Genomic DNA, 115,343 nt, shown 5'->3' with positions numbered 1-115,343 from the left:
AACGTAATTACTATACTGTCTGCAAAAAAGAGCATGAATTCTGCTACTGCTACCATCGTTGCAAAGGAAAATAAGATTGTCGTCGTGCGCCATTTTTTAGAAATATACTTCACGGCAAATGTTCCGACCATGAATGCTACCCCTTCAAATGTATAAATAAGTCCTTTAATCGATGCAGAATCCTGGATTTCACTAATATTAATGACAATTAGATTGAATGATCCGATGAAAAGCAATGGAATAAGCGTCATAATGAGTGTCATGCCGACAGCAGGATATGCTTTCAACACAGGAAAAACTTCCATGAATCCACCCTTGTTACCCACCGATTTCACTTTGGCCTCTCTTCCCTCTCCCTCATCGATGCGCAACATCATTGTAAATAGTAGTAGGGCCCCGTAAGCAATCATAGATATCCAGTAGAGCGACATAAGCGACCAGTAGACGAGCATAATGCCCGCTAAGGCCGTGCCAAGCACACGTGAGATCGTAGCAACGTTCATATGCCACCCATTCATCGTCAGCAAATCATCATCTTTGACGACAAGCGGAATGGTTGCCTGCAGTGCAGGGAAGTAAAAGGTAGCAGATAGTTGAATGCTAACCATGAATGCAACCATCCACCAAACAGATCCGGTTGATATAGCAATCAGCATAAAGATAACACTGAGCATACGCCCTGCGCCTGATATAAGAAGTACGGTTTTTTTCTTTGATTGGTCTATGATTTTCCCTGCTAGCGGTCCCGCAATAATTCCCGCAAGAAGTCCTGCTGACATTATTAGTGCTTTAACGAAATCGGAAGGGATTTTTTCTTGCATAAACTCGAGATTTCCGATTATTCCCGTCCATAATCCTAAGCCTGCAATCATTTCCCCCGTTAATATTATCCAAATGTTTCTATTTTTCCACATACCCTATCCCCGTTCTATTATTAATAATTACTCAAAAAGTTCACACTTTTATAGGGTGTGCCATATTCTATATAGGTTGAAGAATTGAATGCGGTATATAAACTAGCGTAGGCGCCTGACAGTGGTAGCCGAAGCGTAATTCAATGAAATCAATCATTCAACCTATCTAGTACAAGTTCTCTTTTTGAACGTGCAATTTGTTTCGCTTATCGAACTATTATACGTTAGAAAAAATTAAAAGTCATGGGAAGATACTCCCATGACTTTTAAAGTTATTTATTCAATTTCAGCTTTTGGATCCTTGTAGATATGTGTTATGCTGCCATCTTTTTTCTCATCGACTAAACTACTACCGTTTGAATAGCGGTCAACTGGTCGCAATGATCCTGCTAAGATAGGGATTTTACTTCCCTTTTCCGTCGCTAAAACAATAATTTCATCATTTTTCACCATTAACGCCCCGCTAACACGATACGGATTTGACTTCAGTTCCTTCAGAACAACATTACCTCTTTGCGCTCTGGAAGCACTTTCGAGCTCTTTTAAGCCCATTCTTTTCACGCTGCCTCGCTGTGTCGCGATTAAGACGGAAGCCCCGTCATCTGAATTAATCTCCATAGCAACAAGCAGGTCATCATCCTTAAGGTTAATGCCGCGTACACCGGCAGTCCTAATACCTGTTACTGATAACTCAGTAAGCGCGAAGCGTAGCGCATAGGCTTGCTGTGTGAAGAGGATAACATCTTCGTCCCCCCTAACGAGCCTTGCGTCAATCATTACATCATCCTTTTTCACGCCCATCGCTTTAAACAACCTTGAATAGCGCTGGACTTTAAAATCGGCAAGTTTTGATTGTTTGATTAGCCCATTTTGCGATGCTGTGACGATTAACGCTTCTTCATCGAAGTTTTCAAGGCCAATCGCTGCAACAATCGTTTCATTTTGCCCGAGTGGGATGATACTTGAGATATGTTGCCCAAGATCTTTCCATCTAATATCTGGCAACTCATGAATAGGCTGATAGAGATAGTTCCCTGCAGAAGTGAACAGCAAGAGATGATGCTGCGTGTTCATTGGCGCTTCTAATAGCGTATAATCGGATTCCTTCATTTCCTGTCCCGTGCCGTTTGAAGCGCTGTAAGAGCGGACGCTAGTGCGTTTCACATAGCCGTCTTTTGTGACGGATACAATAACTTCTTCACTTGGAACAAGGATATCAAGATCGACTTTAATTTCTTCGATTTTTTCCTCGATAACAGAGCGTCTTGGTTCTGCAAATTGTTTACGGATGTCAAGGAGCTCTTTTTTGATGACTGCAGAAAGTTTTTTATCACTTTTCAAAATTGCATCAAGCTGTTCAATCAGTTTTCGGAGTTCAGCATCTTCCTGCTGAAGTTCAGTAATATCCGTGTTCGTCAGTCTATAAAGCTGTAGCGAAACGATTGCTTCAGCTTGTATTTCAGAGAATTCGAATTTCGAGATGATATTATTTTTAGCATCACGTTTGTCTTTTGATGCGCGAATCGCTTTGATTACTTCATCCAAAATCGATAAAGCTTTCATAAGCCCTTCGACGATATGGAGTCGGTCTTGCGCTTTTTGGATATCATATTGGGATCTACGTGTGACAACTTCTTTTTGATGGCCAATATAGGCATCAAGCAACATCGGCAGTGACATTAATGTCGGTCTGCGCCCAGAGATGGCAATCATGTTGAAGTTATACGTCACTTGCAGGTCTGTATTTTTAAGAAGATATTGCAAGATCGCATTACCGTCGACGTCTTTTTTTAGCTCTATGACAACACGGAGGCCAGTCCGGTCCGATTCGTCCCTGACATCTGCGATACCATCTAGTTTTCGATCATGACGAAGCTCATCCATCTTCCTCACCATATTTGCCTTGTTAACGTCATATGGGATTTCCGTCACAACGATTTGCGATTTACCGCCTTTTAAGGGTTCGATGAACGACTTCGATCTGATGATAAAGCGTCCTTTTCCGGTCTCGTAGGCTGTTTTAATACCGTTTGTTCCTTGGATAGTACCGCCAGTTGGAAAATCAGGTCCTTTGATAACTGTCATCAATTCATCGACCGTAACATCCGGTTTGTCCATCCGCATAAGGACCGCATCAAGTACTTCATGAAGCGCATGTGGCGGGATATCCGTCGCATATCCTGCAGAAATACCTGTTGAACCGTTGACGAGCAAGTTTGGATATCTTGCGGGTAAAACAGTTGGTTCAGGTTCAGTATCATCGAAGTTTGGTATGAAATCGACAGTATTTTTACCCAGGTCACGTAGCATTTGCCCTGCTATTGTGGAAAGGCGTGCTTCTGTATACCGCATTGCAGCAGCCGAATCTCCATCGACTGAACCGTTATTTCCTTGCATTTCCACTAACATATGACGCAGTTTCCAATCTTGGCTCATCCGTACCATTGCTTCGTAGACGGATGTGTCACCGTGTGGATGATAGTTCCCGATGACATTCCCGACTGTTTTTGCGGATTTCCGGAATGCTTTCTCATGTGTATTACCTTCGTGGAACATCGCATACAAAATACGCCGCTGAACGGGTTTTAAGCCATCGCGTGCGTCAGGCAATGCCCGGTCCTGGATGATGTACTTACTATATCGTCCAAACCGGTCACCGATCACTTCTTCCAGGGGAAGGTCTTGGTAGCTTTCTGATGGTGTCATTCAAAATCCCCCTCAACGTGCAAAAATTCGTTGTCTAAAATATTGTGCTCTTCCTGTGTACCGAAATCGACGTTCTCTTCAATCCAGCGTCGTCTTGGCTCTACTTTATCGCCCATTAGTGTCGTTACTCGACGTTCAACTGTAGCGCTGTCTTCAATCGTTACACGGATCAATGTACGTGTTTCAGGATCCATAGTCGTTTCCCATAACTGATCGGCATTCATTTCCCCAAGACCTTTGTAGCGTTGGAGCATATATCCTTTGCCGACTTTCTCTATCGCTTTATTAAGTTCTGTGCCTTCAGTCCATGCATATGCAAATTTTTCGCTCTTCCCTGTCCCTTTGAAAACTTTGTAAAGAGGAGGCAATGCAATATATACTTTTCCTGCTTCAATTAGCGGTTTCATGTAACGGTAGAAGAACGTCAACAACAGCACTTGAATATGTGCACCGTCCGTATCCGCATCCGTCATTATGATTACTTTATCATAAGCGATGTCTGCGACTTGGAAGTCTGATCCTACGCCGCCCCCGATTGCATGGATAATCATATTGATTTCTTCGTTTTTCATGATATCCTCGAGTTTTGCTTTTTCAGTATTAAGTACTTTCCCTCGTAATGGAAGGATTGCCTGGAATACACGGTCCCGTCCTTGTTTTGCAGAGCCGCCGGCAGAGTCACCTTCGACCAGGTAGAGTTCGTTTTTCGCAGCATTCCTGGATTGCGCAGGTGTTAATTTACCCGATAGTAGTGTATCTGATCTTTTTCTCTTTTTACCTGAACGCGCATCTTCGCGCGCTTTTCGCGCCGCCTCACGTGCTTGATGCGCCCGAATTGCTTTACGTACGAGGGACGCACTTAAATCTGCATTCTCTTCAAGGAAATACAGAAGTTTTTGCGAAACGATTGAATCGGTTACGCCTCTTGCTTCACTTGTCCCGAGTTTGCCTTTCGTCTGTCCCTCAAACTGCAAAATTTCTTCCGGTATACGGACTGATACGATTGCCGCAATACCTTCACGGATATCCGCACCTTCAAGGTTTTTGTCTTTTTCTTTTAATAAACCCGCTTTTCTTGCATATTCATTAAATACACGTGTCATACCGGTTTTGGCACCGGTTTCATGTGTTCCACCGTCTTTTGTTCGAACGTTATTCACAAATGATAAAATCGTTTCTGAGTAACCATCACTAAATTGGAACGCAAATTCGACCTCTATGCCTTCTGATTCGCCTTCCAAGTAAGCTACCTCATGCAAAACGTCCTTCTCTTCATTCAGATAAGAGATGAAAGCTTCAATGCCAGTTTCGTATTGAAAGATTTCATGCTTGTCCGTTCCTTCTTCTTTTAGCTCGATTTTCAAGCCTTTTAACAGGAATGCAGACTCCCGTAAGCGTTCACTAATCGTTTCATAATGATATTTTAACGTAGAGAAGATCGTCGCATCCGGTTTGAAATGAATGAGCGTCCCTTTTTCACGTGTTGTTCCAATTTGTTCAAGTGTAGTGGCTGGCTTACCACCTTTTTCGAAGCGTTGACAGAACTTTTTGCCGTCACGAAAAATCGTGACTTCGAGTTTTTCTGACAATGCGTTTACGACTGATGCGCCAACGCCATGAAGTCCACCGCTTGTTTTGTATCCGCCTTGTCCGAACTTGCCGCCTGCGTGGAGAACGGTCAGGATTACCTCTGTCGTTGGTTTACCCGACTGGTGAATTCCTGTTGGCATCCCCCGCCCGTAGTCCCGCACACTGACGCTTCCGTCTTTATGAAGTGTAACGTCTACCTCATTACCAAATCCCGCTAGCGCCTCATCTACCGCATTATCTACAATCTCATAGACAAGGTGGTGAAGTCCACGGGAATCAGTTGACCCAATGTACATACCTGGTCTTTTTCGTACTGCATCGAGGCCTTCAAGTATTTGTATCGAATCATCATCATACGTATAATTATCTACGTTTTTCGTCAAAGTGCAACCTCCATCAAACAAATGTTCTCTATTATATAATCGTACTGCTTCCTTTAAAGCTTGTCAAATCAACGTTTTCGGAAGCTTGCTCAATTAATTGTATAGAAGATAGACTTTTATTGCAACGAAGACAGGAAATTGTTCGTCTCTCAAATCAGCTGTTAGGGGTACAAAAATCAGAAATCAGGCTATAACTGCTTAACTTGGTTCGCTCATTCTTCACATGAAGCCCATTGTCGCAACTTCACGGTTCTGCTAAACTAGGTCTATACATAGACAAACTAAAAAAGGAGTACGTCAATGGAACTTATCATACTTTTACTACTTGCTTATTTAATTGGCTCAATTCCTTCTGCACTCTGGGTTGGGAAACTTTTTTACAAGACCGACATCCGACAACATGGTAGCGGCAACCTAGGTGGTACGAATACCTTCCGTGTACTCGGCAAAACAGCGGGACTTACCGTAACTATTCTGGATATTTTAAAAGGTACTGCAGCTGCATTATTGCCGCTCTTGCCTATTTTCGACAGTGTTAGCGTCCACCCTCTTATTCCAGGACTTCTTGCAGTCGTCGGACATATGTATCCCGTCTTCGCCCATTTCAAAGGTGGCAAAGCTGTAGCGACATCCGGCGGTGTGTTGCTTGCCTATGAATGGCCTGTTTTCATCATTGTGCTCGCAACATTTTTCATCGCTTTAAAAGTAACGAAAATGGTGAGCTTATCATCAATGATCGTATCTGTCGTTGGATTTGTATACAGTATCTATTTTTACCTCCGAACAGGCGATATTTATTTGATGGTGATGATTGGTCTTTTCGGTGCCTTTATCTTCTATCGTCACCGGGAGAATATCGGTCGGATCAAAGCAGGAACCGAGCCAAAAGTGAAGTGGTTATAATACAATGGATGTAGCAACGGAAAGGCTGGTGTTTCCAATGAAGATTATTTTGTCGAAAGAAGCGCTTTTGTGGTTTAAAGAGGAGATGGAAGCTGAACCTGGTGATGCTATCCGCTTTTTTGCAAGATACGGTGGATCCAGTTCGATTCAGGCAGGCTTTTCACTTGGTGTAACGAAAGAGCAACCGGATGAAGTAGCCATTGAAACAGAGCATAATAGTGTTCGTTATTATATCGAAAGCCGAGACAAATGGTATTTCCTTGGTCATGACCTACATGTCAATGTGGATCCTAAACTGCATGAACTTATTTATTCATACGAAAAAGCGTGATGGCCATATGCCTCACGCTTTTCTTCATTTATTTATGAGTAGGTAAGGCTTTGCTGACAATAGACAATTATTAACTCCAAAAAACTTGAAACTGTTATACTACACACTCATTAAAGTAGATTGAACCGTTTTAATTGATTATGGAGTCCTTCTTTAAGTAAAATGTCTCGTTCGTGTTTACCAAACAAATCAAAATGAGGATAATCTTCCCTCATATCGATCCACTCCCGCTTCAATCCATATTGCTTGCCCCATTCGACAAGTTTGCTGATATCTGCGCAACCTGCTTTGGTTACTGTATTGTATCCTGGAAAGCGTTCATCAAGCCAGTAATGAGTTAAAAATGCCATTTCCCCTTCACTAACTGCTTTTTTCCAAGCTCGCAGTTCTACACGCTGTATCCCAAATGCCATTAGTCTTTACATCGCTTCACTTCTGTATATTTAGCATCCCAATCTGGCGCGATTTTCTTTAGGGAAACGGGACGAAATGAGCCTTTTCTCACGACGACATGTTCCGATTTTGCTGTTGCTGAAATTGTGCCGTCCTCATGGAGGATTTCATAGCCATAAGTTGTACGTAGCCTTCCGTGTGACTCTACCCACGTCCGTACAGTCGCTTTCTGTCCGTATTTCATCGCTGCCTTATATTGAATAGATAAGTCCGTCACCGGCGACAAGAAGCCATCTGCCTCCAGTTGCGCGTATGTATAGCCTAAGTCCTCAATCAACTTCGTACGTCCGATCTCCATCCATACTAAATAATTCGCGTGATAGACGATTCCCATCTGATCTGTCTCTGCATATCTGATTTCAATTTCTTTTTCACTGATAAACACTACCATCACCTCACTACCCATTATACAAAAGCCATGCTGAAAAAGCTGAACTGAAGTCTAAGCAGAAAAAAGGTGCCCGATTAAATCGGACACCTCTACCTATTAAAATTAGTTCGTTTTCATTTTATCACGAAGAACCATTTGCAGGATTCCGCCGTGACGGTAGTAGTCAACTTCAACTTCTGAGTCAAAGCGTGCTAGTACGTCGAATTCTTTGACAGAACCGTTTTTCGCAGTTGCTGTTACTTTCAGAATGTCGCGTGGTTTAACGCCTTCTGCGATATTAACGTTGATTTCTTCTTCACCAGTAAGGCCAAGTGTTTCAGCACTATCGCCTTTCATGAATTGAAGTGGAAGTACGCCCATCATAACAAGGTTTGAACGGTGAATACGCTCGTAGCTTTCAGCGATAACTGTTCTGATACCGAGAAGTGATGTACCTTTCGCAGCCCAGTCACGTGAAGAACCCATTCCGTAGTCTTTACCAGTGATGATTGCAAGACCCGTGCCTTCTTCTTGATACTTCATAGCAGCATCATAAATTGGCATAATCTCTTTTGTTGGCCAGTAAGTCGTGAATCCGCCTTCTGTGCCTTTCGCAATTTGGTTACGAATACGGATATTAGCGAATGTACCGCGCATCATTACTTCATGGTTACCACGGCGTGAACCGTACGAGTTGAAGAAACGAGGGCTTACGCCATTGTCGATCAAGTATTTACCAGCCGGTGTATCTTTACCGATTGCGCCTGCAGGTGAAATATGGTCCGTTGTGATTGAATCGCCAAATTTACCAATGACACGAAGCCCTGAAAGTGCTTGAATGTCAGCCGGTTCTTTTGCAAGTCCTTCGAAGAATGGTGGGTTTTGAATATACGTTGAGTTTTCATCGAAATCATACAATGAATCGTCTGTAGTTTCAATTGCATTCCATGCTTCGTTCTCAGTGAATACCCGTGCATATTCTTTACGGAATAACTCAGGAGTAACTGTTGATTTAACAACTGCTTGAATTTCTTCCGTAGTAGGCCAAATATCTTTGAAGAAGACATCAAAGCCTTCTTTGTCTTTACCAATTGGATCTTTTTCGAAGTCGATATCGACTGTTCCAGCAAGTGCATAAGCAACAACAAGTGGCGGTGAAGCCAAGTAGTTTGCTTTCACAAGTGGGTGAATACGTCCTTCAAAGTTACGGTTACCAGAAAGAACTGAAGACATTAGCATATCGTTGCCCATGATTGCTTTTTCAATTTCAGGAAGTAGCGGTCCAGAGTTACCGATACATGTAGTACAGCCGTATCCAACTGTGTTGAATCCGATTTGATCCAAGAACACATTAAGTCCTGAATCTTCCAGGTACCCTGTAACGACTTTTGAACCTGGTGCAAGTGATGTTTTCACGTAAGCTGGTGGTGTAAGTCCTTTTTCAACCGCTTTTTTCGCAACAAGTCCAGCACCCAACATAACATATGGGTTAGATGTGTTTGTACATGAAGTGATTGCAGCGATTGCAAGGTCACCTGTTTTAATTTCGACAGAACGTCCGTCTTCGAATTCGATTGTAGCTTTTTTCGTTAGCTCTTTAGGAGAGAATCCGAAACCTTGGTTCCCTTCAGGTGCAACAACTGCTTCGTTGAATGAGCTTTGCATTTCTGTAAGAGGAATCAAATCTTGTGGACGTTTCGGTCCAGCAAGGTTCGCTACAATACCAGTAAGGTCGATTTCGACAACATCAGTGTATGTTGGTTCTTCGTTTTCTACAGTGAAGAACATATCGTTCTCAACTAGGTATTGTTTAACTACTGCAATATCGCTATCTTCACGGCCAGTTAAACGCATGTAATCAAGTGCTTCTTCATCTACTGGGAAGAATCCGCATGTTGCACCGTATTCAGGCGCCATGTTCGCAATTGTTGCACGGTCTGCAAGTGGTAAGTGTGCAACACCTGGTCCGAAGAACTCAACGAATTTACCAACAACGCCATGTGCACGAAGTGTTTGTGTCACTTTCAGCGCTAGGTCAGTTGCTGTCGTTCCGTTTGGAAGCTGACCAACAAGTTTTACACCGATAACTTCTGGAATCGGGAAGTATGAAGGTTGTCCGAGCATGCCCGCTTCAGCTTCAATACCACCAACACCCCATCCAAGAACACCGATACCGTTGATCATCGTCGTGTGGGAGTCAGTTCCTACAAGTGTATCCGGGTATGTTTCGAATGTGCCATCTTCGTTTTCAACTGCATGGACAACATTTGCCAAGTACTCAAGGTTAACTTGGTGAACGATTCCTGTTGCAGGTGGTACTGCACGGTAGTTGTCATAAGCTTTTTGTGCCCAGCTTAGGAATTGGTAACGTTCTGCGTTACGCTCGAACTCAAGTTCCATGTTCAGGTTAAGCGCTTCTGCCGAACCATAACGGTCAACTTGTACAGAGTGGTCAATAACAAGATCAACTGGAATTTCAGGATTGATTTTATTAGGGTCGCCGCCCATTGCTGCCATTGCTGAACGAAGTGATGCAAGGTCAACAACAACAGGTACACCCGTGAAGTCTTGAAGGATAACGCGTGACGGTTTGAATGGTACTTCTGCATCCGCGTCCGCATCTTTCCCCCATTTCGCCAAGTTTTCGACATGATTGTCTTTGATGACATAGCCGTCGTGTTGACGTAGGACGGATTCAAGTAGCACTTTAATCGAGTAAGGTAGATTGGAAACTTTAGCGATACCGGCTTCTTCGAGTGCGGCAAGACGATAATAGTTATATGTCTTACCGTTCAGATCGAATGACGTACGGCTGTTGTGCAAATTGCTTTTTGCCATTATTGAATTCCTCCTTCTATCTGCTGAAAACTACTGAAAAGGCTATAAATAAGCGTCTTTTCTCTACTTCATCATATAATATCAACCCACATAAGTAAAATACATTAACTTTATAGTCTATCATAAGTTAATGTTATGACTCCCCTCCCTCTTAAGAACTCTTCATAATACGTAAGATAGTTTGCAAGTAATTTGTCATAAAAACGCGACAAGGATCATATTGCTGTCGGATATGTTCATGAACCATTTGAGATTTGGTGACAGTTTCCGCATTTGTTCATTCTTCAAATCGTTCACTTTTTCGAAATGTGGCCGCCCGTTGTATATCTCGATTAGCATGTATACCCATTAAATTTAGAGGCAAGCGTCCAATTCTTTGTACATAAGAAACGCGATGAACTCCGTTTCCTCTTCTTGCGTGGGACTGAGAAGAACATCATCATCAGTAGCGACTATGCATTCAATTGGGGGATGAACGCAAAATGGATGTGCATGCATGAAGTCATGAATTTCTTCGATGCAAGCTTCAAAAGTACGCTAGGGAATCGCATATTTCGTCTCTGTGAATTTGACGAGCTGCGGTGAAGGGAGCACTTAATAATACATACCCCTTTTTGGAGCGTTTGGAACACTTTTAGCAGAAATTAATGAAGTAGTCACTAAATTATGGCATGATGGAATGAAAAGGGGTGTTATAAAGTGAAGAAAGCGTTGTTAGTTATTGATTATACAATGGATTTCGTGGCTGAAGATGGTGCACTTACATGCGGAGAACCAGGAATTCACTTGGAAAAATATATCACCGAGTTAACGGGGAAATTTTTAGACGACAATCATTTCGTTGTGATGCCAGTTGATGTGCATGATTTAGACGATTTGTACCATCCTGAAACAAAACAATTTCCTCCACATAATATACGTGGGACTACCGGCAGGAATCTGTATGGTTCCCTTCAACAATTGTATGATGAGCGCAAAGAAGAAATCCATTGGATGGACAAAACACGTTTCAGTGCATTTGCGGGCACAGATTTGGAGTTGCTTCTTCGAGCACGCAGAATTACCGAATTGCATCTGGTTGGTGTCTGTACGGATATTTGCATCCTTCATACAGCTGTCGATGCATACAACCGCGGATTTGATATTGTCGTCCACGAAAAAGGTGTTGCGAGCTTCGATCCTGCAGGTCATGCATGGGCACTTCGTCATTTTGAAAATACGCTAGGTGTTACTGTTGTCCGCTAACACTCTTGAAGTTTCGGTAATTTTTTCCTTCAAGATGTTTAAAGGCATGTAATAAAGGTTATTGCAAAGACTATAGAGGAAATTTTAAATTACTAAAAAGGAGATGGACAGTATGAGTTTCATTTGGTTTTTGATTATTGGCGGGATTATCGGTTGGCTTGCAGGAATGATTTTGGGAAGAGATATCCCAGGTGGAATTATTGGTAACATTATCGCTGGTATTATTGGTGCATGGATTGGTGGAATGCTACTTGGGCAATGGGGTCCGAAAATTTCTGACTTCTATATTTTCCCTGCTTTCATTGGAGCGATTATCCTCGTGTTCATTGTGAGCTTTATTATGAAATCAATGCGTAAAGCTTCATAATTCCAATTAATAACGAAGTACAAAAGCGGAAACGCCTGCCACGTCTAGACGTGAAATATCGCCTTTCATAGGTGATCCCTAGGCCAAGAATTTTATAATTTACAAAGCAATAAAAAGATGGACCCCAATATACTGGCGGTCCATCTTTTTAATTTTATTTATTGGCTGCTTCCATGTCAACTCGTTGGACTTCGAATTCATTGAAAAATCGCAATACGTCCTGTACGTACTTTTCACTGCGGTTATAATTGAAAATAGCCTTTTCCAAGTCTCCATCTGCTGCGCCACTTTTTGAAAGATAGTTGGCGGCACTAAAAATTGCGTCTTCGATATCATATGGATCGGCTATGCCGTCACCATTCCCATCGACACCGTATCCGCCGTATTCTTTGATGATAGCGGGATTTGTCTTGTCTTTTTCAGGAATTTCGCCTTTTCCAAGACCGCTACATCCCGGGTAAGTCCAGCCGACAAATGTGCAAGGCATGAACTGCATATGTCCTTCTGCACCCACGGGTGAAAGAAGCGGATCCATCGTTGAAAACCGCGTTTCAATGCGGTGATGTGCTGCAAGGAGTGTCCACGGGATACCATAAACCTCCGCCGCCTCTTTATAGATAGGAATGTACTCTTCCGGAATTGACGTTGCAGTGTGACGTTCCCCTATGTCGAGCAATGCACTTGCAGATTTCCGAATTAGTTCTGGATTGTTCAAACCTGTCCAAATAATAGCTGTTAATATGAAGATAGTAACAGTAATCGGGATAAGCAGGATGATAAGCATTGCTTTCATTTTTATAGATAAGCCTTTACGTTTTTGTTTTTTCATCTTTCCACCCCGTTAGATCCAGTATTGCTTTTGTTTAGTTACGCACCTTCTTTACTAAGTGCTTTCATATCCTTGACGATTTCATCAAATGGTACATCTGTCATACCGTCATAGGTTTTGACGACTTCCCCTTTTTGATTGACAAGAGAAAAGTAAGTTGCGTGCATTACCTGATCCGAATCAGGTATATCAGCAACAAGCGTCTTGAAGGACTTCGCAGCGAAGTCAGTAATTTTCTCTTGTGTATACCCAGTCAGCATTTCCCATCTGCTTTGATCCAGGACGTCATACAAGTCAAGGTAATCTTGCATCGCTTCCGGTGTATCCACATCGGGATCAATACTGAATGATACGATTTTGTAATCTTCAATGCCTTCATCAATAAGTTTTTTGTCAAGGTCTGCCATGTTCATCATCATCGGCGGACATGCACTTGTACAAACAGTGAAAACAAATTGTGCCAGCCATACTTTCCCTTTCATATCATCCAATGAAACCTTTTCATTGTGCTGGTTTGTAAATTCAAACGGTTCAATTTTATAATTATGCTCCGCTTTGAACCCACCAGCAGAACACGCACTTAAAATAAGCACTACAAGTAATACATAAGGTAGTAAAAGTTTTTTTCTCATTTGTCTTCCTCCACTATCAATTGATACGTTCATCATATCGGAAGTAATGGCTTCAAACAAGCGAGGAGCTGATTGCTTCCATGACGAATCCGTGACTTATTTGTGAAGTTCACTTCATCTTTAAGGAAAAGAGTACATAGTATATATCGACAAGTTTCGTTTCGATTCGGTGCAAGAGATAAAGTTAATCTTCAATCAGAGGGGGGGCTTCATCCCCCACTTATTCTTCTTGTGTCCTTGAAGACTTGAAATGGGGGTCTTACTGCCCTTTAATGCGGGATAAAATGAAAAAAAGTGGAGAGTCATTTACCTCGAAAGCATCAGAATAAATTCCTCCAACCGCATTCTTAAATTTGCGGGTTGCCATGACTATCACCTTCTTTGTGTCCTTATATAGTCTGAAATTAAAGAAAGGAATACATTGTCCGTGTGTTTTTTTACAAAAGCTCTTATAATGGTGAATAGAATGGAAGAGGTGAAGACTGTTGCAGCAAGATCTATTTATGTGGTTCATCATTTTCTGGTGCGTTGTCCTCATAGGGCTATTCGGCATCGGCGGCTTTTTCATGTTCCGGAAATTTTTGAAAGTGTTCCCAAAAGCGGACGGAAAATCTACACTTGACTGGGAAGAGCATTATGTGGAGAGCTCTCTGCACCTTTGGAATGACGAGGCGAAACTTTTGTTGAATGAGCTAGTTGTCCCAGTACCGGAATTATTCCGCCCCGTAGCGAAGCAAAAAATCGCGGGTAAGATTGGCGAGATAGCACTTGAGGAAAATGCGAAGAAAATTGATTCCGATCTTATTGTCCGCGGATATATACAAGCAACGCCAAAACGGGACCATAAATTTTTGCGCAAGAAAATGGCCGAAATGAAGATTGATCTAACACCATATGAACATTTATTTTGATTGAACAAAAGTGGCTCAAAGGGCTTCTAAAATCTTTGAGTTTTAAATTATTCCCTGTGCGAGATTTCATTATTTTCTAAGGAACAAGTAAAAGGTGTCCGCATTTAATTGCGGACACCTTTTACTTGTTTACCTTCTTTTATTTTATTGTACTTGATAAGCATACCAATCCGCCAAGGGATAATCATGCCAAATGCAAGAATCCAGAACATGCCGCCCAGTTCCCCTACATCTATTGTATTACTTAGAAGCAGTTTCCCGACGAGCCGAACAATAAGAAGCCCAAGTAGAATAAATAGGAATGCTTTTGACCGTTTCATATAGATATCGTCATCTTTACGTTCGAAATTTGTCGTTTTTATCAAGATAATTGAGAACAGTATCCCAACAAGGAGGGCTTCTAGCACCTGGGACAGCGGCACCCGAAATTCTTCGAATATGAACATCAGCGCACCCGTCGACATAAAGAGGGGCGGCAAGATGATCTTCAGTGGGGTAACAGGTCTCTTCGCCGCTTTCGTCCTAACAATCAGCGCAATCAATCCCATAACTAGCGCAAGTACGGTTGAACCGATAATGAGGTAAACCGGGGGCACCTTTGTGAAAACTGTTTCAATTAGTTCGTTCATATTATTTCCCCCAAGCGATACTTCAATTCTTCTATTCGAATAAAACGTGCAAATCGCGCATACTCTTTCCCTTCATTGAACAGGAGGACAACTGGCGCTGTAAATAACGAAAGTTGTCCCGCTATTTCTGGCACTTCTGCCACATTCACTGTATAAAATGGAATTGGAAAGTCTACTTTAAGTGCTTTCACTTGTGGGTATAGTCCTTCACAGACTGAACAGTTATCGGTTTTCACGAAAAGGAGTAACGCGCTTTCTCTTTCAACGTATTCCATCCATTCACCGAATGATCCGATTTGCTTCATCGGAATCCCTCCCATTCAACTCAAAAACCTTGGAAATCTCCGAAAATTGGGCTGAGCAAACTTGTTAAATACGTCAATCCATCGAAGAACAGCAAAATTCCGAATGCAATCATGACGGCGCCCCCAATTTTCATTATCAAGCCACTATTTTTCCGAATCCAACCGAGACGCGTTATAAAGAACGACAGAACAAAGAATGGAATCGCAAAACCGAAGACATACATCAGCATATAGATAACTCCTGATCCTGGGTTTGTCGCAGAGAGTCCCATGATTACCCCGATTATCGGTCCTGAGCACGGTGTCCAACCTGCGGCGAATGCAAGCCCAATTAATACACTCCCAAAATAACCAGAAGGACGGTTTTTAAACTGTAGTTTCTTTTCGCCCATAAGAAACTTAGGTGTGTATACACCTGCAATCATAAGGCCAAATAACACCATAAAGACTGCCCCGAGTTGTCTTAGTATTTCTTGATTTTCTACAAAAAATGTCCCTACCAACGACGTAGCGAAACCAAGTACGACAAAAATAATTGAAAATCCGATTAAAAAGAACAGTGTATGTAGTGTACCGCTTCTGCTCATGCGTTTCGAATCCGATTTTAGATCATCCAGTGACATGCCCGTAATATACGAAATGAATGCTGGGTACAGCGGCAATGTACACGGAGAGATGAAACTTAAGAAACCGGCACCGAAAGCGAGAAATAGATTTAAGTCTGTTGCCATTATTCTCTCCCCTTCAATTTTTCTTCCTCAATCGTATCAAAAGAAGCGTCAAATTACGTCTAATATGTCTGTGAACAGTTTATGACAATTCCGCGGAACATAGTCACAGGTCTCTGTCTCTCGCTGCAATGACTGCTTAAAACCTATATACTGTCGGCTTAAAAACCGCCTACCCAATATGGGCAGGCGGTTTTAGTTCGTGACAATATGAAGGCAATCTAAATTCGCCACGTGCTACGGGTGCATAGAAGGAGGTAGTTCAACCCTTCCTCATTGCATGGGCCACCCACTGCAGCTCAAGTCATTTATCAGATAACATCTTCCAAAATATTGTTTTGAAGGAGATACATCTTATGGTAGAGCCCTTTTTTCAGTAATAATTCCTGGTGTGTTCCACGTTCGACGATTTCGCCTTTGTGCAGGACGAGAATTAGTTCTGCGTCTTGAATTGTGCTGAGCCTATGAGCAATTGCGATTGTTGTGCGCCCTTTTCTCATTTTTTCAAGGCTCGATTGAATTGCCACTTCTGTTTCTGTATCGATATTGGCAGTTGCTTCATCGAGAACGAGAATTTTAGGATTCGTCGCGATTGTACGTGCAAATGCAACTAGCTGGCGCTGCCCACTTGAGAATGTGGAGCCACGTTCTGTTACTTTTTGAGCATATTTGTCTGGTAGTTTTTCGATGAATTCATTTGCTTGGACGAACTCAGCTGCTGCTCTTACTTCCCCAGACGTCATTTCCTTATCATGTAAACGAATGTTGCTTTCGATGTCCCCGTAGAATAGAAACGGGTCTTGCAAGACAAGTCCTGTCTTCTTCCGCAATTCTTCTTTCGGGTATTCTTTCAGCGAAACATCATCGATATAAATACCACCACGCTCATATTCATAGAAACGCATTAGCAAGTTGATGATGGAGCTTTTACCGCTACCGGTATGACCGACGAGGGCAACAGTCTCACCTGCATTCGCGGTGAATGAAATATTTTTCAGTACGTCGGCTTGTCCGTCATAGGAAAACGATACATCACGGAATTCGATTTTACCATTTTGAATTTCGGCTTGTTTATTATCTTGTTGCTCCGGTTCCATATCAGGATCATCCATTAACTTAAAGACTCGCGATGCTGCAACCATCGCTTGTTGGAAAATAGATAATCGTTGCATTACTTGTTGAACAGGTTGGAATAAACGGCCAATCAAAGTTGTAAATACATAGAGTATCCCCACTTCCACAGGACTGGCAAGAGATAAAAATCCGAAGTATCCGAGTACAAAAATGATTGCTCCAGCGTACAGTAAATCGATTGCTGGACCCAGCAGGACACTGTCAAATTTGATGTTACGCATTCCCGCACGGAAATGTTTTTCATTAATATCATCAAATTCTGCCTCTAACCGATCTTCCTGTCTAAAGGCTTGAATCATCCCCATTCCGGATAATGATTCAGCTATTTTAGCGTTGAGCTGACTTAATCGCTCACGAATATCTTGATAAAAATCAGCACTATAGCGTCTGTAGACGACAATAACGGCTAAAAACAAAGGCAATAATAACAAGGAAATAAACGCCAACTTTGCATTAAGTGAAAATAATGCAATATAAACGCCAATAATTACAAATATAGCTTGTAAAAACGTGACAATGACACTGACGAACATTTCTTTGATTGCTTCCGTATCATTCGTCACACGTGACACGATACTTCCAGCAGGTGTTTTATCAAAATAACGCATGCCGAGCCCTTGTACCTTTGAAAACACGTCGATGCGCATTTGCTGAATGATTTTCAGTGCAATATCTTGGAAACGTATCAACTGAAAATAAGAGACGATAACCATGAATATCTGAATAGCTATATAGACAATTGCGATATTCGTGATGAGACTCCTTTGAAAACTCATGGTAGCTAGATGGTTATCAATGAATTGTTGAATAATTAAGGGTCCTACGATACTGCCCGCGACCGTCAAAACAAGCAGGACAAGCGCAATAATTACGCTCTTTTTATGAGGGATGATATAACGCAACAATCTTATTAAGACAACCCATTGATCTTTCGCTGTTAATTTTGGTTGTTTTTCTGCTGACATTATTCCTCGCCTCCTTGTTCGACAAGCACTTCGAGTTGCTGCAGGTCATACATTTCTTTATATCTTCCATTCATTTCGAGTAGTTCTTCATGCGTTCCAGTTTCGACAATCGTACCTTCATGCAGAATGATGATTTTATGTGCATGTTGGAGGGCACTTAATCGGTGAGAGGTAATAATTGTCGTCTCGCCTGTACGTGTTTGTTTGAGTGATTGTAAAATCGCTTCTTCCGTTTTGGCGTCGACAGCCGATAAGGAATCATCCAAAAGCAGTAATTCGGGTTCCATAATTAATGCACGGGCAATGGAAATTCGCTGTTTCTGACCACCAGATAACGATACACCACGTTCTCCAACAATAGTGCCATATCCTTCCGTAAATCCTAAAATGTCTTCATGGATATGCGCAAGCCGTGCAGCTTCATGAATTTTCTCTGTTCCAATTCTAGGGTTTGTAAAGGCTATATTTTCAGCAAGTGTCGTTGAAAATAGGAAGTGATCTTGTGGTACATAACCGATCGACTCTCTTAAACGTTGCTGCTTATATTGATTGATAGGTTTGTCTCCATAGACGATACTTCCTTTGTATCCTTCAAACTCTCTAAGCAATAGTTTTAAAATCGCTGTTTTACCTGATCCTGTTTTACCCACAACGCCCATTGTTTCTCCTCGTTTTAACGTGAAGTGAACATTGTGCAATGCAGCGCGTTCATCACCTGGGAATTTAAACTCGTCTATATCGAAGTGTAAATCGCCTTCTGGTCTTCTATCAATCGCACCCGTTACGTCTTTAATTTCTGGTGCAACGGACAACAATTCTGTAATCCGGCTGTAAGATGCATTTCCACGCTCTACAATATTAAATAGGAAGCCGAATGCAAGCATTGGCCAGACAAGAAGTCCAAGGTATGTACTGAACGCTACCATGTCTCCAATTGACATGTCGCCTGCAATAATAAACTTCGTTCCAAAATAGAAAGACAAAATGTATGAAATTGCAAATATCCCTGTAATCGTCGGATCAAATAATGCATCTACTTTGGCGACACGCATATTTTTACCAACGACATCTGTAGACAGGCTTGTAAAATCTTCAATATCTTCGTTTTTCTGACCGAATGTTTTGATGACCTTAATGCCAGATATACTTTCCTGCGTTTTGTCATTCAAATTCGAGAATGCTTCTTGGGCAAACCGGAATCGCTTGCGCAATAGTTTTCCATAATAGCTTGTCAGGAAAATCATGAATGGCAGTGGAATAAGTGCTATTAATGTCAATTTCCAATTGATGGTGATGGCCATCGTCAAAATGACAAATCCACCTGTTGAGATGGAATCGACCAGTGTCAAAATCCCCATACCGGCTGTTTGCTGCACAGCATTTATATCGTTTGTTGCATGAGCCATTAAATCTCCTACACGTCTTTTTTGGTAGAAAGATGGCGACATTCTCGTGAAATGATTGAATAACTTTTCACGCATTGTTCTGGATAACAAAACGGCTGAACCAAAAATCATAACACGCCAATAATAGCGCGCAATGTACATGAGGATACCTGCTACAGCTAGGATAATAAGCCATTTTGTGAGCCCTTCAGCTGTTAAAGAACCCTTTGTAATATCATCGACGATAATTCCGATAATTTTCGGAGGCAACAATTGCAATACGGAAACGAAAACAAGCATCGCAATCCCGAAAAGATACTGCTTCTTGCGCTGTTTAAAAAACCAGCCAAGTTGTAATAAAACCTTCACGCTACTCCCCCTACTTTTCATTAAAATTAGACCTTTGATTAGTTTAGCAAAAGTCTGAACAATATAAAAGGTCCGAGATTCAAATTATTCGGATTCAGAAGTAGTTTTAGTTTTCAAAATGGGATAATGTATGCTGCTTCTTCATATAATTGAGGTGAAACGCTAGCGGATCGTAAGGAGGTAATAAATATGAGGAACAAAATACACTTATATTTACTTGTACTAATAGCCATGATAGTCAGTTCAGCTTGTTCGTATACTAGTGAAAAAGCTGTTCTAAACGGTGATATCGTCAATATGCACGGGCCTGTCTATAACTATCCGGCGTTTGAATCGTTCTTGGAAAGTATGGAGATGGAGGAAGCAGCTACAGTCCGTATTGCGAATTACACGCTTGAAGGAGATCCAACATTATATAATCTTTCTTTCCAAGACTCCACGATCCACTTGGAGATAGATCGTTCAAAAAATAAAAATAGAGGCAAGGATCCCGTCAAAACGAATATGACATGTACGGATCTCCTAGAAGAGGAAGGGCAACAATTATTTATCTACACACTTAAAGGATGTGATTCATCCGCTGAAAGCTTTACGATTCTAAGCGTGTCGAAAGAGCATGTGGACGAACACGTGCATTAGGTATGGCTGATGGATACTTTATACAATGACTGATTTTCCAACACTTCTTGTAGTGGCATCCACATCTGGTACTCCCTTCCTTCTGGTATTGATTCTGAAACAAAAGAAAACAGATTAAGAGTTCTTTTACCAAAATGCGAAGAGTACGACGGATATCATTGGTAAAGTAATACACAGTAAAAAAGACCGTTTGATGTGCAATTACCAAACGATCTTTAATAACATAATATCGCTCCAAAGGCGATTAGCAAACTCTACAGAATAATCCGCTCATTTTCTTGGAGACTCAAGGGCGGATTATTTCATTTGTACTAATGCGATTTGAATAGCGAAGCGATCATAAGGACGATTGCTTGAAAGAGTTCACGAACAACACATGTGGGTTATGCCTTGTAAAAGGTCCTCTCATGCTGAAGTAACCATTCCTTTCTCCACAAACCACCTGCATAACCTGTTAATTTCCCATTAGAACCGATAATTCGATGACAAGGAATCACGATACTTAGCTTGTTTTTTCCGTTTGCAGTTCCTACTGCCCTGACGGCTTTTTCATTCCCAATTGAAACAGCAATATCTTTGTAGGATACCGTTTCGGCGCAGGATACTTTTGTCAAAGCGCTCCAAACTGATTTTTGAAAGTCTGTTCCTTCAAAGTTATAAGGAAATGTAAATTCGTGACGCTCACCTTTAAAATATTGCTCAATTTGATCATAGCAATCCACTAAAGACGCGGGAGTTTCTGCTTGCATCCTATTTGTCACACTATCCTCTTCAGAAAACATTATTGAATATATAGCCTCATCTGTACCTATTATTTCAATTACTCCAATCGGTGATTCATAATCTAGTTTATGTAGTTTACTCATGTAAGAACCTCCGTAGATAAGGATGCTGATAATGAAGACTTTCGGATTGTATTAAGTCCCTCCTAAAACTTCTTTTGATTTTCTGTGTTAGATATTTAATGGGTACTAGTATTTTCTCAAATTGAAAAGAAATAGAAGTAGTTTTTTTCTTTCGTGAAACCGATTTTTTCATAAAGCTTTTGTGCTGTTATATTTTCTACATTGGTCTCAAGTAATATTCCTTTTGCACCTGTGTCCGCTGCAAATGAAATGGCTTTTTTAATTAACTTTTCGCCAAACCCTTTGCCACGAACACTTTCCATTACATACAAATCGTTTAAGATCCATGTCCGCTTCAGACTAACAGACGAAAAAGAAGGGTATAATTGAACAAAGCCAATAGGATTATTTTCATCAAAGGCTATAAAAATAACAGATTCCTCGTTGCTTAATCTGTCTTTAATAAACTCTTTTGCACCATTAATATTTGATTTTTGTTGATAAAATACTCTGTATAAGTCCAATAGTTCTGCTAATGAATCAAGGTCATTTCCTGTTGCTTTTAGAATGCTCATACGTGAATCCCCCTTATAATTATTATATTTCTGAATTAATCAACTTTACCACAAATTGATTTGTAATTGTCCTCGAACCAGCCTTTCTTTTTGTCCAGCTAATAGTTTGACTTGTTTTCTTTGAACTGTTATCCGAGGTTGAAAATAATTATTAGTTTACATAATAATATTATGTAACTTGAATTTGTTTAGCTTTCTATCCCACTTAACTTGACACTTTGTTCCTTATATAATCCTCATAACCAAAAAACGAGCTAAATATCAGCTCGTTTTTTGGTTACTAAAGATATTTATCATTCCATTTTCTCTTCCCTTTCAAATTTCTTCCGCACTGCCTCTTCCACATATTCACTCATTGACAGGTCTTTTTCTTTGGCAATCTCCTGCAATTTATCCAGCAGATTGTTTGGTAAATCAAATGTCGTGCGCCTGTATCCGCTAATAAGCGTCCACTCGCCTTCTTTAATTACAACATCGCCTAATACGAGAAATCTCTTTATAATACTTTCTGTAAGTATCTCCGGAACAGGTATAGATAGCTCAATTTCTCCGCTTTTTATCGACAAATCAATATGTGTGTCGTGCTCACGGATGCGAATGTTTTCAATCCCCCATATTTGATAGACGAAATCAAGGAAATCAAACGATTCCTGTAAGTCTTTTGGTAGTGAAAAGTCTGTATACCCTTTTACTCTACTATTCGGACGATGAATCGGATACACCGCTTCATACTGATAAATATGGATACCATTCGCAAAAGGAATCCATGTCCGCGATTGCAAATAGAAGCCCCATTCCTGGTTGTCGTTGCGCAATACACGCATATCTTGTCCCTGTTGTGTACGGAAAAGCTGGTATAGTACGATATCAAATTTAGCATCATAAAATTCAACCCGTGTCCCCCGCACAGACGCTGTCCGTTCGATTTCTTGTGTGATCCATACCGCCGTTTCATCTGGAATGGAATAGATAGTGCGTTCATCTCCAACAGGCAATTCATCCACGGGTAAATCAGTTTCTCGAATTAAGGCATAAATGCGCTGCGTTGTCACGCCCAATTGTTTAGCGAGTTCAGAAGGCCGAAGCCCCATCGGTTGATTGCGTTGTCGTTCTGCAGCAAGTGTGTCGACTTCTTCCCGTTTGTACCTCACTTCTCGTATCAGGCGATGTGGGTCTTCTATTTTAATGATTTTCTTTTGTTTCGCATAGTGGTAGACAGTAGCCTTCGATATACCAAGTATATCCGCTACCTCTTGTCTTGTGTACCAATCATTCAATTCAATCTCTCCTGTCTTAAGTGTATGAACTTCATAAATAAAATTAAATGAGCGTTACTACTTTATTTGACATAGCCTAAATTCTATTTAGTAATTCAAATAATTTCACAATGATAAAGTCAGTGAAATAATTCGATTAATAATAAATTCAATTCTTATATACTATAAAATAACTCAACTTTAATAGCAACTTAATATCATATCGAAATACAATAGAATTTAATCAATAAAATATTATACATAAACAAAGGTACTGTTTTTTTATGTTATATTAAAGTTGTGTTAAAATAGATAGGTTGATTGAAAATTAAAGTATCTAATTAAATGTTGAATGTATTTCTATAGGGACTTGTTAGAAATATATAGATTTAGAATAAAGAGTGTTAAATCTTTACTATTTTAAAGGTAAATATAATAGTTGTAACTGACTATTTTCGAATTATTTACAGGACACACTAAATTTTCGTTTTATTATAAATAGTTTGACTTAAAAAGTGGAATTAGTGATAAAAATAATGATTGTATTCTAAAGAGACATAATGCGTATTTTGATGAATTGAATAAAGGGGTGTTAAGTCTATCGTATTTTCAGTGAGTGTAACTAAACAGTTGCAAATAAGTTTTTTAAAAATGGAGCTACAGGATCTATCAACTTTGCCGGCTCTTCAAAATCGTTTAGATGAAGCAGAGAAAGATGGACAAAAGGCTTTTCATGATTTTACGGATCCAGACATGATGAAATGGTTTCTTTACGAACGCCGCCACTTGAACCAAAAAAATGATCGGACGGAGAGGACAGTTAGAGAGTATGAGCGTGAACTTTTGCTCTTCATCGAACAGCTCTTAACATACAGTACAGAAATTGATGTAGATGTCGCCTATATAATAGAAGGTTCTCTGTTTAAATCACTTCAATCACGTCATTTAAGAAGGTATCAAGAGTGGTTAGCAACTGAAAGTCCGTATGTGGTGAGCAAAGGGGCATACTCCCCTGCAACGCTAGAACGGAAAACAACGATACTCAAAGCATTTTTTGCATTTCTGCATCGTGTGGGCTATATTCAGGAACCGATTCACCAGGGATTACGGATTGCGACCGTTCGAAAAGATGATCGACCTAATCGGGATTTAGGACCAGTCGATGTCGTAATGCTACTGAATACATTTAGAGACATGCAGCAACCAATCATGTTTACGATTATTCACGTCTTAACAACAACCGGAATTCGGAATGAAGAATTTTGTACCTTGCAGGTGAAAGACTTAAAAGTGGATTCTATTCAAAGCGGCTATTATTTGGATGTGTTGGGGAAAGGCAATAAGAGACGGCATGTTCCGTTGAAAGAGAAAGTGGTCCATAGCATTCGTAGTTTTCGCAATGCACGGGGCCTATTGCCAATCGAACGAGCGCATCTGGATGATCCGCTTTTTACAACGAATACAGGACGAGCATATTCCCCCTCTTATTTATCGCAGTATGTGAAAAAGGAGATTACAAGCTTAGAACAGCTGAAGTTATCGGATCAAACGATGAAGATCACCCCACACGTATTCCGCCATGCCTTCGCAATCATCTCAAAGCTAAATGGCGTAGATATTTACGATATTATGAGAAGTCTTGGACATGAGAAGATTGAAACCACAATGATCTATTTGGAGAAGATCTTTGAGAAAGAACGCCACGCAATTCATGCATGGAAGCCAGATATATTTGGGGATTATATCTAATAAAAAAACCCTCGCTCAACAGGACTAAAACCGTAGTTTTAGAGCTGTTGCGCGAGGGTATTCCTCTTGAGTCGCATATGATTTATGAGTCTATTATACCATAATCGCCATTGTCATCAATCATCATTTCAGTTACCGCAACTTTCGACTAAAAGTTCTAATCAAATTTACCCTAAAAAAACAAGCCAGATCATTTGCGTACTGCTACCGATTTGTAAAAATAATGGTATTTAAATTTAAAACCAAAACATAAAACAAGCATAACCCCGTTCTAAATTAAGGACGGGTTATGCTAAGTTACTTCACTGTACAACTATTTTTTTCTGCTCCTGTGACCCCTCGACTATTAAAGTCCAGGCTTTGTTATACAGTATTTTCGGAATTAATTAACTTTCAATTCTACTTTCTCTTCATAATCTCCAGTTTTAGTCTGCCATTTAATTTCTATATAAGTGTGATTTAAGTCAATAATTGCTTCATCTTTAGTTGGTGGATGATTAGTTACGGACGTTCCAAAAGATATAGCGGTTTGGTTTTCTTCAGGATATCGTTCTCCCTTCCGGTTAGCTCCGGTGCTAGTAATTACCGCAAAAGTGACATAGATAAGTTCTTCATCTCCTGTATATTCAATCCCCCCTCTATCAGAGAGTTCTGAATTGGACACTTCGTATACCACATGCGCTTTCCAATATTCACCTTCACCAGCAGCTCGAATGGTTTCTTGTCTAGAACAACCTGTTAATAAAACGAAAACTATTAAAATCAATAAATTTATTCTATTCATGAAATTCTCCTTTCTACTGTATTTATTAATAGATTAATAATTAGTCCCTAATGCTGAACAGAAAATTAATTATCATATAAAATCATTACTTTTCCAAAGGTGAAAATTCATACCTTTTCATAGAAATAAGCTAAAGATTATAATTCTCACACGCGTTAACTCTCTAGATATTCGCAATTATAACATAAAACACATAATATATTGAATTATAATTTAAAAAATAAAATAGCAAAAGAAAAAACCATTTTGAATGCAATATTCAAAATGGTTTTTTCCTGATTAATCGACAGCCGAGTTACCATGTTTTATTATTTGAACGTTGAACACAAATGTAGAAGACCCTCTATTCACATTAACTGAAGTATTAGATGACACGCTGGCTGCTCCAGTAAACATGCTCAACCACGGCCAAGTTGTTGGAGCGTGATATAGGTAAGAATTTGAGGTAGGGGATTTAACTTCATTACAATCATTATAGATGCATGCCTCTAATCCCACTTGTCCGTAGTGCACTTTTCTATTTGATAGAGAAAAAGCTGTATCTAATACTGTCCAACTTCCTTTGGTGCTAAAAACTTTCCATTTGATTTTCCCGTCATTCATTTGCTGCCAACGGATAGACACTTCACCACTTACGGTATATGAACCGTCTGTTTTGGTACCCGATGATCTTTCATCGTATACTACTACAGCATTTGTTACATAATCAGTAACTATTGACCCGTCTGATAATTGAGTTTCTTTGAGTTTCTGTGTAGTTTTAAACACTTCAAAGTCTTCTTCATTTATATCTTTCGAGTCACTTTTACTTAAAGATGGCTCAATTGCATTTTTCAAGCCATCTTTGGTAGTGATTTCAGTTACAGAAGGCACCACTTCAAAATCAAAATCATTTACATCTGTCTCTCCTTTAATAGCCCTTTCTACAATTTTGTCTCTGTCCGTAATTTCCTCTTGTTCAAAAATTACTATTTCTTCAAAATTACCTGTGTTACTAGATGCAAATACAGAGTTAGGCACTAAAGCAATTAATGCTAATAAAAATACAAATACGCTTTTTTTCATTTTTCTCACTCCTTTTTATTGTGGATGAATCTCACTTTTGTTTATCAAGCTTATTTCAAATGAAAAAATTAATTAAACTAATTTTCAGCCTCCAGAAATCAACCAAATATCTAAAATAATAAAAATAATTTCCAATTTATTTCCCTCCTTTCTTATATAATAAATCTAAAGTACGGTATAATTACAAAATATAAGAAAAATAATAAATGGAGGGAATTATGTCGAATTATGGCGGGACAATTAAGAAGATTAGAAAAAATAAAGGATATACTCAAAAAGAGGTTACAGGAAACTTATTCACACAAGCAACCTATTCAAATTTCGAATCTGACAAATCGGATATTCTTTCGACAAATTTCATGCACCTTTTGTTACAACTCCAATTAACCACTGATGAACTTAGTTATATTCATAATGATTATCAATTCAATAAACCCACAGAAATAGTCAAAAGTTTTTTCCGTTTACCGTATAATAATAAGACTGAAATTTCTAAAGTTATAAGTTCAATAGATGAATATCATCTTTTTGGAAATAGAAATATTGTCTTAGAGGAATTGAGAAGTATCTGCGAATCTCTATTAATTATAGAGACTACTGGTGATTTTAAGAAGGCAAGAGAAAAAGTGAATAAAGTATGGGAAAGAATCTCATACTATGATCAATGGTATTTATTGGATATACAAATGATGAATGTAATTTTATACTTTTTTGATGATGATGTGGTTATATATATTACAGATAAACTTCTGGAAAGACTTAAAATTTATAAAAACTTTGAAGAAGCAATAAGGCTAAGATCAACTCTTACACTCAATTTATCGTTACTACTCATTAAAAACGGTATGTTTTCGGAAGCACTTAATAGATTGGAAAAACTTATAGAATCACATTTGCAAGAGTTATCCTATAAACCATTAGCAGTTTGTTATAATCGTATGGCAATATGTTATTCGTATACATCAAGGGGAAAAGAAAACACAATCAATCGAAAAATAGAACTTCTCTTAGAAATCTATGAGGATGAGTTGTTTAAACAGATGATTCAACTTGAATATAAAAAATACTCCTGTGACTGAATTTTTTTCATAACTTTGATTCCTTGCTATACAGGTTTTTTAAAAGTATCAATACATACCAATTTTAGCAGTACAGACCAATGCCTTGGTCTATACTGCTATATTTTTTATATAGCAGAGGTGTAGAGTAGGTTGTGTACTCCTTGGGAACTTGAACATAATAAAACAGACCTACTTCACTCCCCTCATTTGAGGTAGGCTTGAGTATCTTGGATCCTTTTAATCGTGTTCTAAGAAGATTGAAACGACAATGAACTATTTGGAGAAGATCTTTGAGAAAGAACGCCATGCGATTCATGCATGGAAACCAAACTTATTTGGGGAATACATCTAAGCATAAAAAAACTCACATAACAGAACTAAAACCGTAGTTTTAGAGCTGTTGCGCGAGGGTACTCCTCTTAAGTCGTCATCACAAAACAAGACATATAAAAAGGGTTACAAGGGCTTCACATCGTGAGAAGCCCTTGTAACCCTTCAATTTCTACCACAAAGATTCATCTTTATTACTCAACTTTAAGAATGTATCGTTGACACTTCCCGTTATTTTTTCCACTGGCGAAATAAAAAAAGAGTAACCGCAGCCACCCTTTTTTAAAAAACATTTGTCCAACAATCGCGCCAGATTGTTTTAAAATCAAATTACTTATTGTCCTCTCCCTTTTTAGCCCCGTAACCTAAGAGAACATCGATAAATAATGTAAACAAGTAATAATTACCGTCAAAGTTCTTTGTTTTTATACTTGACCAACAATAGCAAATATAAATGTCACAAATACAATTCCGAATAAGATAGAGATTACAGATATGTACTTCAAGAAACCCTTTTCTTTTATATATATAGCTATAAAACCTAGTACGATTCCAAGTAGGTAAATACTAAATCCAATAAAGATACCAGTCCATCCAAGAAAAGTTATATTCAATGGAGGGAACGACATAATCGACATGAAAATACCAATAATAATTAGTAATAATGAATAAATACTAAATTTCCTTTTCATTTGTAATCAACCTCTCTATTTACTTAATCTTCTAGTATCTCTTTTATTGACTTAGAATAACATAATCTATAATTGAACTAGGGATTTCCGTGACATTATTGATTTTTAATTTTTTTAAATCAAAAGAAAAAAAAGTAGAATTATCATCTTTATTTGAAATAAAATACATCATATCTTTACTAAACTTCGGTTTTTCAATAGTATACCCTATTTCCGTACTTTCTAGTAATTTACTAAAATCATTATTATATTTAATTAATAATGACTTCCCAGAGTTAGAATATATAGCATAAACGTTATTTTTCTGTATATATACTCCAAGAATATTTTTTTCTTTTAATTTTTTTATTTCCAACTGCCAGTTTTCAAGGTTCAATGTATATATATAACTATCACCATTATCCATGTCTACCAGGGATATATATAACTGATTGTCATGAACAGACAAATCGGACGAAACCAAAGGTCCATCTATTACTAATTCTTTGACTATGCTATTGTCTATAGTATCGACAACACTTAATGTAAATTGATTTTCAATAGGTTCTGTAAAATCTCTACTGTAAATAAATAATGATTTTTTATCAGAAGTTATTGAAAAAGGAATTCCTTTTAGTCTGAATGGCTCTGAACCTTTTCGCCCTTCCATCTTATAAGTATAATAATTCATATCATTTTCTTTATCATAATTATAGACAAACATTTTTTCATTATTAAACGGAATCATAAATAAGGGGTGAGGGAGTTTAGAGTCAGTTATATCTATTTCATCTTTACTAACTGTAATATACTCAGATTTATAAGGGCTTATTGATAACAATTTTTCTTCATCATTGATCAATGACGTTAACCCATTACTTTTAATCACTTTTGTTTCTATTTCCTTGAGATTAGAATCTAAGAACAACAACTTACTGTCTTCATCTGTTAAATTACTTTCCAATAGTACAAAGTCTTCTTTTTGTTTCTGATTACACCCCAGCATAAATAGCAGAGAAAGGATTACAGTAATTAAGATAGATTTTTTCATTTCACATTCCCCTATTAAAAAAAGAAAGCAAATTCTGCTTTCTTTTTCACTTATTTAAATTGCTTTCACTTTACTGCCTTTAGTTAAGTCGATAGGCCAGACTGCAGTTCCTCCATTATAATCTAGTTCGACTCCTAGGTCATACCAAGCTCTCCATACTAATTGTGAGCAATAGAAAGCATCTGTTCTAGTTTTTTCATAGAATGAATAGTTATAAGGATCATAAAGTTCGTATTTAGCATTGTTAACTGCACTTTGCTTTTGACTTGCAGTTGCGCCAATTACTGTATAAGCCCGAGCATCTTTATATCGCTCTTTAAAGTTATTCGTCCAATATCTCACCCCATCAGTATCCTGCCTTAATCCCATAGCTTCTATTGTTGAATAACGATCAACAACAATTGCTGCGTGGCCTCCTACAGGTAGGGATGTAGAACTAAATCCACTTGGAGTATAAAGAATATCGCCTGTATTCCCCATAGAGCCATCTGGTATAGGTACAGCAAAAGTTTCTACATCGGAGTTAGTTAGTTTTTGATTTTCTAACTGCATATTTTTAATGTATTCAGCGGTATCTTTTTGTCCTTCCAAAACTTCATCATAGTAACCCTCAGGTATTGTGCTCTTAAATTCAATATTTTGGTCATTGACTTCTTCTGCTTTGACATTATTTTGTTGATTCGTTGCTAAAAAAGATACTGCTAATGCTAGAGATAACATGATTTTCTTTTTATACATATTTTCCATTCCCCTTTTTGGCATATTCAGTACTCACTAAATCAAGCGAGTAAATTTTATTTTCATTATTAGTCTGCAAGATAACCAAAAGCCGAAGTATTAGTGATATCCGGGTTTCCTCTATATACTTTAATTACATAAGTTGCTGGTACCATGTCTTTTATGGTAGTATTTAAAGTTTTTCCTGGTAGAACTACATATTCTTTAAGTAATTTATCAGGACCACCAGCATAAACGTAATAAATACCTACTGTAACAGCTCCATTTTCTGCTTGCATGTACACATTTCCTGTTCCGTCAATAATCTTTATACTATCCGATACAGCAACAAATTGATTTGTTTTTAACGTGACGCCAACCGCAGCAGAACCAGGATTAATAACAGCACTAGGTGTTAATGTTTCTTCACTGCTAATAGGTGTTAATATTTCTCCATCGCTATTAGCATATGCACTTTGGGATACCAAATTAAGAGATACAATAAGTATTACGAATAAAGAAATTATTTTTTTACGCATGAAATTTGCACCCTGCTTTCTAAATTTAATTTATTTTGGTTTACCGGTCAATTCTTTTAACCACCTCCAATAATCCATATATCTAACAAAACTAGTATAAATTCCATTGTGCACCCCCTGAATCTATAGTAAAGTAAGAATATTAAATAGCTACATAATATTCAAAAAAGAATATTGTTGAGGTGAAATAGTTTGCTGAATGGAAATACAATAAAAAAAATAAGGATAAATAAAGGGTATACACAAAAGTATGTTGCTAAAGACATCCTCTCCCAGTCATCATATTCTAAGTTTGAAGCTGAACTATCAGATGTTCATTCTATTGCCTATATAAATTTTCTGGATAGATTAGATATGACTTTGGAAGAAGTAAGATTTATTAATAATGATTTCAAACATGGACAGGTTCAGCAAATAATCAATAACTTCTTTTCATTACCCTATAATGATGTAACTGCATTGGAAAAGATAAAAATAGAAATTAATAATGCTTTAAAAAAACACCAAAACATTTTATTACTGGATATTAAACTTATATGTGAAGCACTAATATCCCTTAATATTAAGAATGATATTAATATCGTTCGTATAATTGTTGAACCAGTTTGGAATAGGCTTTCAAAACTTAATCAATGGTATTTAAGTGATATTCTTCTAATTAATACAATTTTATATTTCTTTCCAAATGATACTGCAATTGCAATTTCTTCTCGTATTATTGAAAGACTTGAACTTTATGATGGATTTCAGAATTCACAAAAATTAATAATTTCATTTAAAATTAATCTCACATTATTACTTATTAAAGAGGGAGACTTTTTAAAAGCGTTAGAAATGTTAACTATAATTATTCAAAAGCATAAAAAATCGATGTCATACCAATCACTTGCGGTTTGTTTTGCTAGAATTTCCATTTGCAATAATAAGTTAGGAAGAACCAACGCAACCACTTGTATCCAGCAAGCCCGACTGCTTCTAAAAATTTACGATGACTTGGATTTTTTGGTTAATGTCAAAAAAGAATATGCTTACTATAAATGATTAGATTGGTATAAAAATCCGAATGATAGATAAACTGGTAAGATGGTTTTTCAAGTTGCATCTTCAGCTTCTGGTACTTCTAGGAATATAACAGTTAATGCATTGCGTTAATCGCACTTTCAAAGTGAATCGGATATGATAAAAAAACCTTGAAACCTATACATACCAAGGACTCAGGGCTTTTTTGGGCATACATTAAATTCATGTTAATTACGACATCATGCGATCCCTTGGACACGAGAAGATTGAAACGACAATGATTTACTTGGAAAAGGTCTTCGAGAAGGAACGTCATGCAATTCATTCGTGGAAATCGGAAGGTTTTGGGGAGTATATTTAGAGATTAAATCAGGGCAGCCCCATAAGTCGTTGAAATTCCGACTTATGGAGCTGCCCTTTGTGACGCTTTCTATTTATCTGTAAAGCACTTGCTAGCTCAGTTGTTTCCAGTATTCCCAAGCTTTAAGATAGCCCTCTAAATCATGCGGATGGACCCTAATACAAATTCCGATCCGCGTATAAAGTTGGAAAATAACTTCTTCTATAAGTCTTGTTTCCTCTATAGGCACTTGTTTAAGTAATGAGAATGTTGAAAGCAATGTTTCTATATTCAAGTCATCAGATGATGAACAAAATGCATAGGTAAAGTCGTAGATTATAGGACCTACCATAGGTGATGGATCTATAATTCCGCTAAGTGTGTTATTTTGAAACACAAGATTGTGAACTCCGGTATCCCCGTGAAGCAAGTATTTAGTTTCCTGTTTTTCAACCGAAGCTATTCGTTCAACTATTGATTCCACCTTAAAATAATCTTCATTCGGCAATAAATCCCTTATATTTGTACGCGCTGATTCCAAACTACTTCTATTGAAATCATACCAAGTTTGTTGTGGTATTCCATCTAGTCTTCCCCAGCTGGCATTCTGATCGTATTTGACGTAGTGATTAAATAGTTCATTTACCAAAAGGGTCATCCATTCTATTTTTGAACCACGATTATAATGAGTAGTACCTTCTATATACGCATACAGAATAAACTTTTTTTCAGGATCTGTATAATAGAGTTTAGGAAGTAGACGAACATTTTGATACGTATGAAAAAAACGACTAGCAAAATTGATTTGTTGTGGATGATCCAATTTAAGCACATATTTGGGTACGTTATGTTCCGAAACGCTATAGACAAGGCCATCAGTCGTTCCACTCTTCATTTTAGTAATTCTTTGTTTATTGAGATTAATTATGCCTTTATCCTGTAGGCCAATGCATATTTCATCAATCTTTGATTGTTCGTTCATTAAATAACGCTCCTTGTAGACAATTCATTTTCATTTAATACCATCTGATGCTTTTAAGAAGTAAATAAAGGTTTATTTCTCACTGACAACACTAAGAAATCCAAATTATTAATTTGGATTTGCTGAATGCTACCCCTTTAGGATAAAAATGATGGACTGTTTGATTAAGAATGGACTGTTTTTATTTAGGAGTGAAATTAGCTTTCTCCCAATCGCTCAAATACATATTACTGGTTACGTTAGGATTGTTTTTCTCAACTTTACAGATAAATTCTAAACTGTTTCCATCTGGATCATTAAAATGTATTTTGGCATGGCCATATCTCTCGTTAGGCATAACGAATGGTTCGATTGGTTCAAAACCAAACGCTTTTTTAGCCTCGATATTTCTTTCTGCAAGCCATTTTCGCGAATTCCGTAAATCTTCTAGTTCTACATGGAAAGCAATATGTCGGATTGATGGGTGATAGTCGAGATTTACTTTGTCTGTTTGCCATAAACCTAACCAACTTTTGTCTTTTTCTATCCAAAGGAATGCTACTCGAGCCTCTATTCTATGGTCAAATTCTAATCCTAAACTTTCATAAAATTTAATTGAGCGTTCTAGGTCACTTACGGGTAAATGGGCTTCGTATAATCCTTTAATCATATTATTTTCATTATCTCCTATTTGTTTTCAACTGGTTAATTCCCTGTTCGTAGCAATGCTTTTCTCGATTGCATGAATACTCTCTTGATCAAAAGCCCTTATTCAACCAATCAATTTGAATACTCAACATTCACACCTAATTGCTGCAGTAAGTCAAAAAAAGTTGGACAAGTCTTTGACACACACCCTGGATCATTAATGAATACCCCTGGAACCTTTGCGCCAATCAATGCTAATGACATTGCCACTCGATGATCGTCATAGGAATCCAATGTTGCAGCTTGTGGTGTTCCTGGGTAAACGGTTAACCCGTCTTTATACTCTTCGACTTTAATGCCTAACTTTTGTAATTCTGTACAAATAGCGCTAATTCGGTCGGATTCATGATAGCGAATATGTTCCACATCTCGTATAGTAATCGGACCCGTTGCAAATGGAGCGATTGCGGCTAATGTCAACGTCTGATCTGACATATCGAGCATGCTAATCTCAAACCCGCCCTTCAACGTAGGTGTTCCAACTAACTCAATAAAGCCTTCTCCTCTAGTAACAGTGCACCCCATTTTTTCATAGACATTAATCATATTAATATCAGGTTGACTGTTTTCGGGTGAAAGATTGGTAATCTTAATGCGACCATTCGTAATAGCTGCTAAGGCTAAAAAATAACTTGCAGTTGAAGCATCTGCTTCTAAATCGAGATCACAGCTCTTGTATTCTGATTGAGGAATAACAATTTCCCTAAGGTCTTCAGTAAATTGGGCTTGTACTCCGAATTTCTCCATTAGATTTAGTGTTATTTCAACGTAGTCTGGCTGAACAATGTGATCAGGGATCGTTACAGTTACAGCTTTTTTTGCATACGGACTTGCCAGTAGCACGCCACTTATAAATTGACTTGAAATCTTTCCAGAAATACTAACTGAACCTCCCGTGAGTTCATTTGCTATTATACGGAGAGGGAAATAACCATCTTTATCCAGATAGTCGATCTTTGCTCCCATTGCGGTAAGTACGTCTATTAAAGGTTTTACTGGCCGTTCACTCATACTGTTACTTGCCTCAATAACCCAATTTCCGTTTTTCGCAACTGCTAATGCACCAGGAAGAAAACGAGCAATCGTGCCTGCAGCCCCAATGTATAAGTCTGCATTTTCATTTGGCCAAACTGCATTATTGCCATGAACGGTAATCGTATCCCCTTCTAGTTCGGTCTTGATGCCAAGGCTATTGAGTACATCGATACACCAATATGAATCATCACTTTTTAAGATTCCGGATAATGTTGAAGTTCCGTTAGCTAAAGCTGCTAGTATCAACGCTCTATTCGTAAGACTTTTACTCCCTGGTATGCTTATTTCACCGTTAATGGATTGCACTTCAGGTGGAGATAGACTTACACTTTGAACTTGATTTAAGTTTGACCACGGCGACCGTGCTTTCAAATCTACATTACTCAAATTAAACACCCTTCCCGAGATTGAATTTCCCTATATATCTTACTAGTAATTTATCATAAAAATAAAACCATATGCTCTTCATTAAAATAAGTGTCGTCAACTTTTAATGCCCTTTTCTCTGTGCCAAAGACATGAAAGCCTAATGAAGCATATAGATTTCTAGCAGGCTCATTTGTTGTCACCACAGTTAAATAGATCTGCTCTACACCTTCCATATCGTTTGCCACATTTATTACTTCTACCATTAGAGACTTTCCGATACCCAACCCGCGTTTTTCAGGAGAAACGTACATAGCTATAATAGTTGCCTTATGTTGGAGTTTAAGCAATTTTTCTTTAACCAATGTAACAACTCCAACTAGTTGAGTGTCTTCAAAAGCACCTAAAGTAAACGAGTTGTTCGATTGAAACTTACGTTTATATTTTTCACTAGGATGGTCTTTTTCCTCTTCATAACTTGAGCCAAATGCTTCGGGTGTATTTTTTAAACCTTCTAATCGTTTACCGAGATAAGCTTCAGCATCCAATGGGTTTAAACGTCTAATAGTCATAATTCCACCTCTTTAATAAATTTTGTAGTTAAATTTAAGATCTTTTTCTATCAACTCTTTTAATTCCAATGTTATAACTCTCCCATCACTTCAAAAGTATGTTGATAAAAAATAAAAGTCGTTCGCCATATTCCGTTAATTGGATTTTCTGTTAGTTCTATAGAAACTACTGTACTACATTATCAAACTTTTCGCTCTACTATTATTAAAGTATCACCCAATTTACTCAACAAAAATAAGGTAGGACCAGATTTAGAAGAGAAAATTAGTAGTATTAGCGCTTAGTGGTTTATAAATCTAATAACTCACATATGTCATTCATCTTTACTTACCTTATAATAGAATTAGTTTTGAAGTTATAAATCGGATTTATGAATAGGCCAAAAGAATCACGAAAGTTGAGGAGGACTATATGGAAACGGCATTTTTTATGATTAGACATGCGGAATCACCATTTATCTTTGGTCAAGAAAGAATTCGGAAACTGTCCGAACAAGGTGAAATAGAAGCCAATAATATTAAAGAGCGGCTAAAACAAGAGAAAATCAGGCGGTAAGAGCATATGTGGACACCGTAATTCATTGAAACAACAAGAGGTTCGTTTGAGTTTTTTGTAAGAGGTGAAGGTGAACCGATTTGTGTAACGCACTTATATAGTGCCTACAATGAGAAAGGTAACACGTTTGCCAATCCATTCACAGAACATTACACCGTTTATCTCGTCAATTTGCGAGGAGCGGGTAACTCGGTTGGATCTGTACATAAAGATGATTTGAGTATGAAGGAATCGATTAAGGATTTGGAAGCGATACGGACTGCCCTTAAATTTGAAAAATGGGCATTTGCAGGCCATTCAACGGGCGGAATGCTAGGACTCGTCTATGCCATCCAGGCGCCGGATTCCCTCACTAAAATGGTCATTGGCGGAGCTTCTGCCTCGAAGGAGTACATGCACCATCCTGGCAGTATTTATTGTGAAAAGAATCTGAATAACGAACGTATAGGGGAAATTATTAGGACCATCAATAATCCAACAATACCCGCTGAAGAAAAGAGCCCCTTAAGCCGTGAATGGACCGAAATGTCCCTCTACCGACCGGAAAACTATGAGCAGTATTTCAATAAACCGAATAGTGGGAGTACCGTTCCTCAGAGACTTGATTATTATTCATACACGGAGCTTCCGAACTACGATTTAACGGATCAGCTTTCAGCCATTTCGATACCGACAACCGTCTATTGCGGGTTGCATGATGCCCAATGTCCGCGTGTATTTTCCGTGCAAATTGCTAATGCAATACCCAATGCTCAGCTAATCACATTCGATGAAAGTAACCACCTACCATTTACAGAGGAACCGGAGAAATTTGCGAGTATGATTGCAAGACAAGTCAAATAGTTTACACGTTTTAATAAAATAAAAAAGCCCGGTCGGAAAGCGAATTCCGACCGGGCAATGAAAAAGTCTCTTCCTTATAAGTAAATCGACATCGGGATTATATAATCCATCCATTTTGAGCCGTTACCTCAAGGATGGATTATTTTTTAGGCTGAATGTAAATGTAATCGTAATTCATACCATTTTTAAAACGTAATGTAAGTATCTACGAACTTGGATGATTCGTTCAGTCAATGAAGCTGATACGATTATGTAGAATTGTTCACTTTCATCCGTTTTATATAATTTACGAATAGTTCTTCTTTCATCTGGCCAGAAACCAACCAATAAATTTGTTTCTTCCATTTCACGCGCTATATTGTACAAATAGCCATTAGATGGAGACCAACCAAACAAACTATTCAATTGCTCCTGAACTTCGGCCATATGAAAAGATTGACGATTTAAGCTAAGTCGCAGAGCCATAAATCGTACAACATCCTTTACAGATAGCAATTTTGATATAAATAATCTAAAGTCTTCGTGTAGTGGCTCAATCGAGGCTTGTGGTAGCGATCCATTTTTAGTTAAAAAGTAATAAAACCTATCTATAACAATCGAAACTTCACTAAAGCGAAGTGCATAAATAGTTTCGTATTCCAGAAGACGAGCTTTTCCTTTTTCAGTAATTTGAAAGACCTTTTTGCGGCCTTCTGTTCGGGAAAAAAGAAAACCATTATTTTCTAAAGCGTTGGTAGTACGTGCGACATATTCATAGGAAACGGAACGTCCTGGGAAATCCAAGTTGAAGTGTTCATAGAGTGCTTTTGAATAATTTTCTCGTTCAAGAATAGTTCTTAACAAGAACAAGGATAGGGCATCACCAACACTAAATCCAACAGCTTGCTGAAACGAAGGTAACTTCATAATTAGACAACCCCTAATATTTTTAATAATCATACACCTCGCTAGTACATATATCAATATTATTATCGGTTGCGATGTTTTTTCCTCATTTCAAGCTATCCCTCCTCCTTAGTAGATGTCAGTAATACTTTATACGGGAGTGTTTTATAAGTGGAGAACAAACTAGTAACGAGCGTTGTATTTTTATATGCACTAGCGAGGTTTCGTTTATCGGGAATATATACACTATTCGAAATAATATAAAGTAACCTTTAATTATATTTTTAGAGGTTCTGGCAGTAAAATATGGATTTTCAACGTTAAGGAAATTCTAAATTAAAAAGCCCAATTTCTCTGGAAATTAAAATAGAGAAATTGGGCTTTAATGAAGTTCTTTCATCTATCTAGATTGAAACTTTTAATATTCTTTTAAGCCAAGCATTGATAAACCGCCATCAAATCACGTTTATTTAACTCACGTATACGATTGAAGATTGGAATATCTGCAACGGCCTCAGTATATAGGTTTTTCTCAACAACATCACTTACTTTACCAGTAAGCCATGTTTCAACTGCTATACCTTCGACAACTTCCTGAAGTAATTCTTCAGTGATGCCACTTTCATTACAACTCACACATGGGATCGTTAATTTATATACGCCATCATGGAGATTATCTTCTGTAATGACTTTCTTTCCTTTACAGAATGGACATGGATGACTTTTTTTAATTTTATTAATTTGGGTTACAATTTTTTTATATCCAAAGGCTTCATAGACATAGACAAGCTTTTTATATTTTCCATTGGTGAAATACTTATCAATGATCGTTTCTCTGGTCTCAGTGATCTTATCAAAATCGCAGATCGTAACCTGGTTATTCGTGCTGATGGATTCGATATTGCTGCTAATTTTATCCCAGAATGGTAAGGCATTTTGTAACACCACTTCATAACCAGCAAAGCTTGCCATTTCCAATTCAAATACTTTCAGCGCGACTTGTGTTTCCCTAGGCAGTAAAGAGACATCTTCAGTCAAAGTCATATCTCCGCCGACAATAGATTTCAATTTTATCAGTTCAGGTAACGCTCCTACCGTTTTAAATGCTTGATCAATCGGCTGGTTTATAATCTCACGAATATCCGTATTTCCAAACTTGAGTTGATTATGATGGTTTAACACAGACCCTTCGCAAATCGGACATGATATTATCTCTTTGGATGCTTTCATATGCTCTTTAATAATCGATTTCGAAATAAACATATACATCCCAATTATACTATTGAAGCCTTGCCATGTTCTCTGTGCCTTAGCTGCTTTATCATAAAACGACTTTTCTAAATACCCATATAAAAAGGTATGCTTTTCTTCTTTTGTCATTTCATTATAACTTTTACTCATATCGTGACCGAGTTCATTCTTAATTTCATCAAAAATGAATTCCAATCTTGAATATTGATAATGTTTTAATACCTCCATCACATCTGGATGCAATAGGCCATCCCAGAACGGAGCGTTTTTGTCTTGAATCACAACATCTATATCAAACTTTTCAATCACTCGGCGGCCCGAGCAACTTGGACAATGATTGTCTTGATTATAGAAATCGAAGCTCTGCGTATTTTTATTGGTCGGATGAGCTGCTACAATATGGTTGATCAATCCACCCATTTCATAGAGAAAACTATATTGACTATACAAATGTCGTTCCAGATCAATGGCGATGACGGGTGCAATTGTTTCGGATTCGTATTCACCATAAATCAACCGTGCCATTGATGATAAGCTTTTTAAGATACCGCCCTTATAGACGTTTTCTGCATTTTTAAAATAGGAAATTTGATTTTCTTTTAAGTAGTTTACGCCATTTTGTTGATGGATGGTTGAAGAAATTTGCAACGGAGTAACTCTATCCGTCCTGTTTTGTTGACGATAATAATCATCATGACTCACAATATCAAGGTGTTGAACAGGTGCAAGCTGTCTTTTACCAAAATCAACGATAAAATCAGAGCTTTCCATCATATAAGAGTTATGTTCAATCATAATTATTGAGACAGATTCATCCTGCAGAATGACCCTAATACTATCAATGAATTGATTTAAAATATTTTGTGATAACCCTTTTGAAGGCTCGTCGAAAATAAAAAGCGTATGGGGGTTTCTCGAGTTGGCAAACAGCTCAGAAACTAAATGGACACATTGAAATTCACCATTCGATAAAGACTGTGTTTTTCTTTCCAACGTCAAATAACCAAGTCCAAGTTTAATTAATAGGCTCAGGCGTTTATAAGCGATGTCTTCATTCGGCAGTTCATCAATAATGTCTTCAATCGAGCGCTGAAAAATATCATCAATTTCTTCACTATATTTTTTGAGTTTCCTTTTAATATCAAGAAAAGTCGCAACTGTTGACCGACTGGTAATCGATTGGTTACGATTTTGCCCCACCATTACCAATTTATCTTTTGGATATCGCTTCAGAAAATCTTTGGCCATACACTCATTGACAAGTGTAGATTTACCACATCCAGACTCACCCGTAAAGGTTATAAGTCTATTTTGGGGAATCTGAATTTCAGCCATTTGAATATTACGACAGTAAAGATCATGAAACTGAAAGTACTCCGTCGGCATTGCTTGATTTCGTTCCGAAGTGATTGGTTTTGGACGGGGGGATTCTTCAACAATTTTCCCACCATATTTCCCACTACCAGGCCCAAAGAACAATTGCTGATCCGTTGTATCGAGCACCGTGTCAGAATGGTCAATGAGCCAAATTTGATTCTTATACCCCAATTGCTTAATCTCTGCTAAAATTTTCAATAGTGTTTGGTGATCAAGACCCACGGAGATTTCATCAATTATAATTACCGTATTTTCACTTGTTGCCATGAATTCTGCCAAGTAAAGTCGTGTTAATTCTCCACCTGACAATGTACCCATAATGCGATTTAAAGTTAAGTAACCAATATTCATATTGATAATATTTTTAAGAATATGTTGTTTTGTTTCACTAATATGTAATTCTTCTCCAAGAGAAAGAATTGATTCAATGCTTAAGTTGTTGATATCAGAAATACTGTGCGGTTGATCCAATAAATCTATCTTATATTGCTCAACTTCAGGATTATAGCGCTTGCCCTCACACTTTTTACATTCGACATTTTTAGTAGTTCCGCGACCTTTACAACCTGGACACCAGCCTAACTCATTATTAAATGAAAAAACTTCTGGAGACAGTTCAAATTTTTCAGCAAGGGTAACACGAATGTCTTTAAATACGCCTGTATGTGTACCTATTGTAGAACGCGGATTGGAAGAAATCGCTGATTTTCCGAGAAAAAGGACTAAAGGCATTTCTTCCATCTTGATGGCACTGAAATTGGTTTCCATAATACGGGGAAATAAATACTGATATTCAGACTTTGGCAATAAGGAAACGAGACGCTTCTTGGATTCTTCACCAATTGTTTGACAAAAAGTTGTTTTACCAGATCCAGACAAACCAGCAATTCCTAACGATTTATCTACTGGTAGTGTTGCATCTAAGTTGTTAATATTGTTCGCAATTAATTGATTTATTTTCACAGTATTGTCCTCTCCATTCTCTAAATTTAGTCTTGCCACGTTTGCTAAATTATAATTCAAACAAAAATTGTTAGATTACTTAATCCTTACTTCCATTAAAAATGACGCTTTCCATGTTCCGGAAAAGCGCCATATTGTTGAAGAATGGATTATTTTTATAATAAAGTTAGTCCTGAAAAGCAGACATCATAAATGATGAAGAAATCATTTTTACAGTTCTGCTAATACTTTTTCGAGTTGCTCACCCATTTGCGTCCAAGCATATGTAGCTCCCTCGATGGCTCCTGGTTGTGCTTTTGTTGCTTCACTAAATCCAGTTTGATCGAAATGTAGATGGACAGTTCCATCTGAACCTTCTTTCAAAGTCCATGTAACAGTAGTGCTTTCTCCGGCACTTAGCCAAGTGTAAGATAATTTATGAGGCTCGTCCACTTCGAGCACCTCGCTATCTACAATGCCATCCCACCATTCGTTAGGCTCTGTCCGAAACTGGAATTTATGTCCAACGACTGGTTTAAAATCATTATCCCATATCCATTTCGCAAGTGTGTCCGAATCCGTTAAAGCGTTCCACACCTGCTCGATTGAACTTGTAAATTGATAATCTAATGATACATCTGATTTCATTTTTTCTCCTCCAATAAAAGATTTAATTTAGCAATTCTTTCATTCCAGAATCCTTCGTAAAAGGATACCCAATCTTGAACTTCTTTCAACGGGGTTGCATTCAGCCGATATCTTGTTTCCCTACCGACCTTTCGAGCAATTACTAGATTCGCCTCTTTAAGGATCGATAAATGCTTAGATACTGCTGTACGCCCCATTTGAAAATGAACGGTTATCTCATGTAGGGGTAATTCTTCAACATCCGCCAACATTTGAATTAACTTACGCCTTGTTGGATCGGCAACAGCGTCATAAACATCCCTCACTTGACTTTTTTCGTTCAAAATCAGCCCCGCCTTTTCATTAATATTTCCTGTAACGTCACTGATTAAACTTCATAATAATTACGACACCTTTTGTTGTCTTATTTATTATAGGACACCTAAAGGTGACATGTCAAATTCCCTTGCTATTCTATTATCCGGTTCTTTAATGGAATTGGGCTGTATGGATTATTTTCTAATAAATCTAGCCCTGTATCCTTGAGTGATTTTAATCTTGCATTTTCACTCGTATTAAATCAATCAATTCAAATAAATTCTGCGTACTTCTAGTGATCCGAGTTAAGTCTAAAACGTAAATAATGTAATTTCCTCGCAAATCCTCTAACAACATCTGAAGTTGTTCACGATCCTTTGTTGCTCCAGAAAATTCTCCTTCAAAAAATATGTTTTTCAAGGTAAAAAGCCGGCAATTATGCCGGCTTTCGCAAAATGCTTATTCCTATTATTTCTTCATAAAATACTTCCGCCCCAACCGTTCGACAAGCGTCGGAGCGACTGCGTGGAGTTTACTCGTGACACCCATATACCAAGGTAAATTCACATCGCGAACTGGTTTCCCTACTGTTTTAACCACTGCATCGACCACGGTTTCCACAGTCAATAAATGCCTTCCAAGTGATGCGCGATAAGTACCTGTTTCATCCGCGAGATCCAGAAAGGGTGTGTCAATCGGACCTGGGTTAATAGTCGTCACATGGATATCGAATGGAGCCACTTCCATACGAAGCGCGTTCGTATAGCCGATAATCGCATGCTTAGACGCAGCATAAATAGAAGCCTTGGGTGTTGCCACTTTTCCGGCTTGTGAACCTAGAAAAATCAAATGTCCGCTGCGGCGTTCCATCATGCTCGGCAACAGAAGTTTAGTCAGCTGCATGGGTGCGATTACGTTGACTGTCATCATGCTTTGAATTGCTTCATCAGACGTTTCGTGAGCGAAATCGAATGAACCAACGCCCGCCGAAAAGATGACGACATCGGGTGAACCAATTTTCGCCATCAATTGCTCAACATCTTCTTTTTTCGAAAAATCCGCAGGTATCGTATGTGCACCTTCACGTTGCAACTCCTCTAAAACGGCAAGTGCCCTACCTGTCGCCCACACCTCATAACCTACTGCCAACAGCCGTTTCGTCAGTGCATATCCAACCCCGCTAGTCGCACCTGTTATGAGTATCGATTTATGCTTGTTCATAATGCAGGACGCCGCCTTCATCCCTTGTTTCGCGAACTAGCCCTTCATTGACAAGGTAATCAGTTTGCCCAATCGTTTCAGAGAGTGTAAGACCCAGTTCTTTTTCATAGACAGCCGGGAACAGTTCTCGGGTTAATTCGAAAATTGTCCTTGAGCCATCGTTCATCATAGCAAGTACCTTTAACGCACGTTCACGCTGTTTCACTAGTCGACTTTCAATAAGTTCGTGAGCATTCCGTACTTCATTGCCATGACCAGTATAAATAATGTCTACAGGCAATGTCAGTATACGTTTCAACGATTCGTTATATTGCAATAGAGAATGCGGCCGTCCCTGTGCAGGATCAAGTGGTGGTTCAATAAGCGGGTTTGAAGACACTTTTTCAAGCACTAAGTCTCCACCAATCATTGTTCTATTCTCTTCATCCCATAAGACGATGTGGCTTTGAGCGTGGCCAGGTGTTTCCATAACTGTCCAGCCAGGATGCCCCGGAAGCGCATCACCCTCGGTAAGCATACTATCCAGTGGACGTTCCCCCATAAGTGCAGTGGATCGTTTCATCTTCTTAACCCAACCAAGGTACTGCTCAGGCACTCCTTCTTCGATAAGACAATCGAGATAAAACGCATCATGATAGCGGAAAAAAGCTTCATCCCGTTTGAGCCATAAATCGTTATACACATGACCAAGAACTTTAGCGTTATCAAACGCGTCAATCCAGCCAGCATGATCAGGATGATGGTGTGTCAAAATGACTTGTTCAATATCGTTGAATGCATACCCAGCTTCCTTGATGCCCTGTTGCAATGCTTCAAATGCTTCAGGGGTTTTCGGCCCCGCATCAACGAGTGACAATGTATCTCCTTTTATCAGAAATGCATTTACATCGCCAACTGCGAATGGTGTTGGTATAACAATTTTCTGTATCATATGTAAAATCCCCTTTATTAATATGAATGAGTATTCAGTCCATTGTACCTTTTTTAGTAGCAAGCGTCATCTTTTGAATCAATTCTCTACCATGAAGTATTAAAATGGTATAATCAAAGTATCTATTTTAACAGTTATTTACGACGATATAGAATTACTAGGAGGGCTTAAGCATGGGATTATTCGGATTTTTCAAAAGTCAATTTATTGAAGTCATTGAATGGACGGGCCAAAACGCAAGTACAATGGTTTACCGCTTCCCCGTCCAAAACAACGAAATAAAAATGGGTGCAGAATTAACCGTTAGGGAGTCACAAGTTGCCATTTTCGTCAATGAAGGTGAAATTGCGGATGTATTTGGGCCAGGACGTCATCTATTATACACACAAAACATGCCCATCTTAACGAAATTAAAGTCGTGGAAGTTTGGATTCGACTCCCCTTTCAAAGCGGAAGTCTATTTTGTGAATACGAAGCAGTTCATCAACCAGAAATGGGGCACTTCGAATCCAATTATGATGCGCGATTCGGAATTTGGCGTCATTCGATTACGTGGCTATGGCATATACTCATATCGCGTATCCGAACCTGTTGTTTTCTTAAAAGAACTGTTTGGCACGAGCGCATCCTATGACACCAGCAGCATTGAGGGTCAGTTGAAAAAAATGGTGCTGTCGGGACTTACAGATCTGTTTGCTGAATCGAATATTGCTGCTCTAGATCTAGCGATGAACTACGACGAATTAAGTGAAAAAGGCAAAGAGAAGATGAAGCAACGATTCAGTACATTCGGATTTGAAATCACTTCGTTGTATATTGAAAACTTATCACTCCCTGAAGAAGTGGAAAAAGTATTGGATCGAAAAACTGCAATGGGTGTTATTGGTAACATGAATCAGTATCAGCAATACCAGTCGGCAGAAGCAATTAGAGATGCGGCGCAAAATGAAGGCGGCGGATTAGCAGGTGCAGGTGCAGGCATTGGTGCAGGGGCTGCGATTGGCAGTGTGATGGCAAACGCTCTCCAAGGCAACCATCAACAAACTAATTCGCCTTCAGCACCGCAACCAGAAAAAATGACTTGCCCTCATTGTCAGGCACTCATTAATACGAACGCAAAGTTTTGCGGCGAATGTGGGGAAACTGTACAAAAGCAAAAAGTGCCATGCATTAGCTGTCAGGCGGCAATAAATGAAGATGCAAAATTCTGCGGGGAATGTGGCGCAAAACAAGTGACCGAAAAAACATGTGCGAAATGTGGAAAGGTAAATGCCCCGAATACAAAGTTTTGTGGGGACTGTGGCGACAATCTGCAACAGTGATGGATAGAGAGGTGTTCGAGTGTCCAGTTTAGAAAACAATGAGCGTGTAGAAGCGATGATAGTTGAACAAACGGAAGTGAATAAATGCTCTTCCTGCGGTGGTAATACAGTTTTTGACCCTTCAAGTGGAACACTTAAATGCCCATTTTGTGGGAGTGAAAAAGAAATCACGACATCGCGAGAAAACACGATTGAACTTGATTTCTTACAGGCACTAGAAAAAGAAGACCACAGTTGGGATGATGAAAAGCGAGTTTTCAAATGTGGAAATTGTGGTGCCGAAACCCTTTTAGATAAAGATAAGGTAGCAGATTTTTGCTCGTTTTGTGGATCGTCGCATATTGCGGTAACGGAAAACCACGCAGGTATCAAACCAGCTTTGGTCCTCCCCTTTCAAATTACAAAAGACGTAGCGGTCGAAAAATTCAAGGTGTGGATGAAAAAGAAATATTTTGCTCCTTCCAAGCTGATCCAATCGTATAAATTAGACCATTTGGCTGGTGCTTATATTCCTTACTGGACGTTCGATTCTCAGACGAATTCATCCTACGTCGTACAAATTGGTACGTATTATTATGTTACAAAAACACGGACTGTAATTGAAGATGGCAAACCCAAACAAGTAACAGAACAAGTGAGAAAAATCAGGTGGCGTACAGAACATGGTCATTATAGCAAGTTCTTCGATGATGTATTGGTGAAAGCTTCACGTAATGTGGCCAGTGGATTGATTGATAAAGTGGAACCTTTTCATCTAAATGGACTTGTTGATTATAAAATGGACTATTTATCTGGATTTTTGGCAGAAAAGTATTCAATTCCATTGAAGGATGGATGGAATGATGCCAAAGTTGTCATAGACGATGGAATTACAAGTGGTATACACGGCAGAGTTCATGGCGATGTTGTTAATATAGTCAGTGTCTCCACCGACTATGACAGCATTACCTACAAACACATTCTATTGCCTTTATGGATTTCATCATTCCAGTTCAACAATAAGGTCTATCGCTTCCTCGTCAATGGACAAACTGGCAAAGTAAGCGGGAAATCCCCTGTGAGTGCCGTGAAAGTATCGATTGCCGTAGGGATAGTTATTGCGATTATGATTGCGATTTACTTTATCTTGAAAATGACCTAACGATAACTCGATAAAAATTAGATAGTTGACTTTTTTTAGACGACGTGCAATAATCGGTCTAATTCAAGTACATATAGGCGTTGACGAAGACAAGTAGTTGCGGCAATGGAGAACAGAAAATGTGGTCACCGGCTGAAAGCCACATCCCCTCTCCCGCTTCGAACCTCCTTCTGAGCTGCTGTGGAAACACAGGCGTGCCTTTCGCGTTAAGAAAGAACGAGATGTATCGGTGTTATGCCGGTAAATTTAGGTGGTACCGCGGAAACATGTGTTTTCGTCCTTATTTAGTAGGGACGAGAGCGCATTTTTTTATTGTCCAGATTTCAGCGCCTAGGTGCGTACGTTTTTATTAATGGAATGAAAGGGGTAATTTGAATGAAAACGATTGTATTTATAGGTGCCGGTTCTATGGCAGAAGCTGTTATTGCAGGAATTGTGGAACAAGGTGCAGTGGTACCTCATAATGTTTTTGTTATGAATAGATCTGATGATGAAAGGCTAATTTCATTACACAATAAATATGGTGTATCCATTGTCTGCAAGGAAAAAGAGGCGCTGAAAAATGCAGATCTCGTCGTTCTTGCGACGAAACCAAAAGATATCCATCAGGCGATGGCGGATGCACTTCCTTATTTGGACGATAAAACAGCGGTTTTGTCGGTTATTGCAGGCGTTTCAATTCAGACAATCGAAAATGGTCTTGGTGCAAGACCTATCGCACGCTCCATGCCAAATACCTCCGCTACAATCGGAAAATCTGCCAGTGGTATCGCGTGGAATCATGCGATTAGCGAGGAGTTGAAAAAACATATCCTCGGTCTCTTAGTTTCAATCGGAATGGTGAAAGAAGTAGAAGAAGATGACTTACATGCCGTCACTGCTCTTTCCGGTAGCGGCCCTGCATATGTCTATTATTTAGCAGAAGCACTTGAGGAAGCAGCGATCGGTAAAGGTCTTTCAAAAGACATTGCGCGCGCGCTTATCATCCAAACGCTTGAAGGCGCAGCGGCAATGTTGAAAGAAACAGGTACAGAGCCCGCGGAATTACGGAAAAACGTGACGAGCCCAGGTGGAACTACGGAAGCTGGATTGAATGCGTTGGAGAACGGAATGTTCAAAGAAACGATTGCGCAATGTATCGGAAAAGCGGAGGCGCGTTCTCGTGAGTTAGGGGCGCAGTCTTAAAGCTATTCATTTTGCACTAAATAGTGGAACGCAAAACTCGAATAATAGGTCACTTTTATAAAACGTGTCTACTATTCGAGCTATCGTTCAAGTTTTAGAAGCTTGCCTTTTATCTTATCGAGCTAGTTTACATATAACTAAATTTCCCCACTTTCAATATGACTAAAATGACTCGACGTCAAATCTTTCCTTCGATAGACACTTAATACGACCCCAATTAAAAAGGCATTCAATAGAATTGGCATTAATCCATAACTGATGAATGGCAATGACATAGAGATCATCGGAAAGTATCCGAGTGACATTCCAATATTGCTAACAAACTGGATTGTATGCAGGTGCCCTACCGTCTTATTAAAAGGTAGGGCAACATTTTTTTGATTAACGTATTGAATTAAACCATTAGGAAATAAAATCCTGTATTCTATTCAAAGAGTTCATGAGGATAAGTAACGGAAACAGTGTAGCGAAAAAAATACGACTTCCCCAGACTGCATTCCAAAACTTCTCTCCCTTACGCAATTTTAAAATAAGAATGAGAATCGAAATGCTACTTGCAGTAAATAGAAACCAACAAAAATCTTTCTGCCGCTTTATTCCATAGTTCAATTCTTCAATTTTCCACAAATTATTTTCAGAAAATGATAAGGTAATGATATCCTTTTCTAACCCAATTATATTAAATTTTTTTACGATTACACTGTCTTTTTGCTGTGAAACAATATCATAACCATTTGGTAAAAATGAAAGCTTGTAGACAGCAAGATATGACAGAGAGCCCACTATGATAATGAATAGAGTGAAGCCTAAAAGCGTTCTGATTTTATATTTTACTGAGGAATTCATTATTTTCATGCCTACCTTTATGCTTGGTCATTATTAACAAAGTGAAATAATCAACTATACCAAGCTATCGCTTTTCTATCAATCTCCAATGCTAGTTGTTCTTTTCCTTTAATGTATGATTCAATATCATAGGGAAAACGTTGAGACAGCTTCTCTTTTAAATCCCCATAATTTTGAGCAACATCTGGGTGTGCCCGTAAGTAATCCCGAAATGCAAGATGACGTTCAATTTCAGAATTCCCGGATTCATAAATATGAACATGATGAGTTCGATTATCTCCCCCTTTTTGGAAGTATCGACGTTCGGGTATACCATTTTCCCCCTTTGGATCATAGCCAATGGCAACCATTGCCTTGTGAAATTCATCAATTCGATTAATGTCCCTCACTACCGGCATTATATCTATAATGGGCTTTGCCAGCAGTCCAATTACAGAAGTGCTGCCGATATGGTGTATCTCGATAATTTCAGAACCGAAAATCTCATGCAATTTATGGGACTCTTCTTCAAAGTTTGAAACCCATTGTTCATCATAAGGTTTAACGTCAACTATTCTCATTTAAATCTCACTTTCCGTCGTTCAATAAATCATTTTTTTTATAGCTTTATTAAACGATGATGTTTATTCTGATGAACAGTATAAGAATTATAATAACAGGGGCTCATCTGTTCATTTATAAAATTATAGTCCCCGTTAACGAAAGCTAGTTCTTTCTTTCTCCTAAAAAGTATTAGAATAATAGCCGCATAAATCACATCTTCATTGCGAAAAATAAGAATTAGTAAAAAATATCATGATAATTAATCCTAACCCTGCTACTAGTAAATAGACTCCACTAACAGTGAAAAAAGATATCTCTAAAAGTTTACTAACCCTTTTTTTATTGATTTTCAAGCCTGCCATCCCCCTATTTAATCAAACAACGTCTCTTTATCAGGGTCCCTTGAAAACTCAAAAAGTGTTTTTATTTGTGATTCTATCACTCTATCTTCAGAAAGATCTGGTATATTGTTTTCAGAGAAAAACTGAATACCACTCGTTTCGATTCCGGTAGCTGGAATACCTCCAACAATTTCACACTGAATAAAAACTTTATAATAATGATACGGTTGCGGAGGATGCGGATGTTTATTTTTATCGAACAAAGCAAGCAGTTTCGTAGGAACTACATCATAGCCAGATTCTTCTTTTATTTCCTTTATAATATTTTCAGACGGCGACAACCCTATATCGCAAAAACCACCAGGTAAAGACCATCTATTATCCATATTTTCTTTTACCATTAATATCGTATTATCTTTAAAAACTACTCCACGAACATCGACTTTAGGGGTTTGATAACCTGTTTCATTCATAAATAAATCCTTGATTTTTTGCATTTCTACCCCTGTGTGTTCTTCCATGATTTCTGCACTAATCATGCGTAATTCTTCATAACGCTCGATATCATACATGTCTTTTGAAAAGGTTAATCCTGATTGAGATATTGCTTGTATTCTCTTCGCCCATTCCAACCATTTAGTACTCATTAGTGACACCAATTTTCATAGAATCAATGAATTCTGTTACACTTTTAAAGATAGCATCAGGTTCAATCGTAAATTCCATTGAATGATAATCAGGTAACCATTGAACGCCTACAGTATGTACATTCGCTTGAACGCCAGCATCTATGTCTGCATCACTATCTCCGATAAATAGTGCCTCACTGCTTTCGACACCTAAAAGAGATAAAGCTTTTAATAACCCTTCTGGATCAGGTTTTGGTTTGTTCACATCATCCCCTGTTATGATGACTTCAAACAGCCCCTCCATCTGTAAAGCTTTCAAAGATATATCTAAACTTCTTTTTGCCTTTCCAGTAAAGATCCCAATTTTGAGTCCTACTTCTTTTAAGTGCTTTACTAGATCAACAATTTCCTTATGTGGTGTAACTAATTGGTTATGGCGTTCAGAGTACTTTGCATAGTACAACTCAATAGCTTCGTCTTTATTACTATTGGATAGGTTCTCTCGAATAATCCCAGTTTCTGACGGGCCAAACATTGCCTTTATTTCTTCTATGGAAATATCTCTACTATCAAACTCATTGAAGACACACTGAAAAGCATAATAACAAATGGGTAAGGTATTCGCTAAAGTCCCATCAAAATCAAATATAATCGCTTTGATAATCAACACGTCCTTCAATTCGATTTTCACACCACTATTCGCCCTGTTTAACGGTGGCAACATACGTACCACCTATAATATCGTGGATTCCTCTTTTATCTTCACGAAATATAAGGCTAGACTACCAATCCAGATTAGATACTCTGTCCCCACACTAATTCATCCTCGTAAAGTCAAACTCTTATTTACTATTGTACCCTAATTGAATGAATTGTTGGAATTAATACAGTGAAACGAACTCTTTTATCCAACAATGATAGTACCACTTACCTCATTCTACCCCGCTCTCCAAAATCGAAAAAGTCCCCTTATCGCAATTGATCTTTGCCATCACACCGTAGGGCAAAACAATTTTTGGTTCTGTGTGGCCGAAATTCAAATTATAGAGAATCGGTAAATACTCTAAGCCATACTCTTTCATGACCTGAAGAATAACTTCTTTATAGGATTCATAATATTTTTCGTCCTGTGGTTTCCCAAAAACGATACCATTTGCCATTTGAAGAATACCTTGTGCAGCATAATTACGCAACCAGTATTTTATAAAACTAGGTTCGGGCTTTTCCTCCGATGTTTCGAAGAACAGAATGCTGTCCTTCCAATGCTTCTGTTCGGGCCAAATCTCTGTACCCTTCGCGAATTCTAGTACCTCGATACACCCACCAATCAATCTTCCTTGTACAACTCCCGACCCTTGAAGCACTTCATATCCATGATTTGGTAGCATTTTCCGGCGTCTATTCCTATTCCTTTCATGCCATTCCAAACGCTCACTCGTCCATTTTAGAGCGGGTTTAATTTTACCGATAACATCATCAGAAAAAAGTATCCGCTTCAACATATCAATTGTATAGGAATCCATCTCAACGTTTTCAGCGAAATCAGTTAAAATCGCCGGACCATAAAAAGAAGATATACCTGCTTTATGGCAAAACAGATGAGTAATCGTCACATCAGAATAACCCATGAATATTTTCGGGTTTTTTCGTATTATGTTGAAATCAATATATGGAAGTAAACGAATACTTTCTTCCCCACCAATATTCGCAAAGATTCCTTTAATGCTCTTATCCTTAAATGCCGTCATTAGATCTTCTGCACGAGCCTGTGGATGTTCATAAAGGTACTCTGAACCTTTCAAACTATTCGGCATCGGGAGGACCTCAAGGCCAAAAATACTTTCTACTCTTTTAACCCCTTGGTCATAACGCCATCTAAGTTCTGAATCACCTGCCCCTCCCCAAGAAGGACTTACTGTTGCAATTTTATCTCCTGGTTGCAGTTTCTTTGGTTTTTTTAGCAAACTAATCCCCACTTTCCCCTGTTGTTATCAGTCTATGCAAAATATTGCTCATTATCAGCTTCAATCATTGAATAATCTTAAGGCCTATCGTAACTCATAACCCATATTATTACATCCTTTTTTTGCTTAGCTAGATAAGATTTTGCATCTTGGCAATCTGAACACATAGGTCTAGTGTACAATTTCAGTTACCTATTTTTACACTTAAATCCCCCTCTAAACTAAAAAAAGCCATGCAGAATTTCCGCATGGCTTCATTCCTTTTACAATTTCACTTTTTGCAAGCGCAATGCATTCAATACAACGGACACCGAACTGAATGCCATCGCTGCCCCCGCAACCCAAGGGGCTAATAAACCAATTGCCGCAATAGGAATTCCGATTGTGTTGTAGAAGAATGCAAAGAATAGGTTTTGCTTAATATTGCGCATCGTTTTGCGACTCATAATAATCGCATCAGCTACACTATTAAGGTCTCCACGCATCAGTGTAATATCTGCTGCCTCTATCGCAATGTCTGTACCTGTTCCGACAGCCATTCCGATATTCGCCATCGCAAGTGCTGGCGCATCATTGATACCGTCCCCAACCATCGCAACTTTCTTACCTTGGTCTTGCAATTTTTTAATTTCATCACTTTTTTGTTCTGGTAACACTTCTGCAATGACATGAGATAGCCCAACTTGACGAGCTATTGCTTCCGCAGTTCGTTGGTTATCGCCTGTCAGCATGATTACTTCAAGACCCAATGCCTGCATTCTAGCAATGGCTTCTTTCGATGTTTCCTTCACTGTATCCGCGACTGCCACAATACCTGCAAGTTTATGATTCACAGCAATCAGCATCGCTGTTTTCCCTTCACTTTCAAACTTTTCCATAGCAGCATTCGAGTCTGAAATAGCGATTTTATAGTCGTTCATCAATTTTCTAGTACCGACTAATACTTCTTTACCACTAACATTTGCCCGGATACCATAGCCCGGTAACGCTTCAAAATCAGACACATCAAGTAGTGATAACCCTTTTTCTTTGACGCCTAAAACAATGGCTTGTGCTAAAGGATGCTCGGACTGATTTTCAGCTGTTGCAACTAATTGCAGCACTTCATCTTCTGTAAAGCCTGCTGTCACTGTAATATCTGTTAACGCAGGTTGACCTTTTGTCACTGTACCTGTTTTATCCAACACGACAGTGTCAATTGAACGGGTATTTTCCAAATGTTCTCCGCCTTTAAAGAGTAAGCCCATTTCAGCTGCCCTACCTGACCCTGCCATAATCGATGTCGGCGTTGCCAAACCTAACGCACATGGACAAGCAATAACTAGAATCGAGATTGTTGGTATCAATGCCGAACGGAAATCGCCTGGTGTTACAATGAAAAACCAGATTAGGAACGTTGCAACTGCGATAACGACAACAACCGGTACAAAGATACCTGAAATTTTGTCTGCTAAACGTTGGATTTCAGCTTTCGAACCTTGTGCTTCTTCCACTACTTTTACAATTTGTGCCAATGCTGTATCTTTTCCAACTTTTGTTGCTGTGATTTGCAATGAACCATTCTTATTGATTGTCGCACCAATGACTTTATCACCTGCAACTTTATCAACTGGGATACTTTCACCTGTAATCATCGATTCATCGATGGCTGAACGTCCTTCAATAATTTCGCCATCCACCGGAATTCTTTCACCTGGCTTCACAAGAATTGTGTCTCCCACGATAACTTCTTCAATCGGCAGTTCCATTTCAACGCTACCTCTTAGGACTCTCGCTGTTTTAGCTTGTAAACCTAGCAACTTTTGAATCGCCTGACTCGTTTTACCTTTTGCACGAACTTCAAATAATTTACCAAGTACGATTAATGTAATGATGACAGCGGACGCTTCAAAATATAGCTCGGGACTTCCAACTTTGCCATTATTCATCCATTCAATCGATAAATAAAGGCTATAGAAGTATGCCGCACTCGTACCCAGAGCAACCAATACGTCCATGTTGGCACTTTTATTCCGTAGTGAATTAAAAGCACCTTTATAAAATTGAGCGCCAATGATAAATTGAACAGGCGTCGCAAATGCAAGCTGAAGCCACGGATTCATTAGAATATGGGGCATATAAATAAATGATAAAAACTCAAAATGCGCCACCATTGTCCATAGTAATGGAATCGTTAAAATCAGTGAAATAATGAACTTTTTCTCTTGCTTTTTGATTTCTTGTTCCTTGTGATCCATTTTGTCTTTGCTATCTTGTTTTGGAATTAATTCATAGCCCATTTTCTTAACGGCCGTAATCATCTCTGTTGTTTCAACTTGTTTACTATCATATTCGACTGCAATTGTTTCTAGCGCAAAGTTAACACTTGCGTTGGAAACACCATCCATCTTGCCAATACGTTTTTCGATTTTCGTCGCACATGCCGCACAAGTCATACCTGAAATGTCAAAAGCTACTTTTTCTTGAACGACGTTAAATCCAAGTTTTTCAACTCTCGCCTTAAACTCATTGACATTCGTTTTAGCTGAATCGTAGACGATTGTTGAACTTTCCAATGCAAAGTTAACGTTTGCTTTCTCAACACCCTCTATTTTTGAGAGCCCTTTTTCAATGCGATTCGCACATGCTGCACAAGTCATTCCAGTAATTTGTAACGTTTTTTCAGAAGTAGCCATTTGTCTCTCCTCCAATACTCGGTAGGGGTATATTTATTTCAAAAAGAAGGATCATACCAAAAAGTATAATCGTTTCTACTACTATATACCCCCATGTGGTGTAAGCTGACAGTCTATTCGTTAAACGAGTTCGTAGCCTTGCTCTTCAATCGTTTCCTTGATTTGCGCAAATGTAGTTGCATTGTCAAATTCTACTGATACTTCATTATTGCCAAGATCTACTTTGACTGTTGAAACACCCGTAAGTTCCCCAACGCTCGTTTCGATTGAATTAACACAATGATTACATGACATGCCTTCTACTTTTAACGTTTCTTTCAAATTAAAAACCTCCTGTTTTTGTTATTACCCTAAACTTACTATACCCCTGTTAGGTATGTCAAGCGAGGAGCATTTTTACTTCGTCATTGTTTTCATAACGTCCATCAATTCTTTAATAGCCGCATCACCATTCTGACCTTTAATGGCATTGACTACACAGTGATGTGTATGATCTTCTAACAAGGCTAAAGAAACCTTGTTCATGGCTGATTGAATCGCGCTAATCTGATGCAAAATATCGACACAATAGCGATCATTCTCGACCATTTGATGAACGCCTCTTACTTGTCCTTCTACACGTTTTAACCGGTTAAGAAGCTGTTGTTTATTTGGTTGGACTGTTGTTTTGGTTGATTCCTCCATGATTTTGCCTCCTTAAGCAGGTGCGCATACCCCGTACCCCTATATTAGCATTTTACTTGGTGTGGGTCAACGAGTTCGCTTTTTAGGTTATTTTCCTCAAAATAATGCACGAATTTGAAAAAAGATTCCCTTCTTTTGCCATGTTCACTATATTTTTCGGCTGCCTTAAATCGATCCGTCATCCCTGCAACTTTTCTTTCCACTACCTCAATGTACAGTTGCTGTGACGTCGTCAACTCCAGTTCATCGCCTTCCCCCATAATCTTCCATTACCGCTAGTTGCTCGGAATTTAATATTGATCCAAATGCGATTCCACCATTCCCTGCTAGTTTAACCATTTTCTCTAAACTAAATCCTCCTTCATCTCTTTAGTTACACGATAGGTGTTGCATGTTGCAAATCAGACTTTTCAATTTGAATCGTTGTATGCATGATTTTAAACTGCTTCTCGATTTGTTGAATCGCTTGTTGAAGTATGCGCTGTTCATCTTGATTATCCTCTATTAGCAGGTGGCAAGTAAGTGAATCCAATCCGGATGTAATTGTCCATACATGAAAATCATGTACATTGATAACTCCTTCGATCGCTTCTAATGTCTGCTTGACCTCTTGCTGATCAATTGTAATCGGTGTCCCTTCCATTAGAATATGAATCGTCTGTTTAATAATCCCCCATGCACCTTTTAGGATTAACAACGCCACGACAACACTGATAATTGGGTCTGCAACATACCAGTCAAAGAAGTACATAACAATCCCGGCAATAATTGCTCCGACAGAACCAAGTGCATCGCCAAGGACATGCAGATAGGCACTGCGTAAATTTACATTATCCTTCACATCGCCTTTGCTAATTAAAAACCAAGCACTAAGTAGATTGGCCGCTAACCCAATGAACGCAATGATAATCATCGAACCACTCGCAACAGTCTGTGGCTCAAAGAAACGTCCATACGCATGATAAACAATCATTCCTGCGATGACAAACAACGTTCCCCCGTTAAATAATGCCGCTAAAATCTCAAATCGATAATAACCGTATGTTTTTTTAGGTGAAGCCGCCCGCGCAGCAAACCAAATTGCCACTAAACTTAGCGCCAATGACCCCGCGTCGCTCAACATATGCCCCGAATCGGCCAGTAAAGCCAAACTGTTCGTCAGCAAACCTCCAAAAAACTCTAACAGCATAATCCCGGCAGTAATTATAAATGCTATCGCAAGTCCTTTTTTATTTCCTTCTCTAGCGTGACTGTGATGATGTCCGTGGTCGTGATCATGCATGATAAATCACTCCTTATCTTTTAGTCGTTCTCCAGTATAACTGTCGAGCTACTCATTTATGTTTGGCTATAATTATGTAGATTACCCATATACATAATGGGGGTATAATTTATTTAAAAAGAATGATTATACCTAAAGGCATAATCCCCTAAACTACTTTCTACCCGTACATGACGGCTGCAACTGTTGATTTACTTATGTTGAAATTAGATGACGTTATAGCCTTCTTCAGTTCTTTGAGCATTATCAAACTCCACCACAACCTCATCACCACATACATCGACTTTGACAGAAGACACACCGATAAGTTTGCCAACACCACCCTCAATTGAATTGACACAACTAGTGCAAGACATCCCTTGTACTTGCATTAGACCCCTCATTTTGAACACCTCCTGTTTTATTAATGTTTTCAATTTACCATACCCCCATGCAGTATGTAAATCAAAAAATAAAAAGTCCATCCCTCATTATTTCGAAAAGGCTTACTATTAGTCTTCTAATACAATATCTTGTTTTTCAACCGTTATATAGAATAGCTCTAAAACTGTATTGGGGCGATGAAATCATACGGTTGTTTAAAATATGATAAGTCGACTATCTAGCAATCAAGGAACCTACATAATCAGCCGGTTTTCGGGCCGAAATTAACAATAATACATCTCGAATGGTAAAACCTAATTCATACGATGACTTCAAGTCATGAAATTGTCGGAACTCTTCCTCCATTTCGAATTTGCGAATGCTACACTGGATTAAATTGGTTTATCTGAGTAAATCAGATAAACAATATTAACAGTGAGTTGGAGGTTACTATCGGTATTGAAAATCAGACTTATGCATAAACATCAGTCATTCTACTCAGGTTGTAGTTTAAAGAGATCTTAAAAACATGTAAGAGGAGGCGTTCCATCTTGTCTACAAGTTCATTAATCAGTTTAAGCAGTACAGCACTTTATATATCCTTTTTTATCTACTTACTAGCAATTATTCCTTTAGGACTAGCAGTTAGGTCGAAAAGAAAGATATTTTCAATACTTGGAATAACACTGACTTGGGTAGGTTTCATTTTACAGATTGTTTATTTTATAACTAGATGGTCTGTTGCCGGACATGCACCAGTTAGCAACCTTTATGAATTCATGACTTTCTTTGGCATTATGCTCGTTGGAAGTTTCCTGATTATGTATTATTTATATCGCCAAAGTGTAATTGGACTCTTTGCTCTTCCGATAGCACTGCTAATTCTGGGCTATGCAAATGCATTTTCGAAAGATATAACGCCCCTTATTCCCGCTTTGCAAAGTAATTGGTTAACAATACACGTACTAACAGTAGCCTTTTCTAGTGCGGTATTGTCCATATCTTTTGTTACAGGTATTATCTACCTTTTAAAAATAGTTAATCCAACTGAAAAAAGCAAGAATACATTCTGTTTGGAGCTCGTCATGTATTTTATGGTAGTTGTATTGGGCTTCATTCTAATGACTAGCACATTTAATGCAGTCGGTTATACTAAAAATCTTCAATTCGAAAATCATAAATCTGAGGTGGACGTTTATAACTATAAATTACCAGCCATTACCGTTCCTAAAAACTCAGTGGTTGTCCAATCAGTGGATGCGAATTCTTATGAGGCTGTCGATCAAAAAAACGGTATTATAGAGATTCCAAACTCGATTGATGCATTAAAATTGAATACAATAATATGGTCATTCCTTGTAGGGACTGTGCTCTACACAGTGATTCGTCTTTTCACGAAGCGAAAAATCATTTCTCTACTCAAACCACTTACTCATAAAGTAAATGCGAACTCTATGGATGAAATTACTTACCGAGCAGTCATCATTGGTTTTCCTTTGTTCACACTTGGTGGACTGATATTCGCTATGATTTGGGCCCAATTTGCTTGGAGCCGTTTCTGGGGGTGGGACCCGAAAGAAATTTGGGCTTTAATCACCTTCTTATTTTATGCCACAATGCTACATTTAAGGGTAGGGAAAGGATGGGAAGGAGAAAGAACTGCTTGGATGGCAGTCATTGGTTTTGGAATAATTATTTTCAATCAAGTCTTCGTGAACCTTGTAATTGCTGGGCTGCATTCATATGCTTAATAAAAAATATTGATAGATCGAGTTATGTTACTCACTAAACGAAAAAACGATTCCCCATTTCAACATGGTGGAATCGTTTTTTTTAACAGTTTGTTGAATTTAATTGTTAACTAAATTAAATCTCTAAATAGTAAATCAGACGATACAGGTTTCAATCCTATTTCTCTAGACCAAACAGATAATTGTCCAATATGATGAATTTCATGTGATAGTATATGTGTAATTATTTTATCAAACGAGAATGAATTAGTAGTACCATTTCTACTCTTTACTACCAAAGTTCTATCTTCAGATTCAGACGTATGTGATTTTATGAAGCTCTCTGTTCCTGGTTTGGTTAGATTAGAAAATGACTTAACATCATTAAGGCTTGATATTCTATTTATATCTTTAATGATGACTGATGTACCTTGCATTTGATTAACCCATATTTGTTCGCAGTCAATTACATGAAATAGATTATGTATTATGCTCTGCATACCCCCCATACGTTTTTTAGTGAGTTCTTCGTATGGAATGGTTTCACACCACTTAAACCAGTCTTCTCTGATTTGCCAATTATACTGAAACATATTTATCAATTAAATCACTCCAAACTTTTTCAACGCGAACTCAATTCCGTCTTCACTTGACTTTTTAGTTACGAAATCTGCAATTGTTTTTATTTTTTCATTCCCATTCCCCATAGCTATACCAAGTCCTACTAATTCCAACATGTCTATGTCATTCTCTCCATCACCAAACGCAATAGCCTCTGATTTATCAATGTCGAAATACTTTAAAACTTTTATAATGGCTAATGATTTAGATACTTCTTCTTGTAGTACATTCAATACATAAGGATGCCATCTCTTAAATGTTAGATACGGAAAATTTTGAATATATTTCTCAACCATTTCGTCAGTTGCATACAAACACATTAAGTAAACCTCTTGATTATAAATCAGTTTATTTATTGTAGGATAGTTATTCAATGATAGAGTTTCCTTCAACGCTTTTACTATTTCAGTATCTTTTACACCATTCATGCTAAAATCTTCAGTGAAGAATGAAAGACCTTGATTCTCTGTGTAGGAAAATTCAACGACATCTTGAATCACATTTTTATCCATCGGCACTTTATGAATAACCTGGTGATTGTGTTTGACATACGCTCCATTCGCAGTGATGAACGTATCTATTCCTAGTGCTTTTATTTCTTCGCACATAGATAATGGTCTTCCTGTTGCCGCTACTATCCTTATTCCTTTGTTCACTAATGCTTTGACTGCTTCTTTAGTATTAATTGAAATACTCCCATCTTCATGGTGCGTTATTGTTCCATCAACATCGAAAAACACAATTTTGTAAGCCATAAAAATCCCCTTCAGTAGCAGTAAGTTGAAAAGCGAGAAAATTGACATTAAATCATACTATACGTTTTTGGATTAAGCTGCTGTTGCAGTAACTAATGATATACTTCGAAAATCTTAAAGCCATTTCAATTCTCTGCTCATCAGAAGTGAAAAACTCGATCCCAGCACCTTTACGAACATTTATTGCTTCCTTAATTATCTGATGCCATTCCTCTGGTAGATGCAGCAATCCATACTCGCCAGCACCAAGTTTTGATAGTACGTTATGTTCTTTTAAGGTATAATATTGGCGTAACAATCCGAGAATCGACCATTCAATTTCAAAATCAATCTCTTCAGCTGATAGATGAAGTAACTGTCCCAATGAACTCTCAATTCTTTGGATCCGTTGTGCCCAATACGTATTCATATTTTCATGTACATAAGAAACTAAGAGCTGTGGATCAACTTCAAATCTTAGCGCAGTTGGTTCTGGACCTAAAATGCTAATTCCATTCGTTTTCAGTATCCACCAAGTGATAGAGTTAAAATAAGCACCATAACTCAATTCACCATCGTTATAGAAAGGATAAATATTATCATCAGCTTCTAGTTTACCAATATCCTCCCAAAGAACATAGACTCCATCCATTTCTGGTTTTTGATAGTTACTGGCAATAATACTATGAATTTCGGCTAATACTTCCACTTCTTCTCCTGACAAACGGCGATTTATTATTGCAATAAAATCAATATCACTTGAATCATTCACATAGGCATTCAGTGCAATTGATCCTTGGATATAAAATCCTTCGAGTGTGTTTGGTAAACGCTCATGAAACAAGGCGATGTAGTCCTTTAGAATGGTCTGTACAACAACTGGTAATTGCTGCATCAAGTTCTCCCCTTAATAAAATTGCATAATTCTCCACTAGTACAATGAATCCTATTTACTGTGTTTTAAATAAACAATATCTCCATTTTTCGTCACATCGAAAACTTCGTTATCTTCTGAATATAAAATTTTAACGTTGTCTACAGAATCTGTACCTTCAAAGAATATCCCAAACTTATTACTCTCAGGATAACCATATAGATAACAAACCACTTTTCCGTCTTTCATGAAAACGATTTGATTCATGCCCTCACTGACTGTTTCACTGATATTCCCCCACTTATATCCTATTATTTCATATATCGTTTCTTTTGAAAAATATGGAACGAATGAATAAACTTTATCCCATTCAAATGGGATAAATGTGGTCAAATTCACTTTTTTATTAGTTGCATTTTTTGATAAAATTTCATTTTTAAGCAATTTAAAATTAGAATCTCATATATCTTCTTTAAAAGGATTCATAACGAGTAAACTTACACATACAAGCAAAAACATTAAAATAACAACATATTTCCTTTGCTTCATAGTACATATCCCCCCTTTGTCAATGGGTTGCAAATTACTTCCATTAGTTAGACGAGCAGTATGACAAAAGGTTCAAATTATTAGCAAAATACAATAAAAGCTGCGCCGATTTAATACTAGAGAGGAGCCGGATTTCGATGTATCTTAGAATTAGGCTCCTTTCATTTTCTAACTTTACACACATACACCATAGAAGTACTTTTCACATTGAGCTCATTTTTATCCCAATCACCATATACCTGTAAGATCTCAAACCCATTCTCTTTAAGCACTCTTTCCATTTCGAGTGGAAATGAATAGCGTAATGAAATTCCATCTTGCTCTTTAGCAATTAAGGTTTCTCCTTGATAAATTTGTCGATCAGTATGGCAATGTAAGATCTGTGTCATCGAATTGTATTCTTCACGGTGAAATTCGATAATTTGATTACCATTATTATCGCTATACAGTTGCTCATATTCATCAACAGCTGCCAACTCATGTAGTAAAGGATTTCGCGTGTCAAAAATAAAAATTCCATCCTCTACCAGATGTTGTCGGACAGATTGTACTAAGTCATCTTGTACTTCATTCGTTAGGAAATGTTGAAAGGAATTCCCAGTCATAAAAACTAACGAACTTTTGACGGATAAATTCAACTTCGTGCAGTCTTGCAATAAAAACTCAATTAATAACTTTTGTTCTTTCGCCTTTTGCTTTGCACGTTCCAACATACCCTCATGCAGGTCAACACCAACCATTTGAAATCCACGTTTTGCCATAGGAATGGTAAGTCGGCCTGTACCACACGCTAATTCAATAATCGGTTGATCTAGCTTGGCCCATTCTAAAATCAAGTTCAAATCCTTCTGATAACCTTCATATAAGTGGTCATACATTTCAGGATCAGCATATTTCTCAAAGTTTTCTTCAAATACATTCCTACTCATACATTCTTCCCTCCACAATTGCATATTCCAATGGTGTAGCAATAGGAAAGCAACCTTCAAAATTACTTTTCCACAAGGGAGAATTCCCGCAACATTGAAATACGCATAATAAATTCAGATTTAACCTAACAATTTAGACTATAGCTTGAAGGATCGTATACGATCTTGATAAGCCCTTCAAAAAGGTGTCTCTGGGATGGATTAGCCCAATCATCCTCTACATCGGCCATTAACCACATAACCTCATCTAGAAAAACATGCTCTACTGCTTTTTCCCAATAAACGTAATCTAGATCGGTAAGACTACTATATTTTTTATAGCCTTGCAGGAATAATTGCCATTGTTCAGGCGTAAATGGCTTGTCTGGAGCGGTTGATAATTCATTATGAAATAAAAGTAGGGCTAATGCTACATCAAAAATACGTGGAATCCAACTGGCATTATCAGGATCTATTAAATAAGGATCTGGTGTATAGATTAAGTTATTCGCTTTGAAGTCATGTGGAGTGAGTACAAATTGCAAACCGCTATTTTTCAATTCTTCTTGCTGAGTAACTACTTCTACTAATTTCTTTTTCAGTTGAATACCTTCAATTTTAAAATCATAACGTGCAGCGTTTTTTTCTATCTTTTGAACACTCTCTGCCACTTCGTCCACATTAAAATCAAAAACATCATATTCTTCTAATTCAAACGTATTTTCCATGGGCGAAAGGCTGTGTATTTCCCCCAATAGTTTGCCTGCTGCTATGATTTCGTCATCTTTACCGGAATACTGCGCTCCCTTAATAAATGGATAAACTACATATGTATCCTCTTCGATTGATTGAGGGTTTTCCACACTTAAACTAACTGGTGTTACCACATTTACTCCATTTTCTTTTAAGTTGGTCGTATACCTCATCAGTCTTTGTGCACGCTCAATTGGTCTCTGTGTTTTCTTAACAATAAAATCATTCATTTCACTGTTAACTCGATATACCGGGGAGAAAGGATAAATACTTTTCGGTTCTTCTTGAGTTTGAAAGCTGAATCTCTTTAAAACTGCTAGTCCATTCATTATGTTTCCCCCCATATCAATTCACTTTGTTGATAGATTTATCGCCTTGAATACTTTCAAATTGAAAATCGCTTTTTGAGTATTCTCGTAGTGTAAGCTCCTTATTTTATAGTGTAGCAAAATCGAAACTAACCATTGAATGTCACTGACTCTTACACGAGTTCAAAGTTTATAACTGCCTTCATTAATTACAGAAAAAATGAGTTGCCGAAACAACTCATTTTTTCATTTCGACTATAAAACTTATATTTACCTCGTAACCATTAATATACCGCCACAATGCGATACGCGATGAAATTCACATTTACAAACATTTTTTAACGATGATTTGATTTCATTGGAGACTAAATAAAACTCATCCTCATCCCAATATTTAATGCTATCATTTCTACAAATTTCAAGCTCCTCACGTGTATGGAATGCAATATCACCAATGAATATTTTCCCATTCACTGAAAGTAGAGGTAGCAAACTCTTGATAAAGGTGATTTTCTCTTCATCCGCAATATGATGCAGCGCATATGTGCTTATAATAAAGTCATACTTATTGACTTCAAAAGAATCAGGTAAGCCCTTGGTAATATCCCACTCCACCAAATTTGCCATTGGCATTTTAGACTGAGCTACCGCAATCATCTGAGTAGAAAAATCTAAACCATCTATGCGATGCCCATTTTCATAAAGTCGACTCGTTAAAACCGCTGTGCCAAACCCTATATCTAAAATGGTTGATTGTTGCTTTTGCATGACCTCATTAAAAATAGTATTCAATATTTTTTTGTATCCAGCAAACGGATACAAATTATTTTCTTCACTTACTTGTACTGTTTGATCATAGTCATTCGCCCATAAATTAAATCCTAGCTGATTTAACATGAATGCTCCCCCTATAATTCGAACGAGCAATCGAGCATTTCTTTTTATTTAAAAATAGTCTTTTTAAATAATTTAATTTACCCGATTAGTCGCCGATCGTTTCCCCTAAGACGTTGCATCGATAGATAATAGTAGTTTTTTTCATAATAAACTCCACCTTTCATAGATACATAGATATTATCATAATATTCCGCATTTCGGAACCACTCAATATGAAATGATTTTTTTGAGGGATATAGCGTAACTCATATTTTGTGAAATAGTTTAGTATTGAAGACTTTCTGACAAAAGATTTAGCCTTATCCAGCATTTGATTTTTCCCATCAACGCTTCCTAGGGAGTAAGCCCTTGATGTTATTAACTTACAACGTTGAATAGCGGTTTAGTTATTGTTATACTCTCGAGCCTTTGCTTATATTGCATTCAATTTTAACTTTTCTAATTCGATCTCTATCTGATTTAAATCGATTCGTTCAAATAAAGGACTTACTTGAAAGGTTTGATATATTGATTTTTCTATGGGTTCCCAAGTAAATGGTGCTAAATTCAACATTGCTTTCACTTTATCACTTGAAAAAGGTAGGAATGGCGATAATAACTGAGCACAATTTGCAATAATATGCACACATGTAAGTAAAATATTCTTGCACTCTTCCCTGTTCTCATGGATTTCTTTCCAAGGTTGTTTTGTATCAAAGTATTTATTTCCGAAGCGAATGGTTTCAAAAATCGTTTCAATCGCTTGTTTGAAATGACCTTGTTCAATCAAGTGACCAATCTCACCATATCTAGATTGAGTCATTTCTACAATATCTAAATCCAGGTTACCAGAAACAGCCCCTTCAAATGATTTGTCAATAAACTTCAACGTCCGATTTACGAGGTTACCGTAAGCACCAAGAAGCTCAGAATTATGACTGAAAATGAATTCACGCCACGAAAAATCAGCGTCTCTATTTTCAGGTGCATTTGCAGTTAGAAAGTATCGAATGGAGTCAGGATCATAACTTTCCAAAATGGCGGGAACCCACACAGCCCAGTTTTTGCTCGTTGATAGTTTCATTTTTTCTAATGTTAAGTACTCGTTTGAAACGATATGTGTTGGAAAAGCGTCCTTTCCAATACCCGATAAAATAGATGGCCAAATAATCGAGTGGAAGGGAATGTTGTCTTTCCCATGTACATAGTAAGATACGGTCTCTTCATTCCAAAAAGCTTCATCACTTTGATTAGTGTCAATCGCCCATTGTTGACTGGCCGAATAATAACCTGATACTGCTTCAATCCAAACGTATACTTTTTTATCCTCATAACCTTGTACTGGGACACTAACTCCATTTTGTAAATCTCTGGACACAGCGCGGTCATGTAAACCTTCTGTCAAATATCTTTCTGATAAATGGATGGCATTTTCTCTCCACGCTTTGTTTGCCCGAACCTTCTTAACTTGCTCTTCTAGCTCATGTTGAAATGAACTTAATGAAAAGTAGAAGTGTTCCGTTGCCTTTGTGGTTGGTTCATTGCCACAAATTTTGCATTTACGGTCAATTAAATCAAGCGGATCAAGGATGGTTGAACAATTATCACATTGATCCCCACGAGATGGATGTCCACAGTTCGGACAAACACCCTCCACATACCGATCCGGTAAAAATTGGTGGTCAAACTCACAATACGTTTGTTCAATCTCTTTTTTATAAATATATCCATTCTCAAGTAGCTGCAAGAAAATCCGCTGGACAACTTCATGATGTTGTTGACTATCCGTTCTGGAATAAAAATCATAACTAAATCCCAGTATCGCAAAGCTTTCTATAAATTCTTGATGATAGCGATCTGCGATATCTTGAATCGCTAGCCCTTCTTGATTGGCCCTAATCGAAATAGGTGTACCATTACAATCGCTACCTGACACATATAAGACGGATTCACCCTTTAGTCGGTAATACCTCGCTAAAATATCCCCCGGTAACAACGCTGCGATATGGCCTAAATGCAATGACCCATTGGCATATGGCCACGCACCCCCAATTAAAATGCTCAAACGAATTCCTCCTTTTTAGGGCATACAAAAAACCCCGCCACTTATCGTATCGATAAGGACGAGGTTAATATTTCACTCGTGGTACCACCTTAGTTCACAAATAGCTCACGCCACTTGTCTTAGTAAGTACGTCGCTACAAATCCTGCGAGTATACTTTGACATTTGTAACAAGTGCCAAATCTTGTTGCAGCCTACTCATCCGCGGATTTTCAGTGCAAAGCTCGGAGATCATGTTCATCAGACTAGTTTGCTTCATTTCCACCAACAGAAGCTCTCTATATAACATCGTCTCATTACTTTTCCTCGTCATTGCCGTTTGATATAAGGTTTGAATTGATTATAGAGAAGTGTGTGTGTAAATGCAAATAATAAATAAACGTATTTCGTGGTCATGTTAACCATACTTGTATCACAACGTCAGCGATACACTACAGTGGATTATTACAAGTAAAGGAGTCACCATGCATTACATATGGGATTTGTGAATAATGAGTTGCCCCAAAAATTATTTCGATTGTAAAACTTAATCCAGTTACTTTTATGTAAGTTATTTCCTTATTTAGACTTTGCCATTTTGAGAACTTATATTCATTGTAATTATAATGTATTCTGTATAATTATATTTAAAATCTCTAATTTATCCAAGTCCTTATTGTTATTTTTTGTTCTTCTATAGCCATCTTCTAGCGATTTATTATAGACTTTAACGAAATCCAAAATCGTAGGTAAATAGTATTCTGAACCAGCATCTTCAAATAGGTTTAAACTTGTATAATCTACATCCGCAAATTCCAATAAATCTTCCGTAAAAGCAAACCCAATTTTAATATCATTTTTAATAAATTCATGTTCCTGTAAGTTAACCATTCTATAGCCTAGCTGTTCCATGGTATGTTGGAGAAATTTCCATTTTTCTTCTAAATAAGTTAAGGGCACAAGTATATCAATATCTTGAGGAGAAAAGTCGATATTTGTTACTTTTCCAAGACCTAATGAACCATATAAGACGGGTACAATGTCTAACTGTTGGTTTAATAATCCAGAAATACATATAAATTCTTCATATAAATAATGTTCTCTATTCATAATTTCCCCTTCTATCAGTCAAAACTATATTTATATATAGTAGTAACTTTCACTCGTTTTTTTTGCACAGAAATCGATTCGGTATTAAAGTTATTTATCATCTTTTGGTGAAAATTTAGCACTCTATTTTCCACTCCACTCATGAACTAAAATACTGTATAAAAGGGAATCACGCCATCCATCTTTTAGTAGTAAATCCTCACGTATTCTACCTTCTTTTGTCATGCCTATTTTCTCTAGCACCTTTGATGAAGCAACATTTCTTGGGTCGCATGTCGCATAAATACGATGGAGATTAAAATTTTTAAAACTGAATTCAATTACCAATTTCGCTGCCTCTGTTGCATATCCCATTCCCCAAAAATCTGGATTTATAATGTAGCCAATTTCTCCGATTTTATTGCTATAATCTTGGATATTTAACTCAGCTGCCCCAATCATGTTTCCGTTTCCCCTTAAAATTATGGCAAATACAAATCGACTTCTTGGTTTCTTTTTTGCATCTACAATAACTTGTTTTACAAACTCTTCAGATTCCTCCTCAGAGTTTGGTCCCCACGGTTGGTACTGACACACTAGTTGTTGCGATGCATATTTATGAACATCTACCCAATCTTTCTCTTCAATTTCTCGCATTATTACTCTTTCACTTTTAAGATATTCCCCAATCAAAAAAATCCCCATATCTAACTTTCCCACTCTCCTCTTCGTCAATTTTAATAAGGTTCAAGTCATTTTTTATTTAAAGGCTTGGAACCTTGTCAGTTCCTCTTCAATTCCATTCATAATGTCAGATGCTCCTGTTGACTTGTTTGAGCATACAACAACTATTTGAGATGAATTGGGAAAATAAGCGGAGTGAAAGCAAACTCCAGGATCATAGCCCATTACATGATACTTAAATACACCTTTTTCATTTTTCTTAATCCATATGCCATATCCATAAAAGCTATCTTCATCGACTTGAGTATGAGCCGTGAGTAACTGATTGGTTAGTACCTCATTTAGAAGTCGATGGTTCATCAAGGCTTCCCATAGCCTAACCATATCTTTTGCTGTTACATATGCTCCGCCATCCGAACCGCCTTTTACTGGTAGTGAATAAATATTCGTTTTCCATGTTCCGTCTGAATTATCTATATACCCTAAAGCAGTCCCTTGCGGAAGAGCATCAAACGCAAAGTATCCTGATTCTAACATGCCGACTTCTTTAAAAATACGTTCTTCAACGTAGTCAGTAAAGACAAGTCCACTTACTTGTTCAACTATCAAACCTAGCAAAATATAACCTGCATTATTGTAGTGAAACCGCCCTACTTTCGGAGATTTCATGTGCTCATTTTGAAAAAGTGGCAAAAAGTCGCTCAAACGTCTTAAGTGATACATCGGATTTTTGACCCACAGTTCCTCAAAGTCATCCATGACTTCTTCATCGAAATAATCTGGCATTCCTGTAGTATGCGTCAGTAAATGGTGGATGGTTATCTTTTCGTCTAAATACGGAAAATCTAAATCAAGACATTCTCCTATAGTCGTATCAAAAGATAGTTTTCCTTCTTCTACAAGCTGACAAATTGCAATTGATGTGAAAAGCTTACATCCAGACGCTATTCCATATCGAGATGTTGTTTGATTTTTTAATTGTTCAGAACGATTGGCATAACCATAGCTTACATCTGCCAAAATCCTTTCCCCATCTTTAACAAATACAGTACCTGAGAAATGATTACTACTTTGAATTTTTGCAATCTGCTCTGTAATTTTTATGTTCACTTTTATTCCCCCAATGTATCTGTTTTAAGTCATATCTTTGCTTCAACGTAAGTTAGATAGTTTATACTCTTTGACAAATTCCTCGTAATCCAATACTTCAATTGCATCTGACCAATGCCTAATGAAAATAACAGGTTTTCCATTAGCCTTGAAATCCTTAATAACAATCTTGATTATTGACAGCTCTCTTGAAAATTACCGAAATTCACTATTCCATTTTCCCACCAACTTTTCCTTTGATAGATAACTCTTCTAGAATGGTGATAACTTCTCCTGCTATTTAGGGGGTCGTTCTCTGACACTTTTTTTTGAAAAATCGTGTTAATGCCAATCATCTTTCCAAGGCGGGACCCCCGCCTTATATTCCCGCATTTGTTATACTAATCGTATTAATCATTTAGGGGGTTAAAAACATGGCAAAGTTATTTGAACCATTTACAATACGCGATGTTGAATTTAAAAACCGCATCGTTATGTCACCGATGTGTATGTATTCGAGCCATAACGAAGACGGAATGATTGAGGATTGGCATAAGACACATTACGCCACACGTGCTGTCGGTCAAGTTGGCCTTATCATTGTTGAGGCTACAGCAGTACAACCTGCGGGACGAATTTCCTCACAAGATCTTGGCATCTGGAGCGACGACCATATTGCGGGATTAACAGAAGTGGTCCATCTCATGCAGCAGCAGGGCGCGAAAACGGGCATCCAGCTCGCACATGCTGGACGTAAAGCGACAGTCGACGGCGATATTTATGCACCGTCCGCAATTGCATTCAATGAAAAGTATAAATCGCCTGTTGAAATGACTTTAGACGATATAAAAACGACTGTACAAGCATTCAAGGAAGGTGCAATTCGTGCGAAGAAAGCCGGGTTTGACGTCATTGAACTCCATGGTGCACATGGCTATCTTATTAATGAATTCCTGTCGCCTTTATCGAATAAACGGACGGATGATTACGGCGGCTCTGCAGTAAACCGCTATCGCTTGTTACGTGAAATTATCGAAGTAGTTCGCACTGTTTGGCAAGGTCCCTTGTTCGTCCGAATATCTGCACATGATTATACTGACGGAGGCATGACGTCCATTGCGTACATTGAAATGGCGAAGTGGATGAAAGAGCAAGGCGTCGATCTAATTGATGTTAGTTCCGGAGCGGTCGTCCCAGCCGCAATTGATTCATTTCCTGGCTATCAAGTGAAATTTTCGGAAACAATTAAAGATGGTGCCGATATATTAACGGGCGCAGTTGGCCTGATCACAACTGGTATCCAAGCAGAAGAAATCTTGAAAAACGGCCGTGCCGATATGATTTTGCTGGCACGCGAACTATTGCGCGACCCGTACTGGGCATATACAGCGGCAAAAGACCTCCGTGTTGAGATCCAGTCGCCGAAACAGTATGAGCGAGGCTGGATGTTTTAAATAAGTTATCCTGCCAATATTGGACAGTAATTTATAAATGAAAAAGTAGTAGTGCAAACCCTGGCACGGGTTCGCACTACTACTTTTTTAGTGATATGCCTGTAGAGTATCCTCTTAGGTATCTACCAATAGTAAATATAATTTATTCACCTACTCGAGATATAAAATTCGTGGAAACTTCACGAACCAGATAAAGTATTTGTCTAACTCATTCAATTCTACGTAGTAGTTCCAAATATCTCCTAATGGAGTTATATAACCTTTCTGAGTGTTCACCAAAAATAAAGGTAAAGGTTATAACTTTGTAGAATATTGTCTATTAAACGAAAATGTTTGAAGGGATTGAGATAAATGCAGAAGTTAACGACTAGTGTTAAACAAGTACAAGAGAAACTATTGGAATTAGGACATCCAAACGAGGTCGTCAAATTGACAGACAGCGCTCGAACTGCTCAAGAAGCGGCAGATGCCTTAGGGTGTGAGGTCGCGCAGATTGCTAAATCGATTATATTCAAACTAAAAAGTACAAATGAGCCGCTATTAGTTGTTGCGAGTGGAATCAATCGCATTGATGAGAAGCTAGTTGCTCAAACGCTAAATGACAAACTAGGTAAAGCAGACGCTGATTTTGTCCGTGAATCCACAGGATTTGTTATTGGCGGGGTTCCCCCATTAGGGCATAAAAACTCTGTACTAACCTTAATTGACGAAGACCTTTTCAAGTATGAAACGATCTGGGCTGCTGCTGGACATCCGAAAGCAATATTTCAATTAACACCAGATGAACTCGAGAAAATGACAAATGGACAAGTTATTTCTGTAAAATAATGTTTGATACATACACTAAACCCGATTCTTCCTGCAATAGGAAAAATCGGGTTTCAGCTTACATATTTTCACATAAGATATTGCTATGTTCAAGTAGATGTAACGGCTGAAAAGCACCTATATCACTCTGAATTCATGTTTAGTCCCGAATAACTTCACCGTTTTTCCATTCGAACCGTGAGAAGTCTTCCGCAATATGGAGTGCAGGGAAAATGGCTTCCCCTTGTTTTTGCAATTGCGCCACGTCGCTAGGCATGAAACGGGCACTAATATGATTTGCAATAAGCGTTTTAGCTCCTGCTTCTTGCGCTACCCGTGCTGCATCCCCGATTGTTGAATGGCCATATTCTTTCGCCAGATTTCCCGTATCTATATCGAACGTAGCCTCGTGAACGAGAATGTCCGTGTCTTGCGCCAGTTCAACAGCGGCACTACAATAATTTGTATCACCAAGAATGGCAACTATAAATCCTTCTTGCGGTTCCCCGGTGACGTCCGAACTGGCAACAACTCGCCCGTCCTCCAATATCACATCTTCTCCGCTCTTCAACTGTTTCAGTAGCGGACCGTTTGGTACACCCGCTTCTTTCGCTTTGGTGATGAGTAACTTTCCTGGAAGAGGCTTTTGCTCAATCCGATAACCTAAACACGGGATAATATGCTGTAAACTTTTCGCAGTTACACGGTAATCGGCATCTTCAAAAACAACGCCTTCCCCGATTTCATGAACAATTAGCTCATAGTTTAAATGCGTATTGGTTACGCGCAACGTTGTCTTAATCCATTCATTCAACCCAGTTGGCCCATAAATGTCAAGTTGCTCCTCGCCACCAAGGAATGAGCGCGAGCCAATCAATCCGGGTAATCCGAAAATATGATCGCCGTGCAAATGCGTGATAAATATCTTGCCGATTTTCCGTGGTTTTAGCGATGTATGTAATATCTGGTGTTGCGTCGCTTCCCCACAATCGAATAGCCAATAACCGTCCCCTTCGGCCGATAAATTCAAAACGACAGCTGACGTATTACGCATTTTGGACGGCATACCCGCCCCAGTTCCTAAAAATTGTAGTTCCATAACGGATATCCACCTTTCATTTCATGCCCCGCTTCACTGTTCCAGGACCGAATTTTTGTTCCAACTGCGAAAGCAAAGTATCCATTGTCTCTTCTTTCGCATGTTTTTCAAAGTTATAAATTGATAGCTGTTCATGCAGTTCATTCATCATAACCACATTTGATACGGTAATACCAAGAAGACGAATTGGTTCGCCATCCCAATGCCTTGTAAATAAATCAGCAGCTTCTTTATAAATATCTTGTTCTTTATAAAGTGGATTAAGGACCGTCCTGCTTCGAGAATGATTACGCCAGTCTGCTGTACGTATCTGGATCATGACGACTGTGCCGGCTAATTGTTTAGTATCAAGACGGGCCGCTACTTTGGACGCCAACCATTTGAAAACCTTCAGGCATTCATCCAAATCAGTTTCATCTACCGGTAATGTCGTTGAGCTGCCGAAACTTTTTCGTTCTTCAGCAGCTTCAGGGTCTACAAGACGGTGGTCAATACCATTTGCACGTTCATGCAGTCGGATGCCGTGTTTCCCAAAAGACGATTTTATGGTGATCTCATCTGTTTTTGCCAAATCCCCGATTGTGAAAAGGCCCAACTCATTCATCTTTTTCTCTGTACTCTTCCCAATTCCATGCATTTCAATAACCGGAAGTGGCCACAAGATAGATTCAATTTCCCTCTTTCGTAAAATCGTAATACCCATCGGTTTTTTCATATCTGATGCAGTCTTCGCAAGAAACTTATTCGGCGCGATACCAATCGAACACGGTAAGTCCAGTTCCTGTAAAAGGCGTTGTTGCATAGCTGATGCAATATTTACAGCATTGGTCAATCCACCAATCGTTGTAATATCGATATACGCCTCATCAATTGACACCGGTTCTACAAGGTCAGTAAAGGTTCGTAACAAGTCGAAAACTGCAGACGAAGCGATTCGATATTTTTCGAAATCGGGCGGGACAATTACCAGATCCGGACATAGCCGTTTCGCCTCACCGACGGTCATCGTCGTGTAAATGCCAAACGATCTTGCTTCATACGAACACGTCACGAGAATGCCTTTCCGTGCTTTTGGATTACCGGCAACCGCCATTGCGATACCTTTCAAGGAAGGGTCATGCGCTTGTTCGACGGATGCGAAAAAACTATTCATATCCAGATGAAGAATGACCTTTGCTTGTGAATCACTAACCGTCGTCAAGACATATTCCCCTCCTTCACTTTAATACTACTTATGTAGAAATAAAGAATGCCATTGAATTCGCTCAGGTGCAAGGGGGATATCTCCCGCCCTAAGCCAAGCAGCTTTGCCACCATTCTTAGGGCCTCGTCTACCCCATTTAAGGCGTCTTCAGTTAGGTTATTTAGTATTCATTTGTTTAATATATTTAATTATAACATGCAAAAACCGGACAGATGGCACTGCCCGGCTTACAGGTTACTTTTCTTGTGCTAGTTGTGCTTCCACATACTCGCCGATTTTATCCATCCCAGCAAGCGTTTGGGATAAAATCTCAGGATCGACAACGGTAATCATTCGGTTTTCTAAATTTGCAACTGTCGTGAAATAAGGTGTTCTTGAGTACGCAATAAGCCCCGAGGAAGTTAAAGCACTTTCTGGAATATCAAGAATTTCTTTCGCATTCAGTACAAGTAAACCAATGTATAAACTGCCAGTTTGAACTACAACAACACGTGCATCTTCATATCCTTGTGCAGTTTTACCATAGAGAATCTGTTCAAAATCCAGAATTGGAACAAGTTCCCCACGAATCCGCATAAGTCCGAGCATATATTCAGGAAGATGTGGGATCGGGTTTATTTGTTCAAGACGCTCAATTGACACGACAGTATCAACAGCAATCGCGTATTCCTCGTTACCACATTGGACAATAACTGCTTTTAAATCACTCATCCTTTTCCCCCCTTTACTTATTTGCCGTTACATGGATGATTTCAAGCAAGAGTTCTGTCAGCTTGTTCAACTCATCAACAGGCATCCGCTCATTTTTCGTGTGAATTTCTTCGTAACCAACAGCTAGTGTAACTGTTGGAATACCTGCGCCATTGAATACATTACCGTCACTTCCACCGCCGCTAGTTATTAACTGTGGCGTTAGTCCGATATTCTTAATGGCCTTCATCGCCGTTTGCACGACTTCTGCGTCTTCTTCAAAACTAAATCCAGGATACATCAGCTGAACTTCTGTTTCAGCTGTTCCGCCCATTAGTTCAGCAGTCCGCTCAAATGTACGAATCATATGTTCTATCTGTTCATTCAGCTTTTCCTGATTGATAGATCTTGCTTCCGCTAAAATACGAACTTCATCACAGACAATATTCGTTGCTTGTCCGCCTTCAAAGCGTCCGATATTAGCAGTTGTTTCTGAGTCAATACGACCCAGGGACATTGCAGAAATCGATTTAGCCGCGATATTGATGGCCGAAACTCCTTTTTCAGGTGCAACGCCAGCATGTGCTGTTCTGCCATGGATTGTCGTCCATAATTTTGCTTGGAAAGGTGCAGCAGTTACGATACCGCCAACTTTTTGGTCACTGTCGACAGCATAGCCGTATTTCGCCGTAATCAATGATGCATCCATTTCTTTCGCACCGACTAGGCCACTTTCTTCACCTGCTGTTATAATGAACTGAATAACGCCGTGTGGTTTACCACTTTCTTTCAAAGTACGTGCCATTTCAAATAGGGCCGCAATTCCTGCTTTATCATCTGCGCCAAGAATTGTCGTACCGTCAGAATAGACATAACCGTCATCACGCAATTCCGGTTTAATACTTTGACCAGGAACGACAGTATCCATATGACATGTGAAATAAATTGGATCGATGCCTTCAGCAGTCCCTTTCAAAGTCGCAATAAGGTTACCTGCGCCATGTCCAGTGCGATCGTCAGAATCATCTTCCTCAACATCAAAACCGAGTGCTTCCATTTTTAGTGTTAAAACATCAGCAATCGCCCGTTCGTTTTTCGTTTCAGAATCAATTTGTACGAGTTCCAAAAATTCTTCTAGTAGTCTTTGTTTATTCATTTAAAGCATCCCCTTAATTATAACGGTATATTACCGTGTTTCTTCTTCGGTCTAGTCTCTTGCTTGTTGCGCATCATGTCAAGTGCTTGCAATAGTTTAATGCGTGTTTCACGAGGATCAATAACGTCATCGACCATGCCGTGTGATGCCGCAACGTAAGGATTTGAGAATTTCTCTCGATATTCCTCGATTTTTTCTGCGCGCATCGCTTCCGGATCGTCGCTATTGGCAATTTCTCTGGCAAAGATGATATTCGCAGCGCCTTGCGCACCCATAACTGCAATTTCAGCATTTGGCCATGCATAGACAATATCCGCTCCGATTGATTTAGAGTTCAGTGCTACATAAGCACCGCCAAATGCCTTGCGTAGGATAACCGTTATTTTTGGCACAGTTGCTTCCGAATAAGCGTACAAAATTTTTGCACCGTGGCGAATTATACCACCATGCTCCTGTTTAATGCCCGGGAAGAATCCAGTTACATCTTCAAAAGTAATGATTGGAATATTGAAAGAGTCACAGAATCGGATAAAACGTGCAATTTTATCGGATGAATCAATATCAAGGCCACCCGCCATTACTTTCGGCTGATTACAAACGAGTCCGACCGGTTCCCCTTTCATACGGGCCAATCCGACGACAGCATTTCTTGCAAATTCAGCTTGAACTTCCATGAAGGAATCCGTATCAACGACTTGTTCGATAACCTTCCGAATGTCATATGGACGAATGGTTTCATAGGGCACAACATCAGCCAGATTTGCACGGTAATCATCAGCTTCGTCATAAGCAGCGACTGGCGGTTTTTCTGTATTGTTTTGTGGTAAATAAGCAAGTAATTTGCGGACATTTTCGAGAACAGTCTTCTCATCTTTACCACGGAAATGGGCATTCCCGCTGATTGAGTTATGTACTTTCGAACCGCCGAGGTCTTCAGACGAAATCTTCTCCCCAGTAACCGTCTCAATTACTTTCGGTCCAGTGATGAACATCTGGCTTGTTTCATCCGTCATGAATACAAAGTCCGTGATGGCTGGCGAATAAACTGCGCCACCTGCACAAGGCCCAAGAATGACTGATATTTGTGGAATAACACCCGAGTAGATAGCATTACGGTAGAAAATTTCACCATAACCGTCAAGTGAGACGACACCTTCTTGAATGCGGGCTCCACCCGAATCATTCAGTCCGATGAATGGTGCACCATTTTTAGCAGCGAGATCCATGACATTGGCGATTTTCATGGCATGCATTTCCCCTAGCGCTCCTCCAAAAACAGTAAAGTCCTGTGAAAATAAATATATTGGTCTACCGTTAACTTTCCCGTAGCCAGTTACCACGCCATCGCCTGGGCCGACTTGCTTGTCCATCCCAAAGTCCCGCGTACGGTGGATAACAAACGGATTTAATTCAACAAATGAATTCGGATCTAGCAGCAAGTCAATTCGTTCCCTTGCGGTCAACTTCCCTTTTTCATGCTGTTTAGCAATTCGCTCGTCTCCGCCACCAAGTTCAATCACTCTTTTTCTATCATATAATTCATTGATTTTATCATAGATATCCATTTTGTCAGTCCCCTTTGCCGCTTTTATCGCATAGCTCATACAATACGCCGAATGATGATTTTGGATGGAGGAACGCCACATCCGCTCCACCAGCACCTGGTTTCGGTTCTTCTTGCAGTAACTGAACGCCTTTTTCCCGCAGTTCAGCCATCCTTGAACGAATATCCGTCACACCGAATGCGATATGATGAACCCCTTCACCACGTTTTTCGATGAATTTCGCAATTGCTCCATCTTCCCCCAGTGGTTCCAATAACTCAAGCTTAATATTCCCAGCGTCAATGAACGCGACGCGCACGTTCTGACTTGGGACCTCTTCAACTGCTAAAAGCGTAAGCCCGAGCGTATGTATGTAATAGTCTATTGATACATCGATACTTTTGACAGCGATTCCAACGTGGTCTACTTTTTGCATAACAATTCCCCCTCCCCCTATTGTACATTTTACCTCATTAAACGGCTAGATGTTGTGATATTCATAAATTCTGTTAAAATAGAATTATAAAGCTTAAGGAGTTTTGACTAATGAGCAATCGTAAAGTACAGAAAGTCGTTGTTTTGGTAATGGTTGGAGCAATGCTTGCTTCAAGTGTTATGTTCGGTCTTAGCATGATCATGTAAAAGCAAAAAACAGTCCGTATGTGCAATCTAGCACATACGGACTGTTTTTTGCATTATATGTCTAGCCTAAGTTCATTTTCAGACGCCCAGCACTTTTCTTATAGTTCTTCGCAATATTCCTCAAATTGACTTTGTAGATTTGTCACAACAGACATTGGATCATGTCCTTCGATTTCATAACGTCCAACTTCAGCGACAAGCTTGCCGTCTTTCAGAAGTACGAATGATGGTGATGAAGGCAGGTGATCTTCTCCGAAAAGCATACGTGCTTGTGCAGTCGCTTCTTTGTCTTGTCCTGCAAACACAGTTACTAAGTGATCCGGACGTTTGTCATAATGCACTGCGTGTGCAGCTGCTGGACGTGCGATACCACCTGCACAACCGCAAACCGAGTTCACCATTACAAGTGTTGTGCCAGAACGTTTAAACGCATCTTCAACAAGCTCAGGCGTTGTCAGCTGCTCATAACCGCTAGCTTCCATCTCTGAACGTGCTTGTCTAAGGATATCATTCATATAAAGATCAAAATTCATATTCATGTTAATCAAACCCCTCTCTATTTACTTCTTTATCATAGCAGGACAGGGAGTTTCCTGCAAAAAATCGATTTCGAAATAATTAATAACCCAAAATGAAACCTTTTCCAGTTTCTTTCGTAAAACTACTAACTACTAATTATTCGACAAGGAGGAGAACGAAGTAATGGAATTCTGGATCATCGGTTCGGTTTTCGTGATGTACTTTCTTGTTATGATTCCAGTTCAATATAGCAATATTGTAGCTACAAAAAAAGAGCTTGAAGAATCTGGTTTAACGCATAACGATACATATGAAGTAATGAGTTTTGAGCAGCAACAGTTACAACTTAATCTACAAGGTAATCTCTTTAATTTACCCGCGACATTAATGGCACAGTATATTTATTTCATGCGCCATCGAGGCAACAAAAAGGTTAAATAGATGAAGGCTGTTGGAAAAGTCAATGTAATTTTCAAAAAGGTAATCCTACCTCAATCTTATCGAGGTTGGATTACCTTTTTTACTGTATGTTTATACTTAAATTTGTCAGTTCGTACACCATGTTAATAGAACCCCCCCCACACGGTTAAGATATCCACTTTGACAAAAAAAATATTTGAAAGAACCAATTGAAATACTGGAACTAAGTGTACGGTTGACTAAGATACTTAAAAAGAATGACATTCACACGCTAGAGGACCTTATCACTGAAGATACCTTTGAACTTGAATGTACGGGTCCGATTTTTAGGAAAGAGTTAGAGGAAGTAATTGACGAGATTATATTAGAAGTTCAATAAAACAAATATAACGAACTTTCCCTAATCTGATTGGTCGTTGTTTTTTTTGCAAACCCTTCTTTCTTTCGGATTCCACGTCCCCATGGACACCCTTGCGTTAGGCTAACTGTTACTTCTGCCTTCAAAGTTCGGGACTTGCACCCTATAGACTACTCCCATGCAGGGCGCACGATAAAAAATCCAACATATTTCTGTTGTGCCGGTACATTATTTTTCTTTAACCAAAGGAATGATTGTCCAATACGTAATAACTCTCCAGATCCATTCAAGTGGGCCCATTTTAAAATAGCGTAGCCAAATCATACTGAACACCATCTGAATGGCACAAATTACTATGCATATATATAAGGTTCCCATATACGAAAGGTTTGCTGATAGATTAAAAACTCTACCAGCAAGTAGAATAAGTGCAGTTTGTCCTACATAATTGGTCAAGGCCATCCGACCATAATGCTTTAGCGGTGAAAGAACAAGTTTTATTACTTTTGATTGTAATAAAAGAAGCAACAATCCTACATAAAATGCTGACAGTACTGGGCCGACCATTATACCGGCTCTCAAAAATTTACTTACCGCGTCAATTGGCCCTTCTTCATCTATAACTATCATACTGAAAAACGGTTCGTAAGGTACTAATTGATACTGTGCATATAAGGCGAATCCACTGAAGATTAACGCGCTTGCTGTAAAGATAAAGAGACGTCTTTTTTCACCAAGGTTTTCAAAAATACGATATTGGCCACAAACCAAGCCCAATAAAATCAATGGAAATGTTAAGAGTAGTTTCTCTCCCATAACTGCAAACACGACAAGCAACATCATGCCTATAGCAAGGTTCACATGCTTGTTTACTTTAAAGAACGGTAATACAAGTAATCCGCATACAGCATAAACTGCTAATGCTTCTCCCGGTTGAAAAAACATATGAACCATCCCAAATACAAATAGAATTACTATTCTACGTAAAAACAATACATATCCATTTTGTTTTTTACTTCGTGCCCGCGTAAGAAAGATATAAAATCCCACTCCAAACAAAAATGAAAAAATGGAGTAAAAACGACCTTCTACAAATAAAAATAAAAATCGTTGATAACTTGCATCTATTGTATGCGGCTCAGGAATACCTATTTGAAGCAAAGCCAATATATTTACCAGAATGATTCCCAACAAGGCGAATCCACGTATATAATCCAATTCCTCAATTCGTTTATTCATTCTATATTTCTCCACTCCATTTCTGATTTCATTGTAGGATAAATCCCAATACCTATCCATCGGTTCGGGTGACGTTTACCTTACAGTTTTGCAACATCTAATAATTCCTGCTAGATCGGCTATTAGATGAAAGTTGGATTACGAATGAAGGAGTTGAACGAACAGCTGGGCACTTTTCTCCAATGTTTAATAGATGTAATTGAACAGCGAGACAGAAATTTGATGCATAATCTGACCCAAACGGTGATGTATGTACATTTACTTCTAATAGACATAACACCCGAATGAGGAAGTATTTAACTTCATTACTCAATAAAAAGCGGCCAACCACAATTAATTCTGTAGAGGGGCCGCTTTTTATTTGGTCTTGTTTAACCTTTCCACAGAAAACTGGACCAATAAAAAAGACCGTCAATTGACGATCTCCTCTTGTTGAACTAAAGCACCACAACTGTAGGCTTTTTCATTTCATATACTGCTTTAAAAATGGCTCAATTCCTGGATAGCTTTCATTTATTACGATGGAGAGCAATTGATTACTGTCGACGATACAGTGCGTCATTAACTGATGTAGGGCTGACGCTAAACATTTTTCAGCATTGATTTCTTCAACTAACTTACACGTTTTTGACTCCAATAATGCTATTACTTTACAATACTGTTCCTCCTTGGCTAAGGAAAGCACTGTATCAACTACATTTTTCTCTTGCACGAGTAGCCGAAGTGCTAAATGTAAGCATTTTTTTTGTGCCTGCAATTTTACCTCATCTACTATGCGGATAATAGGTGGCTCTGGGGGACGTGCATGAAGGAGAGTTTGATCAAAAGCCCAGACGTAAACACCCTCTCGATTATTAAAGTAGCTCGGATCTCCAAACTGTATCACACCACCACAATGCGTACAAACTGCCGTATAGTTTACATAAAACACATCAATCCCTGGCTTTTCCACATTTCTGTACGTCCTATACGGAATAAATACATCATGTGCGCAGAAAAGACAAATAAGCGGTCGGTTCAAAATAGTAATTCGACTTTCCTCACAGCTTAAATCTTCTACCATATCTAATCTACCTGTTTGTAAACGATATTCGTTTCCATCCCTTTCGCTAGTTGTTGGAACTGCTGAATATTACCACAGTCTTTGCAAGTTAAAGACTGCAGTGTTAATTGCTGCTTTTGCTCTTCATCAACAAACGGTACTACATCAATATATACTTCCCGATGACTAAAAATGACACCTTCACAGTGGGTACAGCTTAGCTGTTTACCTACAATCCTTATTTCATAATTACCACGTCTTTTGACCAATTTACGATATCCTCCCTTTTCTAAGCTTCGATAATATCCAAAATCCGCCCTCTGTTTAACTAATTGACTATGTATAGCTTTTCTTCTTCCACTAAACTGCTGTGTTGGTTAAACAAAAACAGTGCATTATTCTCTATTCGTTCTTATTCATTTGAATACCTCTGGAATTTGACAAATAAAAAACATACTAAGATCAGTAGTGCAGACCAAGGCATTGGTTAGCACTACTATTTTTTTATATAGTAGAGGTGAAGAATAGGTCGTGGCAGCTTTGGGGTCTTGAATCCGTATAAAAAACCGACCTACTTCACTCCCCTTATTTGAATCAGGTTTAAGTATGTTGGATCCATCGAGATCGTGTATAAGAAATGGGAATCGATAAGGTGAAGGTGAGGGCTTTAAAACACACAAGGAGGGTGAATATGAAACACGTCATCGCATTTGATGTCAGTATGGGAAAGAGCTATATGGTCGTTTATAACGCGCTGAAGAAGTGTGAGTTGGAGAAAGAAATCGAGCACAATCGTCCCGAGTTCATCGAACTCAAAGTTTTGATCGATGACTTAATTGACGGATATGGAGAGCATCCTCACATCGTATTTGAAGCGTCAGGTGTCTACTCAAGGCCTCTGGAACGTTTTATGATAGAGAACAAATACAGGTATTGTCTTTTAAATCCCTTGGAAGCAAAACTCCAATGCGATTCTTTGCGTATGCACAAAACGGATCGAAGTGATGCACATCAATTGGCACTCACACACTTTACGACCGAAAGACGGATTGAAACAGTGTCGGATGATGTTTACAGACAACTGAAACGAATGTCTAGGCATTACAGTGAATTGGACGATGAATTGAGCGTCGCCCGGAGCCGAATGCATAAGGTCATTCAGGAAACCTTTCCTGAGCTCGAGAAGATATTCACAACCAAATCCGAGCTATTCCTGAACGTAGTACAATTATATCCGCATCCAGATCTTGTCATAAATCAATCAAAGACGGTCATTAAAAATCGGATACTTGCCAATACAAATAAACGATTGTCCGTTAAAAAAGCGGAGGAAAAGGCAGTTGAACTACTCAAGGCAGCAAAACAATCTTACCCAGCCGCCTCTTCAACTGATGTACTGTGTGATCAAGTACGTGTATATGCAAAACGATATCAAGAGCTCCTTCTTCAGAAGAATCAATGCATCGACAAAATGGAGTCCCTTGCCGAGGAACTTAAAGAATATGAAATTTTACGTAGTCTCCCTGCTATTGGAGCGAACACGGCCGTCCGAATCATAGCGGAAATTGGCGACATTCGTAGGTTTGACAACAACAGACAGCTAAACGCATATGCAGGTATCGATATTAGACGATACCAATCAGGGAAATTTTTAGCGAGAGATAAAATCAATAAACGTGGGAATAAGCACTTGCGTAAAATCATGTATCTAAACGTTCAGAACATGATTAAACAGCGACGATTCGGTGGAAATCATATCGTGGAGTATTACGATAAATTAAAAGCGCAACCCTACAATAAATGTCATAAGGTTGCCTCCATCGCATGCGTGAACAAGTTGTTAAAGACGATTTTCTTTCTTGTAACACATAATCAAAACTACGACTACAGGTTAGCCCCCTAGTATAGCCGTAGCATCATTTTAACATATTCAAGCCTTGTGAAAAAACGAAAAGTCATTAGGCTTATTTGGTGTGGATCAACAATCAAAATCCTCATAATGCATGAATGTTCATGAAAAAATTTCTTCAGAGGAAATGAGAAAAGTTATCTAAGATACTTGACTAATCGTAAGAAAAGCTGCCCATCCATAATCTAATCTGTGGAAGTACCGCTTTTAATTTAAGATTATAGTCGACGGCATTCGCATCCGCATAAACATACTTTGGACCGGCTGATTGTGAGTAACAGATTTCAATACCGATAGATGCTCGATTACCTTTGCCTTGTCCATCCCCTGCATGATAGATAGTAGCGTGTAAATGGGATAGCTTGTACAACGTGCTTGTCATCGATTGCGACGCGATAACCTACAACGGTTGCATTCCTTGTCATGTAAGCAATCTCATTAGCTGCCGTCGCATCATTGTACGTATTGTGGATGGTCACATACTCTGGTTTCATGGCGTATGGTACTTTTATATTCACCTGTCTATTTCACTACGACGCATAATAGTCCGAAAGTGAATAACAGAAACATGCTGAATTCATCTTGTATGATTAATAATCAATCTACCAATCTCAAATATTACAGCCTCTTCGAAGGACTGTACCTCACATAGTTTTTTTCTAGAGTCTTTTTTGTAAAAATACACTCCGTCAGTTTCAATCCAATCATACAGACAATGCATTTTCAACTTTTCAGCAGGTAATACTCCTTTTCTGTTAAGTATACCTACGCTTCCAGAGTGAAATCCATTCTCAATCAATCCTATTTTAAACGGCTCTATAAATACTGCTCTATGATTTAATTCATGATATAACCATTCTTCCCTACTAATATTAGAAATAGCTCCAATGAATCTTCTCGGAGACCACGGAATACTAAACACAACATCCTTACTAAAATCAAGCATTACAGAAGTTGTATTTTGACTATCTTCGTAAATTTCTAATGGAATGTTATTCTCTTTTAAAACATGATAAGGTGGATAAAAAAGATTATCTATTTTAGGAATATCATACTCTACAGTTGTCATAATAGGTTGCAACAATCTAGACTGTATTGAAAAAGCAAAAATATGAATTGCACGGTAAATGGGATGCTCGGAGTCATCTAACGATATATTTGTATTTTCGTTTATTATATTTTTAGCCATCAACATGCTATTCTCGAATTTTATATTTATTATGCGTTCCTCTTTTTTATTTTTACTTTTCCAAAACATATAAATCCCCCCTTTAACCCACAATTCTACAAAAGGAGGAATAATCCTTCATTTACTTCCCTGCTTCAACCTGCTCGGCCAAATATTCAGCCTCCGGAACCTGATAAATCTCCGTGAGGAACGCGAAATACTTAATCGTCGCTTTCGGTTGGGTTTTCGACATCGCCCCACACCTCCAACCTTGTCGCATCTAGTGCTTCGTTAAATCCATCATCTTCGTACTGTTCAGGATCCTCGTTACCGAATGCTTTTGCATGAGCTATTTTCAATTTTTCTTGTTCAAGTTGACGTTTGAAGTGGTCTGGTAGCATATCGAAATGTTTGGATAGGAAGTCCATTGCTTTTTCTCGACTAGCGAGCTTGATAGATACTCCATCCTTACCTTGCTTAACTTCACTGATTATAGTTCCATCCACTTCATCGTCATTCTTGAAATCAAGATGACTCATCTTATAGGTGATCGGTTTGAAATTAGCATCCAACATAACCTTGCCCGTTTTCGAATGCCGTTGTTCCATCTCGATACTTCCGAACTCAACAAAGACTGTTATGTCTGCAAAGGCTATTTGAATGTACTTATTCAACACATCCATCGCGATAATGAAGACTTCCTGGTGCATTTCACCTTTCAGTCTTCTGACTTCGACTGCCACCTTAACATTTCTAAGCAACCGACTTCCATCGACGTGAGCACTATTTCTTGCATACCCACCCTTGATAGCTGCCATTGTCGCGTTAAAGCTCTTAATGTAGTAAATACAAAAAAGCCTCTGCTTATCGGTTAAATCATCCGTCTCGACAAAGACTTCTTTTGCTACCTTTTTCGTTGCGTCGCGCTTCACGTTTCCTCTTGACTATTTTTCTCGATTCTTTCTACTGCGAATGGTGGAATCTTTCACGCCATGCTTTCCGCTAAATCATTGAATGATATTTCACTTGTTTCCCACTCTTTCTGTATCTCTTCCCAGTTTGGCACATCACCGTCCACCTCCGTTATTTTTGGCATAGAAAAAGCACCACGACGGGTGCGAAAGTAGATGGATTAGTTCAACATCGAGTGTCGATAACATTCTACAAGATGATCATTAACCATTCCTATTGCCTGCATGTATGCATAAATGGTTGTAGAGCCTACAAATTTGAATCCTAGTTTTTTTAAGTCCTTGCTGATCAGATCTGATAATTCCGTTGACGCAGGAACATCCGATATTTTAGTCCATTTATTTTTAATCGGCTCATGATTCACGTACTTCCATAGAAAAGAATCTAAGCTCCCATATTCATCAATTAATGATAAATACGCATTAGCATTTGTAATGACAGCATTAACCTTTAACTTATTCCTGATAATACCTGTATTACTCAAAAGTTCATCTATCTTGTCTTGATCATACTTCACGATTATCTTAGGATCAAAAAAATCAAATGCCTCATTTATAGTTTCCCGTTTTTTCAGAATCGTTATCCAGCTTAAGCCCGCCTGTTTACCTTCTAAAATAAGTAGCTCAAACAGTTTATTTTCGTCATGAACGGGAACCCCCCACTCATTATCATGATATTCTCTTTCAGTTGTATTCGTTTCAGCCCAACTACATCTACTAAACGGAATTTCATTACTCATTAGAATCACAACCTTACTCATTTAATTATATTTGTCCAAAAATTTATTAACATGCATTACTAACACTTGGAATAAACAGCTATTTATTCCCTCAATATATAACCCTCCACATGACATCATTCGTCATAAAAAGGGGAAACCCTCTATTTATCTCTCGTATGTATCGGGGCTAGTAAGAGAGGTTATGTCGCTCGCACGCACGCACCCCTTAAATGCTCCATATCCCCCGCATCAAGCGCCATATCAGTCTGTAACAACAACATGTCCTCGTCCGTGATATCCGTTTCAATACTCGGATGATGTTCCAAATATTGACGGAATATCTTGGATCCTTCCGACATCTCAGCCATAAGTTTTCGAGAGTTGATTTTCCCCATTTCCCCTAAAGCATTCGCACACTCAGCGATCGAAAAGCTCTCCATCAATCTTTTAAACTTTTCACGTTCATGGTCGTTGTTCATCCTTCTCCACTCTTTCTGAGTCATATGACAAATGAATTTTGATCCAATAATAATTTAGAAGTAGTCATCAATTACACCTGATTTTTATTTTATTATTGGTAAAAATCTAAATTAATATGAAAATAAAGCACTTTTGAAATTTTATTGACATGTATATTTTCTACCTTCGTTATAGATACTAAGATAAAATCGGGAGGTACAAACATGACCAATAAAAAACTTGAAGATATGGACAATCAAATTGAAACAGTAAGAAAGCAACTCAACAAACTAGCTAAGGAGAAAGCTCTATCTGACCCAAAAGTCGTTGAAACAAGCCAATTGCTTGATTTATTATTAAATGAATACGAACGGTTGAAAAATAAAGATTTATGAATCATCCATAATTCCTCCTCTTCAATTCACCATGCCGAAATATCCCAATCCGATTAGACTTCGTAAACCAAACCTCGTACGGCTGTCTCGGCAAAACCTTTATAACCCGTCCCTCATGCGATTTGAGATAGTAATAATCCTCAACCTCTTTCTTCTCCACATTGACGACGAGTTCAACCATGTCACCAAGCCCAAACGCTATTGTTGGCACCGTATCAAAAATAGTGAGTTTCTGCACCACTACTATCCCTCCTTCACAAAATGTTTGGCATACCATACTGCTGATTATTTTACTTTCGTTTTAAATCCGCACCAAAGGTAATTTAATGCATTAAATTACAATGAAGCTCTTTTAAAATGACTAAGTTATGGAGGCGAAAAAATTGAATCCAAATAATCTTGAAGATCATCTTAGTGATAAACTCGCCGTTGTGGGATCAGCGATTTCCACAATTGGTGATGCTATTTCAACCATTGCAGCAATTATGTCATTAGAAGAATCAATACTCGATGATGTCCAGCAACAACAAGATCAAAAAGAACAAGATCAGAAATTCCAAAAGATGCAAAAACAAATTGACGTCTTGACAAGTGAATTATCAAAAATTAAATCCTGATTTTTTGAGCAATCAATAATCACTTTGTTCATCTATGAATAAATCTTTCACTCCCATAAGACAAGGTCCATATTTTTAGTCTTACTCATACACTGAGTAAATGAGCTGATTACAAAATGAATCAAAGTTCCATGCAATCTTCCCCAAATAAAGAAGTTCTAAATGATATTTCGAAAGCAATTAATGGTGAGTACACAGCAATTTACTGCTATGAACTATTAGCGAACCAGGCTCCAAACAACGAAATAAAAAAACGCATTCTTGAAATTAGAAGTGATGAAATCAGACACTACGAAACCTTTTGGCATCTTTATATTTCTTTAACAGGAAAAAAACCTTCTCCTCAAATCACAAAACAATGTCCTGCCGATTATAGAAGTGGGGTACTCGCTGCATTTATAGATGAACAGGAAACCGTTGACTTCTATCACGATATTTCAAGAAATACCGATAACCCAGTTATTAGAGACGCTTTTACACGGGCCTCAGCTGACGAACAAAATCATGCCGTTTGGTTTTTATATTTTATGAATAATTATTAACAAAGCCAAAATCGATCATTATGTCTATTGCCAAAAACTTCTACGTTTAATGTTTTTCTTGTTCACCAATACTGTTGCTATATCACAAGATGACTGTGATAAAGACCACTGATTATTTTTAATCAGTGGTCTTTTTATTCCTTCGCTTTTTGTTTGAACTACGCATAATTTTTTCATGTTTTATTACAAGTAAAGCCGCATTTACAATAATGTTATTGAAATACATAGGTTATTGATTATAATAAATGTAATCGAACGTGTGTATTTAGTGACCGTTTTATAAAAGGAGACTTAAAAATGGATAAAGCTAGACTTCAATTATTTTGTCAGACACTACCCGGAACGACACATGATTACCAAGTAGACTGGCAAGCAGATCGTTATCATGTTGGCGGGAAGATGTTTGCTATGATGGGAGGAGACTCTCAAAGAAAGCCAATTATCACTTTAAAGTGCGAACCTACTCGTGCTGAAGAGTTGAGAGAAACATATCAAGGTATTATTCCTGGGCATTATATGAATAAAACACACTGGAACTCTATTTATTTTGATTCAAATCTATCCAACGATCTATTAGAAAATCTAATTCTTCATTCCTATAATTTAGTTTTTCAAAAACTAACTAAAAAAGTCCAAAACCAAATTATTTCGAAGTAGTTTTTAACAACATCTTTAGTGCTATTATTTTTGTTTTCCAATTGAAAGAGTAACTTACTCTTTCTTTTTTTAATTTATATCGGATTTTGAACCCGGCCCGTTAATTTGCCCGACCGTGCATCCGACCAATATAATAAATCCCTAACGCGAGTAACAAGGCAGAAATAATAAATGCCCGGCCTTCAAACGCAGTAATCATTGTCGTCATAACTTCCATCCCTCCCACTGATACAACAACCCCACACTCCGTTTATAACGTATTCCTCCGCCGCATAACCACATAATACATTACATTTTTCTCTCGTTTATCAAAAGCAGCCTTCGACCGACCGATTTCAGACAACAGTTCCCCGTTACGGCCATTCTCGACTCGCATAGCCTCCCACTGCATTTGCTTCATGCCGTCATCGCCTCCTCTTCGCCAAGTTCCGAAAGGAGCAATTGCACTGCTCCTTCCGGTGACTAGTCATACTCAGTAAAGGATTCAGCGTTGTAGCCGAATTTCTCTTCGACCATTTCCTGCGTAAATCGCTTCGGGACAAGGAGCCCGAATACTAAGAACAGTTACCGAGAGTTTCCCATGAGTGAAAATATCAATAATCTTTTACTTGTTTACAAAGAGTGGCATGAGCAGTCTATGGCGCCTTACCAGTCCCGGAACCCGCTTGGCTATGTATTGTCATTACTTACGCCGGAGAACCCCTTGGAGAACGGTACATGAAGCGTGTGATCGACTTGATATGCGAAAAAGAAAAAATTACCCACTTCACACCCCATTATTTTAGGCATACATTCGTTACGATCCAGTTATCAAATAACATACCGATTTCCACTGTTGCAGCACTAGTGGGAGATACCCCCGAAACGATTTATAAAACATATGCTCACTCGTTTGAGAAAGATGAAATTCAGGCATCTAATTTAATGGATGAAATCGTCAGTTTAGATTCTTTCGAAAAAGATAAAGAGTGAAATTGGGGTACATGGTTTTTTGCTCATTTATCATTAACAAAATCACTTGATGTATGTATCTCGCTGGAACTCCACAAACGTTGATATATCAATGTTTACAAAATAAAAAACGCTCGTAATTTCAACGGGCGTTTCAACAATTTTAGGATAACCATTTCGGTGGTGTGTCTTTTGCCCAATAGATATCACCGATTGAATAATGAGCTGTAAATTCATCAGCGGCAATATGATAGTGAAAATTGTAGTAGTAGCCGTCTTTTGGCCTTTTTTCAGTACGTACGTGGAAACGGATAAGATCTTTTCTGTCTTCTAGGTCGTATACATTGAAAATTTTCTCTGAGTAGTCTCCGGCAGGTTTTTCACTGATAGCAAGTCGGCGTTTATGTACGTCTCCTGAACTTGCAAGTGTCGATTGGATGGCTTCCTCAATTTTCGGGAAAATAACACTGTCAAACTCATCGGCGATTACCGGGCCGACTTTTGTTCCAAATTTCATGTATGATAGCTTCTTCGCAGACGTGATAAATAAATCTTCTATTGAATCCGAATTATCTTCTAAACTATCATCGACTAACGAGTCTTCTAATCCAATCGAATAATCATTACTTCGTGATGGTCCTACTGCGTGCTTCGAAACATCTTTGTCTTGCAAGTTTGTCCAAATTTCATGATTCGGTGAAATCGCACCGAATGTCAATAATGCTACGGCAACAATGAGCGTTTTTTGTAACCACTTTTTCATAACATCTCACCTGCAATTGTTTTTATTTTTGTTTACAATAGTTTATTTGACGAAAAAGTATTGAAAAGGTTTCTTCTTTCTTATTTTCATTGTACAATAAAAATGAAGATAATTGTATGTTTTTTTGAAGGAGGGTATCACTGATGGATGTGAATCTGTTTATCGGTATCGGAATGCTGGCATTGCTTGTGTATCTAAGCTCATTGAATTTCACCCACTAATATCAATAAACGCCGTCACCCTCTATTTTGAGGAGGACGGCGTTTTTCATTTTTCGATAAAAGCGAAATGAAACTTCGTATTCGGTCTGATTTTTCGCTGCATATTGAATTGCTCGAATACAGGTGAATCAAACCGGTCTTTCACAACAACACGTCGTTTACATACACGAAGTGCTTGCTTGATCCAGTCATCTGTCAGCACACTATGTACCCCAGCTTGACGCAGCGGCGTAAAATTAGACGATTCCGTAATAGGTGCATGAAACATCGGATCCATATAGACAATATCCCACGATGAATCAGCTTGATGGCTCAAAAACTCAATCGCTTCCGACTGGACGACCTCAATTCGAGTCATGGCCTGAACTAGTTGCTCCGACTCAGATGGGAACGAGCGCAGTCCTCGTCTGGTTATGAACGCGACAGCTGGGTCTGCTTCGACGCCCAACACTTTGCCGCTTTCACCTGTAACGAAAGAAGCAATGATACTGTCGGAGCCAAGCCCAAGTGTACAATCGAGAAACGAATCATCTTCTTGTAATTGAGCTATCTCAATTAACGGATCCATTTCACCATTCAATAGCCTTTTCAATCTAAACGCTGCAGAATTGGGATGAAAGAAAAATGGTTCATCCATTCCAATACGATACAAATCATAGCGGTTTTTTCCCGCTACAATAACATCCGAACTGTGCGTGTTTTGTATTCGGGAAACCGCTTGCTTTTTACGTTCGACAATAGGATAGCCTAGAGTTTCAGACGCTTCTAGTGCTAGCTGCAGCGATTGATCATCAGGCCTGCCAGCGGTCGTGATGACTGTACTCATTATTTACAAACTTGATCGAGTACTTCCGATAGATGGTCTTTAATTTGCCCCATCTCAAAATTCTCAATTTGTTCCCTTGGAATAAAGTACGCAAGTGCCCCATCTTTCCAAAGTGCGATAGAAGGTGAGCTAGGAGGTACTTCAGGGAAGAAATCCCGCATCATAGCTGTCGCTTCTTTATCTTGTCCTGCAAATACTGTGAATAAGTGATTTGGTTTATGTTCAGCTTCCTGTAATGCTTCCCTTACTGCTGGACGTGCAAGACCTGCGGCACATCCACAAACCGAGTTGATAACGACAAGAGCTGTCCCCTCAAGTGTCTTCATTGTTTCTTCAACAGCCTCAGCCGTCGTCAGTTCCGTAAATCCATTTTGTGCAAGTTCTTCACGCATCGGTTTAACGATGCCCTTCATGTAATCATCGTAAGCGTTCATATTTAATAATCCCCTTTCAATCTATTTAAATAGTGCTTGTTGTTAATGGTTTTTCCATCTTTCATATTACCTTGTCCTACGTATTTTTTCACTAAATAGCGCCTATATAGCTAACTTAATTTCAACTTTTCGATTAGTTCGAGGATTGCAATGAAAATTCTACCCCAAATACTAAACATTATTTTACATACCTAATTATTCATTATTGGGAGAACATACGTCGTAAGAGGTGATTTTATGGCAAAGTTATTTCATATCCTTGTTATTTTATGCTTGATTTTTCCATCCATTATTTATTCGGAAACAAATGCTTCAGATGCAAAAGTAGCGTTTATTAGGGATGGCTATTTGTGGGTGAAAATTGATGATATAGAAGAAGTACTGACTGTTGAAAAAGCAACATACCCTTATCCTCCACTATGGTCCTTCGATGGGAACTTGCTTCTTTATCAAAAAGAAGTCGAGGAATTAGTAAATGAACATAAACAGACCTCAAATCAATTGTGGGTATATGATATGAAAACAAAAAAGCACAGTAAAATCTTTTATGATGGACGAAATCCAAAATGGTCTCCAACTGAAAATATTGTTGCTTTTAGTGATGGTGGCGTATTGAATGTATCGGATTTTAAAAAATTCTATAATATTGCTTTAGGAGTAAACGATTACGAATGGCAGCCTGATGGGAAGGGTTTTATTGCCTCCTCTAGTGCTTCTCTTCGGCCGGATGGATGGACCAATCCTGTCCTGTATACGATTTCTATAGCGAATGGTTATCAAAACATCGGAAATTTAACGAAAAACGCGACAGAATTCTTCGTGATTCCAAAAGAAGTAGTGAAAGACGACGTGAAAGTTCCTTCGATAAACGCGGAATCATTTGCTTATTCTTCAGATAAACAATGGATATCCTTCTTTGTGACTCCAACAGCTTCATGGGCGATGGATAGTGATATGCTATGTGTGATTTCTGTAGACGGAAAAGAATTTGAAGTATTAGATGAAGTTATCTGGGCATTCACTCCAAAATGGGCATATAGCGAAAACTTACTCGGTTATATTGCCGGCGGCGGAAGAATTGTTTTTGGTTTTAAAAATAAAAATCTAAAGGTAACGGAAATTTCCACTTATCATTCTATAAACCTAACGCCAAAAAACTATGCGGAGATGGATTTTTCATGGGTTAATGATAGTTCGCTTATTGTTTCAAGGGTAAAGGAAAGTGAGTGGTCAAATGACGCTGAGAAACGCCCTAAAGCTTCCTTATACTTTTTAACGCTAGCTGGTCAAAAACAACTAAAAATAACGACACCACCAAAAAATAAAGGTGATTATAAGCCCGAATATTTACCTTCAATCGATAAAATAACTTGGTTACGAAAAAGCGATTTCGTTTCTGCTAAAGGTGATTTATGGGTGGCTGATATTGATGGTGGCAATGCAAATTTATGGATACGTGATATAGGGTTGTACACCTTTTCCCCCTCGGAGTAATCTGATGAAAATTAAAACAAACCATCTTCCCTTATTAGGAAAAGATGGCTTGTTTCGTTTTACACCATAAAATTAGGATCTTTCAAGAACCCTTGGCGAACGACAGCCCTTTGGTGGCAAGAGTATCACTGATAAGATCCATGGCTTTTGGACCCGTACCATGTAAATAGCTTCCCTGAGGTTTAGCGAACTGTTCATGCCGCAAGTAACCGGTACCTGAAAGCGCTCGTGTTGCCGGTTTTGATAATCCGTTTGGCAAATCCCTTTCGATGGCATTATCGTTGTGCGGCACAATAATTTCCCCCTTATTCGATGAAGATGAAATAGTAACAGCTATTATTTTCTAAGCTCGCTCTTTATGCTATTTCAAACTCACCATAATCGCTATTGCAGCTGATGGTTCTTATTTCACACTCCTCAAAATAAATGACACGCACTTACCTACCATCTACCAAAAGGCCACGCTCAATCGCTACATACAAGAGCCCAATTGCATCCGAGTCCGTCAATGTTCCCTTCAATAACTTTTCATGCCAAGTTGCTGATAACGGGCCATCTGGCATCTTTTCAAGTCGTTTTAAAACGGCGCTTGTCGAATTGATAAGTGATTGCGATGATGGTGTATACAACTTATTTGTTCCTTCCTTTGGTGAAAATATCTGATTGCCTACGGAAGCAGTTAGCAGTTGCAATTTAAAGTATATAGCCAATCCTTCTGCGATTGCCTCACCTTGGGCTTGCAAATAGTGATCATCCCGTAACTTTAGTATGTCAACTGTTGAATCCATAAAGCCTCCCTCACTTAAGAATGCTGGCATAGCAGATTCCCGAAGAACGTGGAAGTTGGCACGCTTCATACCACGATCACTCAACCCCATGGCCATAACAATCCTAGGATGAATAGCACCAGCAATTTCCTTTGATTTTGGATTCGCTGTTGGGTTGTCCATTGTATATGTTTCAATACCGCTATGGCTGCCCCACTTATCCGTAAGGGTATTATGATGGATAGAAGCATATACATCGGCTTGCCATTCGTTCGCTAGAGTTGTGCGTGTAGCAAGCGGAACATCTGTCTGACCGGTCGGATCATCCACACGTAGAATTTCCACATTTTTGTATGTCTTTAGTTTAGCAATAGCGTATTTGGCTACTTTATTGTTAAACGACCACTCCCGTTCGTCATCCGGTGAACGTTTACCTGGTGTATTGAATCCATGCCCAGCATCGATTACGATTTTAACCATTTTGTGACACCTCCTTTTTGTGCCCTATTAAAAAGTATTTGTTTTTTTAAATTGCCACAGCAATCCAAAGATACTTTTCTATCTATACTATTCACAAAGCATTTTTGAATGGCGGCACTTGTCCGATTTTAAACAAATATGTAGAGGACATGCCAAAACTTAACGTTTTCAGATGTCTCAATTATATTGAACAAATGAATAATTATATAAACAAAGCGAAGGCGCTTTTCAAAAAGTAGCCGGAGCCCTAAGACCGGCGATATCCCCTTGTACCGGAACTAGACTTCTTTATTTCAACAAATATATTTAGTTGATTCTCAAGACTTTTTGAGTTTAGTTTTGTTAAACGGCAATCCTAATTGTTTCCTATAAAAATTGAAATTCAGTTCGACGTGGTGCAATAAACGCTTATTTTTATCAAATAACTTTAAACTGTCTTCGTAGTGTCCCCATCTGATTTCCTTTTTAATGGACCAAATAATCGAATCTAAATCAGGATCAACTAGCTCATAGTTTCTTTTAATAACCTCTTCAATTTCAAAAAAAGACTCTTTTGTAATCCCGTCATATCCGTCGCCTGGCACAATTGCCGCTACTAGTAACTTTAATACTGGAGTGTAAACGTTTTTCAGGATTTCTGTTTTATATTTAACCGCTTCGTTTCGAATCTCTTTCATTAGTTGAAAATGATAGTTAAAAAAACTTGTGATGATGATTGTAATTGAAGAACTGACTAACGCGATGATGACTTCTTTCACTGCCTTCTCTCCTCTATTTATCCGATATAATCATTATATTCAGGTCACGAAAGACAGTGTCTACATTATCAGACAATAAAAAGCAGCCACCTACTCAAATGAGTAAGTGGCTGCTTTTAAACTCTGTTAGTTTTGTTCGACTTTTTCTCTTGAAAGTCCGAAATACGCGAGGACTGCAATTAAACTTGAAGCGAAGATAATGGCTCCCATCGGAATTGCGGTTTCTTCCCCTGCTATTCCGACAAGTGGTGCCGTAATTGCGCCTAAAATGAATGGCAGTAAACCAAGTAATGCGGATGCACTACCCGCAATATGCCCTTGCTTTTCCATTGCGAGTGAAAAGGATGATGTCGAAATAACACCAATCGAAGCGACGAAAAAGAAGATAGGCACAACGATTGTGAAAAGTGGACCATTCATTAACACGGCTATCAATAGCAATGTACCTGAAGTGATAGAGATGAATAAACCCGATTCTAAAAATCGTTTTTCTGAGACCACACCCGTTAAGCGCCCTACTACCTGGGTCCCGATGATTAGTCCAAATCCATTCATACCGAATAATATGCTGAATGTCTGTGGTGAGACTCCGTATATATTTTGATAAACAAACGGTGTCCCGGCGACATAAGCAAAAATGCCGGCCATGATGAAACCTTGTGCAAGTGCATACCCCATGAACTGTCTGTTTTTTAACAGAGACAGAAAGTTTTTTAATGTATGAGTTAGATTACTTGGTACGCGCATTTCTTCTGGCAATGTTTCATCCATTCTCCATAGAACAATGACAAATAGTAAAAAGCCGATTACGCTTAAAACCGCAAATACACCAGTCCACTCAGTAAACGCAAGGATGCCCCCTCCAAGAACTGGTGCGAGGATTGGCGCTAAGTTATTAATTAGCATGAGTAAAGCGAAAAACTTCGTCAATTCTCGTCCGCTATATAAATCTCTGACGACAGCCCTTGAAATGACGATACCCGCAGCAGCAGCAAAGCCTTGCAAGAAACGTGCCGCAATGAAGAACCCGATATTCGGGGAAAATACACATAAAACTGAAGCGACAAAATAGACAATAAGTGCAATAAGTAACGGCTTTTTCCGTCCATGGACATCACTCATTGGGCCGAGAATTAGTTGACCTAACCCGATACCTAGTAGGCAGGCGGTTAGGCTTACCTGTACATAGGTAGCCGTAGTGCCAAAAGCACTTACGATTGTCGGGAATGAGGGTAGATACATATCAATTGTTAACGGACCCATCGCTGCTAGTGTTCCGAGAAGTAATGCAAATCGTATTCGTTTATTTCCTTTAAGTGGTCCCATGATTACTAACGACCTTTCTATAATTTAAAAACTTCCTATGTATGTGATGAAATCTCTAAAGAAGAATCACAAGTATCCTACTATATCACCAAAATGCCATACATTAAAGAAGGATGATTTAGTTTCAAACCATCCCCCCTACTTTATCAATGAAATCAGCATTATTTAAGGAATTCTTTATAAACGATAACCTTTAATGCTAGAATTTCTTCCTCCGTTAACTTTCCTTCAATATCTTTTAACAGCTCTTGTATTTCCTCATTCGACATTCCCTTTTGGGCGTTGGATTGAATAGCTTGGAGTTCACTAAACCCAATTTTTTTGATTAATACTCTTGTTGCCTGCTCTTTTGTTGTGAAAGGAAGATTACTACTTTCAACATTTGCACCTTCTTCAATGAAACGCATTAATTCAGGGTCATTTGCTACCATTTGTTTAATTTCGTTTAACTGTCCGCTATTTTCTAATTCAGCAGTTACAACGTTCATTACTTTGTCGGATGCAATATTAGTTCCAACATAATAGATTCCATACCCAGCTCCACCAATAATTAATACGATGAGGAGAAGGATCTTCAACAGTTTCATATGTCTTCCTCCCATTTTCAATAGATTAGGAAACTATAAAATCTCATAGCGTGGATAAGCTGCAACATAGAGATTTCATATCTAGACTCCAGCGTTTTTGTTCTTTAGAAAAAACGTTAGCAGAATGTAATTTTTCACATCCACTAACGTTTAACATATTGATAATTGTAGTCGTTACTTTACTCTTTTGAAGCCGTACGCGCCTCTGTCATTTGCTTCCAAACAGAACCTTTAGCATCTTCACCTTCAGCAATTCGTGCAATGGCCATCCGGATTTGGAGTTTCACTTCAAACTCTAAATCGTTTTCAGCCTCTTTCAAAGCAGGCAACGCCTTGTCAGTTCCTGTTTCATATAAAAACATAGCCGCACGCCAACGAACCAGTTTGTTTTTATCATTCAATGTTTCGATTGCCGCCTGTTCGAACCCTTCAAATCCAAGGTCGCTCATGCAGTCTCCAGCCGTTCGACGCACTGCCCAACTTTTATCTTTAAGCGCTTTTTCTACATATGGAATGACAGCGTCGTCTTCAATCATACCAAGATAGACCGTTGCAAGGCGTCTGATTGACATCTTTTCATCGTCCAGTGCTCGTTCGAGAAGTGGTGCATCCGACATGTCGGGGTCAGGGATTTGATCCAGCAGTTGGAATCTAGTCTCCCATTGATCCACTGAGAACTCCTCCAGTGAAATTTTTCTTCCGCGCTGGATATTTTCACTTTGTCCTTCATTTGCCATACGGATAATCGCTAGCAAACGTTCTTCTGGATACGCCGCCTCTATTTCTTGGATCACCGTTTCACCAATTTCAGCTTTTTCTCCGTAACGGATTCCGTAATCTGCCCATTTACGCAATAATATATAGTTTTCCACTTCACGTCCATGAACCTTTTCCATAGCTTGCACAAAACGTTCACTTAGTCCAAAACGTTCCTCAGATTCGCTATCGAATACTTTCACTTGAAGGGGAATATCTTTGTAGGTCTGAACGTGTACGTATACTTCTCCGTAGTTGTCGTCAATCTCTTCCATAGATTCATTCTGATCACTTTTCTCTTCATTGAAAACAGCCTGAACGTCTGCAAGAATTGATTCCCATGCGACATTACCAATTCGCTCGACGGCCATGAAGTTCATGACATGATAGATTCCTTTTACGCCATGAATGTTCAATAATGCTGAAGCTGGATAGGATGCTGTTTCTGCATCACTTTTTTTATAATTATGACTCGTCCCTTTTGGTAACTCTGTGTCGAGCACGATTTTCATGGAATTGGGACTTGGTGTTGGTTCGATTGTTACGATTTTCATTTGTATTTGCCCCTTTCGTTAGGATTTATTCAATTCTTGTAAAAAAGACCAACGTTCAATGAGTGTTTCATATTTGCCGTTCAATTCGTCAAGTGTTGCCGTCAGTTCTCTTAGCTTATCGTAATCGGAGCCAGTGGATGCCATTTCTGCCTCCGTAGCTTCGATTGACTTCTCTACATTTTCAATAGCTGATTCAATTGTTTCGTACTCTTTCTTTTCAGCGTACGACATTTTCTTTTTGGTTTCCTGCTGAACCGGTATCTCTACCTCAACGATTGGCTCATGTGCCACTTTTTCTTTAGGTACATAGGTTTCAAGGAAGTCAGAATAGATACCAAACCATGTGTCGACATCCCCTGATCCATCCATTACCCATAGCTTTGTTGATGTTCGATCTAGGAAGAATCGATCATGTGAAATGGTGATGACAACGCCTGGGAATGTATCGATGAACGTTTCCAGTACTGAAAGAGTCTCAAGATCGAGGTCATTTGTCGGTTCATCCAAGAGCATGACGTTCGGTTGTTCCATTAACAGTTTCAACAAATAGAGTCTTTTTCGTTCGCCACCTGATAATTTACCGATGGGTGTCCCGTGTGCTTGTGTGGGGAATAAAAACCGTTCTAGCATTTGCGAAGCTGAAATTCGTACTCCATCAGCACCCTCAATATCATTTGACGTATCACGAATGTATTCGATAATTCGCTTTTTCTCATCCATAATTGGCGTGTGTTGTTGGAAATGAGCAATTTTCACTGTCGTTCCTTTGTCGATGATTCCACTGTCCGGTTGACTTTCTCCAGAAAACATATTCAATAACGTCGTTTTCCCTGCCCCGTTAGGTCCGACAACAGCGATACGATCACCTGATTGAAGGATACTAGAGAAATTATCAATGATTTTTCTTCCGCCGAACGACTTCGAGATGCCGACCGCTTCAATCACTTTCTTACCAAGACGTGTCGACTTAAGCGCGACTTCCATTTCTCCACCCGTATCTTCTTTTTTGACTTTCTCCGATAGGTCATCGAAGCGGTCAATTCGTGCTTTTTGCTTTGTCGATCTCGCTTTCGCACCTCGTCTAATCCATTTCAGTTCTGAACGGTAGCGATTTCGGAGTTTATCGTCCGTCGATGCAGCCATCTCCGCACGAATGGCTTTCGATTCAAGATAATTCCCGTAGTTACCTGTATGTGCATATAACGTTTTATCTGCAAGTTCATAAATATTGGTGGATAACTCGTCCAAAAAGTAGCGGTCATGGGTAACAAAGATGACAGCTCCTTGTTCATTTTTCAAGTAATCTGACAGCCACATAATTGAATCGACGTCGAGATGGTTTGTCGGTTCATCGAGTAACAAGAGATCGGCAGGCTCAATCAATACTTTTGCAAGTGTTACCCGTTTTTTCTGTCCGCCTGAAAGCTCGCCCATCTTCTTATCGAACGTTTCAATACCAAGTTTCGACAAAATCGTCCGTGCTTTTGAGTTTATATCCCAACCAGATAGATCGTCCATCTCGATTTGAAACTTTGAATATTGTTCCTGGTTTAGTGTAGATTCCGGATCCGCAGAAAGTGCTTGAAGTGCGTACTCATACTCTAAGTTGACCTTGATAATCGGTGCGTCACTCTTGAACACCGTTTCCATCACTGTAAGGTCCGGGTCAATTTCTGGCTCTTGTGGTAAATAAACAATACGGTATCTATTCGGATGTTCGGCCGAAATCGAATCAGCTTGTTCGACTCCTGCAATGATTGACAATAACGTCGATTTGCCTGTTCCATTGATTCCGAGTAGGCCTACTTTTTCTCCGCTTATGACCGTAAACGCTATATTTTTAAACAATGTTTTCTCCCCAACAGTCTTCGTGAGGTTTTCGATTATCAATTGACTCATAACAACACTTCCATTTCTAATATGTACCTCATCCTATCATAGCCGATTTACCTTGCTTTTTAAAAGAGTATTGTACTATCGCATGCATCTTATTAGTTGAAAAATGCATGTTACCCGAGAAGTATTGTTCCAAATTCCACAAAATGGTACGATTCTATCCATAAGATTTCCGCGAAAGGATGTGATGATCATTCGTTTGACAGTTAATGAATCCAATACCTATAACGAGGTTGAAATCACTATCAACTGTCCACAAATTGACAATGAACTTGAACGATTAATCAAACAGATTAACCAACTACATATAACCTTAACTGGAACAAAAGATGGGCGGACATATTCCCTTCTCGTCGATAACGTGTATTATATTGAATCGATTGATAACCGTTCGTTTCTTTACAATGAAAAAGATATCTACGAAAGTGACTTGAAGCTATACGAGATTGAGAAGTTGCTGGCAAGCACACATTTCATCCGCATTAGTAAAAACTTAATTGTCAATACAGCTCTAATTGACAGTGTGCGAGCCTTATTTAATGGGAAGTTTGAAGCGTCTTTGATGAACAGTGAAAAAGTCATCGTCAATAGACATTACGTCAAATCTTTCAAAGAAAAATTTTTAACGTGAGGAGGAGATCATTATGGACCTAGTTAAGCACTACATTTCAGCAAGTTGTATTTCATTCACATTTAGTAGTCTATTTTATCTTTTTTTTAGTTGGTTAAAAGTTTTCCCACCTATGGATGAAGCAATGATTGTTCATATGCTGATTATTTCAATTTGCATCATCTGTTTGATTTTTATTACGCATCAGTTACCCATTCAAAATCCGCTCATTTTAAGGTTCATCGAATTACTAGATGTCATCATTGTACTTCTTGTTGCAGGTGCAGTTTTCAAAGTTTTCCCATTCACTTGGTATGATACACCGTTCATTATCACTACTGGAATATTGACTTATATCGTAGTCATTATCGTTACGTTTATGGGTAATCAAATGAGCGCTACGCAAATTAACGCCGCCATTGCAGGTAAAAAAAGGGGAGTCCCTATTGACTAACATAATTGAGGTAATTGGATTGTCGAAATCATTCGAAAAAATAAAAGCTGTAAACGACATCAGTTTCTATGTAGAAAAAGGCGCCCTCTTTTCTTTTTTAGGTACGAATGGTGCTGGGAAATCGACGACTATTTCAATTCTCTTGACGCTCCTCCAGCTAGACAGTGGTCATGTCTATGTAAATGGTTATACTGTCGGCAAGCACGACCAAGCCATTCGCCAGGAAATCGGCGTCGTATTTCAAGAGAGCTTACTTGATCCTTTATTGACCGTCAAAGAGAATTTAGCGATTCGGGGATCTTTTTATGGGATGCCGCGGCAAGAACGTAACGTTGCGATTACTCGAGTTATGGATATCGTGGATATACAGTCTATTTCGAATCGACCTTATGGGAAATTATCAGGTGGACAACGACGACGAGTGGATATTGCGCGCGCCCTTATTCATAAACCGAACATCTTAATTTTAGACGAACCGACAACAGGGCTTGATCCAGAAAGTCGAAAAAACATATGGGCTACCATACTGCAACTTCAAAAAGAAACAGGTATGACTGTTTTTCTAACGACACATTACATTGAAGAAGCAGCAAACTCGGATTATGTTGTCGTTATGAAAAAAGGCAGCATCGTGGCAAAAGGAACTCCTGAACAGTTGAAAAATAACTATTCAACAGATTTACTGACAATTTCTACGGAGCGAGCAGATGAGCTGCGAAGCTTGCTCATGTTAGATGGATTGGATTTCGATGACGAAAAGTCGCTGTTTACTATCCGCCTTAATCATACGACGGAAGCGATACCAATTTTGGTGAAATTCACTTCTTTCATCTCATCTTTTGAAGTGAAGAAATCCAGTTTGGATGATGTTTTTATCGCCATCAATGGAAAGGTTGGGAATCCGGATGATCGCATTTGCTAAACGGAATATCTTATTGTATTTTCGGGATAAAGCCACTGTCATTTTCTCACTTCTAGCCGTCATTATTTTAATCGCATTGTACGTTTTATTCTTAGGGGATATGACCGCCAAAGGGCTTCCGGACTTCCCTGCAAAAAAGGCAGTGCTCACTACCTGGTTCATTGCTGGGGTCCTAGCGGTAACCTCTATGACAACGACACTCGGCTCATTTGGCATCCTGGTAGAAGATCGCGCAAATAAAACATACATGGATTTTTACTCTTCCCCTATTTCAAGAACAAAGTTGGTGGGTGGCTATATCATCAGCGCATTGGTTATAGGTTTTATCATGTGTATGATTACGCTTCTTGTTTCAAATCTATTTCTCTTCGTTTCCGGAGAAGTGGTGCTGTCGTTCGGTAAAATGATGGCGGCAAGCGGTGTAATTATCTTATCCGTATTAGCTAGCGGATCAATGGTGCTTCTGTTGGTTTCCTTTTTCAAAACGTCAAATGCATTTGCCGCAGCAAGCACGGTTATCGGAACACTTCTTGGTTTTTTAGCTGGCATCTATATTCCGATTGGTGGACTGCCTGATTACATCCAATCAGTTGTCAAGCTGTTCCCGGTTTCCCATTCAGCCGCACTGTTTCGGCAATTAATAATGGAGGCACCCCTTCTAGAGGCCTTCTCTACCGCGCCAGTTGCCATGAAGCAAGCATTCGAAATTGATATGGGCATGTTATACGACATCAATGGTAAAAAAACTACCCAGTTATTTAGTATTATGTATCTCTGTGGTACAACATTGCTTTTTTTCGGACTATTGTTACTTGTTATGCGAAGGAAAAATAAATAAGCTTACACGTGCATATAGAGGGTGTTCCTCAATGCACGTGCAAGCTTTTATGTCATTCATTAATTCACCAAACGTCCCGTTATTCCTTGCGCTTCCCAGTAAGCATCGCGAATTTGGACTTTTTGAATTTTGCCAGATGCTGTTTTTGGAAGTTCATTGACGAAAGTTATGCCTGTAACTACTTTGAAATGGGCTAACTTTTCTTTGCAGAAAGCAATAATTTCCTGTTCGGTTGCGTTTCTATGCTCGCGTAATACAATATATGCGTGAGGTGTCTCTCCCCACTTCTCATGTGGAACCGCAATGACAGCAGCTTCCAGTACCGCAGGGTGTTCGTATAGGACACCTTCTACTTCAATCGATGATATATTCTCTCCGCCACTAATGATGACATCTTTCTTTCGGTCTACGATGTTGATATAACCATTTTCATCAATAGTCCCCATGTCCCCTGTTAAAAGCCGGCCATTTTGCAACGCTTGTTCCGTTGCATGATCGTTTTTCCAATAGCCTTTCATAACACCATGACTCCGCACTGCCACTTCCCCGACTTGTTTCCCGTCATGGGCAACTTCCACTCCATTTTCATCGACAATCCTAACATCGCTACCAATCATCGAGAATCCAGCCTTCGCTTTCAATTCAGTCTGTTCATTTTTTGACAACCCGGTCAAATGCGAGTGGATCGTTGAAATGAGGCTAAGCGGAGAGGATTCCGTCATACCATATACTTGGATGAACTCCCAACCCAGCTCTTCTTCGACCCTGACGATGAAGGCAGGAGGTGGTGCAGATCCTGCAATCACCACGCGAATGTCTTGATTGATGACCGGATGATGCTGATCATGATACAGCAGCAACGCATTTAATACGGTTGGTGCCATATGCAAGATGGATACTTTATGTTCTTGAAGTGCTTTAAAAATGGATTCAGGCGTCGATTTTCTTGAACATATATGTGTAGCCCCATTTGCCGTGTAGTAAAAAGGAGAGCCCCAGCCATTGACATGGAACATTGGAAGAACGTGCAAATAGACGTCCGAGTCAGTGACCCTCAAATGATGCATCGTACTAAGCGCATGTAGATAATTATTACGATGCGTCAACATGACCCCTTTTGGATCTCCCGTTGTTCCACTCGTATACAGTAAGCTACAGACATCATTTTCATCCAGTTCTGCACGGTCAAATGCATCAGATGAGTAAGTAGCAAGCCAGTCGTCATAGCCCGTTTCTAGTGTTTCTTGATCTTTGTAGTGAACAATAATATGCTTTACCGTTTCAAATTGATCGATCACTGGTTTAATTAAGCCATAGAGATCTTGGTCGACAAAAAGAACTTTGGCTTCACTATGATTTAAGATGAATACGTAATCTTCCGGCTTTAAACGAATATTGAGCGGAACCATTACTGCACCAATTTGAAAAACGCCATAAAACCCTTCCAACATTTCAAGAGAATTCCCTGCTAAATAAGCGACCCTGTCCTCTTTTCCAATCCCTAACTCGCGTAGCCCTCTAGAAAGTTGGTTTACTCTATTATTCAGTTGTCGGTATGTAAAAACACGTTCTTCACAATGTACCGCATCCTTTTCTCCATACAAAGCAACTGCTCGATCGAGAAATTGCGGTAATACTAGTGGCATATTCATATAGATCACCTCACCATTTTGATATAGTATATAACACCTTGAATTTTCTGTCATTAGCAATTGTGCAACTTAGTGAGTAATTAATATGGATATGATTTATTAATAGAATGGAAAAAGTCTGATCTGTTAGCTAGAAAGCTCACTAACAGATCAGACTTCCTTATCTCATGCTTTACACTAGAACGGTCCAAAGTAGCATCGTAACTATAATTGTTGTTACGCCTTGTAACAGCGTTGCCATCGTTTGTGCCTTATACGCATCCGTCACTGTCATGCCACTAAATTGTGTAACGACCCAGAAGAAGCTGTCATTCACATGGCTAACAGTCATTGCTCCGGCACCAATCGCCATGACTACAAGCGCAAGTGGAATCGCTCCTTCAATTCCCATTGAAGGCAATAGTGGTGCTATTAATGTTGAGGTGATGACAAGTGAAGCAGTCGAAGATCCTTGGGCTGTTTTCAATGCGGCTGCGATAATAAATGGAATAAGGAGGAACAGAGCACCACCCGCTAACGCCTCCATATTCATGTTTGCGATAAGGTCTGCAATACCTGAATTTGAAATAACTTTCCCGAATGCTCCTCCTGCCCCAGTAATAAGAAGAATAGGAGCAGCTTCCTTCAATGCATCGCCAATCCAACCTGAAAGCGTTTCCTCATTAAATTTAGGAAGTAACAAAAACGATGCCAGCACACCGAATAGAAGCGCGACGGATGGTGCTCCTAAAAATCGTAGGAAGTTGATAAAAGCAGTGTCTTCGCCAGTAAGTGCTGCCACAGAACCGATTCCAATCAATACTATTGGCAGTACAATTGGCAAGAATGCTTTGAACGTGGAGGGCATTTTTCCGAACGATTCAACAATCTCTTCGTAATTCAGTCCGCCTTCCTCAGTATCTTCCGGTACTTCGATTTTTGAGGCTACTTTTACCGCCCAGAAATAACCAACAATAACTGCTGGAATCGCAACGAAAAGTCCAATTAAAATAATAGTCCCTAGATAATTTTCCGCGCCGATATTACCAGCTGCAGCAATTGGTCCCGGTGTTGGCGGAACTAACGTGTGTGTCGCATACAATCCGGTTGCAAGTGCAACTGACATGGATGCAATCGCCACTTTTGAACGTTTCGCCAATGCCTTTTTCAAACTTGCTAATATAATGAAGCCAGAATCACAAAAAACAGGGATTGATACGATATAACCGATGATTGACATTGCCAACTGAGGGCGCTTTTCACCGATTACTCGTAAAACGACTTCCGCCATTCTATATGCCGCACCCGACTTTTCTAGAATGACTCCAATAATAGTCCCCGCGACAATGACAATCCCAATCGATTTCATTAATCCGCCGAATCCTTCATTGACATTTTCCACTACCGTGAGCAACGGCATGCCTGAAGCAATACCGACGAAAAATGCGCCGAGCAGTAAAGATAAAAACGGATGAACTTTAAAAACAGCTGTCAACACAACAACGAGCACAACACTAAGTGCAATAACTGCAAATAACATCTCTACACCCCTTTTGTATAGTTAGTTAAATAATTCTCCATTACCAACTTTGTTTTCGCTCTTAAATAATGACTTGGATGCGCAATCGACTCTTGTGATGAAACCGTTCCGTCTGTAATCGCATGTAATTCGTTGAATATGGGCGCCAATAGATCCCGGCTCTCTTGATCTATCACACCTGAAATAAGAATGATTGGCTTTCCCTCTTTATAGGCCACTTTCGCAACTCCAAATGGTGTTTTACCCGATAATGTCTGACTATCAGTTTTGCCTTCACCTGTAATAATTAAATCTGCGTCAGTAATTTGTTTGTCGAATGAAATCGCATTCAACACAACGTCGATACCCTGTTCCATTTCCCCAGGAAAAAAAGCTTGAAAAGCACCTCCGGCTCCCCCTGCCGCACCTGCTCCTTTTTTCCCGTGAAGAGAAATGCCGGTTAGTTGTTCAATTACATGGGCTAACCTCATCAAGTTTTCGTCAAGTCTATTTACCATCGCAGGACAAGCCCCTTTTTGTGGACCGAAAACAGCGGAAGCACCAGTTGGCCCGACAAATGGGTTACTGACATCACACGCAATTAGGAAAGTGCTTTCTGAAATTCGTTTATCAAAATCATGCATATCGATTGCATGAAGATTACCAAGTGAACCTCCCCCCCTTGACAATTCCACTCCGTTTCCACCCAGAAAACGCATTCCAAGTGCCTGTAACATTCCTACACCACCGTCGTTTGTCGCACTTCCCCCAAGCCCAATAATAAAATTGCGTAAGCCCGCGTCAAGTGCATGAACAATTAATTCGCCCGTGCCATAAGTCGATGTAACAAGTGGATTTCTTTCCTCTTCGTGCAACAGCATCAATCCAGATGCTTCCGCGATTTCAATGACAGACGTTTTCCTATCTCCAAGAACGCCATAAGCCGCCCCGACTTCTCGGCCAAGCGGATCTTGTACGACGACGGATACGATTTCTCCCCCCGTAGCGCCAACCAAACTGCTCATCGTTCCTTCCCCGCCATCAGCTGCAGGAAGCATAACTGTCTCGATAGAGGGGTCAGCATCATAAATGCCTGCCACCATCGCTTCAGCTGCTTCAACGGCCGTTAAACTACCTTTAAATGAATCTGGTGCCACAACTACTTTCAAAAATACTTCCCCCTTAACTAAAGCGCTTACTAATAGTATAGTTGAGCTATTCAGATAATACGTTATGCTAATTGTATAGAATTACCCGTAATATTTCCGGAAAAGTTATACATGGGGGATAGAATAATGCTGACAAAGCAACTTGCAGATGAAATTGTTGAACAAACGATGGTCCGGTTAAACCGTAATTTGAATGTCATGGATACGAATGGAATGATTTTGGCTTCAGGTGAAGAACAGCGCATCAACAAAATACATGAAGGTGCAGCATACGTCGCAAAAACGAAGGAAATATTATGGATTACAGAAGAAAACATGGTAAATTGGCATGGCACAAAACCAGGCGTCAATATGCCGATTCATTTTCAGCAACAATTAGTTGGTGTCATTGGAATAACCGGTAATCCTGCAGATCTCCGAGAAATCGCAACACTTGTACAATTAACAACTGAAATGATGGTTCACCAGTCACTCATTACCTCGCGGGCGGAATGGAAACGGAAGATGAAAGAACTGATTTTTGAAGAGTTAATTAGCGGTGAGCCGCTTTCGTTGATTGTTAAGGAGAGACTTTCTCTTTTGGGATTTAGCACAATAAATCCATACACAACACTTTTAATCGAATTTAAGAGCTTCCTACCTTCCTCTCAAAGAATCATTGAAAAATTGGAGGATCAATTTGAAAAAAACTCTGTTCTCATTGGACATTCACAATTGAATGAGGTATTCATTTTAATTAGCGGAATGACTGAAACTACTTTGAAGAGAAAACTTTCTATTTTACTACTTACTTTGCAGAAAGACTCCCTTGTCAGAATTGGCGTTGGCTATCCCGTCAATTCTTTAGATGAAATTCGCTACTCCTATACTACCGCCAAAAATGCATTGCAATTTGCACAACCAACACAACATCTCATATACTTTGAGGATGTCGAGTTATTGGCCCTACTGAAAAAAAACGCCTCATCGAGTGAGACGTTCAGATTTTCAAGTAGAGTGTTAAAGGGATTGAATGAACAAATGAAACGTTCACTCTCCATCTATTTTTCTTGTAATCAGAACAACACTATAGCTGCTGCAACCTTAGAAGTTCACCGCCACACATTAACGTACCGGCTTCGAAAAATAGAAGAAATAAGCGGCTATAACCCAACACTCTTTCATGATGCAGTTTTATTGAAAATCGCTCTTTTACTAGATGAAAAATAGGTATCGATCCCCCTTAAGCTATCCATTGCCTAAGGGGTTTTCCACATTTTCTCTATTCAGTTTTCTCGATTACCGTTCTCCCTCCCGCATACAACCCACTTGCGGATAAGCCCATCATCAAACCCACAAGTATACCTGCCTTAATGTCTTCAGGATAAATATAAATAATGCCCCCTACAACACCGAAGAGTAGTGATATGAACGGCAGTAGCCGCCTTGGCATCCCATACATCTTCAATAATTCCACGATTCCGATGATAAGCGGAATTAAAACGACATCATAGATTTCCAACGTTTCTCCTCCTCGAATAATTAGTCTACAATCGGATAACTGCTCAATAAAGTAAATGAATACGTAAATTTACATGTGAAATCCAGTGGAGGTTCAACGGATTGGATGTGAATGTACAGAATTGTTGGTTGCATATAGAGCCAATGGTTATGTAATGAACTAACAATCAGCCTTTGCCGGGAAATAGAGTGCATGAATACTATGACAACTGACGTGCATTGCACACTTTGAGCTGCACCTTTTAAGGATATTCATCGAATTTAGCATCTACATCTCCTACACTCTATGAAAAGTGACATGGATACATGTGTATTAATCTCCCAGACTTTTACTATATAATTAATTTATTATCATAAAATATCTATTTATTAGATTTAGAAAATTATCACTATATCGAAACGTTGTAATATAAACGTTAATTGAAATAACAGCGTTTCCAATAATTATTTTTGACAATTGAAAACGTTTAATTGTATTATAGTGAAATATGAAGGAGGCATCATCATGTCACAGCTAACTAAGAAACAGATCGTGGAGAGTGTTCCGCAAAAAGGCTTCTTCGGGCACCCGAAAGGTTTGTTCACATTATTCTTCACGGAATTCTGGGAACGGTTCTCGTATTATGGTATGAGAGCAATACTCGTGTACTATATGTACTACGAAGTATCAAATGGCGGACTTGGATTAGATAAAACTATCGCCTTGTCCATCGTGTCAATCTATGGTTCGCTGGTCTACATGTCAGGTATTATTGGCGGCTGGTTAGCTGACCGGGTATTCGGTACCTCAAAAGCAATTTTTTATGGTGGAATATTCATTATGCTTGGTCATATCGCGCTTGCAATTCCCGGTAACATTTCACTGTTCTTCGTTTCGATGATTCTTATCGTAATTGGTACAGGGTTACTAAAACCAAACGTCTCCAGTGTAGTTGGTGATATTTACCCTGAAAACGACAACCGTCGTGATTCAGGATTCAGCATCTTCTATATGGGTATTAACTTAGGTGCATTCATCTCACCACTTATCGTTGGTAGTTTAATGAAAACAAGTTTCCATCTAGGATTCGGTGTTGCTGCTATTGGAATGTTTTTCGGTTTATTAATGTTCGTTTTGACAAAAAAGAAAAGTCTCGGCTTAGCGGGTACACAAGTAGCGAATCCATTACAACCGTCCGAAAAAAGAAAAGTATTCTCAATTTTCGCAATTGCGGCTGTAGTGATTGGGATTCTTGTTGCAATTGCCATCCCTCGAGGTTGGCTGACTTTTGAATCATTCATTATAATTGTCGGTATTCTCGGCTTCCTTATCCCAACGGTTTATTTTATTGTTATGTATAGGAGTCCAAAAACAAATGATGTGGAACGGTCCCGAATAATTGCGTTCATCCCGCTCTTCTTATCAGCTGTCGTATTTTGGGCAATTGCCGAGCAAGGTTCAACAATTCTTGCAGTTTATGCAGATACACGAACAAACCTTAATATTTTTGGCTATCAAATTTCACCAGCCTTTTTCCAATCATTTAACCCATTGTTTATCATTACAATGGCTCCTGTCTTTGCATGGCTATGGATGAAACTTGGTGATCGGCAACCGAATATTCCGCAGAAGTTCTCGTTAGGTCTTCTGTTTGCCGGTTTATCATTCATCATTATTTTAGTGCCCGGCTATTTAGGTGGGACAGATGCTCTCGTGAACCCACTATGGCTCATCCTAAGCATCTTTGTCGTCGTCTTAGGGGAACTGTGCTTATCTCCGGTAGGATTGTCAGCTACGACTAAACTGGCGCCGGTAGCGTTCTCTGCGCAGACGATGAGTCTGTGGTTCCTATCGAATGCTGCTGCACAAGCGCTTAACGCACAGATCGTTAAATTATATAAACCTGAAACTGAAATGATGTATTTTGGAATCATCGGTGGAACAGCGATTCTATTAAGTTTCCTCTTATTCGCAATGTCGCCGGTTATCCAACGATTTATGAAAGGCGTACGCTAATACAATTGAAACAAAACAAGCAGCCCTGTGAGTTTACAGGGCTGCTTGTTTTGTTTCAACATAAGTCTTAAATCTTGCATTTAACAACCTCGAGTAAACTAAACATAGGATAGTTTACAGTAAGTTCCCCGTTCTATTGGATGAACATATAGTATCTAATAGAATGAAATAATACGTTAGTTAATATGGTCAAGGAGTGATAACTTTGAGAAGAAGCGACTCAGTATTCAATACGGGATTACAAAATAACGATAGTTCAACGGATACTGGTGCTAAAATTTCATTATGGGGTTCAGCAATTTCTACCTTAGGGGATGCCCTACAAACCCTAGGGGCCGCTATTTCAATCGAAGAAAGTAGGATTTCTGACATCCAACAGCAACAAGAACTTGATAAATTACAGAATCAAATTGACGAATTAAAAAATGATCAAGTACAGAATAACTCGCAGAGTACTGATATTGAGAAACTCAATAAGTTTTTGGAGATAATTGTTAAACGCTTAGAAAAGGAAGACGATACAAAAGAAAATTAAATACGCAAATTGAGTGGAGTAAAATCGCAAGATTCAAACTCACTTGAAAATATCAGTTTTTAATTCGTTTACAAGCTTCACTAAATTATTCGTCATCTACTTTCCAATATTATGATTATGATAACAAATTGTACTGATTAAGATTAAATCATCGCCAGTTCGCAATAACCACCGATTCTACCATGTCCCTCTATTCTCCATATGAATTACAAAACCACGGTCACAAGCGTAATGAATTCCCTTGAGGCGGACAAAACAACTAAATAGCTTAGTAAATAACAAATCGCAGTCTTTTCAACGCAGAACAATCAATATACAAGACTTTTTGAATGCTGATAACTCTAATGTGACAAAAGGAGAATTATTATATTTCGAGTTTCTTGATTAAGACCTTAACTTTTAAGAACCTGTTACGTTTCAAGCATCTATTACGACTGATAAAAATTCAAGCGACAAAATAGCGATAACTTCGCCCCTACTATTTGAACTGTTAAGGGCGAAACATTCGAAGGAATAAAAAAGTACTTATTTATATTGAACAAATAGAGAGCGAAGTCGCCTAACGAAGGAAAGTAGGCATCACCTCCCCCTAGATAATTCAATGGGTTCTTAATTTCAACATATCTTTTGCACTATACACAAATTTTTTTTTAGATTTAGCGAGAAATTAAACCACTTAGTGAATCTAGGTGGTTTTTTTGTTTATTTAACTTCTGAAAAAGTACGATTTCTTCTGTTTTTTTGCTTCATTCAAATAGAGAATTTGGAATCTCAACTCAATCATACTTTTTTAATTTCAGAATAGAAGAAATTAATTATCCTGTTGAATTCATTTTTATAATAAATTGTTTTTCTATTACTATTTCAATGATAAGATGAATTTGACCCTATTTTTAGATTAGAATGAAAAGGAGGATAATTATGATTGTTGGCTTGTCTATTATTTTAATACTAGTTTTATTTTTGCCGTTCACTGTAAAAATAGTTGAACGGAACTTAGAAGTGTTTTTATTCATTATGGGGATTTCCGCGGTCCTTGTCAGTCAAGTACTTGACTCAACTTTGATCGTTAAAGCCCTGGAGGATCCGATACATATAACCCTAGCCGTTATTATCGCTGGATTAGTATTCCGCTGGTTACAAAAACCTTTCGAAAAAAGTATACGAGGCATGAGCAAAGCAATTCCATTTCGCTTATTCTTAGCACTTATCGTTATCGTTTTAGGAATCCTTTCTAGTGTCATTACAGCAATTATTGCAGCAATTGTCCTGGTCGCAATAGTAGGCGTTTTGCGCCTTGACCGTAAATCAGAAATCCGTCTTGTCATCATTGCTTGTTATTCAATTGGGCTTGGTGCTGTTCTTACACCAATCGGGGAACCTCTATCAACAATCGCAACAAGCAAATTGGATGCAGACTTTTTCTATTTACTACGATTAATCGGTCCTGATATCATTCCAGGCGTCATTGCTTTTGGAATACTGGCCGCAATCATAATCAAGCCTTCAAACAAGTTGAACAGTTTAAAAGTTAATCAAGGAACCGAATCGTATATGGATATTATTATTCGTGGGATTAAAGTATATCTGTTCGTAATGGCCCTTACACTGCTTGGTGCAAGTTTTGAACCATTTATCGAAAGATACCTATTAGATTTAAACCCTCTTGTATTATATTGGATTAACATGATTTCAGCAGTGCTTGATAATGCTACATTAGCTGCAGCAGAAATCAGCCCTGTTATGAATGATTCGACAATTAAAGCCCTTTTACTTGGACTGTTAATCAGCGGAGGTATGTTAATACCCGGAAACATCCCAAATATCATAGCTGCCGGAAAACTTAATATTAAAAGCAGTGAGTGGGCTCGTTTTGGTGTTCCGATTGGCTTGATTGCAATGGTTATTTATTTCATAGTGATCGTGACTGTCGGATGAATTGAAAAAAGGATGTAAATTGAGGGGTTCCCCATTTTACATCCTTTTCCGTTTCTTAGGATATTATAAAAACTCGTACTATGGATAAGTTACCACATAGAGATTTCACGTCCAGACTCCTAAGCCTCCGAACAGGCACTTGCACTTGCGCTTACACTTGCACTTGCGCTTTTGTTTTTTATACTTATTTCTTCTTGGTAACTCTTCCAAGAGCGAAAGCTCCGACAGCCAAGCCAAGAATTGTATTTGTTTTCTTATTGAACACTTGTTTAACAACAAGATTCAAGTTTTGTGGTCTTTCAGCAAGGCGACGCATGAAATAGCCGTACCAGTCATTCCCAAAAGGAACG

121 protein-coding genes, 3 pseudogenes and 1 other annotated feature (2 of these 125 only partly in view) are annotated in these 115,343 nt (G+C 38.7%); of the genes and pseudogenes, 35 read left to right on the top strand and 89 right to left on the bottom strand.

The genetic code is table 11. The annotated features are described in order from the left end of the window. From ACGLYD_RS08220 to parE, 3 genes are all read right to left on the bottom strand, one after another. On the bottom strand, positions 1 to 914 hold the 5' portion of the coding sequence (locus ACGLYD_RS08220) for an MFS transporter (RefSeq protein ID WP_187044838.1). 307 nt of this gene lie to the left of the window's left edge; 914 of the gene's 1,221 nt are visible here — the first part of the coding sequence; the start codon lies at positions 912 to 914; the stop codon falls past the left edge of the window. Between the two features lie 276 nt (positions 915 to 1,190). Next, positions 1,191 to 3,620: a DNA topoisomerase IV subunit A gene (gene parC, locus ACGLYD_RS08215; RefSeq protein ID WP_340742124.1), complete on the bottom strand. Its 2,430-nt coding sequence runs from the start codon at positions 3,618 to 3,620 to the stop codon at positions 1,191 to 1,193. Continuing rightward, positions 3,617 to 5,593 carry a DNA topoisomerase IV subunit B gene (gene parE / locus ACGLYD_RS08210; protein ID WP_067209303.1) on the bottom strand — a complete coding sequence of 659 codons (1,977 nt, stop codon included), beginning with the start codon at positions 5,591 to 5,593 and terminating at the stop codon, positions 3,617 to 3,619. Before parE ends, parC begins: the two co-directional genes overlap by 4 nt. A gap of 300 nt (positions 5,594 to 5,893) precedes the next feature. Here parE and plsY point away from each other — a divergent pair, with 300 nt between their 5' ends. Together plsY and ACGLYD_RS08200 are read left to right on the top strand one after the other, a co-directional pair. After that, a complete protein-coding gene (gene plsY, locus ACGLYD_RS08205; RefSeq protein ID WP_067209301.1) occupies positions 5,894 to 6,496 on the top strand; it encodes a glycerol-3-phosphate 1-O-acyltransferase PlsY in 603 nt (200 codons plus the stop codon). A 37-nt stretch (positions 6,497 to 6,533) separates the two neighbouring features. Further along, positions 6,534 to 6,827 (top strand): HesB/YadR/YfhF family protein, encoded by a 294-nt coding sequence (locus tag ACGLYD_RS08200; RefSeq protein WP_067213944.1) that lies wholly within the window; start codon positions 6,534 to 6,536, stop codon positions 6,825 to 6,827. A 110-nt stretch (positions 6,828 to 6,937) separates the two neighbouring features. Here the strand turns inward: ACGLYD_RS08200 and ACGLYD_RS08195 are convergent, their stop codons facing one another. The 4 genes from ACGLYD_RS08195 to ACGLYD_RS08180 form a co-directional block, all read right to left on the bottom strand. Then, positions 6,938 to 7,240, bottom strand: coding sequence for a hypothetical protein (locus ACGLYD_RS08195; protein WP_187044836.1), 303 nt, complete (start codon positions 7,238 to 7,240; stop codon positions 6,938 to 6,940). Beyond that, complete coding sequence (locus ACGLYD_RS08190) at positions 7,240 to 7,665, bottom strand: thioesterase family protein (RefSeq protein WP_067209295.1); 426 nt, start codon at positions 7,663 to 7,665, stop codon at positions 7,240 to 7,242. The genes ACGLYD_RS08195 and ACGLYD_RS08190 overlap by 1 nt, the downstream gene beginning before the upstream one ends. A gap of 108 nt (positions 7,666 to 7,773) precedes the next feature. Then, a complete protein-coding gene (gene acnA, locus ACGLYD_RS08185) occupies positions 7,774 to 10,488 on the bottom strand; it encodes an aconitate hydratase AcnA (RefSeq protein ID WP_067209291.1) in 2,715 nt (904 codons plus the stop codon). Positions 10,489 to 10,842: 354 nt separating this feature from the next. Beyond that, on the bottom strand, positions 10,843 to 10,986 hold the full coding sequence (locus ACGLYD_RS08180; RefSeq protein WP_082786570.1) for a D-arabinono-1,4-lactone oxidase: 144 nt from the start codon (positions 10,984 to 10,986) through the stop codon (positions 10,843 to 10,845). A 201-nt stretch (positions 10,987 to 11,187) separates the two neighbouring features. Here ACGLYD_RS08180 and ACGLYD_RS08175 point away from each other — a divergent pair, with 201 nt between their 5' ends. Together ACGLYD_RS08175 and ACGLYD_RS08170 are read left to right on the top strand one after the other, a co-directional pair. Then, positions 11,188 to 11,733, top strand: a complete 546-nt coding sequence (locus ACGLYD_RS08175) for a cysteine hydrolase family protein (RefSeq protein WP_187044835.1) — start codon at positions 11,188 to 11,190, stop codon at positions 11,731 to 11,733. A 112-nt stretch (positions 11,734 to 11,845) separates the two neighbouring features. Beyond that, positions 11,846 to 12,100 (top strand): GlsB/YeaQ/YmgE family stress response membrane protein, encoded by a 255-nt coding sequence (locus tag ACGLYD_RS08170; RefSeq protein ID WP_067209287.1) that lies wholly within the window; start codon positions 11,846 to 11,848, stop codon positions 12,098 to 12,100. A 154-nt stretch (positions 12,101 to 12,254) separates the two neighbouring features. Here ACGLYD_RS08170 and ACGLYD_RS08165 read toward each other — a convergent pair whose 3' ends face one another. Further along, positions 12,255 to 12,929, bottom strand: coding sequence for a lytic transglycosylase domain-containing protein (locus ACGLYD_RS08165; protein WP_067209284.1), 675 nt, complete (start codon positions 12,927 to 12,929; stop codon positions 12,255 to 12,257). Positions 12,930 to 12,967: 38 nt separating this feature from the next. Then, complete coding sequence (locus ACGLYD_RS08160; RefSeq protein WP_067209282.1) at positions 12,968 to 13,561, bottom strand: SCO family protein; 594 nt, start codon at positions 13,559 to 13,561, stop codon at positions 12,968 to 12,970. Positions 13,562 to 14,064: 503 nt separating this feature from the next. Here ACGLYD_RS08160 and ACGLYD_RS08155 point away from each other — a divergent pair. Then, positions 14,065 to 14,472: a DUF2621 domain-containing protein gene (locus tag ACGLYD_RS08155; RefSeq protein ID WP_156476164.1), complete on the top strand. Its 408-nt coding sequence runs from the start codon at positions 14,065 to 14,067 to the stop codon at positions 14,470 to 14,472. A gap of 104 nt (positions 14,473 to 14,576) precedes the next feature. Here ACGLYD_RS08155 and ACGLYD_RS08150 read toward each other — a convergent pair whose 3' ends face one another. From ACGLYD_RS08150 to ACGLYD_RS08130, 5 genes are all read right to left on the bottom strand, one after another. After that, positions 14,577 to 15,101, bottom strand: a complete 525-nt coding sequence (locus ACGLYD_RS08150; RefSeq protein WP_187044833.1) for a CcdC family protein — start codon at positions 15,099 to 15,101, stop codon at positions 14,577 to 14,579. After that, the gene (locus ACGLYD_RS08145) at positions 15,098 to 15,406 is read right to left on the bottom strand and encodes a thioredoxin family protein (RefSeq protein ID WP_067209275.1); all 309 of its coding nucleotides are present in this window, start codon (positions 15,404 to 15,406) and stop codon (positions 15,098 to 15,100) included. Before ACGLYD_RS08145 ends, ACGLYD_RS08150 begins: the two co-directional genes overlap by 4 nt. Before the next feature lie 20 nt (positions 15,407 to 15,426). Beyond that, complete coding sequence (locus ACGLYD_RS08140; RefSeq protein ID WP_067209272.1) at positions 15,427 to 16,137, bottom strand: cytochrome c biogenesis CcdA family protein; 711 nt, start codon at positions 16,135 to 16,137, stop codon at positions 15,427 to 15,429. 308 nt (positions 16,138 to 16,445) lie between these two features. Next, positions 16,446 to 18,233: an ABC transporter ATP-binding protein gene (locus tag ACGLYD_RS08135; protein ID WP_067209270.1), complete on the bottom strand. Its 1,788-nt coding sequence runs from the start codon at positions 18,231 to 18,233 to the stop codon at positions 16,446 to 16,448. Continuing rightward, entirely contained in the window at positions 18,233 to 19,987 is a 1,755-nt protein-coding gene (locus ACGLYD_RS08130; protein ID WP_338656705.1) for an ABC transporter transmembrane domain-containing protein, read from the bottom strand. Before ACGLYD_RS08130 ends, ACGLYD_RS08135 begins: the two co-directional genes overlap by 1 nt. Positions 19,988 to 20,176: 189 nt before the next feature. Here ACGLYD_RS08130 and ACGLYD_RS08125 point away from each other — a divergent pair, with 189 nt between their 5' ends. Beyond that, positions 20,177 to 20,626 carry a DUF4362 domain-containing protein gene (locus ACGLYD_RS08125; protein WP_187044830.1) on the top strand — a complete coding sequence of 150 codons (450 nt, stop codon included), beginning with the start codon at positions 20,177 to 20,179 and terminating at the stop codon, positions 20,624 to 20,626. A 383-nt stretch (positions 20,627 to 21,009) separates the two neighbouring features. On the opposite strand, the gene ACGLYD_RS08120 is transcribed toward ACGLYD_RS08125, so the two are convergent. The 3 genes from ACGLYD_RS08120 to ACGLYD_RS08110 all read right to left on the bottom strand — a co-directional run bounded on the left by ACGLYD_RS08120 (position 21,010) and on the right by ACGLYD_RS08110 (position 23,323). Next, entirely contained in the window at positions 21,010 to 21,492 is a 483-nt protein-coding gene (locus ACGLYD_RS08120) for a methylated-DNA--[protein]-cysteine S-methyltransferase (protein ID WP_067209264.1), read from the bottom strand. A 116-nt stretch (positions 21,493 to 21,608) separates the two neighbouring features. After that, positions 21,609 to 22,046 carry a GNAT family N-acetyltransferase gene (locus tag ACGLYD_RS08115; protein WP_067209263.1) on the bottom strand — a complete coding sequence of 146 codons (438 nt, stop codon included), beginning with the start codon at positions 22,044 to 22,046 and terminating at the stop codon, positions 21,609 to 21,611. Positions 22,047 to 22,339: 293 nt separating this feature from the next. Then, positions 22,340 to 23,323 carry a helix-turn-helix domain-containing protein gene (locus ACGLYD_RS08110; RefSeq protein WP_399632311.1) on the bottom strand — a complete coding sequence of 328 codons (984 nt, stop codon included), beginning with the start codon at positions 23,321 to 23,323 and terminating at the stop codon, positions 22,340 to 22,342. A gap of 630 nt (positions 23,324 to 23,953) precedes the next feature. Between ACGLYD_RS08110 and ACGLYD_RS08105 the strand changes: the two genes are divergently transcribed. Next, complete coding sequence (locus tag ACGLYD_RS08105) at positions 23,954 to 25,051, top strand: tyrosine-type recombinase/integrase (protein ID WP_399632308.1); 1,098 nt, start codon at positions 23,954 to 23,956, stop codon at positions 25,049 to 25,051. 382 nt (positions 25,052 to 25,433) lie between these two features. On the opposite strand, the gene ACGLYD_RS08100 is transcribed toward ACGLYD_RS08105, so the two are convergent. Beyond that, complete coding sequence (locus ACGLYD_RS08100; RefSeq protein WP_067209255.1) at positions 25,434 to 25,835, bottom strand: hypothetical protein; 402 nt, start codon at positions 25,833 to 25,835, stop codon at positions 25,434 to 25,436. Positions 25,836 to 26,114: 279 nt separating this feature from the next. After that, entirely contained in the window at positions 26,115 to 26,900 is a 786-nt protein-coding gene (locus ACGLYD_RS08095) for a hypothetical protein (RefSeq protein ID WP_354313049.1), read from the bottom strand. 218 nt (positions 26,901 to 27,118) lie between these two features. Between ACGLYD_RS08095 and ACGLYD_RS08090 the strand changes: the two genes are divergently transcribed. Beyond that, entirely contained in the window at positions 27,119 to 27,979 is an 861-nt protein-coding gene (locus tag ACGLYD_RS08090; protein ID WP_067209252.1) for a helix-turn-helix transcriptional regulator, read from the top strand. Positions 27,980 to 28,716: 737 nt separating this feature from the next. On the opposite strand, the gene ACGLYD_RS08085 is transcribed toward ACGLYD_RS08090, so the two are convergent. The 4 genes from ACGLYD_RS08085 to ACGLYD_RS08070 all read right to left on the bottom strand — a co-directional run bounded on the left by ACGLYD_RS08085 (position 28,717) and on the right by ACGLYD_RS08070 (position 31,269). Then, entirely contained in the window at positions 28,717 to 28,983 is a 267-nt protein-coding gene (locus ACGLYD_RS08085; RefSeq protein ID WP_067209249.1) for a hypothetical protein, read from the bottom strand. Between the two features lie 43 nt (positions 28,984 to 29,026). Then, positions 29,027 to 30,013: a hypothetical protein gene (locus ACGLYD_RS08080; protein ID WP_340742117.1), complete on the bottom strand. Its 987-nt coding sequence runs from the start codon at positions 30,011 to 30,013 to the stop codon at positions 29,027 to 29,029. A 54-nt stretch (positions 30,014 to 30,067) separates the two neighbouring features. Beyond that, entirely contained in the window at positions 30,068 to 30,751 is a 684-nt protein-coding gene (locus ACGLYD_RS08075) for a YiiX/YebB-like N1pC/P60 family cysteine hydrolase (RefSeq protein WP_067209245.1), read from the bottom strand. 68 nt (positions 30,752 to 30,819) lie between these two features. Next, positions 30,820 to 31,269, bottom strand: coding sequence for a hypothetical protein (locus ACGLYD_RS08070; RefSeq protein WP_067209243.1), 450 nt, complete (start codon positions 31,267 to 31,269; stop codon positions 30,820 to 30,822). Between the two features lie 192 nt (positions 31,270 to 31,461). On the opposite strand from ACGLYD_RS08070, the gene ACGLYD_RS08065 reads away from it, so the two are divergent. Next, positions 31,462 to 32,310, top strand: coding sequence for a hypothetical protein (locus ACGLYD_RS08065; protein ID WP_399632303.1), 849 nt, complete (start codon positions 31,462 to 31,464; stop codon positions 32,308 to 32,310). A 431-nt stretch (positions 32,311 to 32,741) separates the two neighbouring features. Here the strand turns inward: ACGLYD_RS08065 and ACGLYD_RS08060 are convergent, their stop codons facing one another. The 4 genes from ACGLYD_RS08060 to ACGLYD_RS08045 all read right to left on the bottom strand — a co-directional run bounded on the left by ACGLYD_RS08060 (position 32,742) and on the right by ACGLYD_RS08045 (position 36,271). Continuing rightward, positions 32,742 to 33,611, bottom strand: coding sequence for a phosphotransferase (locus ACGLYD_RS08060; protein WP_399632300.1), 870 nt, complete (start codon positions 33,609 to 33,611; stop codon positions 32,742 to 32,744). Between the two features lie 181 nt (positions 33,612 to 33,792). After that, entirely contained in the window at positions 33,793 to 34,260 is a 468-nt protein-coding gene (locus ACGLYD_RS08055; RefSeq protein ID WP_338652353.1) for a VOC family protein, read from the bottom strand. 110 nt (positions 34,261 to 34,370) lie between these two features. Continuing rightward, positions 34,371 to 35,720 (bottom strand): 3-phosphoshikimate 1-carboxyvinyltransferase, encoded by a 1,350-nt coding sequence (gene aroA / locus ACGLYD_RS08050; RefSeq protein WP_342538207.1) that lies wholly within the window; start codon positions 35,718 to 35,720, stop codon positions 34,371 to 34,373. Between the two features lie 53 nt (positions 35,721 to 35,773). Next, positions 35,774 to 36,271 carry a GNAT family N-acetyltransferase gene (locus ACGLYD_RS08045; protein WP_399632297.1) on the bottom strand — a complete coding sequence of 166 codons (498 nt, stop codon included), beginning with the start codon at positions 36,269 to 36,271 and terminating at the stop codon, positions 35,774 to 35,776. A gap of 412 nt (positions 36,272 to 36,683) precedes the next feature. On the opposite strand from ACGLYD_RS08045, the gene ACGLYD_RS08040 reads away from it, so the two are divergent. After that, positions 36,684 to 36,827 (top strand): hypothetical protein, encoded by a 144-nt coding sequence (locus ACGLYD_RS08040; protein WP_399632294.1) that lies wholly within the window; start codon positions 36,684 to 36,686, stop codon positions 36,825 to 36,827. A 24-nt stretch (positions 36,828 to 36,851) separates the two neighbouring features. After that, positions 36,852 to 37,670 carry an alpha/beta fold hydrolase gene (locus ACGLYD_RS08035; protein ID WP_399633154.1) on the top strand — a complete coding sequence of 273 codons (819 nt, stop codon included), beginning with the start codon at positions 36,852 to 36,854 and terminating at the stop codon, positions 37,668 to 37,670. Positions 37,671 to 37,844: 174 nt separating this feature from the next. Here ACGLYD_RS08035 and ACGLYD_RS08030 read toward each other — a convergent pair whose 3' ends face one another. The 7 genes and pseudogenes from ACGLYD_RS08030 to ACGLYD_RS08000 form a co-directional block, all read right to left on the bottom strand. Then, positions 37,845 to 38,576, bottom strand: a complete 732-nt coding sequence (locus ACGLYD_RS08030; protein ID WP_340742107.1) for a hypothetical protein — start codon at positions 38,574 to 38,576, stop codon at positions 37,845 to 37,847. 408 nt (positions 38,577 to 38,984) lie between these two features. Continuing rightward, positions 38,985 to 42,146, bottom strand: a complete 3,162-nt coding sequence (locus ACGLYD_RS08025; protein WP_399632292.1) for an ATP-binding cassette domain-containing protein — start codon at positions 42,144 to 42,146, stop codon at positions 38,985 to 38,987. 210 nt (positions 42,147 to 42,356) lie between these two features. Next, a complete protein-coding gene (locus tag ACGLYD_RS08020; protein ID WP_067209220.1) occupies positions 42,357 to 42,773 on the bottom strand; it encodes an SRPBCC domain-containing protein in 417 nt (138 codons plus the stop codon). Beyond that, on the bottom strand, positions 42,770 to 43,096 hold the full coding sequence (locus tag ACGLYD_RS08015; RefSeq protein ID WP_067209217.1) for a helix-turn-helix transcriptional regulator: 327 nt from the start codon (positions 43,094 to 43,096) through the stop codon (positions 42,770 to 42,772). The genes ACGLYD_RS08020 and ACGLYD_RS08015 overlap by 4 nt, the downstream gene beginning before the upstream one ends. A 158-nt stretch (positions 43,097 to 43,254) precedes the next feature. Next, positions 43,255 to 43,466: pseudogene (locus tag ACGLYD_RS08010) on the bottom strand (recombinase family protein); the annotation flags it as partial. 72 nt (positions 43,467 to 43,538) lie between these two features. Beyond that, on the bottom strand, positions 43,539 to 44,291 hold the full coding sequence (locus tag ACGLYD_RS08005; protein WP_399632290.1) for an SDR family NAD(P)-dependent oxidoreductase: 753 nt from the start codon (positions 44,289 to 44,291) through the stop codon (positions 43,539 to 43,541). Next, on the bottom strand, positions 44,278 to 45,222 hold the full coding sequence (locus ACGLYD_RS08000) for an MBL fold metallo-hydrolase (protein ID WP_399632288.1): 945 nt from the start codon (positions 45,220 to 45,222) through the stop codon (positions 44,278 to 44,280). Before ACGLYD_RS08000 ends, ACGLYD_RS08005 begins: the two co-directional genes overlap by 14 nt. A gap of 173 nt (positions 45,223 to 45,395) precedes the next feature. Here ACGLYD_RS08000 and ACGLYD_RS07995 point away from each other — a divergent pair, with 173 nt between their 5' ends. The 3 genes from ACGLYD_RS07995 to proC all read left to right on the top strand — a co-directional run bounded on the left by ACGLYD_RS07995 (position 45,396) and on the right by proC (position 48,870). Further along, positions 45,396 to 46,544: an SPFH domain-containing protein gene (locus tag ACGLYD_RS07995; protein ID WP_399632285.1), complete on the top strand. Its 1,149-nt coding sequence runs from the start codon at positions 45,396 to 45,398 to the stop codon at positions 46,542 to 46,544. A gap of 19 nt (positions 46,545 to 46,563) precedes the next feature. Further along, positions 46,564 to 47,685: a Lar family restriction alleviation protein gene (locus ACGLYD_RS07990; RefSeq protein ID WP_067209211.1), complete on the top strand. Its 1,122-nt coding sequence runs from the start codon at positions 46,564 to 46,566 to the stop codon at positions 47,683 to 47,685. 375 nt (positions 47,686 to 48,060) lie between these two features. Continuing rightward, positions 48,061 to 48,870 carry a pyrroline-5-carboxylate reductase gene (gene proC / locus ACGLYD_RS07985; RefSeq protein ID WP_399632282.1) on the top strand — a complete coding sequence of 270 codons (810 nt, stop codon included), beginning with the start codon at positions 48,061 to 48,063 and terminating at the stop codon, positions 48,868 to 48,870. Positions 48,871 to 49,007: 137 nt separating this feature from the next. On the opposite strand, the pseudogene ACGLYD_RS07980 reads toward proC, so the two are convergent. The 11 genes and pseudogenes from ACGLYD_RS07980 to ACGLYD_RS07930 all read right to left on the bottom strand — a co-directional run. Continuing rightward, positions 49,008 to 49,208 (bottom strand): annotated as a pseudogene (locus ACGLYD_RS07980) (FtsW/RodA/SpoVE family cell cycle protein); the annotation flags it as partial. A 558-nt stretch (positions 49,209 to 49,766) separates the two neighbouring features. Then, the gene (locus ACGLYD_RS07975; protein WP_399632279.1) at positions 49,767 to 50,276 is read right to left on the bottom strand and encodes a GrpB family protein; all 510 of its coding nucleotides are present in this window, start codon (positions 50,274 to 50,276) and stop codon (positions 49,767 to 49,769) included. 353 nt (positions 50,277 to 50,629) lie between these two features. After that, positions 50,630 to 51,247 carry an NUDIX hydrolase gene (locus ACGLYD_RS07970; protein ID WP_399632278.1) on the bottom strand — a complete coding sequence of 206 codons (618 nt, stop codon included), beginning with the start codon at positions 51,245 to 51,247 and terminating at the stop codon, positions 50,630 to 50,632. Next, positions 51,237 to 51,893, bottom strand: coding sequence for an HAD family hydrolase (locus ACGLYD_RS07965; protein ID WP_067213942.1), 657 nt, complete (start codon positions 51,891 to 51,893; stop codon positions 51,237 to 51,239). Before ACGLYD_RS07965 ends, ACGLYD_RS07970 begins: the two co-directional genes overlap by 11 nt. A 268-nt stretch (positions 51,894 to 52,161) precedes the next feature. Further along, positions 52,162 to 53,193, bottom strand: coding sequence for a S66 peptidase family protein (locus tag ACGLYD_RS07960; RefSeq protein ID WP_399632275.1), 1,032 nt, complete (start codon positions 53,191 to 53,193; stop codon positions 52,162 to 52,164). Between the two features lie 263 nt (positions 53,194 to 53,456). Then, positions 53,457 to 55,868: a heavy metal translocating P-type ATPase gene (locus ACGLYD_RS07955; RefSeq protein ID WP_399632272.1), complete on the bottom strand. Its 2,412-nt coding sequence runs from the start codon at positions 55,866 to 55,868 to the stop codon at positions 53,457 to 53,459. Positions 55,869 to 55,988: 120 nt separating this feature from the next. Further along, positions 55,989 to 56,189 carry a copper chaperone CopZ gene (gene copZ / locus ACGLYD_RS07950; RefSeq protein ID WP_082786566.1) on the bottom strand — a complete coding sequence of 67 codons (201 nt, stop codon included), beginning with the start codon at positions 56,187 to 56,189 and terminating at the stop codon, positions 55,989 to 55,991. 75 nt (positions 56,190 to 56,264) lie between these two features. Next, positions 56,265 to 56,552: a metal-sensitive transcriptional regulator gene (locus ACGLYD_RS07945; protein ID WP_067209184.1), complete on the bottom strand. Its 288-nt coding sequence runs from the start codon at positions 56,550 to 56,552 to the stop codon at positions 56,265 to 56,267. Between the two features lie 44 nt (positions 56,553 to 56,596). Next, the gene (locus ACGLYD_RS07940) at positions 56,597 to 56,812 is read right to left on the bottom strand and encodes a hypothetical protein (RefSeq protein WP_255428421.1); all 216 of its coding nucleotides are present in this window, start codon (positions 56,810 to 56,812) and stop codon (positions 56,597 to 56,599) included. Between the two features lie 113 nt (positions 56,813 to 56,925). After that, positions 56,926 to 57,834, bottom strand: coding sequence for a cation diffusion facilitator family transporter (locus ACGLYD_RS07935; protein ID WP_187044817.1), 909 nt, complete (start codon positions 57,832 to 57,834; stop codon positions 56,926 to 56,928). Between the two features lie 206 nt (positions 57,835 to 58,040). Next, positions 58,041 to 58,217: a cation transporter gene (locus ACGLYD_RS07930; protein WP_082786565.1), complete on the bottom strand. Its 177-nt coding sequence runs from the start codon at positions 58,215 to 58,217 to the stop codon at positions 58,041 to 58,043. 531 nt (positions 58,218 to 58,748) lie between these two features. Between ACGLYD_RS07930 and ccsB the strand changes: the two genes are divergently transcribed. Further along, positions 58,749 to 59,948, top strand: coding sequence for a c-type cytochrome biogenesis protein CcsB (ccsB, locus tag ACGLYD_RS07925; protein WP_187044816.1), 1,200 nt, complete (start codon positions 58,749 to 58,751; stop codon positions 59,946 to 59,948). A gap of 110 nt (positions 59,949 to 60,058) precedes the next feature. Here ccsB and ACGLYD_RS07920 read toward each other — a convergent pair whose 3' ends face one another. From ACGLYD_RS07920 to ACGLYD_RS07870, 11 genes are all read right to left on the bottom strand, one after another. Then, a complete protein-coding gene (locus ACGLYD_RS07920) occupies positions 60,059 to 60,520 on the bottom strand; it encodes a DinB family protein (protein ID WP_255428692.1) in 462 nt (153 codons plus the stop codon). A 9-nt stretch (positions 60,521 to 60,529) separates the two neighbouring features. Further along, positions 60,530 to 61,303, bottom strand: coding sequence for a Cof-type HAD-IIB family hydrolase (locus ACGLYD_RS07915; RefSeq protein WP_399632265.1), 774 nt, complete (start codon positions 61,301 to 61,303; stop codon positions 60,530 to 60,532). Positions 61,304 to 61,355: 52 nt separating this feature from the next. Beyond that, complete coding sequence (locus ACGLYD_RS07910; RefSeq protein ID WP_067209169.1) at positions 61,356 to 62,177, bottom strand: aminoglycoside adenylyltransferase domain-containing protein; 822 nt, start codon at positions 62,175 to 62,177, stop codon at positions 61,356 to 61,358. Between the two features lie 51 nt (positions 62,178 to 62,228). Beyond that, positions 62,229 to 62,600, bottom strand: coding sequence for a hypothetical protein (locus ACGLYD_RS07905; protein ID WP_067209166.1), 372 nt, complete (start codon positions 62,598 to 62,600; stop codon positions 62,229 to 62,231). A 266-nt stretch (positions 62,601 to 62,866) separates the two neighbouring features. Beyond that, positions 62,867 to 63,634: a class I SAM-dependent DNA methyltransferase gene (locus tag ACGLYD_RS07900; protein ID WP_399632261.1), complete on the bottom strand. Its 768-nt coding sequence runs from the start codon at positions 63,632 to 63,634 to the stop codon at positions 62,867 to 62,869. Positions 63,635 to 63,759: 125 nt separating this feature from the next. Then, entirely contained in the window at positions 63,760 to 64,695 is a 936-nt protein-coding gene (locus tag ACGLYD_RS07895) for an aminoglycoside phosphotransferase family protein (RefSeq protein WP_399632258.1), read from the bottom strand. Between the two features lie 249 nt (positions 64,696 to 64,944). Next, positions 64,945 to 65,571, bottom strand: a complete 627-nt coding sequence (locus ACGLYD_RS07890; RefSeq protein ID WP_342538198.1) for a class I SAM-dependent methyltransferase — start codon at positions 65,569 to 65,571, stop codon at positions 64,945 to 64,947. Between the two features lie 412 nt (positions 65,572 to 65,983). Then, complete coding sequence (gene metG / locus ACGLYD_RS07885) at positions 65,984 to 67,615, bottom strand: methionine--tRNA ligase (protein ID WP_399632255.1); 1,632 nt, start codon at positions 67,613 to 67,615, stop codon at positions 65,984 to 65,986. 51 nt (positions 67,616 to 67,666) lie between these two features. Continuing rightward, positions 67,667 to 67,935: a binding site (T-box leader), on the bottom strand. 278 nt (positions 67,936 to 68,213) lie between these two features. Further along, positions 68,214 to 68,702: a hypothetical protein gene (locus tag ACGLYD_RS07880; RefSeq protein WP_067209151.1), complete on the bottom strand. Its 489-nt coding sequence runs from the start codon at positions 68,700 to 68,702 to the stop codon at positions 68,214 to 68,216. A gap of 123 nt (positions 68,703 to 68,825) precedes the next feature. Continuing rightward, positions 68,826 to 69,386, bottom strand: a complete 561-nt coding sequence (locus ACGLYD_RS07875; protein ID WP_187047881.1) for a GNAT family N-acetyltransferase — start codon at positions 69,384 to 69,386, stop codon at positions 68,826 to 68,828. 54 nt (positions 69,387 to 69,440) lie between these two features. Next, positions 69,441 to 70,475, bottom strand: coding sequence for a serine hydrolase domain-containing protein (locus ACGLYD_RS07870; RefSeq protein ID WP_399632252.1), 1,035 nt, complete (start codon positions 70,473 to 70,475; stop codon positions 69,441 to 69,443). 413 nt (positions 70,476 to 70,888) lie between these two features. Between ACGLYD_RS07870 and namA the strand changes: the two genes are divergently transcribed. Together namA and ACGLYD_RS07860 are read left to right on the top strand one after the other, a co-directional pair. Then, on the top strand, positions 70,889 to 71,908 hold the full coding sequence (namA, locus tag ACGLYD_RS07865; protein ID WP_342538195.1) for an NADPH dehydrogenase NamA: 1,020 nt from the start codon (positions 70,889 to 70,891) through the stop codon (positions 71,906 to 71,908). Positions 71,909 to 72,259: 351 nt separating this feature from the next. After that, entirely contained in the window at positions 72,260 to 72,736 is a 477-nt protein-coding gene (locus ACGLYD_RS07860) for a YbaK/EbsC family protein (RefSeq protein WP_342538194.1), read from the top strand. 139 nt (positions 72,737 to 72,875) lie between these two features. Here ACGLYD_RS07860 and rnz read toward each other — a convergent pair whose 3' ends face one another. The 6 genes from rnz to mce form a co-directional block, all read right to left on the bottom strand. Beyond that, positions 72,876 to 73,814 carry a ribonuclease Z gene (gene rnz, locus ACGLYD_RS07855; RefSeq protein ID WP_187044803.1) on the bottom strand — a complete coding sequence of 313 codons (939 nt, stop codon included), beginning with the start codon at positions 73,812 to 73,814 and terminating at the stop codon, positions 72,876 to 72,878. 16 nt (positions 73,815 to 73,830) lie between these two features. After that, a complete protein-coding gene (locus ACGLYD_RS07850; protein WP_399632248.1) occupies positions 73,831 to 75,015 on the bottom strand; it encodes a DNA polymerase IV in 1,185 nt (394 codons plus the stop codon). A gap of 237 nt (positions 75,016 to 75,252) precedes the next feature. Next, positions 75,253 to 75,729, bottom strand: a complete 477-nt coding sequence (locus ACGLYD_RS07845; protein WP_067209139.1) for a chemotaxis protein CheW — start codon at positions 75,727 to 75,729, stop codon at positions 75,253 to 75,255. Between the two features lie 13 nt (positions 75,730 to 75,742). Then, positions 75,743 to 76,864, bottom strand: a complete 1,122-nt coding sequence (locus ACGLYD_RS07840; protein WP_342538192.1) for a M20/M25/M40 family metallo-hydrolase — start codon at positions 76,862 to 76,864, stop codon at positions 75,743 to 75,745. Between the two features lie 17 nt (positions 76,865 to 76,881). Continuing rightward, the gene (locus ACGLYD_RS07835; RefSeq protein ID WP_187044800.1) at positions 76,882 to 78,429 is read right to left on the bottom strand and encodes an acyl-CoA carboxylase subunit beta; all 1,548 of its coding nucleotides are present in this window, start codon (positions 78,427 to 78,429) and stop codon (positions 76,882 to 76,884) included. A gap of 4 nt (positions 78,430 to 78,433) precedes the next feature. Next, on the bottom strand, positions 78,434 to 78,844 hold the full coding sequence (gene mce / locus ACGLYD_RS07830) for a methylmalonyl-CoA epimerase (protein ID WP_340764300.1): 411 nt from the start codon (positions 78,842 to 78,844) through the stop codon (positions 78,434 to 78,436). A gap of 110 nt (positions 78,845 to 78,954) precedes the next feature. Here mce and prli42 point away from each other — a divergent pair, with 110 nt between their 5' ends. Further along, positions 78,955 to 79,050, top strand: coding sequence for a stressosome-associated protein Prli42 (gene prli42 / locus ACGLYD_RS07825; protein ID WP_156476017.1), 96 nt, complete (start codon positions 78,955 to 78,957; stop codon positions 79,048 to 79,050). Between the two features lie 98 nt (positions 79,051 to 79,148). Here prli42 and ACGLYD_RS07820 read toward each other — a convergent pair whose 3' ends face one another. Continuing rightward, on the bottom strand, positions 79,149 to 79,589 hold the full coding sequence (locus tag ACGLYD_RS07820) for a BrxA/BrxB family bacilliredoxin (RefSeq protein ID WP_067209130.1): 441 nt from the start codon (positions 79,587 to 79,589) through the stop codon (positions 79,149 to 79,151). A gap of 163 nt (positions 79,590 to 79,752) precedes the next feature. Here ACGLYD_RS07820 and ACGLYD_RS07815 point away from each other — a divergent pair, with 163 nt between their 5' ends. Then, positions 79,753 to 80,010 carry a DUF3949 domain-containing protein gene (locus ACGLYD_RS07815; RefSeq protein WP_187044798.1) on the top strand — a complete coding sequence of 86 codons (258 nt, stop codon included), beginning with the start codon at positions 79,753 to 79,755 and terminating at the stop codon, positions 80,008 to 80,010. A gap of 175 nt (positions 80,011 to 80,185) precedes the next feature. Continuing rightward, positions 80,186 to 80,368, top strand: coding sequence for a DNA-directed RNA polymerase subunit alpha C-terminal domain-containing protein (locus tag ACGLYD_RS07810; RefSeq protein ID WP_067209128.1), 183 nt, complete (start codon positions 80,186 to 80,188; stop codon positions 80,366 to 80,368). Positions 80,369 to 80,575: 207 nt separating this feature from the next. Here the strand turns inward: ACGLYD_RS07810 and ACGLYD_RS07805 are convergent, their stop codons facing one another. The 3 genes from ACGLYD_RS07805 to ACGLYD_RS07795 all read right to left on the bottom strand — a co-directional run bounded on the left by ACGLYD_RS07805 (position 80,576) and on the right by ACGLYD_RS07795 (position 82,897). Next, entirely contained in the window at positions 80,576 to 81,586 is a 1,011-nt protein-coding gene (locus ACGLYD_RS07805) for a DUF418 domain-containing protein (protein ID WP_342538189.1), read from the bottom strand. A 463-nt stretch (positions 81,587 to 82,049) separates the two neighbouring features. Next, the gene (locus ACGLYD_RS07800; RefSeq protein WP_187047738.1) at positions 82,050 to 82,538 is read right to left on the bottom strand and encodes a hypothetical protein; all 489 of its coding nucleotides are present in this window, start codon (positions 82,536 to 82,538) and stop codon (positions 82,050 to 82,052) included. Positions 82,539 to 82,651: 113 nt separating this feature from the next. Beyond that, a complete protein-coding gene (locus tag ACGLYD_RS07795) occupies positions 82,652 to 82,897 on the bottom strand; it encodes a hypothetical protein (RefSeq protein WP_067209120.1) in 246 nt (81 codons plus the stop codon). Between the two features lie 422 nt (positions 82,898 to 83,319). Between ACGLYD_RS07795 and ACGLYD_RS07790 the strand changes: the two genes are divergently transcribed. Then, on the top strand, positions 83,320 to 84,531 hold the full coding sequence (locus ACGLYD_RS07790; RefSeq protein ID WP_342537653.1) for an IS110 family transposase: 1,212 nt from the start codon (positions 83,320 to 83,322) through the stop codon (positions 84,529 to 84,531). 311 nt (positions 84,532 to 84,842) lie between these two features. Here the strand turns inward: ACGLYD_RS07790 and ACGLYD_RS07785 are convergent, their stop codons facing one another. From ACGLYD_RS07785 to ACGLYD_RS07765, 5 genes are all read right to left on the bottom strand, one after another. Continuing rightward, on the bottom strand, positions 84,843 to 85,055 hold the full coding sequence (locus tag ACGLYD_RS07785; RefSeq protein WP_187047736.1) for a hypothetical protein: 213 nt from the start codon (positions 85,053 to 85,055) through the stop codon (positions 84,843 to 84,845). Positions 85,056 to 85,114: 59 nt separating this feature from the next. Next, positions 85,115 to 85,795 carry a DUF6710 family protein gene (locus tag ACGLYD_RS07780; protein WP_067209114.1) on the bottom strand — a complete coding sequence of 227 codons (681 nt, stop codon included), beginning with the start codon at positions 85,793 to 85,795 and terminating at the stop codon, positions 85,115 to 85,117. Positions 85,796 to 85,926: 131 nt separating this feature from the next. Next, positions 85,927 to 86,637: a terminase small subunit gene (locus tag ACGLYD_RS07775; RefSeq protein ID WP_399632237.1), complete on the bottom strand. Its 711-nt coding sequence runs from the start codon at positions 86,635 to 86,637 to the stop codon at positions 85,927 to 85,929. A 200-nt stretch (positions 86,638 to 86,837) separates the two neighbouring features. Further along, positions 86,838 to 87,416 (bottom strand): DNA-3-methyladenine glycosylase I, encoded by a 579-nt coding sequence (locus ACGLYD_RS07770; RefSeq protein ID WP_067209109.1) that lies wholly within the window; start codon positions 87,414 to 87,416, stop codon positions 86,838 to 86,840. 182 nt (positions 87,417 to 87,598) lie between these two features. Further along, positions 87,599 to 87,877 carry a hypothetical protein gene (locus ACGLYD_RS07765; protein WP_399632234.1) on the bottom strand — a complete coding sequence of 93 codons (279 nt, stop codon included), beginning with the start codon at positions 87,875 to 87,877 and terminating at the stop codon, positions 87,599 to 87,601. Positions 87,878 to 88,081: 204 nt separating this feature from the next. On the opposite strand from ACGLYD_RS07765, the gene ACGLYD_RS07760 reads away from it, so the two are divergent. Beyond that, positions 88,082 to 88,252: an aspartyl-phosphate phosphatase Spo0E family protein gene (locus ACGLYD_RS07760; RefSeq protein ID WP_187047733.1), complete on the top strand. Its 171-nt coding sequence runs from the start codon at positions 88,082 to 88,084 to the stop codon at positions 88,250 to 88,252. A gap of 1 nt (position 88,253) precedes the next feature. Here ACGLYD_RS07760 and ACGLYD_RS07755 read toward each other — a convergent pair whose 3' ends face one another. After that, positions 88,254 to 88,493, bottom strand: coding sequence for a hypothetical protein (locus tag ACGLYD_RS07755; RefSeq protein ID WP_067209103.1), 240 nt, complete (start codon positions 88,491 to 88,493; stop codon positions 88,254 to 88,256). A gap of 142 nt (positions 88,494 to 88,635) precedes the next feature. Between ACGLYD_RS07755 and ACGLYD_RS07750 the strand changes: the two genes are divergently transcribed. The 3 genes from ACGLYD_RS07750 (at position 88,636) to ACGLYD_RS07740 (ending at position 90,068) form a co-directional block, all read left to right on the top strand. Continuing rightward, positions 88,636 to 88,869 carry a hypothetical protein gene (locus ACGLYD_RS07750; protein WP_067209100.1) on the top strand — a complete coding sequence of 78 codons (234 nt, stop codon included), beginning with the start codon at positions 88,636 to 88,638 and terminating at the stop codon, positions 88,867 to 88,869. A 116-nt stretch (positions 88,870 to 88,985) separates the two neighbouring features. Next, positions 88,986 to 89,411, top strand: coding sequence for a ferritin-like domain-containing protein (locus ACGLYD_RS07745; RefSeq protein ID WP_338652401.1), 426 nt, complete (start codon positions 88,986 to 88,988; stop codon positions 89,409 to 89,411). A gap of 297 nt (positions 89,412 to 89,708) precedes the next feature. Next, complete coding sequence (locus tag ACGLYD_RS07740) at positions 89,709 to 90,068, top strand: MmcQ/YjbR family DNA-binding protein (RefSeq protein ID WP_067209091.1); 360 nt, start codon at positions 89,709 to 89,711, stop codon at positions 90,066 to 90,068. Positions 90,069 to 90,318: 250 nt separating this feature from the next. On the opposite strand, the gene ACGLYD_RS07735 is transcribed toward ACGLYD_RS07740, so the two are convergent. After that, entirely contained in the window at positions 90,319 to 90,468 is a 150-nt protein-coding gene (locus ACGLYD_RS07735) for a hypothetical protein (RefSeq protein ID WP_156476014.1), read from the bottom strand. A gap of 317 nt (positions 90,469 to 90,785) precedes the next feature. Here ACGLYD_RS07735 and ACGLYD_RS07730 point away from each other — a divergent pair, with 317 nt between their 5' ends. Then, a complete protein-coding gene (locus ACGLYD_RS07730; RefSeq protein WP_067209088.1) occupies positions 90,786 to 91,040 on the top strand; it encodes a tyrosine-type recombinase/integrase in 255 nt (84 codons plus the stop codon). A 142-nt stretch (positions 91,041 to 91,182) separates the two neighbouring features. Here the strand turns inward: ACGLYD_RS07730 and ACGLYD_RS07725 are convergent, their stop codons facing one another. From ACGLYD_RS07725 to ACGLYD_RS07715, 3 genes are all read right to left on the bottom strand, one after another. Further along, positions 91,183 to 91,782, bottom strand: a complete 600-nt coding sequence (locus tag ACGLYD_RS07725) for a YpjP family protein (protein WP_067209085.1) — start codon at positions 91,780 to 91,782, stop codon at positions 91,183 to 91,185. Positions 91,783 to 92,049: 267 nt separating this feature from the next. Continuing rightward, positions 92,050 to 92,829, bottom strand: coding sequence for a class I SAM-dependent methyltransferase (locus ACGLYD_RS07720; protein WP_067209082.1), 780 nt, complete (start codon positions 92,827 to 92,829; stop codon positions 92,050 to 92,052). Next, a complete protein-coding gene (locus tag ACGLYD_RS07715; RefSeq protein WP_338652408.1) occupies positions 92,829 to 93,263 on the bottom strand; it encodes a BrxA/BrxB family bacilliredoxin in 435 nt (144 codons plus the stop codon). Before ACGLYD_RS07715 ends, ACGLYD_RS07720 begins: the two co-directional genes overlap by 1 nt. Positions 93,264 to 93,617: 354 nt before the next feature. Between ACGLYD_RS07715 and ACGLYD_RS07710 the strand changes: the two genes are divergently transcribed. Beyond that, the gene (locus tag ACGLYD_RS07710) at positions 93,618 to 94,757 is read left to right on the top strand and encodes a TolB domain-containing protein (RefSeq protein ID WP_338652410.1); all 1,140 of its coding nucleotides are present in this window, start codon (positions 93,618 to 93,620) and stop codon (positions 94,755 to 94,757) included. Between the two features lie 82 nt (positions 94,758 to 94,839). Here the strand turns inward: ACGLYD_RS07710 and ACGLYD_RS07705 are convergent, their stop codons facing one another. From ACGLYD_RS07705 to ACGLYD_RS07675, 7 genes are all read right to left on the bottom strand, one after another. Continuing rightward, positions 94,840 to 95,049: a DNA-binding protein gene (locus ACGLYD_RS07705; RefSeq protein ID WP_338652411.1), complete on the bottom strand. Its 210-nt coding sequence runs from the start codon at positions 95,047 to 95,049 to the stop codon at positions 94,840 to 94,842. Between the two features lie 145 nt (positions 95,050 to 95,194). Beyond that, positions 95,195 to 96,004 (bottom strand): N-acetylmuramoyl-L-alanine amidase, encoded by an 810-nt coding sequence (locus tag ACGLYD_RS07700; protein WP_338652412.1) that lies wholly within the window; start codon positions 96,002 to 96,004, stop codon positions 95,195 to 95,197. A gap of 317 nt (positions 96,005 to 96,321) precedes the next feature. Beyond that, positions 96,322 to 96,762, bottom strand: coding sequence for a hypothetical protein (locus tag ACGLYD_RS07695; RefSeq protein ID WP_338652414.1), 441 nt, complete (start codon positions 96,760 to 96,762; stop codon positions 96,322 to 96,324). Positions 96,763 to 96,888: 126 nt separating this feature from the next. Then, positions 96,889 to 98,088, bottom strand: coding sequence for a Bcr/CflA family multidrug efflux MFS transporter (locus ACGLYD_RS07690; RefSeq protein ID WP_338652416.1), 1,200 nt, complete (start codon positions 98,086 to 98,088; stop codon positions 96,889 to 96,891). Between the two features lie 161 nt (positions 98,089 to 98,249). Further along, the gene (locus ACGLYD_RS07685; protein ID WP_067209065.1) at positions 98,250 to 98,675 is read right to left on the bottom strand and encodes a hypothetical protein; all 426 of its coding nucleotides are present in this window, start codon (positions 98,673 to 98,675) and stop codon (positions 98,250 to 98,252) included. A gap of 179 nt (positions 98,676 to 98,854) precedes the next feature. Next, positions 98,855 to 99,985, bottom strand: coding sequence for a conserved virulence factor C family protein (locus ACGLYD_RS07680; RefSeq protein ID WP_399632223.1), 1,131 nt, complete (start codon positions 99,983 to 99,985; stop codon positions 98,855 to 98,857). An 18-nt stretch (positions 99,986 to 100,003) separates the two neighbouring features. Beyond that, on the bottom strand, positions 100,004 to 101,884 hold the full coding sequence (locus tag ACGLYD_RS07675) for an ABC-F family ATP-binding cassette domain-containing protein (RefSeq protein ID WP_067209059.1): 1,881 nt from the start codon (positions 101,882 to 101,884) through the stop codon (positions 100,004 to 100,006). A gap of 184 nt (positions 101,885 to 102,068) precedes the next feature. On the opposite strand from ACGLYD_RS07675, the gene ACGLYD_RS07670 reads away from it, so the two are divergent. Genes ACGLYD_RS07670 through ACGLYD_RS07655 form a run of 4 tightly spaced genes read left to right on the top strand, consistent with a single transcriptional unit; the run spans position 102,069 to position 104,705 of the window. Then, entirely contained in the window at positions 102,069 to 102,512 is a 444-nt protein-coding gene (locus ACGLYD_RS07670) for a LytTR family DNA-binding domain-containing protein (RefSeq protein WP_197485394.1), read from the top strand. A 13-nt stretch (positions 102,513 to 102,525) separates the two neighbouring features. Then, positions 102,526 to 102,945 (top strand): hypothetical protein, encoded by a 420-nt coding sequence (locus ACGLYD_RS07665; RefSeq protein WP_187047728.1) that lies wholly within the window; start codon positions 102,526 to 102,528, stop codon positions 102,943 to 102,945. Then, on the top strand, positions 102,938 to 103,867 hold the full coding sequence (locus tag ACGLYD_RS07660; RefSeq protein WP_399632220.1) for an ATP-binding cassette domain-containing protein: 930 nt from the start codon (positions 102,938 to 102,940) through the stop codon (positions 103,865 to 103,867). The genes ACGLYD_RS07665 and ACGLYD_RS07660 overlap by 8 nt, the downstream gene beginning before the upstream one ends. After that, on the top strand, positions 103,851 to 104,705 hold the full coding sequence (locus ACGLYD_RS07655; protein WP_399632219.1) for an ABC transporter permease: 855 nt from the start codon (positions 103,851 to 103,853) through the stop codon (positions 104,703 to 104,705). Before ACGLYD_RS07660 ends, ACGLYD_RS07655 begins: the two co-directional genes overlap by 17 nt. A gap of 59 nt (positions 104,706 to 104,764) precedes the next feature. Here ACGLYD_RS07655 and ACGLYD_RS07650 read toward each other — a convergent pair whose 3' ends face one another. The 3 genes from ACGLYD_RS07650 to ACGLYD_RS07640 all read right to left on the bottom strand — a co-directional run bounded on the left by ACGLYD_RS07650 (position 104,765) and on the right by ACGLYD_RS07640 (position 109,024). Next, positions 104,765 to 106,357, bottom strand: a complete 1,593-nt coding sequence (locus tag ACGLYD_RS07650; RefSeq protein ID WP_067209042.1) for a long-chain-fatty-acid--CoA ligase — start codon at positions 106,355 to 106,357, stop codon at positions 104,765 to 104,767. A 172-nt stretch (positions 106,358 to 106,529) separates the two neighbouring features. Then, positions 106,530 to 107,876 (bottom strand): GntP family permease, encoded by a 1,347-nt coding sequence (locus ACGLYD_RS07645; protein WP_338652428.1) that lies wholly within the window; start codon positions 107,874 to 107,876, stop codon positions 106,530 to 106,532. Between the two features lie 2 nt (positions 107,877 to 107,878). Then, complete coding sequence (locus tag ACGLYD_RS07640) at positions 107,879 to 109,024, bottom strand: glycerate kinase (protein WP_340742069.1); 1,146 nt, start codon at positions 109,022 to 109,024, stop codon at positions 107,879 to 107,881. 126 nt (positions 109,025 to 109,150) lie between these two features. Between ACGLYD_RS07640 and ACGLYD_RS07635 the strand changes: the two genes are divergently transcribed. Further along, on the top strand, positions 109,151 to 110,233 hold the full coding sequence (locus ACGLYD_RS07635) for a sugar diacid recognition domain-containing protein (RefSeq protein WP_342538168.1): 1,083 nt from the start codon (positions 109,151 to 109,153) through the stop codon (positions 110,231 to 110,233). Positions 110,234 to 110,285: 52 nt separating this feature from the next. Here ACGLYD_RS07635 and ACGLYD_RS07630 read toward each other — a convergent pair whose 3' ends face one another. Beyond that, entirely contained in the window at positions 110,286 to 110,525 is a 240-nt protein-coding gene (locus ACGLYD_RS07630) for a hypothetical protein (RefSeq protein ID WP_067209032.1), read from the bottom strand. 20 nt (positions 110,526 to 110,545) lie between these two features. Continuing rightward, positions 110,546 to 110,722, bottom strand: a pseudogene (locus tag ACGLYD_RS07625) (DUF1259 domain-containing protein); the annotation flags it as partial. A gap of 307 nt (positions 110,723 to 111,029) precedes the next feature. Here ACGLYD_RS07625 and ACGLYD_RS07620 point away from each other — a divergent pair. The 3 genes from ACGLYD_RS07620 (at position 111,030) to ACGLYD_RS07610 (ending at position 114,993) form a co-directional block, all read left to right on the top strand. Further along, complete coding sequence (locus ACGLYD_RS07620) at positions 111,030 to 112,520, top strand: peptide MFS transporter (protein WP_067209029.1); 1,491 nt, start codon at positions 111,030 to 111,032, stop codon at positions 112,518 to 112,520. 205 nt (positions 112,521 to 112,725) lie between these two features. Continuing rightward, the gene (locus tag ACGLYD_RS07615) at positions 112,726 to 113,055 is read left to right on the top strand and encodes a hypothetical protein (RefSeq protein ID WP_067209027.1); all 330 of its coding nucleotides are present in this window, start codon (positions 112,726 to 112,728) and stop codon (positions 113,053 to 113,055) included. Between the two features lie 921 nt (positions 113,056 to 113,976). Further along, positions 113,977 to 114,993, top strand: coding sequence for a DUF1646 family protein (locus ACGLYD_RS07610; protein WP_187047722.1), 1,017 nt, complete (start codon positions 113,977 to 113,979; stop codon positions 114,991 to 114,993). A 184-nt stretch (positions 114,994 to 115,177) separates the two neighbouring features. Here ACGLYD_RS07610 and ACGLYD_RS07605 read toward each other — a convergent pair whose 3' ends face one another. Next, positions 115,178 to 115,343, bottom strand: the 3' end of a protein-coding gene (locus ACGLYD_RS07605; RefSeq protein WP_399632212.1) for a proline dehydrogenase family protein. 803 nt of this gene lie beyond the right edge of the window; only the last 166 of its 969 coding nucleotides appear in the window; its start codon lies beyond the right edge, outside the window — the gene reads right to left on this strand; it ends in the stop codon at positions 115,178 to 115,180.

Source organism: Sporosarcina sp. SG10008 (genome assembly GCF_044569405.1).
Classification (GTDB): domain Bacteria; phylum Bacillota; class Bacilli; order Bacillales_A; family Planococcaceae; genus Sporosarcina; species Sporosarcina psychrophila.
Note: the sequence above shows the minus strand (reverse complement) of the source record. Positions and strands in the feature narration are given on the sequence as shown.

What these genes read in the sequence shown, in the direction of transcription:
- parC (WP_340742124.1), bottom strand. Translation starts at nt 3,620, where the DNA reads ATGACACCATCAGAAAGCTACCAAGACCTTCCCCTGGAAGAAGTGATC.
- plsY (WP_067209301.1), top strand. Translation starts at nt 5,894, where the DNA reads ATGGAACTTATCATACTTTTACTACTTGCTTATTTAATTGGCTCAATT.
- ACGLYD_RS08200 (WP_067213944.1), top strand. Translation starts at nt 6,534, where the DNA reads ATGAAGATTATTTTGTCGAAAGAAGCGCTTTTGTGGTTTAAAGAGGAG.
- ACGLYD_RS08195 (WP_187044836.1), bottom strand. Translation starts at nt 7,240, where the DNA reads ATGGCATTTGGGATACAGCGTGTAGAACTGCGAGCTTGGAAAAAAGCA.
- acnA (WP_067209291.1), bottom strand. Translation starts at nt 10,488, where the DNA reads ATGGCAAAAAGCAATTTGCACAACAGCCGTACGTCATTCGATCTGAAC.
- ACGLYD_RS08180 (WP_082786570.1), bottom strand. Translation starts at nt 10,986, where the DNA reads ATGCATGCACATCCATTTTGCGTTCATCCCCCAATTGAATGCATAGTC.
- ACGLYD_RS08170 (WP_067209287.1), top strand. Translation starts at nt 11,846, where the DNA reads ATGAGTTTCATTTGGTTTTTGATTATTGGCGGGATTATCGGTTGGCTT.
- ACGLYD_RS08165 (WP_067209284.1), bottom strand. Translation starts at nt 12,929, where the DNA reads ATGAAAAAACAAAAACGTAAAGGCTTATCTATAAAAATGAAAGCAATG.
- ACGLYD_RS08160 (WP_067209282.1), bottom strand. Translation starts at nt 13,561, where the DNA reads ATGAGAAAAAAACTTTTACTACCTTATGTATTACTTGTAGTGCTTATT.
- ACGLYD_RS08155 (WP_156476164.1), top strand. Translation starts at nt 14,065, where the DNA reads ATGTGGTTCATCATTTTCTGGTGCGTTGTCCTCATAGGGCTATTCGGC.
- ACGLYD_RS08150 (WP_187044833.1), bottom strand. Translation starts at nt 15,101, where the DNA reads ATGAACGAACTAATTGAAACAGTTTTCACAAAGGTGCCCCCGGTTTAC.
- ACGLYD_RS08145 (WP_067209275.1), bottom strand. Translation starts at nt 15,406, where the DNA reads ATGAAGCAAATCGGATCATTCGGTGAATGGATGGAATACGTTGAAAGA.
- ACGLYD_RS08140 (WP_067209272.1), bottom strand. Translation starts at nt 16,137, where the DNA reads ATGGCAACAGACTTAAATCTATTTCTCGCTTTCGGTGCCGGTTTCTTA.
- ACGLYD_RS08135 (WP_067209270.1), bottom strand. Translation starts at nt 18,233, where the DNA reads ATGTCAGCAGAAAAACAACCAAAATTAACAGCGAAAGATCAATGGGTT.
- ACGLYD_RS08125 (WP_187044830.1), top strand. Translation starts at nt 20,177, where the DNA reads ATGAGGAACAAAATACACTTATATTTACTTGTACTAATAGCCATGATA.
- ACGLYD_RS08120 (WP_067209264.1), bottom strand. Translation starts at nt 21,492, where the DNA reads ATGAGTAAACTACATAAACTAGATTATGAATCACCGATTGGAGTAATT.
- ACGLYD_RS08115 (WP_067209263.1), bottom strand. Translation starts at nt 22,046, where the DNA reads ATGAGCATTCTAAAAGCAACAGGAAATGACCTTGATTCATTAGCAGAA.
- ACGLYD_RS08105 (WP_399632308.1), top strand. Translation starts at nt 23,954, where the DNA reads ATGGAGCTACAGGATCTATCAACTTTGCCGGCTCTTCAAAATCGTTTA.
- ACGLYD_RS08100 (WP_067209255.1), bottom strand. Translation starts at nt 25,835, where the DNA reads ATGAATAGAATAAATTTATTGATTTTAATAGTTTTCGTTTTATTAACA.
- ACGLYD_RS08095 (WP_354313049.1), bottom strand. Translation starts at nt 26,900, where the DNA reads ATGAAAAAAAGCGTATTTGTATTTTTATTAGCATTAATTGCTTTAGTG.
- ACGLYD_RS08090 (WP_067209252.1), top strand. Translation starts at nt 27,119, where the DNA reads ATGTCGAATTATGGCGGGACAATTAAGAAGATTAGAAAAAATAAAGGA.
- ACGLYD_RS08085 (WP_067209249.1), bottom strand. Translation starts at nt 28,983, where the DNA reads ATGAAAAGGAAATTTAGTATTTATTCATTATTACTAATTATTATTGGT.
- ACGLYD_RS08080 (WP_340742117.1), bottom strand. Translation starts at nt 30,013, where the DNA reads ATGAAAAAATCTATCTTAATTACTGTAATCCTTTCTCTGCTATTTATG.
- ACGLYD_RS08075 (WP_067209245.1), bottom strand. Translation starts at nt 30,751, where the DNA reads ATGTATAAAAAGAAAATCATGTTATCTCTAGCATTAGCAGTATCTTTT.
- ACGLYD_RS08070 (WP_067209243.1), bottom strand. Translation starts at nt 31,269, where the DNA reads ATGCGTAAAAAAATAATTTCTTTATTCGTAATACTTATTGTATCTCTT.
- ACGLYD_RS08060 (WP_399632300.1), bottom strand. Translation starts at nt 33,611, where the DNA reads ATGAACGAACAATCAAAGATTGATGAAATATGCATTGGCCTACAGGAT.
- ACGLYD_RS08055 (WP_338652353.1), bottom strand. Translation starts at nt 34,260, where the DNA reads ATGATTAAAGGATTATACGAAGCCCATTTACCCGTAAGTGACCTAGAA.
- ACGLYD_RS08045 (WP_399632297.1), bottom strand. Translation starts at nt 36,271, where the DNA reads ATGACTATTAGACGTTTAAACCCATTGGATGCTGAAGCTTATCTCGGT.
- ACGLYD_RS08040 (WP_399632294.1), top strand. Translation starts at nt 36,684, where the DNA reads ATGGAAACGGCATTTTTTATGATTAGACATGCGGAATCACCATTTATC.
- ACGLYD_RS08030 (WP_340742107.1), bottom strand. Translation starts at nt 38,576, where the DNA reads ATGAAGTTACCTTCGTTTCAGCAAGCTGTTGGATTTAGTGTTGGTGAT.
- ACGLYD_RS08020 (WP_067209220.1), bottom strand. Translation starts at nt 42,773, where the DNA reads ATGAAATCAGATGTATCATTAGATTATCAATTTACAAGTTCAATCGAG.
- ACGLYD_RS08005 (WP_399632290.1), bottom strand. Translation starts at nt 44,291, where the DNA reads ATGAACAAGCATAAATCGATACTCATAACAGGTGCGACTAGCGGGGTT.
- ACGLYD_RS08000 (WP_399632288.1), bottom strand. Translation starts at nt 45,222, where the DNA reads ATGATACAGAAAATTGTTATACCAACACCATTCGCAGTTGGCGATGTA.
- ACGLYD_RS07995 (WP_399632285.1), top strand. Translation starts at nt 45,396, where the DNA reads ATGGGATTATTCGGATTTTTCAAAAGTCAATTTATTGAAGTCATTGAA.
- proC (WP_399632282.1), top strand. Translation starts at nt 48,061, where the DNA reads ATGAAAACGATTGTATTTATAGGTGCCGGTTCTATGGCAGAAGCTGTT.
- ACGLYD_RS07975 (WP_399632279.1), bottom strand. Translation starts at nt 50,276, where the DNA reads ATGAGAATAGTTGACGTTAAACCTTATGATGAACAATGGGTTTCAAAC.
- ACGLYD_RS07970 (WP_399632278.1), bottom strand. Translation starts at nt 51,247, where the DNA reads ATGAGTACTAAATGGTTGGAATGGGCGAAGAGAATACAAGCAATATCT.
- ACGLYD_RS07955 (WP_399632272.1), bottom strand. Translation starts at nt 55,868, where the DNA reads ATGGCTACTTCTGAAAAAACGTTACAAATTACTGGAATGACTTGTGCA.
- ACGLYD_RS07945 (WP_067209184.1), bottom strand. Translation starts at nt 56,552, where the DNA reads ATGGAGGAATCAACCAAAACAACAGTCCAACCAAATAAACAACAGCTT.
- ACGLYD_RS07940 (WP_255428421.1), bottom strand. Translation starts at nt 56,812, where the DNA reads ATGGGGGAAGGCGATGAACTGGAGTTGACGACGTCACAGCAACTGTAC.
- ACGLYD_RS07935 (WP_187044817.1), bottom strand. Translation starts at nt 57,834, where the DNA reads ATGCATGATCACGACCACGGACATCATCACAGTCACGCTAGAGAAGGA.
- ACGLYD_RS07930 (WP_082786565.1), bottom strand. Translation starts at nt 58,217, where the DNA reads ATGAGGGGTCTAATGCAAGTACAAGGGATGTCTTGCACTAGTTGTGTC.
- ACGLYD_RS07920 (WP_255428692.1), bottom strand. Translation starts at nt 60,520, where the DNA reads ATGTTTCAGTATAATTGGCAAATCAGAGAAGACTGGTTTAAGTGGTGT.
- ACGLYD_RS07915 (WP_399632265.1), bottom strand. Translation starts at nt 61,303, where the DNA reads ATGGCTTACAAAATTGTGTTTTTCGATGTTGATGGAACAATAACGCAC.
- ACGLYD_RS07910 (WP_067209169.1), bottom strand. Translation starts at nt 62,177, where the DNA reads ATGCAGCAATTACCAGTTGTTGTACAGACCATTCTAAAGGACTACATC.
- ACGLYD_RS07900 (WP_399632261.1), bottom strand. Translation starts at nt 63,634, where the DNA reads ATGAGTAGGAATGTATTTGAAGAAAACTTTGAGAAATATGCTGATCCT.
- ACGLYD_RS07895 (WP_399632258.1), bottom strand. Translation starts at nt 64,695, where the DNA reads ATGAATGGACTAGCAGTTTTAAAGAGATTCAGCTTTCAAACTCAAGAA.
- ACGLYD_RS07890 (WP_342538198.1), bottom strand. Translation starts at nt 65,571, where the DNA reads ATGTTAAATCAGCTAGGATTTAATTTATGGGCGAATGACTATGATCAA.
- ACGLYD_RS07880 (WP_067209151.1), bottom strand. Translation starts at nt 68,702, where the DNA reads ATGAATAGAGAACATTATTTATATGAAGAATTTATATGTATTTCTGGA.
- ACGLYD_RS07875 (WP_187047881.1), bottom strand. Translation starts at nt 69,386, where the DNA reads ATGGGGATTTTTTTGATTGGGGAATATCTTAAAAGTGAAAGAGTAATA.
- namA (WP_342538195.1), top strand. Translation starts at nt 70,889, where the DNA reads ATGGCAAAGTTATTTGAACCATTTACAATACGCGATGTTGAATTTAAA.
- ACGLYD_RS07860 (WP_342538194.1), top strand. Translation starts at nt 72,260, where the DNA reads ATGCAGAAGTTAACGACTAGTGTTAAACAAGTACAAGAGAAACTATTG.
- rnz (WP_187044803.1), bottom strand. Translation starts at nt 73,814, where the DNA reads ATGGAACTACAATTTTTAGGAACTGGGGCGGGTATGCCGTCCAAAATG.
- ACGLYD_RS07845 (WP_067209139.1), bottom strand. Translation starts at nt 75,729, where the DNA reads ATGAGTGATTTAAAAGCAGTTATTGTCCAATGTGGTAACGAGGAATAC.
- ACGLYD_RS07840 (WP_342538192.1), bottom strand. Translation starts at nt 76,864, where the DNA reads ATGAATAAACAAAGACTACTAGAAGAATTTTTGGAACTCGTACAAATT.
- ACGLYD_RS07835 (WP_187044800.1), bottom strand. Translation starts at nt 78,429, where the DNA reads ATGGATATCTATGATAAAATCAATGAATTATATGATAGAAAAAGAGTG.
- mce (WP_340764300.1), bottom strand. Translation starts at nt 78,844, where the DNA reads ATGCAAAAAGTAGACCACGTTGGAATCGCTGTCAAAAGTATCGATGTA.
- prli42 (WP_156476017.1), top strand. Translation starts at nt 78,955, where the DNA reads ATGAGCAATCGTAAAGTACAGAAAGTCGTTGTTTTGGTAATGGTTGGA.
- ACGLYD_RS07820 (WP_067209130.1), bottom strand. Translation starts at nt 79,589, where the DNA reads ATGAATATGAATTTTGATCTTTATATGAATGATATCCTTAGACAAGCA.
- ACGLYD_RS07815 (WP_187044798.1), top strand. Translation starts at nt 79,753, where the DNA reads ATGGAATTCTGGATCATCGGTTCGGTTTTCGTGATGTACTTTCTTGTT.
- ACGLYD_RS07805 (WP_342538189.1), bottom strand. Translation starts at nt 81,586, where the DNA reads ATGAATAAACGAATTGAGGAATTGGATTATATACGTGGATTCGCCTTG.
- ACGLYD_RS07790 (WP_342537653.1), top strand. Translation starts at nt 83,320, where the DNA reads ATGAAACACGTCATCGCATTTGATGTCAGTATGGGAAAGAGCTATATG.
- ACGLYD_RS07780 (WP_067209114.1), bottom strand. Translation starts at nt 85,795, where the DNA reads ATGTTTTGGAAAAGTAAAAATAAAAAAGAGGAACGCATAATAAATATA.
- ACGLYD_RS07770 (WP_067209109.1), bottom strand. Translation starts at nt 87,416, where the DNA reads ATGAGTAATGAAATTCCGTTTAGTAGATGTAGTTGGGCTGAAACGAAT.
- ACGLYD_RS07765 (WP_399632234.1), bottom strand. Translation starts at nt 87,877, where the DNA reads ATGAACAACGACCATGAACGTGAAAAGTTTAAAAGATTGATGGAGAGC.
- ACGLYD_RS07760 (WP_187047733.1), top strand. Translation starts at nt 88,082, where the DNA reads ATGACCAATAAAAAACTTGAAGATATGGACAATCAAATTGAAACAGTA.
- ACGLYD_RS07745 (WP_338652401.1), top strand. Translation starts at nt 88,986, where the DNA reads ATGAATCAAAGTTCCATGCAATCTTCCCCAAATAAAGAAGTTCTAAAT.
- ACGLYD_RS07740 (WP_067209091.1), top strand. Translation starts at nt 89,709, where the DNA reads ATGGATAAAGCTAGACTTCAATTATTTTGTCAGACACTACCCGGAACG.
- ACGLYD_RS07735 (WP_156476014.1), bottom strand. Translation starts at nt 90,468, where the DNA reads ATGAAGCAAATGCAGTGGGAGGCTATGCGAGTCGAGAATGGCCGTAAC.
- ACGLYD_RS07730 (WP_067209088.1), top strand. Translation starts at nt 90,786, where the DNA reads ATGAAGCGTGTGATCGACTTGATATGCGAAAAAGAAAAAATTACCCAC.
- ACGLYD_RS07725 (WP_067209085.1), bottom strand. Translation starts at nt 91,782, where the DNA reads ATGAAAAAGTGGTTACAAAAAACGCTCATTGTTGCCGTAGCATTATTG.
- ACGLYD_RS07720 (WP_067209082.1), bottom strand. Translation starts at nt 92,829, where the DNA reads ATGAGTACAGTCATCACGACCGCTGGCAGGCCTGATGATCAATCGCTG.
- ACGLYD_RS07715 (WP_338652408.1), bottom strand. Translation starts at nt 93,263, where the DNA reads ATGAACGCTTACGATGATTACATGAAGGGCATCGTTAAACCGATGCGT.
- ACGLYD_RS07700 (WP_338652412.1), bottom strand. Translation starts at nt 96,004, where the DNA reads ATGGTTAAAATCGTAATCGATGCTGGGCATGGATTCAATACACCAGGT.
- ACGLYD_RS07690 (WP_338652416.1), bottom strand. Translation starts at nt 98,088, where the DNA reads ATGGGACCACTTAAAGGAAATAAACGAATACGATTTGCATTACTTCTC.
- ACGLYD_RS07685 (WP_067209065.1), bottom strand. Translation starts at nt 98,675, where the DNA reads ATGAAACTGTTGAAGATCCTTCTCCTCATCGTATTAATTATTGGTGGA.
- ACGLYD_RS07680 (WP_399632223.1), bottom strand. Translation starts at nt 99,985, where the DNA reads ATGAAAATCGTAACAATCGAACCAACACCAAGTCCCAATTCCATGAAA.
- ACGLYD_RS07675 (WP_067209059.1), bottom strand. Translation starts at nt 101,884, where the DNA reads ATGAGTCAATTGATAATCGAAAACCTCACGAAGACTGTTGGGGAGAAA.
- ACGLYD_RS07670 (WP_197485394.1), top strand. Translation starts at nt 102,069, where the DNA reads ATGATCATTCGTTTGACAGTTAATGAATCCAATACCTATAACGAGGTT.
- ACGLYD_RS07665 (WP_187047728.1), top strand. Translation starts at nt 102,526, where the DNA reads ATGGACCTAGTTAAGCACTACATTTCAGCAAGTTGTATTTCATTCACA.
- ACGLYD_RS07655 (WP_399632219.1), top strand. Translation starts at nt 103,851, where the DNA reads ATGATCGCATTTGCTAAACGGAATATCTTATTGTATTTTCGGGATAAA.
- ACGLYD_RS07650 (WP_067209042.1), bottom strand. Translation starts at nt 106,357, where the DNA reads ATGAATATGCCACTAGTATTACCGCAATTTCTCGATCGAGCAGTTGCT.
- ACGLYD_RS07645 (WP_338652428.1), bottom strand. Translation starts at nt 107,876, where the DNA reads ATGTTATTTGCAGTTATTGCACTTAGTGTTGTGCTCGTTGTTGTGTTG.
- ACGLYD_RS07635 (WP_342538168.1), top strand. Translation starts at nt 109,151, where the DNA reads ATGCTGACAAAGCAACTTGCAGATGAAATTGTTGAACAAACGATGGTC.
- ACGLYD_RS07620 (WP_067209029.1), top strand. Translation starts at nt 111,030, where the DNA reads ATGTCACAGCTAACTAAGAAACAGATCGTGGAGAGTGTTCCGCAAAAA.
- ACGLYD_RS07610 (WP_187047722.1), top strand. Translation starts at nt 113,977, where the DNA reads ATGATTGTTGGCTTGTCTATTATTTTAATACTAGTTTTATTTTTGCCG.